Source organism: Agathobaculum sp. TL06 (genome assembly GCF_054658635.1).
Map to the genome: position 1 here is coordinate 113,682 of NZ_BAAGGY010000001.1, position 110,234 is coordinate 223,915.

Genomic DNA, 110,234 nt, shown 5'->3' on the forward strand with positions numbered 1-110,234 from the left:
AGGAACGGCCGGTCGATACCGAGCAGCTTGCCGTGGCGCGCCGCCCGCCGCAGCAGGCGCCGCAGCACATAGCCGCGCCCCTCGTTGGAGGGGATAACACCGTCGCAGATCATCATAACGGTCGAGCGAATATGGTCGGTGACCACACGGAGGGAAATATCGGTTTTCTCGCTTTCTCCATAATGCTTCCCAGCAATCTCGGATACCTTATTGGTGATATTCCGCACGGTATCCACGTCAAACAGGGAGCCTACCCCCTGCACCACGCAAGCCAGGCGTTCCAGACCCATGCCGGTATCGATATTCTTCTGCTTTAATTCGGTGTAATTCCCCTGTCCGTCATTGTCGAACTGGGAAAATACGTTGTTCCAAACCTCCATATACCGGTCGCAGTCGCAGCCGACCGTGCAGCCGGGCTTGCCGCAGCCGAACTCCGGTCCGCGGTCGTAGTAGATTTCCGAGCAGGGACCGCACGGGCCGGAGCCATGCTCCCAGAAATTGTCCTCCTTGCCGAAGCGGAAGATCCGCTCCGCCGGAATGCCAATATCCTTGTTCCAGATTTCAAACGCCTCGTCATCATCCACATAGATGGACGGATACAAAAGCTCCGGATCAATGCCGACCCACTCCGGACTGGTCAGGAATTCCCAGCTCCAGGCAATCGCTTCTTTTTTGAAATAATCGCCGAAAGAGAAATTGCCTAACATTTCAAAAAACGTGCCGTGCCGCGCAGTCTTGCCGACGTTCTCAATATCGCCTGTTCGGATACACTTCTGGCAGGTCGTCACACGATGGCGCGGCGGCTCCTGCTCGCCGGTGAAAAAGGGCTTCATCGGCGCCATACCGGAATTGATCAGCAGAAGCGACGGATCGTTCTGCGGAATGAGCGAAAAGCTCGGCAAGCGCAGATGTCCCTTGGTTTCAAAAAACTTCAGATACATTTCGCGCAGCTCGTTCAAGCCTCTGTACTGCATAACATTTATCCTCCAAAAATTTAATATGACAAATAAAAAAAGCCTCCGCCCAATCCTGTCAGGGGCGAAAGCATGCTTCCACGGTACCACCCTGATCTGCGCTGTAAAACGCATCTCAGCGGTTCGATATCGGGAACCTAACCGGCCTGTTTTTTTACAGGCTGCTCGGAAGTGGCCGTTTTCCGGACTGAACAAGGGGTTGCACCAATTCCCTCTCTCTTTGGATCACTCCGTTGGAAAACTCGTTTCGTCATCGCATTTTCTATCGCGTATATTATACTGCTTTTCCAGCCTAATGTCAACAAAAACCGCCAAAGCTGACGATCTGTATGGACATTTATTAAAGCAACAACAAAATAAAAAAAATTTGCGCTGCAACCGCCAGTTGCCATATAGTTGGTAGCCAAAAGCAATAATTTCCGGTATACTCTTGAGTGAAAAGAGGTGTTTTCTATGACAGTGGGAGAAAGGATCAAAGCCTGCAGGCAAAATGCGGGAATGTCACAGGAGAAGGTCGCTGATCTGATCGGCGTAAGCCGTCAGGCCGTCACCAAATGGGAAGCAGACCTGTCGGCCCCTAACACAGAGAACCTGTTCAAATTAGCAGAGTTATTCGGCACAACAGTCGATATGCTGCTCGATACAGGAAATACTGCCAGCTCGTCTGCTGTTGAACAGGTTTATGCTCTTTTCAAAAGGGAAGAAGAGAGGAAACGGGCAGACCGAAGCAAGAGACGGAAAGAGAACATGGCCGCGGCCTTGATCGTCGTCTGCGCGTATCTTACGATCTATCTGATCGGCCGTTTTATCTGGTGCGACCGGTCCAATTCCAGCCTGCTTGGTTGGCTGGTATCCGCAAAACCATCCGGAAGCAATAGTTATCTTTATGGCTGGCTGCTCAACAGCGATCTGTTCTGGATCGCAATGGCAATTTCTGCTGTCCCTTCTCTTTTCGGCAGGCATCGATTTTCATTTGTTACGCTGCTTGCATTTGCGCTCGGTTTGCTCGCTGGCATTGTGTTTGGCCCCAATCCTGCGGGAGCGCCGTATGGACACGACCATTATGGCTGGGCGATTTGGGGCGGTATCTATCTGCTATCCATTATTGTTGGAATTGTGGCAGAACTGTACAATCGTAAAAAATAAATGAATATCGGAAAAGGCTCCGCCAATGTGGCGGAGCCTTTTTATCCAGCTTTGAAGCGGGATGCTAACCGGCCATAAAGCGATGGCCTTTAGTCCTTTCCATTAAGATGCGATAATCATGCGGATTTTCCCGCCATCCTCCGCATTTTTGTTTGCGTACAGACGGAAATCCGTATAATTAGCTTTTGCGTTTTGCAGGGAGATAAATTCCCTGCGGTCGGATACATAAACACCGATATCATCCGTCAGGTTGTAATACCCGTCTCTGGTCCGGACGCCGGTAGCCCCGTCAAACGCGGAAACCGATACTGTGTCGACCAGCTTGAGCGGGAGCGTTGAGAACGAGTGGTTCACAGCGCTGCTCCCGTTTTTATACCCTTTCGGTATGCCGATCGCACCGCCGTTCAAGCCGCCCGGCAGCGCGTCTACCCGATATTCCTCGGATACGGTTTTGGAGCCGTCCCAATACTTGATACCAGCATAGTATTCCTTGTTGTCATCCTCGCCGCGGCTGGAGCCGGAGCCGATACCGTAAATCCAGCTATCGCCGGTTACGTCTCCCAAAATAATATTGGTTACCGTACCCGCGTTGTCGATCACCGTATAACGGATCTGACTGGACGGCACCGAAGCCAGGTCGATATCCGACTGGGCGATTGCTGACAAGGGCGCGCCCGGCGCAACCTCTTCATAAATCCGAACCTTGGGCGATACCACGGAATTTCCGATCTTGCCGTCCGCAAGCGACCAGCTTCCGGATACCCTGCCGGTAAGCGCTCTTTTGGTCAGATACGCCGAACCGTTAGAGGACTGTCCGACCGAAACCAGGCGGCCCATCAGTTCGTCCAGATTCTCCGCTTCGGCCTGGATATGCAGAGTCAACCCATTGGTCAGTACAACCGTCACCTTTTTCCCGTCTACTGCGGTAACGATCCCCTGCATGTCCGCGCTGACCATGTTCTTCGGATAGGCGGCAATGACATCGCCCGCTTCGCTGAACAGCAGCGTGATATAATCCTTGAGCTTAATATCCTCGAACGAGGCAGCCGCGCGGTCGGAGATCGAATAGGACTGCCCGCCGAACAGCTCTACCGTCTGCGGATAGGCGAAAGACGGCTCGCCCTTGGTGTAGCATCCGCTGATCTTGGCGTCCGAAACGACCGCCTGGCGATTTGCGGGATCGAGCGTAACCACATCGTATTTTTTAATCCTGGAGCGGTCGATCACCGCGCCGTTCTTAATGATCTGATATTCCTCCGGAATATTGACAGAGGTTGCAAGGCCGTAAACGAAAGAGGTGTCGCTGGACGAGGTCGCGGACGGCAGGACCGCCATCAGCTGTAGCGCGCCATACTCGTCGTAGTAGAGCGTCAAGGTGTCGCCGTGCTGAATCCCCGCCCACATATTTGAAAACTTATCCAGCTTTTTCTCCCGCGCAACATAGAGATCGGTGTCTCGGTTAGGGCGGAGGGTCTGCGTGCTGGTCGAAATGCTGTCGGCCGCCGCGCTCGTTACGGTGTAAGTCTCGATCTTGTTATTGTTGGGAACGACGCCTACCGCGACCTTATCCCCTTCCTTGCCGATCACGATCGTTCCGTAAACGCCGATCAGGCTTTTGTCCAGCGTACCCGCGGTTTTGCGCGGTGACTCGTTCAGAGAACCGTTTTCATAGAAGATCGCTTCATTGGGCGCCAGCGAGGAATCCGTTTCGCTGGTCGCCAGCAAAATACAGTTTTCGATGGTAGAAGAGGATATCTTATTCAGCAGCATGCCGGAGTTATCGCCTTTCAGCTCTGTCCCCAGCGTATTGAGCAGCAGGGTCGCCGCGTCGCCGCGCTTCACGGCCGCTGTGGCGTTGGTAACCGATACGTTTTCCGTCAGGCCGAGGGACTGCGCGCGGGCGATATAGTCCGCCGGCCAAAACGGGCCGATGTCGGTCTCCGTATAGCCCAGCATGCGCAGCAGCATGGTGCAGACTTCCCCGAAGTTAACGGTTTTGTCCGGACCAAAGGTACCGTCCGCATAGCCGCGGATGATGGAGTATTCTTTCAGATCAGGATGGCGCACTGCGGCATTGATATATTGCGCGGCCCAATGTGAGCTTTTAACGTCCGGAAAGATCGTATAGCTGCCATAGGCGCTTACATCGGAAACGCCCAGCGCGGTCACCGCCAGCTTACAGAACTGCGCTCTTGTCAGCGCGCTGTTTGGATCAAACCGGTTTCCCCCCACCCCCTGCATGATCCCTAAAGCGTCCAGGACGGAGGCGGTCTGCGAAAGCTTGCTGTCCGTGATGTCGGTAAACGATGCCGAAGCAGGGGTGATCGCAAAAAGAAATGCCAGACACAGGCTGAGTAATCTTTTTTTCATTCCTACCTTTTCCTTTCTTTACTGGGTGCGCAGCGCGTCAACCGGCTGCAGGTTGGATGCCTTGTTGGCCGGATACAGGCCGAATATAATGCCAAGCAATGCGGAGAACAGGAACGCCCCCAGAATCAGACCAATCGACGGCAGTACCGTAAAATGCTCGATCGCTGGGAGATAGGTGTTCTGCGCCATCTGCCGCGCGACCATAAAATTGCCCAATATGGCCGACAGGAAACAGCCGACGATAATACCGATCACGCCGCCGCAGCAGGATACGACGGCCGCCTCCACCAGAAACTGACCGATAATATCGCGTTTCCGCGCACCGATCGCCATGCGGATACCGATTTCGCGCGTGCGCTCCGTAACGGAAACCAGCATGATATTCATAATGCCGATGCCGCCGACCAGAAGCGAGATGCCCGCCACGCCGCCGCCAAGCAGCGCAAGCAGGTTGGAAGACGCCTGCTGCTGCTCCTGATACTGGCTGTCTGAATAAGCGGAAAAGGATTCGCACCGGCTCTGCATATACTCGGGAAGCAGCGTTTCGGTAAGCTCTGCTATATCCTCGGTGGCGGCGGCTTTGATAACATAATTTTTGCTGCTGTAATAGCTTGTGCTCATCATGGAGCTTTGCAGGGTGTACGGCATAACCAGCATTTGATCCTGCGTATTGAGCTTGCCGCCGTACTTCCCTTTGTACACGCCGACGATCTCAAAGCTTTTGCCGCCGATGCGCAGCTTCTGCCCGATCGGGCTCATGGCGCCAAAGAAGTATTTGCGCAGCGTTTCGCCAATCACGCAGACCTTTGCGCGGTTATCGCAATCCGCTTTGGACAGGTCGCGTCCGGCCGAAATCGTGAGGTTGCTCACCTCTCCGTAATGCTCGTTGCCGAAATACATATTGGTCCAGCCGTTGTTATCGGAATTGTTGGACAGCTTTTTCGTCCGGTATTGGACGCCGTCGCTCTGCCAGTCATAGTATTGGATCTGCGGCGACCAGGCGGAAACCTTGTCCGCCAGCTCGGTATCCAGATATTCCTCAAAATCCTTCCAGTCCTTGCTGCGCCCGCCGTAGCCGAACACATCGATGCGGTTGACGCCCATCGCTTCGTACTGCAGGCGCTGCAGCTTGCTCGTACCCTGGATGGAGGATACGATCGCGATGACCGAGGCCACGCCGATAATAATGCCCAGCATGGTCAGGATAGAGCGGACCTTATTGTTCAGGATGGACTTGAACGCCATGCGTACGGTTTGGAGCCAGTTCATTCGTCAAGCCCTCCCTTTCCCGCTTCGTCAGAAATGATGCGGCCGTCCTGAATCGTTACGATCCGCCGCGCCATCTGCGCCAAATGGTTATCGTGCGTGATAAGGATAATGGACGTACCCTGCTCGTTGAGCGCGGTGAGCTTCTGCATGATATCCAGGCCGGAGGCGGAATCCAGGTTGCCGGTCGGCTCGTCCGCCATGATGATCGGCGGCTTTGCCGCAACAGCCCGTGCGATCGCAACACGCTGCTGCTGGCCGCCGGACATTTCCCCCGGCCGGTGTGACATGCGTTTTTCCAGCCCCACCGATGTCAGCGCATCCACCGCAAGCTGGTGCCGCTCCTCCCGTCCAAGGCCGCGGTAGATCAGCGGCAGTTCCACGTTTTCCAGCGCTGTCAACGCGGGAATCAGGTTGAAGCCCTGGAAGATGAACCCGATCTCACGGTTGCGGATACCGGAAAGCACAGAGGGCTTCATGTCGCTGACCGCCTGGCCGTTCAGGTAATAGGTCCCATAAGTCGGGATGTCCAGACAGCCCAGAATATTCATCAGCGTGGATTTTCCCGAACCGGACTGCCCAAGGATGCAAAGGAACTCCCCCCACGGCACGGTCAGGGATATATTATCAAGCGCGCGTACTTCATTTTCCTTGCCTTCATTATAAATCTTGCTCATCTGCCGCACATCGATCAGCAGGTCGGAAGAAAAATCCGTCTGCTGCTGCTCGGCAATGGGCGGCTTGTTCTTTCCAAACATCGCGCCCTCCTTTAGCCTACAGCTACGCCCATACCCATTTCAGCGTACAGGTCCTGCGGGCCGGACAGATACACCGTCGTCCCTTCCTCGATCCCCCACAAGATCTCGGTATTGGAGGAATCGGAAATACCCGTTTCAACCGGAACGAGCTGGAATTCGGGCGGGATGCCCTCCGTCCCCTCCGGAATGGGCAGCGTTTCGCTGAACGGAATCTCCTCGCCGTTTTCATCAACCAGCGGTTTGGCAAAAACCGCCGTGCCTTCTTCGGCGTATACGATCGCGGAGGATGGGACCATCAGGCAGTCTGGGGAGGAGGCGGTCGTGATCTGATATTCCACGCCCATGCCGATGGAAATGGACTGTCCCTCAATCGGATCGATGGCGATTACGGCGGGGAACGTCGCCATGCTGCCCTGGCCGCCGTTGTTGTTCTGGGTCGGTTCCAGCGCGATCGACTCCACGGTGCCGGTCAGCTGCAGCGCGCCGTCGTTTGTATACATGGTCATCACCGCAGGCTGGCCGGGCTGTACGGCGGAAACGTCAGTAGACATGATATCCGCGTTTACAATGATATCGTTCAGGTCCGCGACCACGACGAGCGGCTCGGTGCCGGCGACATCCTGCTCCGTATACGCGTTCAGGCTGACGACCACGCCGTCGATCGGCGATTTGATGGTAGAATCCGCGATCAGCTTCTTCAGCTCCGTGATCCGCTCCTGCTTTGTCTGGACCTGCTTCTGCGCGTTTGTCACGCCGTTGCGCGCGGTCACCACGGTATTCTGCGCATTCTTCAGTTCGTCCTGCGCGCTGTCGCTCGTCAGGGTCATGATCGTGGCGCCGCTGCTGTAGCTGTAGTAATCCAGACCGTTGAGCGTTTTGATCTCGCCTCCGGTCTGCACGGTCACCGCTTCCTCGCGGCTATATTCCAGCGTTCCGGATTCGGCCGGATAAACCTCTCCCGCGGAGCTGGTGGATATCGTCGCGGTCGCCATCATGCCCTTGGTAAGCGTTCCGGGATTATCCATGGAAATGACGACACGGAACAGCTTGACCCCTTCGGCCGAAACCTTCTGCGCGCTTTCGACCGAGGAAACCGTACCCGAAACCGAGCTCATCGCGGACGGAACGGAAACCGTTGCAGTCTGTCCGCTTTTGATATCGTTCGCATACGCCGCGCTGAAATACAGCGAAAGCTTCATTTTGCTGTCGTCGACCATATAGCCGACGATCTCCCCTTCACTGAGCTGCTGCCCGACATGGTAGGTCGTGCTTTTTCCCTCCGAGTCAGTGACCGGAATGATTTTTCCGGTAAACGGCGCGGTGATTGCCAGCTTGCTGATCCGCTTCTGGGCCGTGCTGACCGCGTTCTGCGCCTTGGTCACCTCGGCCTGCGCATCAGTGACGCCGCGGCGTGCGTCCGCCAGCTCATCCTCTGCGGTTTCCAGCTCTTTGCGGGTTTCGGTCGGGTTGACGACAACGAGCTTGTCCCCTTTTTTGACCTCATCCCCTACCGCGACCAAAACCTCGCTGACCGTTCCTTTCAAATCTCGGCCAAGCTCCTCGCGCTTTTTGGCGGCGGTACTGCCGCTTCCCTCTATGTAGGTTTCCAGCATGCCGCGGCTGGCGGTCGCTGTTTGCGTAACCGTTTCCTCCGTCCCCGCATTGCGGGACTTCAGGACAAGGAAGATACCCAGTGCGATCAGAAGCACCACCACCGCAACGCCGATGCCAATGCGCACGCCTTTGCTGAGCCTGCTCTTTTTCCGATTCATTTTATCGGCATATTTGTTGCGTTTCGGCATGCCCGACGCCTCGCTGTCAGTCCCCGCGCTTCCCCCCTGCGCGGAAACCGTGGATACGTTGGAGCCGCTTTTGGCGACGTGTGCGCCGCCTTTCTGGACCGGCATGTTCTGCTGCTTTTTTTCTTCGCTCATACTCGTATTCCTTTCTGTTCTCTATCCTGATGGGCATTAACCGTACCAGGCCGGTTAATTGGTACGCTTCACTATACCGTGTCCCGCACGGGATTGTCAACCGATTCAACCAAACTGTAATAAAAATGCGCGCTCATACCCCGAAAAAGGCGCGGAAAAAATCATGCACCTTTTCGGGCAGGCCGTCCAGGTCGCCGTCATTCTGGAAAACACCATCGTAGGCATATTCCAGCACGCCGTCATCCGAACGGTTTCCCAAAGCGCCGCGCGCCTGCTCCAAAGCGGGCCGCCGCACCAGAATTGCGGAGCAACTTTCTCCGACAGCCGACCGGAACCGGTCGATTTCCTCCGGCTCCCGAATATGGACAAACAGGATTTGGGCGTCTCCCTGCAGGAAGCGGCGGTACCGTTCCATACAATAGGAGAATGGCAGGTCGTTGAATTCCGTGCATACCTCTTTTAAGCGGGACAGGAAGCGGCGCGCTTCCGGCGTTTTCCGTCCGTCCCATCCGGCCGCATACGCGACATCCAGGATCGGAGTGATCGACGAGATGTTTTCCGCTTTCCAGAATCGGGCCGCCGCCGCGCAGACAGTGTCTTTCCCAACGCCTCCGCTGCCATTGATGACAAAAACATGCTTGTCCAACAAACTCCCTCCAAGGTGTCGATATTCATACAGATTTATCATAACACAATATATAGCGATTGGCAAGGCTTCCGCCCTGCCTTATAAACGGACGGTATGCTTACCGTCTGTTCCACGGACATTTAGCTCAGCTGGAAGAGCATCCGCTTGACGTGCGGAAGGTCGGCGGATCGAACTCGTCAATGTCCACCATAAAAGCCGTTTCTGACGAAACGGCTTTTCTTTGTAAATGGGATAAGGGGTTGACAGAAAAAACGCGCCCTCAGAAGAGGGCGCGCTTTTTCCAACATGATTTACAGGATAATGCAGATCAGACCGCCGGCGCTTTCGTTGATGATTTTTTCCAGCGTTTCCCGTATTTTCCCGCGTGCATCATCCGGCATGCGGCTGAGCTTATGCGACAATTCCTCCCGCACCAGCTCGTTGAGGGATTTCCCGAAAATATTGGTGTCCCAGATTTTTTCTGGCTGCTCTTCAAACTCGCTGAGCAGATAATGCACCAATTCTTCGGACTGTTTCTCCGTTCCTACGATTGGGTTGACCTCGGCTTTGATATTGGCGCGCATCAGATGGATCGAGGGGGCGGACGCACGCAGACGGACGCCGTACCGCCCTCCCTGCCGGACGATCTCCGGCGCCTCCAGGGAAAGCTCGTCAACCGACGGCATGACAATTCCATAGCCGGTCTGATATACCTGATCCAGCGCACCGCGCAGGCGCTCATACTGCTGCTTGACCTTGGAGAAATCATCGAGTACGGAAATCAGGTCGGCCGCATCCCCGATATGAATACCGGTCTGCTCTCCAACGATACTGTAGAACACGCTCTCCGGAATATCCACCTTAAGGCGCGCCGCGCCGGTACCCAGTGCAAGCTGGTCGATATCCACCCTTCCGATATAGTCATTTTCTGCAATCGCCCCGCACATGGCGCGGACATCGCGCATCTTCTGCCCTGTGCGTGCTGAGGAACGGATGGAGCGGTAAACGCTGGACTGTACGGGGTGTCCGTCAGGCAGGGCGCCGATATATCTCGGCAGAACAAATCCGATCTCTTTCACCGGAAATTCATACAGCACCTGCTGCAGGATATCCGCGATCCCCTTGTCGTCCAGTTCCATGCAGTTGACCGCGACCGGTTCAACCTGGTACCGCTCCCTGAGCGTACTGCAGACTGTCTGCGCGGTTTCCCCACGCGGGTCGGCGGAATTCACCAGAACGACAAACGGCTTGCCCATCTGGGTCAGCTCTTCGATCACCCGCCGCTCAGCCGGCTCATAGCTTTCCCGCGGTATCTCTGTGAAGCTCCCGTCGGTCGTAACGACAAGGCCGATTGTCGAATGCTCACCGATCACCTTATGCGTGCCGACCTCGGCCGCCTCGGCCAGCGTCATCGGTTCCTCCCGCCACGGCGTGGATACCATGCGCGGCGCGTCGTCCTCCATGCTGCCCAGCGCGCCGTCGACCAGATAACCAACACAGTCCACCAAGCGAACCCGACAGGAGCCGCCGTCCGGAAGGGCGATCTCCGCCGCCTCCTCCGGAACGAATTTCGGTTCCGCGGTCATGATCGTCCGTCCGGTACCCGATTGCGGCAGTTCATCGCGCGCGCGTTCGCGTTTATAGACGTTATCCATGCCCGGCAGGACCATGGTTTCCATAAAGCGCTTAATCAGCGTCGATTTGCCGGTGCGGACCGGTCCGACCACGCCGATATAAATATCGCCGCCGGTACGGGCGCTGATTTGGTTGTAAATTTGATTTTCCATAATATCCCTGCCTTTCAAGCCTGTATCGGAATCAGGAGCATGGTTTTCGACGCGCTGACCGCATCCGGCGGTAAATCATTTGCCCGCCGGATGGCTTCCATGGTCGTGCCGCAGCTTTTGGCTACTTCCCAAAGCGCCTGCTCCTGATCGATGTAACGCAGCACCAATGTAACGCCATCGTTGTTTTTGGGGGCTTCACTTTCCTCCAATGCGGTGATATTGCGGAACACGCAGCGCTCCTCCAGCGCTGCCATACCGGATACCGCCACGGACAGAAGCAGGCCGGTTTCGCCTGCCGCTGCGGCACGGGCATTCAGTTCGATCTGGGACAGCTCGCCCATAGCGGTACAGGAGGCCGTCAAGGGCAGCGTGCGCTGCAGCGCACAAAGCTGCTGTTCATCGTTCAGATATAAAACCTGCACCGCCGCCGTGAGCTGCAGCGTATTGGCCGCGGTATTTCTCTTCGCTCCGCAGCAGACAGCGCCGGCGTGGATGATATGGGACACATGCTGCGCGGTTTGCAGTGTTTCATTCACCTCCGCGGCAAACGGCGTCAGCGGCGGCATAGAATGGAGCGTCGCCTTTTCCTCCTGGATTTGCAGCGTTTTCCCCGGGATATACATGTCGTCGATCTGCTGGATGCTTTTAGTGCCGCGCACCGTGAAAGCGGCCTCCGCCGATATCGTATACGAAAGCAGCCCATCCGGCTCCAAACGGCAGTCGACCTCGTGCGCCGCCAAACGGACCGATACCGGATCGCCCTCTTCCAGATCTGGGATCTCCAATATCTGCGTAAACGGCGTGCTGTTTGAAAGCACGCGAACCGCATCATCCTCCTGCAGCGCAAGGCATTGCAGGACCGCCTCGCCCTTCAGCACAACTTTCCCACGCATCGCGCGGCATTCCGTGCTTTTCAGCGTGCAGGCTGTATGCAGGAGCTGCAGATCGTTCGCATCCTGCAGCGTCACGTCTTCCAAAATCGTAATCGGGCAGCTATGCGCCTGCTGTACAACGGTAACCGTATGGGGCGTGCGCAGCATCTGTATCTGCGGCAGCTCAACGCCCTCTGTGACCTGGCAGTCAGCCTTGCAGTAGCATTCCACCTCAAAGCAGAGCTGAGCGCTGACGTTCAGCTTCCGGCTGTTGACCGGCACTGCGTCCACCGCCGCGACACGGCACGACACATAACAGACGGCATCCGCATCCAGCCCGTCACACTCCTCTATATGGGCAAAGCTGATGGGAACGGACAGCCTGCGCAGCCCCTCCGTGTTTTCCGGCTGGTACAATATGGTGGTCTGCACGGCACCGGAAATCAGCAGACGTCCGTTCTGCGGTGTGCGGTCCTTGACCGCTGCCGTTCCATACGCGCAAATGACCCTTCCGATGTCCGGAAAGGTATCCGGAACGATCGAGTCGGAAGACTCGGTGCAGGAGGAAATCCCTGCAAGCCTTTTGTCATAGTAGCAGATGCTTGTTTGATTCAGTTCCATTGATGCTGCCTCCTTTGTTTCACTGCTGCTCCTGTTTAACGATATGTTCCCTTTTTGCGGAATATGAAAAAAGCAGAGGCTTTTCTGCCTCTGCTTTTCCCTCATGTAATATGGAACAGCTTGCAAAGAATACCGCGCAGATATTTCGGGCTTTTCCAAATTACCACTTTCATGCCTGCACCTCCCAGTTATCAGCATTGAAACAAAAACACGCCTGCCGCAATCAATGCGAGCGCCAGCAGCCACAGCAGCAGGCCGGACGGACATATGCTGCCGACAAGCAGGCCAAGTCCCAAACTGATCAACGCCAAACCGATCGCTTGCCCACGGCAGAACATTGCACATCACGCTCCTGTCATCAGTATAAGCAGCGTATCCGGAGATGGTGACAAAAAAGGGACCGCCAGCCGGCGGTCCCCCCTGTTATTTTGTTGTGCTGCCGAAGCCTCCGGTGCGTTCCCCGTCCGCGTCATCGTCTTCGGTTATGCCGAAAGGCAGGAAAATCCCTTGTGCGAACCCTTCTCCCCCCGCGATGGAAAGCGTCTTCCCCTGCCGGTTGGAATTGGTCATTTTGATAAAGATATGTCCTTCATTTTTTGCCGTGAAGTAATCGCTGTCAATGATTCCCACCGTATTATCCATCTGCAGGCGGTATTTGAACCCCAGGCCCGAACGGGGATAGATCTGCAGGACCCAGCCTTCCGCGATTTCCGCACGGATACCGGTGGGGATTTTGATGGTTTCATGCGGCACGAGCGAAAAGGCTTCGGGCGCAAAGAAATCATACCCCGCGGAGCCTACGGTCGCGCGGCGCGGCAGGCGGATTTTCTGGTAGACCATTCTTGCCTCGGATACCGAACAGCCGGTTTCTGCGCACCAGTCATCGATAAATTGTTTCTCCGATACCTTGTGAAATTTCGCGATTTTCTGCATATCTGCTCGCTCTTCCTCTCTATGTATTTTCTTTCAGCAAAACGGGAGCACGCTGCGTCAGCGACCGCCGTACATCGATCAGCCGCTGGTTGGCGCTTCCCCGCCAATGGAGCTGCGGCTCCGCCCGCTCCTGCACAAAGCGTCCGTCCACGACAACATCTACCGCGTCCAAAAACGGCAGGTTCTCGATTTCCTCCCACTGATAGCCCGTATACAGCCAGATGGTTTTTTTCGGAAACCGCCGCCGGATCTCGCGGCACAGCGCCCCCACCGTATCGCGGTTCACCGGAAAAAGCGGATCGCCGCCCGAAAAAGTGACGCCCGAAACATAATCCTTTTCCAGCTCGGCAAACAGCTCGGTCTTTGCCGCCTGATCGAACGGGATGCCGCCCTGCGCGTCCCACGTCACCGGATTATGGCAGCCGGGGCATGCATGGCCGCAGCCCGCGACCCACAGCACGACGCGCAGGCCCTCTCCATTGAGCATATCGTCCTTCGTGATGTTGTGGTAGCGCATTACATGCTTTTCCTTTCCGCGATCTCCGCCATTTTTGCGTCGTTCAGACGGGTGTCGCCCTTGACGCGCGAATAGGAAAGATATCCGTTCATACGGTCGATCTTGGTCAGGTTGCGGCTGCCGCATTTGGGGCATACATCCATCGCCAGCTCCTCGTGTCCGCAGTCGTCGCAGTAGGACAGGGACAGGTTGACGCCTTCATAATATCCCAGACGCATCGCGCGGCGGACCAGTGCGCGGATAGCCTCCAAATTATAATCGATCGGGTATTTTACATACTGGATCTTGCCGCCGTTGCACAGGTTCCAGAAGCGTCCCTCCAAGTCCTGCTTTTCGATCGGGGTCAGTTCTTCGGTCACATGGCAGTGGAAGCTGTTGGATACATAAGGCCGGTCGGACACCCCTTCGATTATACCATACTTTTTCCGGAATTGCTCTACCTGAAGTCCGCAAAGGCTTTCGGCGGGCGTTCCGTAAATCGCATAGAGGTTGCCGTCCTCCTCTTTGAACTGGTTGACCCGCCGGTTGATGTATTCCAGGGTTTCGAGCGCAAAAGCGCCGTCCTCCACCAGGGATTTTCCGTTATACAGCTCCTGCAGCTCATTGAGCGCGGTGATGCCGAACGAGGCGGTCGCGGTTTTCATGATGGGCTTGATCTTGTCCGACGGCTTGAGATGGCCGCCGTAAAAGCCGCCCTCGCAGTACGCCAGCGGGTTGGTGGAGGCGCGCATCTCCCCCAGGTACGCATAGGTGCGGATATGCAGCTTACGGATCAGGTCGAGATAGTAGTCCAGCACCTCGTGGAACGGACGATTCTCCTGCTGCGCCCTGGCGTAAATCATCGGCAGATGCAGCGATACCGCGCCGATATTCCAACGGCCGATGAATACCGGCTTGTCCTCTTCATCCGCCGGCTTCATACCGCCGCGTTCATACCACGGGGACAGGAAGGCGCGGCATCCCATCGGGCTGACGATTGCGCCGTATTTTTGATACATGCTGGGAACATACCCTTCTCCCGAAAGCGAGAGCCAGTCCGGATACATGGCCTTGGAGGAGCATAATATCCCCGCCTCAAACACATCCTCCAGCGGTTTGCCGGGGCCGTGCAGCTCCTCGTCGTAAAGGAAAACGATTTTGGGGAACAGCACCGGCTTTTTCTGCCCCTTTTTCCCCTGCCCTTTCCGGCGGACATGCAGCATTGTGATCGAGGCGAGCTTGGCAAACCGGCCCGTGCCGGTACCCATGGTCATCGTAATGAACGGATAGTCGCCGCGGCTGGAGGCCACGGTGTTGAATTTGTACTCCCAGCCCTGGAACCCCTGTTCAAAATCGTTCAGGATATCCGCCATGACCTCTTTTTCGACTGCATCCGCATCCAGCCCCAGGCGGCTGTATTTTTCAGTCAGCAGTTTGTAGCTGCGTTCCGCGTACGGTTCCAGCAGAAGATCGACCGAGGGTACGGTAAAGCCGCCATATTGCTGACTGGCAGCGGACAGCACGATGTCCCCGATCACGTCGAACGCCACGTTGAGCGTTTTCGGCTCGTTATACCACAGGTTGCCCATTTCAAAGCCGCCTTTGAGTACATGCTCTACGTCAAACAGGCAGCAGTTCATCGTATCGCGGCGCGCGGACATATCGTGAATATAAATATAACCGTCTCGGCAGGCCTGCAGCTCCTCCGTATTCATGAAAAACTTCTGGTACAGCTCCTTATTGAGCTGGTTGAAAATCAGGCTGCGCTTGGTGGAAACCAGCGCAGAATCCGTATTGGAATTCTCCTTGTCCCCGATATACATGATGGACTGGCTCTTCTGGTACACACTGTCCAGCATGCCGACAAAGTCCTGCTTGTAGTTGCGGTAATCGCGGTAGCTTTTAGCGACTTCCGGACGCACGGCCTCCAGCGCAGCTTCCACAATATTGTGCATCTGCCAAATCTGCACCTCTGTCATGCCGTGATCTCGGATATATCCTTCCACATGGCCGCAGATCGCTTTAAGCTCATCCTCCGTGAAGGTATACAGCACACGGTTTGCCGATTTATTAACGGCAACGACAACCTTTTGTATATTGAACGCCTCTTTGGTGTGATCCTTTTTGATAACGCGTACCATCATTTTTCCTCACTTGTGTTATTTGGTAGTGGGAATAATTATAGCATACCATATATGGTATGAAAAGAGGCGCACGGTCAAAAATATTCCACAAAAACAACCGGCTGAATTTGACGGTTTTTGTCATGGTTCAGGTTGCCTTTCCCGTGGGAAGCTGAGCGTCGCCAGCAGCCCCGGCTGGGTATTGGCAAACCGCGCCCTGCCTCCGTGTGCGCGGGTGATCTGGCGCACCAGCACGATGCCAAGGCCGTGCTGCGGCAGCTGCTCCCCGGCGGGGCGCCGCATCTGCGCCAGTACCGCCCGCGGAAGGCCGGCACCGTTATCGGCAACCGAGACCGACCAGGACTGCGGAGAAACGGAAAGGGACAGCTTGATATGCACGCTTCCGGTGTTGTGAAGGACGCTGTTGCGCAATAAATTATCCACTGCACGCCGGAGCAGCGCTTCGTCTCCTGTCACCGTCAAGGCGCCGGCCTCGGATGGGATATCCACCTCCAGCGATACCCGATCGTCTGCCAGCGTATTGAGCAGTTCGGCCGCCGCTGCGCGCAGCATCGCCGCTGGTCGAAAACTTCCCTGGTGCAGCGGCTGCAGCTCGTATTCCAGCTTGGAGGCCAGATTCAGATCGCTCACCAGGCGGCCGATCCGCTGGCTCTGTTCACGGATGATGCGCGCTTTGTGCCGCGCCTCCTCGGGCAGCGCTCCGCTGCTTTCCAACTGCGCCGCATTCCCCTGCACCAGGGACAACGGGGTGCGGATATCGTGCGAAACGCCTGCGATCCACTCGGTGCGTGTCCGGTCGCGCTTCTGCAGCATTGTCCGCTGCGTGGAAAGCTGACGGGAGACCCGATTCAAGTCGGCGGAAAGCTGCCCCAGCACACCGCGTTCAGCAAGCCGCGTCCCCTCCCCCTTTGCCAGCGCGCCGATGCCCTCCGCAAGCGGCGCGGCGGCGCGGTACATGCGCCAACCAAGCAGCAGCGCAAGCGCCAGCGCGACCAGCAGGTTCAGCGCCAGTACGCCGGGCGCCCATACTGACAATTGCTCGATCGTATAGGCGGAGGCCCGCATCAGGTATTTCCACTCGCTGCCCGGCTCGCTGGCGAGCACCAGCAATCCATCCGCATCCGACCATACATAAACCGGATAATCCTCCAGGTACCAGCGGGAAAAGGAGGCGATCTCTCCCGCCGTATACTGTCGGGGCAGGTTTTCCGGCATGCGGTCGCTCCAGACAACAGCGCCGCTGTCGTCAAGCTGCATTGCCCAGGCATAACGCTCCTCCATTGCCCGACGCGCTTCTGCGGAAACAGCAAAGCGTCCGTCCGGCTGGCGCTCAATCCCGTCAGCGATGACCCCGACGCGGTCCTCCGGTCTGGGTTTCTCATCCGAACAATGCAAAATGAAGCCCAGCATCACACCCAGATTCAGGATCAGCAAAAACAGCCCCACGCCGATTGCCGCGCCCACATACCGTCCGAGTATCCTGCCAAGCCCCTTCATTGCGTATCCTCCCGTGCGAGCTTGTACCCAAGGCCGCGCACCGTCAGCAGCCAGCGCGGCTTGGAGGGATTCTCTTCAATTTTTTCCCGCAGCCGGCGGATATGCACCATAAGCGTATTTTCGTAGCCAAAGTTTTCCTCGTCCCACACGGCGCGGCACAGCGCGTCTATGGTAACGATATTGCCCCGATTATCCGCGAGCTTGCGCAGCAGTGCGTATTCCTTTGCGGTCAGCGGCGTGGAGCTCGCGTCACGAAGCACCAGCCCGCTGCCCCAATCCACAACCGTTTCCCCCAGCGATAGACGCTCCCCCGCATTTTGCAGATTCGCGGCATAGGAACGCCGGAGCACCGCGGTCAGCCGCAGCACCAGCTCCTGCGGAAGAAAAGGCTTGGCGATATAATCATCCGCCCCTAAACCGAGTCCGTGCAGGCGGTCCGCATCCGCATCGCGTGCGGAAAGGAACAGAATGGGGATATCTCTTTCCCGCCGCAGCTCCTGCAGCAGTGAAAAGCCATCGCCATCCGGCAGCATCACATCCAGCAGGATCGCCTCCGGCCTGATATCACTCGCCGCCCGCCGCGCCTCTGTACAGCTTTGCGCGGTATATACCGCGAGGAAGCCTGCCTGCATCAAAATCTCCTTTATCATATTGCAGAGCGCCGCCTCGTCATCCACAATTAATATTTTACAGCTATAAATATCCCGCATATTGCATCACCCCAGCTATGATAACACAAATTTCAATCTGTTTGCAAAAAAGTAAGGTAATTGTAAGGTAGGCTTCATCCTATTGTAATCTTCTCATTGTATTATTGCACTATAACAAAAAGAGAAATGGAGTGTTTCCCTATGACGCAAAATCTGGTTGAAACAAAAGGGCTTTGCAAGAGCTATGGCGGTACGCTGCGCGTCAAGGACCTGCACATGCAGGTGCCAGAGGGCGCGATTTACGGTTTTCTCGGCCCCAACGGCGCCGGAAAGTCCACCACCCTGAAAATGATCCTCGGCCTGGCGCATCCTACCGGCGGCGAAATAGACGTATTCGGCAAACGGATGAATGCGAAAAACCGCCTGGATATTTTAAAGGATATCGGTTCCCTGATCGAATCCCCTTCCTATTACGGCCATTTGACCGGCGAGGAAAATCTGAAGATCCTGCAGACGCTGCGGAAGGTTCCGGAACAGAATATCCGCGAGGCGCTCGAAATCGTGCGTCTGACCAGCCAAAAGGACAAGCAGGTCGCGCATTACTCCCTCGGTATGAAGCAGCGGCTTGGATTGGCCGCCGCACTGCTTGCGCATCCCCGCCTGCTGATACTCGACGAGCCAACCAACGGTCTGGACCCTGCGGGGATTCAGGAAATGCGTGAATTGATCTGCGATCTGCCGCGCCGCTTTGGCATGACCGTGCTGGTGTCCAGCCACCTGCTCAGCGAAATCGATCAGATGGCGACCCATGTGGGCGTAATCGCGGATGGCGCACTGGTCTACCAAAATACGATCGACCGTCTCCACGAGAAAAGCGAGCATCATCTGGCGCTTCGCACGCTCAACAACCCGCTGGCGCAGGCGATCCTGACCCATGACGGCGTGGTCAATGACCTGGATGCCGACGAGCTTATCCTGCCGCCGCTGGAAAACGAAAAAGTCGCGCACTGCGTCGCCCTGCTGACTGACAACGGGATTGGCGTGCTCCGTATTGAAGAACGCCGCAAAAACCTGGAGGATATTTTCCTGGAACTGACGGAGGGGGCGGCAAGCTTATGAAAGCGCTCAAAATGGAGTTTTTCAAATGCAGGCGTCGCCGGTTATGGCTCCCCCTGCTGGTTATGCTGGCGGCGCAGCTCGCCTGGGGGCTGTACAGCCTCCGCGCGCTGTCGGAGCGGGAGCTGCAGCAGGGCTGGGCGATGATCCTGTATAATTTCCCCATGCTCAACGCCATGATGACGCCTGTAATCGCGGCCGTGGTCGCCTCCCGTCTGGCTGATATTGAGCATAAGGGGCAAACCCTCAAGCTACTTGAAACCGTGCAGCCAACCGGTTCGCTGTTCGACGCGAAGCTGATCTGCGGCGCCGCATACATGACCGGTTTTCTCGCCGTGCAAATGGCGGTTGTCCTGCTGTTCGGCATCTGCAGCGGTTTTGCCGGAAGCCCGCCGGTGACAAAGCTGGCGGAATATTTTTTCTCCAGTTGGGTCACAACCCTGGCGATCCTGCTCTTACAGCTTGTCCTGTCCCTGCAGATACAAAATCAGATGATCGGCATGATTGTCGGACTGATCGGCTCGTTTATCGGACTGTTCTCCCTGTTTTTCCCGCCCAGCTTTCAAAAGGCTTTCATATGGGCGTATTACGCGCTCCTGTATAACACCGGCATGGCATGGGACGCGTCGACCCGTATCTCAGATTATTACTTCATCGACTTCAATCTCAGCGGCTTTCTTTGCCTGATCGCATATTTTCTGGTGATTTATGGGGTTGGCCGTGTGCTTTTTATCCGGAAGGAGGTCTAAACTATGCTGTTACGCGCAATCTATGCAGAATTTCGCAAGCTGCATCGCTCGTTTATCTGGCTCGCGCTTATCATTCTCCCCATCGTGTCCGCAGGATTGGGGACGGCGAATTATTTGAATAACCTGGGCCTGCTCACGGACCAGTGGTATTCGCTCTGGACACAGCACGCCCTGTTTTACTGTACGCTGTTCGCTCCTGCCCTGACCGGCGTCTACTGCGCTTATGTCTGCCGTCTGGAACATCTGAACCGCAACTGGAACACCGTGATGACCCAGCCGATCCCTGTCAGCGTCATGCTGGTTTCCAAGCTTTCCGTCGTATCCTTTTTGACGCTGCTCACGCAACTTTTCATCGGCATGCTATTCGTAATCAGCGGTAAGCTTGCGGGGCTGACCGATCCTGTTCCATTTGCGCTGGTCTACTGGGTATTCCGCGGCTGGTGGGCGCTCACGGTGCAGGCGGCGCTGCTGCTTTGCGTTGCGCTGGTCATCCGGTCGTTTGCTGTTCCCGTTGCCGCGGGCATCCTTGGTGGATTTTGCGGGTTGCCCGCGCTGGTCAAGGGCTTCGGCGTGTACTTTCCTTTCTCTCTGCTCAGTCTCGGGATGTGTTCCCACCATCCGATCGAGCCAATGGACTGCAGTGCGGCGGCATTCCTTATCAGTTCGTGCTTTTACCTGCTTCTGGGTCTTGTTGCCAGCCTGCTGTGGCTGAAAAAAAGCGATACCAAAACAACATAAAAAGGAAGCGCGGCGTGCCGCGCTTCCTTTTATCCCATTTACAAAGAAAAGCCGTTTCGTCAGAAACGGCTTTTATGGTGGACATTGACGGGTTCGAACCGCCGACCTTCCGCACGTCAAGCGGATGCTCTTCCAGCTGAGCTAAATGTCCATGGAAAGGACGGTAAGCATACCGTCCGTATCCGCTTGTGCAATCAGTTCTTGCAGCGCTCGAGATACTCGCCCGTACGGGTATCGATCTTGATGCGCTCGCCCTGTTCGATGAACAGCGGAACCTGAACCGTAGCGCCGGTCTCAACCACTGCGGGCTTGAGCGTGTTGGTCGCCGTATTGCCCTTGAAGCCCGGATCGGTCTCGGTGATCTCCAGCTCAACAAAGAGCGGGGCTTCTACCGCAAACACACTGCCCTTATAGGAGCAAACCTTGACGTTTTCGTTTTCCTTGACAAAACGGAAATCGTCACCGAGCGTGTCCTTGCCAATCGGGATCTGCTCGTAGGTTTCGTTGTCCATGAAGTAGTAAAGGTCGCCCTCGTTGTAGAGATACTGCATATCGCGGCGCTCTACATATGCGGTTTCATATTTATCAGTCGGATTGAAAGAACGCTCGGTGACAGCGCCGGTGATCACGTTCTTCATCTTGACGCGAACAAAAGCAGCACCCTTGCCCGGCTTTACATGCTGGAACTCGATAACCTGCTGCACCTGACCGTCCATTTCAAAAGTAACGCCATTACGAAATTCGCCTGCGGTCATAATCGGTATTCCTCCAAAGAAAAAATCCTCATTTTGCTGTCCTCACGAACAGCGCTTATTTATATTACCCCAATTTTCCCGTTTTGGCAAGAGGATTTTTCAATTTTTATCAAAAAATTTTTCACTCCCCAAAACAGGCAAACGGCGCCGTTTCATAAAACGGCGCCGCGCAGGCCCTATTCCCTTATATGTCGTGGCAGGTTCAGCAGCAGCAACCGCAGTTGTTTCCGCAGTTGTTCATATCGCTGTATCCATTGTTGTTCTGGCAGCAGCAGATCCAGATCAGGATGACCACGATAATGATCCACCACCAGTTGTTTTCGCCCCAAAGAGAATTAGAAGAACACATAAGTTATTTCCTCCTATCAAAGATTTCACTTCATACTATGGAGGAAGTAGCGCGTTGGTTACACGGCGTCAGAAATTTTTCCCAGTAGTCCGTCCCGAAACAGACCCCGCACCTCTACGGCTACCGGCGTATTCTTGGAAATCCCTTCCCCTTCTATATAGATCGGAAAGCCATATTGCCCATGCGACATCCAGCGTCCGTCCACGCAGTGTTCCGGCAGGGCCTCCAGCGTTTTCCCCACAAACCGTCCAAGGTATTTCTCTGTGAGCGCGGCCGCGGCCTTTTTAGCACGCGCGGCCCGTTCCGCCTTCACTGCTTTCGGCAGCTGCCCGTCCATTCGGGCGGCGCGCGTCTTTTCACGGACCGAAAACGGGAACACATGTACTGCGGAAAACGCGCATTTTTCCAAAAACGCAAGCGTTTGTGCGAACTCCTCTTCGGTCTCCCCGGGAAAACCAACGATCAGGTCGGTCGTTACCGAGCAGTCCGGAAAATATTTTTTCAGCAGTTGTACTTTTTCATAATACATTTCCGTTGTGTATTTCCTTCCCATACGCTGCAGCACACTGTCGCACCCGCTTTGCAGGGACAGGTGAAAATGGCGTGCAAGGTTGGAAAAGCCTGCTGACCGCTCGCAAAACTCCCTGTCAACAATGCGTGGGTCGAGAGAGCCCAGACGGAAACGCATTGCGGGATTGGCTGCCAGCAGGCGGCACAGCAGATCGGTCAGGGACACCGGTGGAACCAGGTCGCGGCCGTAAGAGGCGATCTCGATCCCCGTCAGGACGATTTCATGCACGCCCTCCCGCAAAAGGCGGGCGGCTTCCTGCAGCGCCTGCTCCGGCGCCATGGAGCGCACCCTGCCGCGGGCATAGGGAATAATACAGTAGGCGCAGAAGTTGTCGCAGCCGTCTTCGATCTTCAGCAAGGCCCGTGTGCGCCCATCCGGCACGCCGGCAGGCAGATATTCAAAGCAGCCCTGTCCGTCCCGCTCCTCCTCTGCCAGCGGCAAATGGAGAACCGCGTTTTCACACAGGCCGATCACTGCGGCTCGATCGCGCGTGCCGCATATGATATCGACCTCCTCCGTTTTTCGGATGCGCTCCGGATCGATCTGCGCAAAACAGCCGCACGCGGCAATCACGGCATGCGGATTTTCCTTGCGCAGCTTATGAAAAGCGCGGATGTTTTTATGGTCCGATACCGAGGTGACCGTGCAGGTGTTAATAATGACAGCATCGGCATCATTTTCCACAATTTCATGCCCGCGCGCTTGTGCAAGTTGCTGTAACGCTTGCGTCTCAAACAGATTCACTTTGCAGCCCAACGTAAAAAAAGCAAATTTCATGCAGCACTCCTACCGGATAAATTGGTATATTTTCTCTGTATTATAGCATAAAATCAATCGCTTTTCCAAGGAAACTTAAATTTAATTTGACAAATCCAGGCATACATGGTATACTGTTTCCGTAATGTAACCTGAGACTGTAATCACTTTGTAACTATTAAGGAGTGCATATCTATGCCTACCACCGCCAAGAAGAACGATCTTCTGGAATATAAAGGCCATCCGCTGATGCGCAAGGAGAATATCATTTACTACGGTTCCATGAGCGATTCTCACATCATTATGATGCAGATCCTGGATGCCGGCGAGGTCAAAGGGCTCCCTGTCGCAAAGCGCGTTTCCGTACAGCTCCAGCAGACAAACCCCAATGTCCGCATGAAAGAGCGTATTGTCAAAAAAACCGAAAAAGACAGCCTGTGGGCGGCGATGGATATCGCCTCGATCTGGCTCGGACGTGCGCTCAACAGCAAGTAAAAGCCGAAGCATGGTAAAACGAAGGAGCTTATCCATGAATTCACCAAAAAAATTGATTCGGATCGCTGTCTCGGCCGCTTTAGCGGCTTCGATGCTTCTGCCGAATGCTTTCGCGTTGTATCCCGCAAAGGTCAAGGCGGACGCCCTGTATCTCCGTGAGGCCCCTGAGGGAAACATTATCGCAACCCTGCCGCAGGATACGGTGCTGGCCGTGGTCAACAACAGCAACAGTTGGTTCAAGGTCGTTGTAAACGGCCGCGAGGGTTATGTCAGCGGCGAATACCTGACCGGTACGCTGACCAGCGACTTTAATTTAGGGACCGGCCATATCGTCTGCGATACGACCGTCAATCTCCGCGAACAGCCCAACACCTCTTCCACGGTTCTTGCCTCCCTGTCCAACAGCACCGCCGTTTCTGTGACCGGCGTGTACCAGGGATGGTATAAGGTGTCCTGTAATGGCAAAAACGGATACGTCCATCCGGATTACATAACATTTGCCGCGGTGCAGACGCCGGCTCCGGCAGAGAACAAGGCTCCGGTCACCCCAGCTTCCAACGTTGTTTCCTATACCGGAACAAGCGAAGCGCGGGCGGAGGTTCTGGAATACGCAGCCCAGTTCCTCGGGACGCCCTATGTTTACGGCGGAAGCTCCCCCAGCGGTTTTGACTGCTCCGGCTTTACCTCCTATGTATTTAACAATACGGTAGGGTCCATCCCCCGGGTGGCGCAGTCCCAGTTTAACGCCACAACGCATGTTTCCCGCGAGGAGCTGCTGCCCGGCGATCTGGTGTTCTTTGGGAGCAGCGCTTCTTCCATCAGCCATGTCGGCATCTATGTGGGAGACGATACGTTTATCCACTCCCCCCACACAGGCGATGTGGTAAAGTATGAATCTCTCTCCGGCAGCTATGCGTCCCGTTTCCAGGGCGGCGGACGAGTGATTTTCGATTGATCAAAAGCCTTTCGCTGTATACAGCGAAAGGCTTTTTCTATGCCTCCAGGGAAATGGCTCCATCCGCAAAACGGATTGCTTTCGGTTCTATCCCCCATGTCATAAGCTGACGGTTCAGGCTGTCCGCTATTTGCTCGGATATCTTTGCTGCGGTTTCCTCCGGTAAAACAATACCGGCAATTTCCATCGTGGCGCAGTCCAGCTTTATACTGCCTGATTCCGCCGATATATTCCAAACGCTATACACCTTGCAAGGGTCTGGCAGGAACAGTACCGCCGTTCTCATCCCCCCTGTCGCAAGCCCGCTGTCCACCAGGCTTTGCTTCTGCACGGACGCCCCCAGGGACACGGTTCCATCCTTGCTGATTTTTGTAGTGATGCCGTCCGGTGAAAACGGAAGCGCCTGCACGATCAGCGTACACAGGTCATCCTCGCTGAGCTGCATTTTCATCTGGAGATCCTCCTCTTCTTCTGTCTGCGGCGCCGGAGCGGAATGTTCCGGCTCCTCCGCCCCTATTTGAGCGGCTGGGTGACCAAGCAGCATCCTGCCGATCATCAGCAGGCACAACAGCATGCAGACACCCAATATCAGCGTATATATGAAACTGCGTTCCTCATCCATAAGGTATTCCCGCCTCTTTTCATTCTGTCGTTACCGAATTATATGCATGTGCGCCGCAGCATATGAAAAAAACCTGCTGGGAGAATCCCAGCAGGTTTTTCCATTTTATTCAGTTGCAGCACTTAGAGGAATTCTTATTCCCGCAGCCGCAGCTTCCGCAAGCGTTGCCGCCGCCGACATTGCCGGTCATGCAGTCCGAAAACTCCTGCTTGGGCGGGAAGAATTCATCGATCGGGAACTCAAAGTTCGCAAAGATCGCACACGGGTCCTGCGCTTCACCAGCACCGCTGTTCGAGCAGTCGCGGCGCGGCAGGCAGATGTCGTAAGCCGGCATCAGCAGCTGGATATCGCGTTCCAGACGAATGATCGAGAACTGACCCAGCGTAATGAACAGCTGGTAGCCATCGGTACCCAGAACGAGATCGTCGCCCTGGAAGCAGGTGCCGATCGCGCGCGGCACTTCATTCAATGCGCAGCAGCAGCAGTTGCAGGAAACCTCCGGCGCTACGACGCGGGCATCCAGCAGAATCGGGTCAACAACCTCCACCACCGCGGTCGGCTTGTTGCTGTCCGGACAGAGCTGGACATCCATGCCATCCTCTACAAAGCGGGACGAGAAAATGCGTGCGCCGCCCTCGCCGCCGAACAGGACGACACGCTTGTCAAAGACGGACAGACCATCGATGATGCGGGGGCGTCCGACCAGACAGCTCACTTCGCACTCGATCTTGTAGAAGAAGCGAATATCAATCGTGTAGAACCCACGGTTGAACTGCACCTTCTCCACATCGATCTTGACGCAAAGCAGCTCCGCGGAGCGCGGCTTCACCGATACGATGCCGCCGGAATTGAGCAGCTCCTGCGCATCGCGGCACAGATATACCCGAATATCGCGCAGGCATTCCTTGCTGCGGCAGGAATCATAAACTTTACTGGTGTGAACACAAACCGCCTCACGGATACCGCCGGCAACGTTATTATTACCATTGCCGCAGATCGGGCCGGGGCAGCAGACTTTATCAGCCATGTATATTACCTCCAAATAGTGATTGAAGAGACTTCAATACCAGTCTATTCAAAGGTACGCCGTGTGTTACTGCACCAAATCCTCGTCTGTGACAAAGAATTCCTGCTCCATATCCATGCAGCGGCGGTCCAGCTCGGAGGTCGTGCCAAGCAGCCGCCGCACGGCGTCATATTCCTGCCTTGCCCTGGGATTCTCTTTCCCAGTGCGCACTGCGCGTATCAGCAGGTTTTTCGGCGTGTCAAGCGGCGAAATATATTCAACCACGGAAACGCGGTAGCCCTCCGCCTCCAGTTTGAGCGCGCGCATACTATCGGTCAAAACATCGTTGAATCGCGCTTTGAATACCCCGTGTTTGGTCAGGGGTTCGAGGTCGGGCAGACGGTACTGATCCAGCAATTCCTTGTGGCAGCACGGCACACAGGCAATATATCTTGCCCGCGCGCGTATCGCGGTCGCCAATGCAAGGTCGGTCGCGATATCGCACGCATGCAGGGAAATCACCGCCGTTACATTCTTCGGCGGCTGGTAGGCTCTCAGGTCCGCGCACTGGAATACCATATTATGATAACCGAGCCGCTTTGCCATTGCCCTGCTCTCTTCAATAACATGCTCATTGATGTCAACGCCGATCACGCGGCACCGCCGCCGCAGCACATTGTGCAGGTAATAATTCATCACAAAGCTGAGATAGGATTTTCCGCAGGCGCAGTCCAGAAGGACGATTTCCTCCCCGTCGTCTTTTTCGAACATAGGGGCAACCAGTTCAACATAGTGGTCGATCTGGTTATATTTGCGGATCATATCGTTTTTGAGCTTCCCGTCTGCGGTGAGGATGCCGATTTCCCGCAAAAGCGGCGCTGCCTGGTCAACGCGGATCAAATACTGCCGGCCGCTGTCCAGCAAGGGGTTTGCCGCAGCCGCCTGCTCCCCGGCTGTCGCTTCCCGCTCCGCTTGCTTCATCTGTACGCCGCGCGCGTCCACCGTCAGCGACACGATGGTGCCGCGTTCGGTATAGGACAACCGCGCTTCGTCGAATTTTTCCGCCTGCTGGGAGAAAAAAGCGCAGAAAGCCGCAGCGTCGACCGCCGTCTCTGTCCCCTGGAAGCGGAGCGTATAGCCTGCCTCCGCCCGTTCCAAGCTGGCGTCAAATTTCTTTTTCCCAGATAGGAATATGCAGTCTGCCCGCACAAAGTAATCCCTGTTTTTTGTCAGCCGCGCCGCAATACCGGTCAATAACAGCTTCAGCTTGGCCTGATCGCCTTTTTGCATACTATTCGCACCTCTTGCCCGCCCTGACCGGCGGTATTTTCCATTATTTTATCATAACATATCACGCTGGTTTTGGCCACGCTGAAAACTGTTTCACAACGCCAGTGTGTGCCAATCGGGAAACAGCTTTTCGGTCCCGTGGGAAACCAGAACAACCGCGCGCCCCCTCCGGTACCGGCGCAGCGCTTCCGCCGCATGCCGGAGAGTCTGCGCGTCCAGACCCGCGAACGGTTCATCAAGCACCAGAATATCTCCCTGCGCCGCAAGCGCCCGCGCCAGCGCGACCCGCCGGCGCATCCCGCCGGAAAGCGTGCAGAGCGGCTGTTCCAGAGCGCTGTCAGGAAGCAGCGCGCTCAGAATGCGGAATGCGGATGCACTGTCGTCGCAGACCAGCGCCACGTTCTGCAAAGCGTTCCAATTTTCGACCAGACGGTCCTCCTGAAACACCGGACAAAAGCGAACCGCAGCCGATACGATCCGCTTCCCGCTGTCGGGCTGCTCCAGCCCCATCATCAGCCGCAGGAGCGTTGTTTTTCCAATGCCGGAAGCGCCGGTTACCTGCCAGCACTCCCCTGGCTCGAGCGTCCAACACAGGTCATGAAGCACCGCGTTTCCGTCAAACGCCTTATCAATATGCTCCATCCGCAGCATCATACGGCGGTCCCCCATTTCCTTTGCACAGCGGCAAGCGCGGAAACCAGCAGACGCTCCAGCGCCAGGCTGAGCAGGATAATCACCAGCGACCACGCAAACAAATCCGCTGTATTCAGATAGAGCTTGGATAAATAAAGCTGCTCCCCAATCGACCGGCGCGGAAGCCCGATGATTTCACCCGCAACGCCGGCCTTCAGCGCCATACCGACGGATACACGGCAGGCGGACAGCAAATACGGCAGACAGGCGGGCAGCCACACGGCTCGCAGGCGTTTGGCCGGCGTCAAATGAAAAAGCCGCGCCATTTCCAGCATTCCCTGATCGGTATGCCGCAGGCCCTCGCCCAAATTGATGTATACAGCGGGAAAAACAACAAAAAATGCGGTTAAGACGGAAATCCATTCCGAACGGACCCAAATCAGCGCCACCACGATGAAACACGCCACCGGAAGGCTTTTCATCCCCTGTATCAGCGGCCCGAGCAGCATGCGGAGAACCGGCATCCTGCGGCAAACAACGGCAAGCAGACAGCCTGCGCCAAAGGCCAGCAAAAAGCCCGCCGCGATTTTCCCCAGCGAATGCGCGATTGAAAACCAGAATTCGCTGTTCCGCAATAGGGAAAGCAGGCTCCGCACCGTCGGTACGGGGCCTGCAAATAACAGCTTGGGCAAGAGCACAGCCGCCGCCTGCCAAACAGCCAGCCAGAAAAGCGCGGTCACGCCGATGCGGAACCAGCGCTTAGCCCAAATAGTAGAAGCCTTCATCGGGCAGTGTTCCCCCTACCGCGTCCGGCGCGATCCCGTAAAGCATTTCCAGATAATCCGAAACCCAGTCCTTCATCTCCTGTCCCGACGCTGCCGCCACAGGGTTGAAATTGGTCAGCACGAGCTGCGCTACCGGCGCCTTGACGATGCCGTATGCTTCGATCAACTGCGCGCCCGCCTCCGGATCGGAAACGACCGTTTCAACGGACTGCTGATGATCCTGCACGAACTGCGCTACCGCCGCAGGATGCTCATCCGCAAACGCCTTGCGGACGACCGTGACGCCGGTCGCAATTCCCTGCCCATTCGGACTGTACGTTTTCCATGCGTCTTCCAACGGGAAATTCATTGATAGTTCCTGATCCTGCATCAACGCAACGGTTGCGAAAGGCTGCGGCAGAATGCCGACCGCTTCCGCATCCTGCGACAGTGCGGATACCACCTCGGTCGCCTCGCTTTTAAATGCAATCGTCAAATCGCTTTCCTCAATACCGCTTTTGTCAAGCAGGTAGCGCAGCGTCCACTCCGGCGTAGTCCCCTTGCCGGTCATATAAATGGTCCTGCCCGCTAAGCCCTCAATCGTATTCAAGGCCTCGTCGTGAGAAACCGCGTATAATACGTTTCCGGCGTTGACATCCAACACCTGCACGCCGCCCTCGGTCCTCTGGTACAGGGTTGCCGCCAGATTGGTCGGGATAAGCGCGATGTCCACCTCGTCTTTACCGATCAACGGGACGATCTCGTCCGCGGAGGTATAGAGGTCGAACTGGTAATGCGTTTCGTCCCCCTCGTTGTCCTTCATCATCTGAACCAGCCCCATGGCCGTAGGCCCTTTCAGGGCGGCAACGCGGATGCTTACCCCGTCCTCGTAACCGGCTTCCACCGTCGCTGTTTGCTGCTGCTCAGGCTCCTGCGGCGTCGTATCGCTCTGTCCGCAGCCCGCAAGCAGGGATAACGCCATCACCGACGCCACGAAACTGGATAAAATACGTTTCATTTTCATTCTCTCCTTATTTTGCCATCATGGATTTGACCTGAACATGCTTCAGGCGGCCGAGCTTGCCGCACAGTGCGTTGATCGTATCGATCGTGCTGTCCATCACAATCGTAATGATCGAACAGCTTTCACGATAATGCGGCAGCCCCATGCGCCCAATGATCGAGTCGCCATATTCGTGAAGCAGGGCGTTGACTTCGCCGCTGGATTCGCGGTCCTCGACAATAATGCCCAAAATCGCAATACGGTTTTCCATTTTATTCCTCCTGCAACAAAAAACGCCCTGTATCCACACGACACAGAACGCCCGTTTTATGGTTTTCGCTCTTTCATCGCAGATCGAATCTTTGACAGCAGACAGTGATTTTATGCAGACGCTCGCCCGGCAGCGCACGCTTTCGGGAAAGGAAGTCTCCGGAAAAAGTATACCCCAATTTGCTCGATTTTGTCAATGTATATTTCGCCCGCGATCGGAGAGACTAATGGGGAAATCAAAAAAGGAGGTCTTTCTTATGGATCGTTCAAACTGCAACAAGGCAATCCGCTGCACGGTCAATCAGTGCGCCAATCACAGTGACGGTGCAGAGTATTGCGCGCTGGACTGCATCACCGTAGGCACGCATGAGGCCAACCCGACGGTCGATCAGTGTACTGACTGCAAATCTTTCCAGAGAAAGTGCTGCTGATCTCGATTTCCCGATGCAAAGGAGCGGATGCCGCCTGGCACCCGCTCCTTTCCATTTATTCTTTTCGCAGCAAAACCTTATAGGTGCGCTCAACGCCAAATGCGCCGAGCGGGGCGGTAATCAGGATCGACAGCACCGCGACAGTCAAAACGATCTGTCCGCACGCCAGACCCATGGAAAGCGGCACGGCGCCGATTGCGGCCTGCACCGTTGCCTTCGGCATATAAGCGATCATACAGAACAGCCGCTCCTTTGCGTTCAGCACAGTCCCCAGCATACAGCAGAATACGCCGGCCATCCGGAACAAAAGCACGCAGCACAGCAGCAATACAACGGCAGGGCCGGCCTGCGCCGCATAGCGGATATCGACAGCGGCACCCACCAACACAAACAGAAGCACCTCCGCCGCGACCCATAGCTTGGAAAACTTGACCGACAGACGCGCCGCGGCTTCGGGCCTGTTGTGCTGCAGCAAGATGCCAAGGCACATAACAGCGATCAGACCGGAAAACGGAACAATGCCTTTCACGCGGTTTTCCAATGCCACCAGCAAAAATGCGGCGCTCAGAATAATCAGCACCTTTGCCGTATCGCGCATGTGTTTTTTCTGAAAAAGCAATGCAAGCAGGCGTCCCAGCGCCGCGCCACACGCTATGCCGAGCAGGATCGACAGCGGGATCTGCAAGAAATCCATCACGGCAACCGTATCCCCTTGTGCAAGGCCTGTGAAAGCGGTAAACAGCACAATGACAAAGGCATCGTCCACCGATGCGCCCGCGAGAATCATCTGCGGTATGCTTTTGGCTGTCCCATAGCCTTCCTCCATCAGCCGGAGCATTTTCGGCACAATAACCGCGGGCGATACCGCCGCAATGACCGCTCCCATAACCGCTGCTTCCAGAGCGGTAATCCCCAGCATCCTCGGCGCCAGCAGCACCATGCCGCATATCTCAAAGCAGGCCGGCACAAAGCACATGAGCACGGCCGGCCGCCCCACGCGTTTCAAATCCGCGATATTCAGCGACAATCCGGCCCTTGTCAGAATGATGATCAGCGCGAGCTGCCGCAGGTCGGCACTGATCCCCAACAGCGCAGGGTCTAACAGGTTGAGTACACAGGGGCCGAGCAGGATGCCTGTAACCAGCATACCGAGCAGGCTTGGCAGGCCGATCCGGCCAAACGCCCATCCGAGCAGCATCCCCAACAGGAACACATACGCCAAACTTGTTAACATGAACTTTTCCCTCCATTTTTGGCGGAGCATAAAAAAGCTGATGCCCCGCACGTTTTTTCGTGCAGAAGTCATCAGCTTTTTCAAGCGGTTCAGGCGGCATGCGCCAAGGGAGAACTTCATTCCCTGTCCCTATTATATCAGGCTTCCTCTGCCTTTTCAAGATTTTTTGTATCGCCGGCGACAAATGTGATCGCCCGACTGAAGTTTGTAATGTCCGCGTGCTTTACCGCACCGCCAAACTCCCCATCCAGCGTCCACAGGACATCGTCCTCCGCATCAAACGTGATCTGCGACGTCCGGAAATACACAAAGCGGTTGGAGTCCACATTTCCCGTCAGCAGGTCATTGGCAAGCCACTGAAGCTCCATGGGGTTTTCTACCGGATAGACCAAAAGCACCTCATACAAGCCATCGTCCAGCGCTACATCATCCGTTGAAATCGTTTTGAAGCCTCCGACAGAGACGGTATTGGACACCATGCCGAAAATAAAATCGTCCTCCACCGTCATTTCCGCGCTGTTCACACGCATATGGTGCTCCCTGATGTTGGTCAGCGATTTGACGCCTTCTATGATATACGCTGCGCGGCCAAAGACGTTTTTGGTCTGCTGCGGTGTGGCGTAAGATACCTCGGTAAACACGCCGAACGCCGCGATATAGTTGAAATACCGTTCGTTGAACATCCCGATATCGAGCGCCTGCAAATTGTCGCTGGCTGCGACAGCCGCCGCCTCCACCGGAGATTTGGGTATGCCCAGGCTGAGTGCAAAATCGTTTGTCGTACCCGCAGGGATATAACCAAGCGGCGGACGGGTCTGCGCTTCCATCAGGCCGGTGACCACTTCGTTGAGCGTCCCGTCCCCGCCCGCACAGACAATGCGGTCAAACTCCGCCGCCCTTTCCCGCGCAACGCGGGTTGCGTCTTTCGTCCCCTGCGTGGCATAGAGGGTAACGTCGTAGCCCGCCTTCTGGAATGTGCTCACACAATCGACGACCTTGCCGGCGATTGCGCCGCGTCCCGCATGCGGGTTGACGATCCAAAGCAGCTTTTTCATCCAGGCATACCCTCTCCTCTAATTTACGAAATCAAACCGCACACCGCGTTGGCATAGGACACCGGATCATCAACCGGCAGCCCTTCGATCAGAAGCGCCTGCGTATAGAGTATTTCCGCGTAGACCGCAACCTTATCCGAGTTCTGCTGCTGCAGCTCGCAAAGCTTTTTGAAAACCGGATGCTCCGCGTTCAGCTCCAAAATGCGCTCCGCGTGTACGCGCTGGCTATCGTCGAGCGCCTGCTGGTTGAGTACCTTTTCCATCTCTAAGGTCACAGGACCTTCCGCGCGCAGGCAGCACGGATGACTTTTCAGGCGGCCGGTTAATTCCACTTTCTTTACCTTACCCTCCAGTGCGGTTCCCAGCGCAGACAGAAGCGTCTCATTCTCCTCGGTCAGCTTTTTGATTTCCGCCTTTTCATCTTCGCTCTCCAGCCCAAGGTCCGCGTCAGCGATCGACTTGAATTCTTTCTCCTGATAGCTTGCCAGCATTTTTATGCAGAACTCATCGATGTTATCATCCAGGCACAGAACCTCGTAGCCCTTGTCGCGAAGCGTCTCCATCGCCGGCAGCAGTTTGATCTTATCGATCGTTTCCCCGCAGGCATAGTAGATATATTTCTGTTCCTCCTTCATGCGGGAAACATATTCCTCCAGCGTGACCAGCTTATCCTCGGTGGAGGAATGGTAAATCAGAAGATCCTGCAGCAATTCCTTATGCGCGCCGTAGTCCACATATGCGCCATATTTAATCTGGCGTCCAAATGCTTTCCAGAACTTTTCATAATCCTCGCGCTTGTCCTTCTGCATTTTGAGCAGCTCGCTCTTGATTTTCTTCTCAATGCTCTGCGCAATCGCTTTCAGGTGGCGGTCGTGCTGCAGCATCTCACGGGAAATATTGAGCGAAAGATCCGCTGTATCCACCATACCGCGCACAAAGCTGAAATGGTCGGGCAGCAGGTCGGCGCACTTATCCATAATCAGGACGCCATTGGAATAAAGCTGCAGCCCTTTCTCATAGTCCTTGGTATAGTAATCCATCGGCGCATGCGCGGGGATGAACAGCATCGCCGTATAGGTCACCGCGCCCTCTACGCTGGAATGGATATGGCAGAGCGGGGGCTGGTAATCGTAAAATTTGGAGGTATAAAACGAATTGTATTCCTCCTCCGTCAAATCCTTTTTGGACTTTTTCCAAATCGGGACCATGGAGTTGAGGGTCGTGTTTTCCGTGTATTCCTCCCATTCCGGCTGGTAATCCTCCCCTGTATCCGCCGGCTTTTCCTTCATGCGGGAGCGCGTCATGTCCATCTTGATCGGATACCGGATATAATCCGAATACTTCTTTACCAATGCCTGTATCCTGTAGGGTTCCAGGAATTCGTCATAGGTTTCGTTTTCCGTATTTTCCTTGATTGTAAGCGTAATACGGGTGCCGTTTTCTTCTTTTTCACACGGCGTTACGGTATAGCCGGCCGTGCCGTCGGATTCCCAACGGTTTGCCTGGTCGCTGCCGATCGCACGGGACACGACCTCTACATGGCTTGCGACCATAAATGCCGCATAGAAGCCAACGCCGAACTGGCCGATAATATCAATATCCGCCTGATCCTGGTTCTCTTTCTTAAAAGCAAGCGAGCCGGATCGGGCAATCGTACCCAGGTTGCTTTCCAGCTCCTCCGCTGTCATGCCGCAGCCGTGGTCTTCAATCACAAAGCGGCGGTTTTCCTTGTCAAGCGTCAGCTCGATCGGTAAGCTGTCGCGTGTGATGCCGGTCTTGCCTTCTTTCATTGCGTTATAGTAGAGCTTATCCGTTGCATCCGAAGCGTTGGAGATCAGCTCCCGCAGGAAAATTTCTTTATGTGTATAAATCGAATTGATCATTAAGTCCAACAGGCGCTTGGACTCCGCCTTAAATTGTTTCTTTGCCATGGTCGATGCACCTCTATTGATGAAATGGTGTTAGCACTCTAACACTTCGAGTGCCAACACTGTTATGATAATACCATGGAAAGGAAAAATCAAGCCCTCCCTCCAAAATTCATTTTTTATTCAAAAAGAAATGGAAGCTGAATTGCAATAAAACAAAAAGGGCCACATCATAGCGATATGGCCCCTTTCTGCTGTTTTACTGCTTGTGCTACACGAATTTTTACGGACTGCCGTTTCCTTTCTGCACGACGACCACATGCGGATAGGCAATTTCGATTCCTTCCTGCTCGTAGATTTTCTTGATATTTTCCTGCACCGTGCATTTCAGGCTGAACGCGGTACCGTTGTCCTTGGCCCAGAGCGACGCGCGCAGCGTGACCGCGGATTCCGCCAGCGCCAGCACGACCACCTGTACCAGCGGCGCGCCCGCCGCAACCTGTTCGGACGTGCGCACATCAAGGAAGTCCGGCTGGCGGGCGATCTCCTGCGCGAGCAGCTCCTTGGCGCGGGCGATATCGGATTCATAGGTCACGCCGATCTCGAGGAATGCGCAGACGCGGCTGTCGCCATAGTCCGCATTTTCGATAATGGAATTGTTCATCACGCTGTTCGGCACGATCACGCGCTTGTTTTCGTAGGTGCGGATGGCGGTGTGGCGCAGGGTGATCTCCTCGACCACACCGGAAATGTCGTTATCCACACAGCGCACCACGTCTCCAATCACAAACGGTTTGAACGCCAGAATCATCATCCCGCTGACTATGCTGCCCAGCGCCTCCTGCGATGCCAGGCCGCCGACCACCGCGAGCACGCCGCCCGCGGCCATCAGCTTGTTCATACCCGCGCTGAGCGCCGGTATGTTGGAAACGATCACCGCGAAGCCCGTGAAATACAAAGCTGCAATCGCAAGATACCGGCAGAACGCCAATATCGTCGCGTTGCCGCTGCTGACCTGCTTCTGCCGGTCGATCAGCCGGAACATAATCCGGTTAACCACCCGTACGCAGACCAGCGTCACAATACTTGTGGCCGCGATAAACAGTGCGGTCAGTGCGATGCCGGGCAAGCCGTTCTCTATCAAGTTTTCCAGCCAGCTCACCAAGGCATCCCTCCTTCCGCCGGATCTTTAATACGCGATACCCCAAACGACCATTTTGTGCGCCGGTTTCCCGCATACCGGACATACGTCCGCGATATGCTCCTGCTCGAACGGCATGCAGCGGCTCGGCATACCGGTCTCCTCCTTGATCTTTTCCTCGCAGGCGAGGTCACCGCACCACATGGATTTGATAAAGCCGGTATGCTCGGCGAGGATCGACTTCATCTCGTCAAGCGATTTCGCGGTATAGGTGTGCTCCTCACGGTTTTTCAGCGCCTTCTGGAACAGGGCATCCTGAATTTCCTGCAGCAGCGCCGGAATTTTTTCCGTCAGCTCTTCAAATTTCACAACGGTCTTTTCACGGTTGTCACGGCGTACCAGAACACACTGCCCGTTTGCGATATCGCGCGGTCCGACCTCCAGCCGGAGCGGCACGCCCTTCATCTCGTACTCGGCGAACTTCCAACCGGGGCTGTTTTCGGACAGGTCGATCTTGGCGCGCACACCAGCCGCCTTTACCATTTCATAAAGCTCCTGCGCCTTTTCGGTCACGCCCTGCTTATGGCTTGCCACCGGAATGACAACAAGCTGTGTCGGCGCAATACGGGGCGGCAATACGAGGCCTTCGTTGTCGCCATGCGTCATAATGATCGCGCCGATCATGCGCGTAGACATGCCCCAGGAGGTCTGGTACATGTATTGGAGCGTATTGTTTTTATCCGTGTACTGCATGCCGAACGCACGCGCGAATCCGTCGCCGAAATAGTGCGAGGTGCCGGACTGCAGCGCCTTGCAGTCATGCATCATGGCCTCGATAGTGTAGGTTTTCTCCGCGCCCGCAAAGCGTTCCTTTTCGGTTTTCTCCCCCTTGATGACCGGAATAGCGAGCCATTCCTCCGCAAACCTGGCGTAAATATTCAGCATGCGGAGGGTCTCCTCCATCGCTTCTTCCGCCGTTGCATGGACAGTATGCCCTTCCTGCCACCAGAATTCCCGACTGCGCAGGAACGGACGGGTGGTTTTTTCCCACCGGACTACGCTGCACCACTGGTTATACAGCTTCGGCAGGTCGCGCCAGGAGCGAACGATTTTCGCGTAATGCTCGCAGAACAGCGTTTCCGACGTCGGACGGACGCAAAGACGCTCTTCCAGCTTTTCCGAGCCGCCATGCGTGACCCAGGCCACCTCGGGCGCAAAGCCTTCGACATGGTCCTTTTCCTTCTGCAGCAGGCTTTCCGGTATGAAAATCGGCATCGCGACGTTTTCATGTCCGGTCTCTTTGAACATACCGTCCAACGCCTGCTGGATGTTTTCCCACAGCGCCTGCGCGTACGGACGCATGATAACGCAGCCCTTGACCGAGGAATAGTCGATCATCTCCGCTTTCTTCACGATATCGGTGTACCACTGCGCAAAATCCACATCCATGGATGTGATTTCGCTGACCAGCTTCTTCTGTTCTGCCATAATTGTATTCCCTCACCTTTTCCAAATAGATTTCATAAAATAACAATAGATTCTTATGTATCAAACAAAGGGGTAATCACTATGAACCTTTCTCAGTCCTTTTATGTCAAGCCTGCGGCTCATGAGGTCGTCGATACCACGGTATCCCTATATCTGGATCAGCGCCCCGCGGTTGTCGGGACAGTAGTGGATCAGAACGGGAAACCGGTTGAGGAAGCGCTTGTGACCTTTTACCGCGCGGACGCGCCCGCCACGCCTGTGAGCGCGCTGTATACCGACGAGCTCGGCCGCTTCACTTTCGGCCCGCTGGAAGCCGGCCAGCTTTACCACGTCAAGGTTTTCAAGCGTTCCGACGCGATCCGCGCTCTGGAACAGGGGAACTAAGCCCTACCGCGGACGCACAGGGCATCGTATTGCACACAAAACTTTTTCATTCTTTACCCCCGATGCGCCAGACTATGAGTTGACCCCGACGCCGAGCGCATCCAGCCGCGCCTGCTCGACCGCGCATTCCTCTTCCGTATAGCCGGAAAATCCCATGCCCGGCCTGTTGACCAGCGCGCGCAGCCGGCCGTTCTCAATCGCATATTCGTAGGAGTGGTAATCCGCCATCCCCATCACATAGGTGTACTGTACACGCACCACACCCGCCTCCGCACAGGTGATCCGGTCAAAGGTCAGTCCATGCGCGGGCTGGTTTGCCAGCAGCACGGTTTCCATACCGTCCGCCGCAATGCGTATCGCTTCGGTACCCGCCAGCGTAAACACTCCTGCGCCATAATACCCCGGGCGTTCGTCCGCCGGCGAGGTCAGCAGCACATAGCTGCCGTCTGCGGGGTCGATCTCGCAGTCATATACCGGCTTGTCTGTGATCTGCAGCAGCTTGCCATCCTCTGCCCGATACAGCCCCGCCGTACCCCAGGCGCAGGAGCCGTTATCTGACAGGAGCTTCGGCGCATTCTCGCCCTGCCAATAGGCCAATACATCCTCTGTCCACTGTGCCGCGTGTTCCGGCAGGGGATATCGGTTTTCTACCGTGTAGCTTCCGGCCGGCTCACCGTCCCAGCTCCAGCCCGAGATCACCGTGTGTTCGGCCGTGATATTTTCCATCAGCAGCAGGCCGCTGCTCAGGACAACGGACAGCCGATCCCCGGCTGCAAGCGGCAGGGCGCTGGCACCGTTTTCGTCCAAACGGTAGAATTTATCCTCACTGGCCTGGAACACGCAGCCATCCTCTCCCTGCAGGCAGGAGAACAACGCGTCGCTTCCCTCTTGCTTTGTCAGAGAAAGCACCGCTTCCGTCTCCGCGCCACGGACCGCATAGACCGTATCCCCCTCCGGTTCACGGAGCAGGAGGTAGTCTGTCCCTCCCGCGTATCCCATGATTTTCGCCGTGCTTCCCTCCGGACCGCGCAGCAGCTCTTCCGCTTCCAGCGTCTCCGCATCGAGGCGGAAGCATACATAGTCATGCCCTTCCGACGCTTTCTCGCCATACAGTTGATTCAGAGGGGATTTGGAATAATAAATTACGTCAATTTCATCATCCGCACAGCGCACCACCGGCACGCCCGCAATCACACAGGACAGGCGGTAATCCATATCATTGAATCCGTGCAACGTATCCTGCGTATATTCGCGCGGCAAAACGTCCCACGCCGCCTTCTTGAACTGCTCCAAGGAGAATACGCCGCGGTCGATCAGTTTCTGCGCGACCGTAATGCCGTTTGTGTCCTCATATTTGAGGTAGTATTCTCCCAGCAGGCGTGCGGACAGCGATACCGCGTCCCCGCGGACAAAACCCGCCCGGTCGCAGTCGCCCTCCTCATCTACGCCGTAAACCCCCAGAAAGTCATAGCTTTCCTCATCCGTTGAGGCGCGCGCAAGAAACGTGCAGTACTGCCCATAGGTCACGCTTTCCTCCGCGCCGTATCTGGTTGCGGATACGCCGCGCGTCAGACCGCTTTGATACAGCCAGGCAATATAGGGGTCCGCCCATTCGGGTACATCGGTAAAGGGGTGCGTCCACGCTCCTTCCAGCGCGGTCTGCTCTGCGCCGAGGAAGCGCGTCAGCATCACAGCCGCCTCTGCGCGCGTCATGGGCTGTTCCAGCTCAAACCCCTTTTCCGTCCCCCGAAACAGGCCGAGGTCGTACAGCATCTGCGCCTGCGCTTCCGTGTCGCCCGGATAGGCGTTGTCGATCGTGCCGACGTTTGCCGCTCCTGCGGCAAACGTCATCAACAATACTGCAAAACAAGTGGCAGCCAGCTTTTTCATAGCCCTATCCCCTTTCCAGTGGATTACCGCAGCTTTTCTTTCACCTCATAGGACAGCTTTTCGATGAACTCCACCAGTTCCATCGGCGTGGTCTCGCCGGTTTTGCGCTCGCGCACCGAAATGATGCCCTTCTCCTCGTCCTTGTCACCGATAACGACCATATACGGCACCTTATGCACCTGCGCCTCACGGATCTTGTAGCCGATCTTCTCGTTGCGGTCATCCATGCTCACGCGGAAGCCCGCTTCGGTGAGCTGCCTCACGACCTCCTGCGCGCAGGGGATATTGCGGTCGGTCATGGGCATAACGCGCACCTGCTCCGGCGCGAGCCAGGTGGGGAACGCGCCCGCAAAATGCTCGGTGATGACGCCGATGAAGCGCTCGATCGAGCCGAGCACCACGCGGTGAATCATGATCGGGCGGTGCTTTTCGCCGTCCGCGCCGATATACTCCAGTTCAAACCGCTCGGGAAGCTGGGAGTCCAGCTGGATCGTGCCGCACTGCCAGGTGCGGCCGAGCGAATCGGCCAGATGGAAGTCCAGCTTGGGACCGTAGAACGCGCCGTCGCCCTCGTTGACCACATAGTCCTTGCCCATCTCGGTGATGGCTTCCTTGAGGATATCCTGGTTGTGCTCCCACTGCTCGACCGTGCCGATGTGATCCTCCGGCATGGTGGACAGCTCGATCTTATAACTCAGGCCGAACACCGAGTACACCTCGTCGAACAGCTTGACCGTGTTCTTGATTTCATCCTTCATCTGGTCCGGCGTCATAAAGATATGCGCGTCGTCCTGCGTGAAGCAGCGCACGCGGAACAGGCCGTGCAGCGCGCCGGACAGCTCGTGGCGGTGGACAAGGCCCAGTTCACCTACGCGCAGCGGCAGCTCGCGGTAGGAGTGCGGCTGGGACTTGTAGACCAGCATGCCACCCGGGCAGTTCATGGGCTTGATAGCAAAGTCCTCGTCGTCAATGACCGTGGTGTACATATTGTTCTTGTAGTGCTCCCAGTGGCCCGAACGCTCCCACAGCTTGCGGCTGAGGATGACCGGCGTGGAAACCTCGACATAGCCGTACTTCTTGTGGACCTCGCGCCAGTAGTCGATCAGGGTGTTCTTGAGCGTCATGCCATTGGGGAGGAAGAACGGGAAGCCCGGCCCTTCCTCGGTCAGCATGAACAGGCCAAGCTCCTTGCCCAGACGGCGGTGGTCGCGCTTCTTGGCCTCCTCCAGCATGTTCAGGTAGGCGTCCAGTTCATCCTTCTTGGGGAAGGCCGTGCCGTAGATACGCTGAAGCATCTTATTTTTGCTGTCGCCACGCCAGTATGCGCCGGTGACGTTCATCAGTTTGATGCCGTTTCCCTTGACGCGGCCGGTGGTATCCAGATGCGGGCCGGCACACAGGTCGGTGAACTCGCCCTGCTTGTAGAACGAGATGGTAGCATCCTCCGGCAGGTCGTCGATGAGCTGCACCTTGTACGGCTCGTCCTTTTCCTCCATCAGCTTGCGCGCCTCGGCGCGCGGCAGCTCGAAGCGCTCGAGCGGCAGCTTCTCCTTGCAGATCTTCTTCATCTCGGCCTCGAGCGCGTCCAGATTCTCCTGCGTAAAGGAGAACGGCGCGTCGAAATCGTAGTAGAAGCCGTTTTCGATCGACGGGCCGATGGCGAGCTTGACCTCGGGATACAGGCGCTTGACCGCCTGCGCAAGGATATGGGATACCGTGTGACGGTAGGTGTCGCGGTATTCCGGATTTTCAAACGTGTACTTGTTTTCTTCGGACATAACAGTGTTCCTCCTTTTGTATTTTTGGGGGAGAACGAAAAAGCCCACCCCCGACATAAAATCAGGGGTGAGCATAAACCCACGGTTCCACCCTGCTTGCAAGCCCGTTTTCGGCTTGCCGCTCTGGAGTCCGTAACGAGGACGACACGCCGCGGCATACTGCGCTTTTCCGCCGCGGGGCTCGGGAATCGGTGCCGCTTTCTCCGCGCCTGCGGACGCTTTCAGCCGCGTCGTCCGCTCTCTGCCAGACGCTTGTTGGATACTTACGGGATTTCCGTCATCGCTTTTGCTTATGAATACATTTATATTATACCCCGAGCCTTGCTTTGTCAACCGTTAATTCGCCGTTTCGTAGCGGCCGGCAAACAAAATCTCGCCGTTTGCGTTATCACGGATAACAAACCAGAACGGCTCATCCGCGGTGAACGTGCGCACCAGTTCGGGGCGGGACGGCAGCGCCGCGCCCGCACCATCCATCGCGGCGGTGACCGCCGCGGCTTCCGTGCCTTTTTCATCCACAGCGATGTAGGTTTTGTGTAGCACCGTGTCCAGGAAATGCTGCTTGTCCGGCAGTCCAGAAGGGTCGAGCATCGCGGTCAGATCGGCTTTTTCCGGCTCATACGCTGTCTGCACACCGAGCGCCTGCAGCGCTTCGTCCAGCGGTACGCCGTACTCCACCTTGAATTTGGGTATGGAAACCCGTACGTCGCTATAGGTAAATTCCGCGTTGTCCAGCAGGTTCTGCACGTCCAGCGCATCGTCCGCTTTAATCAGGTACATGCTGAAATCCGCATCGCGGAAGTATTCCCAGTTGTCGCCCTCCCAGTTGTCCACCGCGTATTTGCGGTAGTCCATCTTGAGCGCCTCCGCGCCCGGGGTGGAATAATAGCCAAAGACGTCGGTCTGGCGCATCATGTCTACCGTGCCGGCCGTACCATCCGCATTCGTAAAGTCCGCCTTTTCCGTGCGTGCGGGGGAAAACTCTTTTTCCCAAGCGGCCTTGAAGTACACCGCATTGATCAGCGCGGTGACAAACTCGCGGTTGTCCTCGGTCAGAATGGTCGGGATCTTGCCATGCGTTTTCTCGTCCACCCAGGCGTTGACCCGTTCGACCGAGTCCGCGTTTGTGACCTCCTCTACCGCGGCGCGGAAATATTCGTCCATTTCGCGCGCATAGTCCGGCAGGAACTCGCCCGCCCCATCAAACCAGCTTTGATTGATCCACAGGGAATTGGCGGTTTCGAGCGACATAATGCGCGCGTAGCCGTCATAGGTCGCAAGCTGCTCTTTCACGGTCTGGTTAAACGCCGCCAGATCCTCGATCTGCAAGGCATCGAGCAGCTCCCGCTGCGTTTCCCCTTTCGTACCGTTCGCCAGCATGGCCAGGCACATCCGGATGGAGTAAGGCGACAGCGACCAGTTGCCCTCCGCATCCACCGCACGGATAAGGGCGTCAGCGAAATCCGGCTGCTCCGGCGCGGCGACCGCGCTCATATTAAGCGCATTTGCGTTTGCAATCCACTGCGCCGCCTCGCTGCCGGCAACCAGATCATTCGGCCGGAACTCCAATGCGCTGGACACCGTGCCATCCGGATAGCTGACGTTGCTTTCATCCGACATATCGATCACACCGTACATCCAGCACTTACTCACGCCGCTCTGCGCCCACTCCGCAATATTATACGGATCGGGCGAACCGGTGCCGCAGCCCGCGGGGAGCGCGGTGTAGCGATAATCCAAATACCGTCCGAGCAGCGCCGCCGCTTCCTGCCGCGTGATCGGGTCGTCCAGGCGCAGCGCCGCTTTTTCCCCGTCCTGCGCATCTCCGTTCAGGATCCATTTTGCAAACGTCCACTTAACCTCGTCGGATGCGTCCGCGCCGTCGGTGAAGTATTCCTCCATGTCGATCCACGCGCTGTCCGACACGTCCTCGCCGGATGCCGCCGCAAGCGCTTCCAGGAAGTCACCGCGCGTGACTGTTTTTGGCAGTTCCCGCAGAGCATCTTCTGTCGGGTAGCCGCACACCTCCTGTTCCTGCGCTGCACCGGCGCATGCTGGCACCCCCATGCAAAACGCAAGCACCCAGGCTATTATCCGTCTTTTCACTTGAAATCCCTCCCATTCTTTCAGTTTACTGGTTAGACGACTGCCTCTTTCAAATAGTTCCCATATTTAATGCCAAAGCTCCCTATATAGGGAGCTTGTTTAACATTTGAGCGCCTCGTCGGTAATATGAGCCGTGATCCGCTCATAAAAATCCCGTTTCTGTCCCTCGTCCGCAAAGGCGGAAAAAGGCACGATGACCGCGGAAAATTCATCTACGAAAATATAGTAATGGCCGGTATCCGACGCTGTGCGCTGGACCGCTTCATATTGATAGGTCGTATCCTCGTTTTCCCCTGCAAGCTCGAATTCGTTTTCCCGCAGGGTCAGTGTCTTGGGGCCGCAAAGCTGCTTATTGTTGGCCCTTTGCAGGATGCGTTCCACATTTTTTACAACCTTACGCTTCATATACCACGGCGTGCCGAAAAAACAGACCGCCGCAAGCGCCAAATATCCGACGACGGATACCACGCTCAGCGCCTTGAGCCAATACATCAGCGCCGTGCCGCCCAGCGCGACGATCACTGCGGAAGCGATCCGCGTCGTCAGGATGCTGCGTTGTACGACTGCGTTATTGGTATAGTAATTCAAATTGAAGTCGATATAGTCCTGCTTGGTGATATCATAATGAAGTTTCATAAAGCGGGCTCCTTTTACATTCTGCTCCTATTGTACCGAATATCTGCGCCAAATGCAAGCAAAAGCGGCGGCTTTTTCTCTGTAATCCGTATGCCTTGCTCGCTTGACAGACGCAGAATATTGGCATAGTATTATTCCGGAAAGGAGATGTTCCATGAAGCGCGTTTTCCCTCGCATATTCCTGCCGCTCGCCTGCCTGCTGTACGCCTGCTTTCTGGTTCTTGACCTTACGGCGCTGGCCGACAGTACATGGATCAAATACGCTTCCATACTGCTCTGCTTTTCCGCAGCCCTGCCCAACCATTCCTGTCAGGATGGGAGGCTTGTCGCGCTCGCCCTGCTATTTACCGCCGCTGCCGATTGGTTTTTATTGGTCCAAAACCGGAATTATCTGTTCGGCGTATCGCTTTTCTGCATCGTGCAGCTTGTCTACAGTATTCGCCTGTACCGGCTGCGGGGCGGGCTGTGCTTTGCAACGCTTCCTTTCCGTATCCTGCCTTTGTTGGTGTTCTTTTACGGCACCGATACGCTTTCCGCGCTTTCGGTCTTCTATTTTTCCAATCTGGCTGTCAACGCATGGGAAGGTATGCTTCTGTGGTCCTGCGGCCGGAAGCAGCGCCTGTTTGCCTGCGGGCTGCTTTTGTTTGTCTGCTGCGACCTCTGCGTCGGCGCATGGAATCTGGGGATCTTCCCCTCCTGCACGCATTTCGGCATGTGGTTCTTTTATCTGCCTTCACAGGTCTGTATCGCCCTTTCATCCTATCCGCAAGGAGCAACAAAACAATGAAACCATCAAAATCCCTGTCTATCCTGCTGTCAGTTGTATTAGCGGTATTCTTTCTGTCCGCCGCAATCGCCTTCCCTATCCTGTGCCGCCCGTTCTATTATCAGCAAATCGACTCGCTTCAGCTCACCGAGCGGACCGGCTGGAGCGAGCAGACGATCCGTGAGGCCTATGACGAGGTCATGGATTATCTGGTGTTCGATGCCCCATTCGGCACAGGTGATCTGGCCTGGTCGGAGGATGGCCAAGCGCATTTTGCGGACTGTAAGACATTGTTCCAGCAGGACTTTGTCCTGCTGGGCGGCTCAGCCGCCGCGCTGGTTTTGCTTGCGCTGCTTGGCCGCCGCCGCAGGCTCCAGTTTTACCGGTTCCACGGGCGCGGACCTGCATTTTGGGCGGCTGCCGCCATGGGCGTTGTTTACCTTATCGCCGCGATTTGGGCGTTCTGCGATTTCAACAGCCTGTTTACTGTTTTTCATCAGGTCTTTTTTCCCGGCAAGACCAACTGGGTATTCGACGCGCGCCTGGATGAAATCATCCTCATCCTGCCGGAAACCTTCTGGGTAAGGACCGGCGCATTGGTCCTATTACTCTCCTTTGGCGGGCTTTGTCTGGCCGCGCTGGCCGACGAGCTGCTGTACCGGAAGAAAAAGCAGGCATTATAAAAGGGACGCAGGGTGTTTACCCTGCGTCCCTTTTTCACAGTATAGCTTACTTGGCCATGGAAGCGACTTCCGCCGCGAAGTCGTCCTGCTTCTTCTCAATGCCCTCGCCCTTTTCAAAGCGCACGCACTTGGCCAGCTTGATCTCGCCGCCGAGCTCCTTAGCCACAGCCGCAATATGCTGCTCCACAGAAACCTTATTCTCCTTGACAAACGCCTGCTGCAGGAGGCAGTTCTCCTCATAGTATTTGCCGATACGGCCCTCAACCATCTTGTGAATGATCTGCTCCGGCTTCGGCTTGGCAGCGGTCTTGTTCTCCTCAAGCGCCTGCGCCAGCAGGATTTCCTTCTCCTTGGCCAGAGTCGCCTCGTCCACCTGGGACTTATCCATAAAGGACGGGTTCATCGCAGCCGCCTGCATGCCGATGTCCTTGCCCAGCTCCTTAACCGTCGCATTATCCTTGAGGTTGTCCGAAACCTGCAGGCCGACCAGCACGCCGATCACGCCGCCCATATGGTTGTACGCTACGTTGACCGTGGATTCGTCAAAACGCTCAAAGCGGCGGATCTGGATGTTCTCGCCGATCGTCAGCACCTTCTCCTGCAGAACCTCCTGAACGGTCAGGTCGCCCATCTTGCAGGTCTTCAGCGCTTCCACATCAGCGGGCGCCTCCTTGGTCACAACGCCGGCCAGATCGGTAACGAACTGCTGGAAGTCTGCGTTCTTGGCAACAAAGTCGGTTTCCGAGTTTACCTCGATGATCGCGCCCACGCCGTACTTATCGCATACGGTCGCGCAGACAACGCCCTCGGCCGCGATACGGTCCGCCTTCTTGGCAGCCTTGGCCAGGCCCTTTTCGCGCAGAAGCTCGATCGCCTTGTCAAAGTCGCCGTCGGACTCGGTCAGCGCCTTCTTGCAGTCCATCATGCCCACGTTGGTCATTTCGCGGAGCTTTTTTACGTCAGCAGCGGTAAAAGCCATTTTTATATTCCTCCATCATTCTATTTCAAAACAAAACCGTAGGGCGCGACGACCTCGGCGCGCCGGGTCGTCGCGCCCTACGAACAACTCACTGATTTCTATGCAGTTAAGCTTATGCCTGCGCGGAAGCCGCTTCGGCCTCTTCCGCCTTTGCCTCAACCTCGAGCTGCTCGCCCTGCTTGCCTTCCAGAACGGCGTTCGCCATGGTCTGGGAGATCAGCTTGATCGCGCGAATAGCATCGTCGTTGCCCGGGATGACGTAGTCGATCTCGTCCGGATCGCAGTTGGTGTCAGCGATCGCAACGATCGGGATACCCAGCTTGCGGGCCTCAGCGATCGCGTTCTTCTCCTTGCGGGAGTCGACCACGAACAGCGCGCCCGGCAGTTTCTTCATTTCCTTAACGCCGCCCAGGTACTTTTCGAGCTTGGCGATCTCGAGCTGGAGCTTGATGACTTCCTTCTTCGGCAGCAGGTCGAATGTGCCGTCCGCCTGCATCTTCTGCAGCTGGTTCAGACGCGCGATACGGGTGCGCATGGTCTTGAAGTTGGTCAGCATGCCGCCCAGCCAGCGCGCATTGACATAGAACTGGCCGCAGCGCTCCGCCTCTTCCTTGATCGCGTCCTGCGCCTGCTTCTTGGTGCCGACAAACAGGATGGACTCGCCCGCGGCGGCCATATCGCGCACGAAGAAGTATGCTTCCTCAAGCTTCTTTACGGTTTTCTGCAGGTCAATGATATAGATACCATTGCGCTCGGTGAAGATGTAGGTCGCCATCTTCGGGTTCCAGCGGCGGGTCTGGTGGCCGAAGTGTACGCCGGCCTCCAGAAGCTGCTTCATAGAGATTACTGCCATTTTCATTTTCCTCCTTGGTTGTTTCCTCCATCCCTGATCATCTGACAGCGGCAACAGGCCGTCCGGCCCGTCACCGGCCGCTTTCATCACGGGATGTGCGAATTCATGCTCTAATAGTATAGCGCTGTACGCATCCAATGTCAAACATTATTTGCTGATTTTCGCTTATTTTTTCCAAAAGCAATACGGACTATGCGCTTATCCTCACGCATCCTTCCGCGCGCGCTCCCACTTATCTTTTCCAGCGGACCAGAATATAATCCTCTCCCAGCGTTTCGATGCAGCTCCAGGGGATCACGCAGTCGTCGCGCGAAAACAGGCTCATGATGCCGCCCTGCCCTGGGACGACGATCGCCGTGATCTGTCCGCAGACCGGATCGAACACCAGATCGCATACTTCCCCCAAACGCGCCCCGTCGCACAGGTTGATTACTTCCCTGCAATGCAGCTCGGAAAAACGCATCGCTCCCATCCCTTCACTCTCCCAACGCCCTTTTGAGATAGCTTTCTGTGCTTTCCCCTGACGCACGGTTATACCGCCCCATTTCATACAGGCATGATGGATCGCCTGTAACCAGATTCATCCGCTCCTCGCATCCGAGCGTACATAGAAACCCCATTTCGCGCAGCACCTGCTCGCTTTCATCCGAGCATGCGCCAAACGGATAGGTATAGCACTGCGGCTCCGGCAGCCCATTCTCGGATAACAGTTCCTGCGTCTGACCGGTATCCTCCCGCAGCAGGCTTTCATAGGTGGTCTGGTCCTCGCCCCGTCTGCGCAGGCAGCCGCGGCGCTCCCCGTATTCGTGCAGGTTCCAGGAATGGTTCTGCACCTCAAAAACATCCTGCATTTCGCGCAGTCTGTCGATCGTCAAATGCGACCAGTAGGCGTTTTCCACACCGCTTTCCGTATACTGGTCGGTCTGGCAGCCTATGATCGAAACGACCGCCCGCATGTTCCGCTGCTGGAGCAGCGGATATGCGTAAACATAATTGTTATAATACCCGTCGTCAAACGTAATCATCACAGGTTTTTCCGGCAGCGGCTCACCTTCCTGCACATAGGCGAGCAGGTCGGAAACCGTAACCGTCTCGTAGCCCCGTTTTTGCAGCGCGTCCAGATCTGCCGCCAGCACGGATGGCGAAACGACATATTTCCCCTGGCGGGCGCTGTCTTTCAAAATGCTATGGTACATCAGGATTGGCAACCTGACGCCGTTCTGCTCCCCAAACACCGCGTTTGTATCGCCGCGCTGCAGCAGCACCAGCGCAAAGCAAAGCACGATAACCGTACACACCGCCTGAAATGCTGTGTGACGAAAGCCCAGCTTCAAAAAAATCCCCCCTCGGACCGCTTCCATGCTTCTCAGCACAGCGTATGCCCGCCGGGGGGATTTTATGAATCCGCAGCGCTCCGCGCCGCGCGCTATTTTTTATATTTTGCAACGCCTTCCGTATAGAGGTTGCCGCCGACGCAGTCCTGTGAAACAATCGCGCTGAAGTTTTCCACCGTCAGCCGCTTGACCGATTCGCAGCCCAGTTCCTCATAGGCGATCACTTCCACCTTTTTGATAGACGCCGCCTTGGCCGCGCCCGCGCCGCCGATCGCGACCATATACACCGCTCCGTTGCGCGCCATCGCATCCTGCACCGCCTGGCTGCGTATGCCCTTGCCGATCATACAGGAAAGGCCCGCATCCAAAAGCCGCGGCGCAAAGGGATCCATACGGCCCGATGTAGTCGGTCCCACCGAACCGATCACCTGTCCCGGCTTGGCCGGCGTCGGCCCCGCGTAGTAGATTGCCGCTCCCTCTAACGCAAATGGGAGCGCTTCCCCCGCATCCATAGCCGCGACGATTTTTTTGTGCGCCGCATCACGGGCGGTATACACCGTTCCGGTCAGGGAGACCGTATCGCCGGCACGGAGCTTGGAAGCCATCTGCTTTAACTCCTCTGTTTTCAGGTCATAGTGCGCCATCGCTTATTCCTCCGTCTTGATCCGCAGATTATTCAGTACATCGCGCAGGCCGGATTTGCTTTTGTCTGCTTCACTCTTTCCCAGCGCAGCCGTAATGCGGTCGATCTCTCCCAGCACTTCTCCCGCTTTGCGCGCCATTTCCGCCGATTCCTGCTGGCTGCGCGCCAAAACCGTCCGATAGTTCTCTTTCGCCGTATCGAGCTGACGTTTGACCTGCTCGATCATCTCAAGCGACTGGCGGCGCAGCTTTTGCAGCTCGCTTTTGGCATCCTCCTCGATCTGCTTCGCCCGCCGGTAAGCCGAAAGCTCCATCTCTGCAATTTTCTCCTTGGAGGCATCGTACTCCCCGCATTTCTGCGCCAGCTTGGTATTTTCCGCAGTCAGGCGGTCATTTTCCGCTGCAAGCGATTCCGCCCGTGCGTTCTGTGCTTCAATTTCGGTCGTCTGCAGGGTAAAGCCCTTTTCGATCTCGTCGAGCTTCGCTCTGATTTTATCGGTATCCAGCGTCATCTGCCCCAGCCGTTCCAACAGCTCCGCGTTTTTCTCCGTCAGCTTTTCGTTTTGCCCGCGCAGCTCCCCCATCGCGGCCTGCGCCTCCGCCAGTTGCCGGCGAAGCTCCTCGGTTTCCGAAAAGTACCTGGTATCCGTTTCCTCTATGTATCGCAGCACGTCTTCCCGCTTAAACCCGCCGAAAACGGCGCCGCGGAACCCCTTGCTCTGCTCATCCATGACATTATCCTCCACTATACGATCTTCTTTAAGTATAGCAAAGCCGGACCCTTCTGGCAATAAAAAGATCACCCTCCCTTCTTTCTTCCCCATTTTTCCGGCAAAACAGACGCACGTCCTCGGATTTCCGCTTGCAATCCCGAAACAAAAGTGCTATGATAAGTTCATCACGCTAAATCGGAGAAAGATATTATGTTAGAGCTGAAAGATTTCGAAGCGGCGGCCGACCGCCTGAAAAATGTGATCCATAACATCCCGCTGTCCACTTCCGGCACCTTTTCTGCCATGAGCGGCGCGGAAGTCTATCTGAAGTACGAGAACCAGCAGAAGACCGGTTCCTTCAAGGTGCGCGGCGCATACAACAAGATCATGAAGCGCTACGCCGAGGGCGACCTCCATGCGGTCGTTGCCTCGTCTGCAGGCAACCACGCGCAGGGCGTCGCGTTCGCAGCCAGTTCGGTCGGCGTAAAGTCTACCATCGTCATGCCCCGTTCCACACCGATTGCAAAGGTGTCCGCGACGCAGGGCTATGGCGCTGAGGTTGTGCTTGCCGGCAACATCTATGACGAAGCCTATGCCAAGGCCTGCGAGATCTGCGAGGAAACCGGAGCCGAGTTCATCCATCCGTTTGACGACGAGGATGTTATGGCCGGCCAGGGTACGATCGCACTCGAAATCCTGCGCGACCTTCCGTTCGTCGATATCATTTTTGTCCCTGCGGGCGGCGGCGGGCTGATCTCCGGTATCGCGGCCTGCGCCAAGCAGATCAATCCGCGCATCCAGATCGTCGGCGTACAGGCAGAGGGCGCGCCGGCCATCGCCAATTCCTTCCGCGCAGGTACGCTCCAGCCATCGGATACGGTCCGCACCATCGCGGATGGTATCGCGGTCAAGTGTCCCGGCGAAAACACGTTCCGGTATATTCAGCAATATGTCGACCGTGTTGTCACGGTCTCCGATGAGGAGATCGCTTCCACCGTGCTTCTGCTGCTTGAACGCTGCAAGCAGGTCGTGGAAACCTCCGGCGCGGCGCCCCTGGCGGCCGTACTCAACAACAAGGTGGACGTCAAGGGCAAAAAGGTCGTCTGCGTGCTTTCTGGCGGCAATATTGATGTGTCTTTTATCCATAAGATCGTGGAAAAGGGTCTTGTCACCCGCTGCCGCCAGTTGAAATTCTCGGTGCTGATGCCGGACGTACCCGGCGCGCTCGAACGCTTTGCGCATCTGGTGGCTGAGCAGAACGCCAATATCATTCTGTTCCAGCATGACCGCGTGCAGGCTGATCTGGATATCGGCGAAGCGATCATCCAGGTCGTCTGCGAGGTCGGCGGCGTTGAGCACGCCAAGCGTCTGCTTGACGACTTGAGCAGGCAGGGCTACCAGGTTTTCACCTCACAGATTTAATGAAGAAATAAATAAAGCTGCAGGCATTGAGCCTGCAGCTTTATTTATTTTCGATTACGGATTGGGGGAGGTCGTTACGCCGGTTCCATTATCCGTAGCCGCGCCGTTGTTGTTATTGTTATTGTTTCCGGTCAGCGCGTCGCCGACATCCTCGGCGCCGTCTTTGATGGCGTTGCCCGCGTCGTCCACGCCATCCATTATGTCGTCTCCGACTCTATCCGCGTCATTCCCAATGCTGTTATCCATCGTGTCGTTTTGGTCATTCTGGCTGTCCGTAACCGTATTGTCCGCGCCGTCTTTATTCTGGTCGTCGGACGTATTGGAGCAGCCGCAGCCAATCAGCATTGTCATCATGGCCAGTAACGCAACAAGCTTTTTCATTGCATTTCCTCCTTTATATTTGCTCATAGTATAGGAGGATGCCAAAAAATTTATACATGAAACTCGATTTTTTTCATATGCGCAAGCACAACGGAACAGGTCAGGCCGGTCACAAGCCCAAGCGGGACGCTCATCACCAGCAGGAAAGGCAGATACGCCGCAACCGCCGCTGTCTGCATCCAGAATATTGCCGCAAGCACCTGCCCGATATTATGCGCCGCCGCTCCGGCCACACTGATGCCCAGCAGAGAGCAGAACCGCCCTTCCAGCCGCAGCAGCAGACACATGGCAGCCAGGGAAAGCAGTCCCCCCAGCAGGGAAAACAGAAACGCGGTCACGCTCCCCATCAGTACCGAGGAAATCGTCACGCGGCATACCAAAATGAAAAACGCGTCCCGCACCGAAAGTCTTGTCAGCGCAAACAGGGTCACCACGTTTGCAAGGCCGAGCTTGACGCCGGGTACCGGCACGACCGCATCCAGCGGAAACAGCCGCTCGGCCAGCGACAGTACGATCGCAAGCGCGGTCAGCAGGCCGCAGAACGATACCTTTTTCGCTTTCATCCGTCCGCACACTCCCCTTTAACTTACGATCGCGTCAACATCGCTCTGCCCGCCTGTGATTTTCAGCACAACGCGGTTCGGGAGACAGACCGCCACCTGGCCGGCGCGCGTCAATGTTCCGGTCCTGACGCAGACCTGGTCGCGGCAATCCGCATACTGCATTTTTGCCGTTTTGCCAAGCAATACCACTGTGTTATGTCCATCCAGTTCGATCGTCCGGTCGGTCTGTTCCTCCAGCGCGACCCGCTCCACCAGACTGCCGTCTTTCCAGACCTCCGCATAAAGCCGGTCGCCCGCCGCCTGCATTGCCAGCACAGCGGCCAGTGCGGCCGCCAGCAGCAGCACCGCGCCGATAATCACGGCGTCTCCCCACTTCATTCTACTGCGCATAGGTATACCCTTTTTCCTCGCCTAAAAACGAAAAGGTGCAGAGCTCGCCGACCCGCTGCGTCGTGTAAACCTGCCGGTCCGCTGTGATGAAAACAGCAGCGACCTGATTTTCGGCGCAAAACGCCATTCCTTCCTCAAGCCCCATGACAAACAGCGCAGTCGTCAGCGCATCCGCACGGGTAGAGCTTTCGTCGATCACGGTCACGCTGCACAGGCCGCTTTCCGCCGGATAACCGGTGGCGGGGTCAAAAATATGGTGATACCGTTTCCCATCCTGCTCAAAATAGCGCTCATAGTCGCCCGAGGTGACAACCGACAGGTCTTTTACCGCGACCGTTGCCAAATAATCCGCGCTGTTATCCGGATCCGCAATACCGACGACCCAGTTCCCTCCGTCGCGGTCAGGATTCTCGCCGAACGCCCCAACATTGCCGCCGAGACGGGCCAGCACGCTCCACGTTCCCGAACGGTCCCGTTGTTCCCAAGCCGCCTGAACCGCGTCCGTTGCAAACCCTTTGCCAATGCCGCCGAGGTCAAGCTGCGCACCGTTCAGCAAGCGCACCCGCCCGTCTCCCAGAAGCTCGATATTCTCATAGCCCACGCTGGACAGCGCCTGCTCGATCTCATTCTGGGACGGTACCCTGGCGTCCTCCGTATTGATGCCCCACAGGTCGGACAGCGCCGCCATCGTGGGGTCAAACGCGCCGCCGGTCAGCTTCGCGTACTCCACCGCATCGGCGATCGCCGCATAGGTATCCTCAGCTACGGTACAGACCGCCCCCTCCGCGTGGTTCAAACGGTAAAGGTCGCTGTCCTCCCTTGTGCGGGAAAGCGCCGGTTCCAGTGCATTTACACGCTGCTCCAGCTCTGCTGCCAGCTCCTGCGCCGCTTCGGAATCCTCCGCGCCTTCCCCGCATACCGCTATGGACATAAACGTGTCCATGGCAAAAAAATCCGTGCTGCAGGCGTTTCCGCTGTCGGAGCATCCTGACAGGCACAAAAGCGCCGCAAGCAGCGCAGCTATCCGTTTCATCGCAATACCATTCTCCCGCATGCAAAATATGTATCATTATAATACACTCGTGAAAAAAACACAAGCGCGCCGCTCTCCCAAAGCAAAACAGTACGCACCGCCGGCCGGCAATGCGTACTGTTTTGTTGTAACTTTAGACGTAAAACAGGATATCGGAATACGTCGGGAACGGCCAGTATTTCTTGCCAACCAGCAGCTCCAGATCGTCCGCAGGCTGACGCACCGCGTTCATGATCGGGATAACCGTATCATGATAGTAATCCGACAGGCGCTTGGCATCGGCCTCCGGCGCCTGTGCAATGGCGTCGCTCAGTTCGCCGCATTTGCTGTACAGCTCCTCTGTCAGCCCGCAGACCTTGCGCAGCAGGTCAACCTCCATTGTGTTGGATACGCCGACCTCTTTTTTGTTCCTTGCCGTCTGCGCCAGCTCATTCTGGAACGTCGTGCAGGCGGGGAGGATCTCTTCCCGCGCCATATCGGCCATTGTCAGCGCTTCGATATGCAGCGTCTTATAATATTCCTCCAGCAGCGCTTCCTCGCGGGATTCCATCTCGATGCGGGTGTAAACGCCATGCGTTGCAAACAGGCGGATGTTTTTCTCATCCGTGTAGCGCGGCAGCGCCTCCGCGGTCGACTTCAGGTTGAGCAGGCCGCGCTTTTCCGCTTCTGCAATCCAGGCGTCGTCATAGCCGTTGCCGTTGAAAATAATACGCTTGTGCGCCTTGATCTCGCGCTTAATCAGCTCGTGAAGCGCGCTCTCAAAGTCGGCGGCGCCTTCCAGTTCATCCGCGAACAGGCGCAGCTCCTCCGCGACCGCAGTATTAATCATGATGTTCGGGCAGGCAATGTTGATCGCCGAGCCCAGCATGCGGAATTCAAACTTGTTTCCGGTAAAGGCGAACGGGGAGGTGCGGTTGCGGTCGGTGGTATCCTTCGGAATGTCCGGCAGCGCGGATACGCCGAGATCCATCTTGGTTTTGGTCATATCCGTATAGTCCGCGTCCGATTCGATCGCATCCAGGATTGCCTGCAGTTCGTCGCCAATGAACATGGAAACGATGGCAGGAGGCGCTTCGTTCGCGCCCAGGCGGTGGTCGTTGCCCGCGGACGCAACCGAGATGCGCAGCAGATCCTGATATTCGTCCACAGCCTTAATAACCGCGGTCAGGAACAGCAGAAACTGCGCGTTTTCGCTCGGCGTTCTGCCGGGCTCAAGCAGGTTTTCGCCCGTATCCGTGGAAAGCGACCAGTTGTTGTGCTTGCCCGAGCCGTTGACGCCCTCGAACGGCTTTTCATGCAGCAGGCAGATAAAGTTGTGCTTCTGCGCGACCCGCTTCATGACCTCCATGGTGAGCTGGTTATGGTCGGTCGCAATATTGGCTGTGGTAAACACCGGTGCCATCTCGTGCTGGCAGGGCGCGACCTCGTTATGCTTGGTCTTGGAGAAGATGCCGAGCTTCCACAGCTCTTCGTCCAGCTCCTGCATGAACGCCGCCACACGCGGGCGGATGGAGCCGAAGTAGTGGTCCTCCATCTCCTGTCCCTTCGGCGGCTTTGCCCCGAACAGCGTGCGGCCGGTGAAGATCAGATCCTTACGCTTGGCGTAGTCCCGTTTATCGATCAAAAAGTATTCCTGCTCCGGCCCGACCGTCGTGGTGACGTGGCGGACCTCCTTGCCGAACAGCTTGAGTACGCGGCAGGCCTGCGCGCTGATTGCTTCCATCGAGCGCAGCAGCGGCGTCTTTTTATCGAGGATCTCGCCCGTATACGAACAGAACGCGGTCGGGATATACAGCGAGCCGTCCTTGACAAAGGCGTAGCTGGTCGGGTCCCAGGCCGTGTAGCCGCGCGCCTCGAAGGTCGCGCGCAGGCCGCCGGAGGGGAACGAGGACGCGTCCGGCTCGCCCTTAATCAGCTCCTTGCCGGAAAACTCCATCATCACGCCGCCGTCGTCTGTCGGAGAGATAAAGGAATCATGCTTTTCGGCCGAAATGCCGTTGAGCGGCTGGAACCAGTGGGTATAGTGCGTTGCACCCTTGGAGAGCGCCCAGTCTTTCATCGCTGTCGCCACAACGGCGGCAACGTCCGCATCGATCGCAGTCCCTTCCCGCATGGTCTTTTTGAGCTTGCGGTAAACATCCTTCGGAAGACGCTCCTTCATCACGGTCTCGTTAAAGACCATGCTGCCAAAAAGCTCGGGGACGTTCCTTGCCGTGTTCATACACATATCGCTCCTTACTACTCTATATATAGATTTTTAATAGTAACAATAATAATCAGCCTGTTATTTGCTGCCCATATAACCATATAAAACAAGCGCTGCGGGGATGGGTTCCCACAGCGCGCTCTGCTGTTTACAAAAGAATTATAATCCGCAGACTTCCGGCTTGTCAAGGCTTCCCCCTCGTCTTTTTCCTCTTTGTTTAATCTGTACAGGTATCTCACGCGCGGACGGTCCGTATTTTTCATAATCCGCAAAGTGTCCGCTTCTTCCCTTTCCGCCGCATTGTCCGAACTCTTCATTTTTGTATGATACCACCCAAAACCAGCCTTCGGGATGCGACAAAATTTTTCCGGTTTTTTTCAATTGGGTAGAGAAATCGGAAAGGAATTATGCTATACTAAATTACATATGGGTTGCGGTGCGTGAAACGCGTATGCACGCCTCGAAAATTGATCTTCAAGGAGGGGAAACCGCGTGAAGCTGTCTTTTACCAAAATGCACGGCTGCGGCAATCATTATATTTATTTCAACTGCTTCGACCAGGCCGTACCCGATCCGGAGGCGCTTTCCATCCGGCTGAGCGAGCCGCATTTCGGCATCGGCGGCGACGGTATCATCCTGATATCTCCATCCGACAGGGCGGACGCGCAGATGCGGATTTTCAACGCGGACGGCTCGGAGGGCCGGATGTGCGGAAACGGCATCCGCTGCGTCGGCAAATACCTGTACGACAACGGCATGGTAGACGGACGGACGTCGGTCACGGTCGATACGCTTTCCGGCGTCAAAAGGCTCGAACTCGACATTCAGGACGGCAGAGTGCAGTCCGTCCGCGTGGATATGGGCGCCGCCATTCTCCTGCCGCGCGATATACCGGCTGATTTCGAAGGCGATTCGGTCGTCGGCGCGCCGCTTGTGGTGGATGAAAGGGTTTATCACGTCACCTGTGTCTCCATGGGCAATCCGCACTGCGTCATCTTCCTGTCCGAGGATATCGACAGTCTCGACCTCGCGCGGATCGGCCCCAAATTTGAGCATCACCCGCTCTTCCCCGCGCGCATCAACACGGAATTTGTCAATGTCCAACCCGATGGCAGCCTGAAAATGCGCGTGTGGGAGCGCGGCTCGGGCGAAACCTGGGCCTGCGGCACCGGCGCGTGCGCCGTGGGCGTCGCGGCCTGCCTCACAGGGCGCGCGGAAAAAGGCAGCGATATCACCGTCCACCTGCGCGGCGGCGATCTGAACATTCAATACACCGACGAGACCGTGTTCATGACGGGCGCGGCAACCACAATTTTTGAGGGGGAAATCGAGATATGACAAAGTACATCTTCGTAACCGGCGGCGTTGTTTCCGGTCTGGGCAAGGGCATCACGGCCGCGTCGCTGGGACGCCTGCTGAAAAGCCGCGGCCTCAAGGTGGCCGCGCAGAAGCTCGACCCCTACATCAACGTTGACCCGGGTACAATGAGCCCGTTCCAGCATGGCGAGGTCTATGTAACGGACGACGGTGCGGAAACCGATCTCGACCTCGGCCACTACGAACGCTTTATCGACGAGGATTTGAACAAATTTTCCAACCTGACCACCGGCAAGGTCTACTGGAACGTGCTCAACAAGGAGCGCGCCGGAGAATACCTGGGCGAGACCGTGCAGGTCATTCCCCATATCACCAACGAGATCAAGTCTTTCATTTATTCGGTCGGCAAGAAGACCTCGGCCGACGTTGTCATCACCGAGATCGGCGGTACAACCGGCGATATCGAATCCCAGCCGTTCCTTGAAGCGATCCGCCAGGTCGCGACCGAGGTCGGCCGCCGCAACTGCCTGTTTATTCATGTTACGCTCGTCCCCTACATCTCCGGCTCGAACGAGCCGAAAAGCAAGCCCACCCAGCATTCGGTCAAGGAGCTGCGCGGCCTCGGCATTTCCCCGGACATTATCGTGGCGCGCGTCGATCAGCCCATGGACGACGACATCAAAAGGAAGATTTCCATGTTCTGCACCGTACCGGAGGACTGCGTCATTGAAAACCGCACGCTTCCCGTACTGTACCAGGCGCCCATGATGCTGGAGGAAAGCCACCTGTCCGACATCGTCTGCCGCGAGCTGGCCATCGGCGCGCCCAAGGGCGACATGAGCGAGTGGGTCGCCATGCTCGAGCGTATCGCGGCGCGCAAGGCGCATGTCCGGATCGCGCTGGTCGGCAAATACGTTAAGCTGCACGACGCATACCTGTCCGTTGCGGAAGCCCTGCAGCACGGCGGCTATGAAAACGAATGCTTTGTCGATATCGAATGGGTGGATTCGGAGGAGATCAACGACTCGACCGTGGACAAGCTGCTCGGCGAGGTCGACGGCATCATCCTGCCCGGCGGCTTCGGCCCGCGCGGCATCGAGGGCATGATCTGCGCCGCCAACTATGCGCGCACGCAGGGCATCCCCTATTTTGGCATCTGCCTGGGCATGCAGATCGCGGTCATGAGCTATGCGCGCAACGTGCTGGGCTTTGAGGACGCCAATTCGAGTGAGTTTGATCCGGATTCCACACATCCGGTCATCGACCTGATGGAAAGCCAGCAGGGCGTTTCCAAAAAGGGCGGTACGATGCGTCTGGGCGCTTATCCGTGTAAAATCCGTCCGGACACCATCATGTCTGCGGCCTATGGCGCGGAAATGATTTCCGAACGCCACCGCCACCGCTATGAATTCAATAATAATTTCCGTGAGCAGATCGAAAAACAGGGCATGCTGATTACAGGCACCTCGCCCACCGGCGAGCTGGTGGAAACGGTCGAGATCCCGAACCATCCGTTCTATATCGGCGTACAGTTCCACCCCGAATTCAAATCCCGCCCCAACCGCGCGCATCCGCTGTTCAAGGCGTTTGTCGCGGCATCGCTGGAAAGGAGCAAAAAACATGCAGATTAATCAAAATTTCGACAATATCGCGCAGAGCTATCTGTTTTCCACCGTGGCCAAAAAGCAGCGCGAATTTCAGGCCGCCCATCCGGAAGCAGATGTGATCAAGCTGTCCATCGGCGATGTGACCCGTCCCCTGGTGCCTGCTGTGATCGACGCGCTGCACGCGGCGGTCGAGGATCAGGCACGGCAGGAAACCTTCCACGGCTACGGCGACGAGCAGGGCTACGGCTTTCTGCACGAAGCGCTGGCCGGCTATTACCATACGCACGGCGTTTCGCTTGCTACCGATGAAATCTTTATTTCGGACGGCGCAAAAAGCGACCTCGGCAATATTCTCGACCTGTTCAGCGCAGATAATACCGTTCTGGTTCCCGATCCGGTCTATCCCGTCTATGTCGATACGAATGTCATGGCCGGCCGCAAGGTGATTTTTGCGGACGCCAACGCGGAAAACGGCTTCCTCCCGCTGCCGGATGCCAGCACAGCGTGTGATATCATCTATATCTGCTCCCCGAACAACCCGACCGGCGCCGCCTATGACCGTGCCGGACTTCAGGCATGGGTGGATTACGCCAACGCGCAGCATGCCGTTATCCTGTATGACGCAGCTTACGAATGCTTTATCGAAGACGCCGGTCTCCCCCGCTCCATTTATGAGATCGAGGGTGCCAAAACCTGTGCGGTCGAGTTCTGTTCGTTCTCCAAGATGGCCGGCTTTACCGGCACGCGCTGCGGCTGGACGATCGTCCCCAAGGCTTTGGCTGATGGGAAGCTCAACAAAATGTGGCTGCGCCGCCAGACCACAAAATTCAACGGCGTACCCTATATCGTACAGAAGGGTGCGGCGGCCTGCTTTACCGAAACGGGCATGCGGCAGATTCGGGAAACGCTCGGCTATTACAAGCAGAATGCCAAAGTGCTCAGTGAAACGCTCGATTCGCTCGGCATCTGGTACACGGGCGGCAAAAACAGCCCATATCTCTGGCTGAAATGCCCGAATGGCATGGATAGCTGGACGTTCTTCGACTATCTTCTGGAAAACGCCCATGTGGTCGGCACACCGGGCGCCGGCTTCGGCAAGAACGGAGACGGTTTCTTCCGCCTGACCGCGTTTGGCGACCAGCAGCGAACGGTTGAGGCGGCGGAGCGCCTGAAAAAGCTGCTTGGATAAGATAAAAAAAGGACTGTCCCTGCGGAGGCAGTCCTTTATCCTTTGATCGGAGGGGCGTTATGGGGCTTATTTTTACAAAAACCTGTGTACTGTGCTGCAAAACCTTGGATGCTGACGCTGGGAAAGCCGCTATGCTTTGTCCCGCCTGCGCAAAGGCCGTGCGGGACCAGTACCGGTGTACCGAGCGGTTCCAGATCGACGGGGCCGATGATGCCGCCGCACCGCTTCTTTACACCGGTGCGGTCGCGGACGCGGTCAAGCGTTTCAAATTCCAGCACCGCCAGCACTATGCTGACTGGTTCGCCGCGCAGACCCTGCCGGTCTTAGCGGAGCGGCTGGACGCCTGGAAGCCTGATCTTGTCACATTTATCCCCATCGGTCTGCTCCATTGGTACCAGCGCGGTTATAACCAGGCGGAGCTGCTCGCGCAGCGGATCGCCGCCCCGTTTTCGCTTCCCTGCACCGCCACGCTGCGGAAGCGGCCGTTTACCCCCAAGCAGTCCGGCCGAAGGGACGCGGCGGCGCGTAAGAAGAACGCGGAACGCGCGCTGCGGGTACGCGCCGGCGTCGACCTTTCCGGCAAATCCGTTATTCTTGTAGACGATATTATCACAACCGGTTCGACGGTTGCCGCGGCGGTCAAGCTGCTGCGCGAAATGGGTGCGGCGCATGTTTATGTGCTTGCCCCTACCAGAACACCGTCCGGCCGCAGGGATTAAAAAAGCAGGGAGATGGCGCTGCCATCCTCCCTGCTTTTTCCATTTCAGTCGTCCCGCTCATCTCCCCAGAAAAACAGCGCTACCGTCCCCGGGCCGGTATGCGCGCCGATTACTGTGCCGATACTGTTTATGGCGACCCTGCCGTTCAGGTGCGGGAAGCGCGCCTCTACCATATCCGCTACCGCGCGCGCATCTTCCATGCATGCGGACTGCGAAATAAAGCATTTCCCGCTGTAATCCAGTCCATTTTCCGCATGCTGCTCCATCATTGTAACAATTTCAGAAACGACCGCTTTTTTGCCCCGTATTTTCTTCCGTGGGACCAGACGGCCCTCAAAATCCACGTTGAGCAGCGGACAAATCCCCAGCAGCGTGCCAAAGGTTGCCGCGGCGGGCGAAATCCGGCCGCCGCGCTTGAAGCTGGTCAGGTCGGTCGCAAAAAACCAGTGGTGGAGCCGGAGCTTGTTCTGTTCCACCCATGTGTGCAATTCATCAAGCGGCATACCCGCGTCGCGCTTGTCGCAGGCCGCAGCCACCAGCAGCCCATAGCCGGAGGATGCCGCCAGCGTATCCACCACATAAATCTTCCGTTCCGGATAGTTCTCCCGCATTTCTTCGGCCGCGATACAGGCGGACGCACAGGAACCCGACAGCCCGCTGGAAAACGACAGATGCAGGATGTCTTTCCCCTCCTGCAGCAGCGGTTCGAACAGCCGCTTGTATTCCTCCACATTTACCTGCGCCGTGGTGGGCTGCGCCCCCGCGGCTATTTTTGCAAAATACTCCTCATAGGGTATGGTTTTGCCAAGATCGTCCAGATAATCTTCCCCCTCCAACTGAAAATGAAAGCTGGCGAAGGGTACCTGCCTCGTCCGAAAAAATTCGGCGGGCAGATCTGCTGTCGAACAGCAGGTAAGCACATATGAAACCATAACACATTCCTCATCATTCCATCATTTGCTTCCAGTATACCATGAAACCGCTTTTCTGAAAAGGCATGCACAGCGTAAAACGTCAGACGCCTTGAAAGGCGGCAGAAAACCCGTTTCAAGAACGGTACAGACATTTCTTTTCTTGACCTTTTTCTCCATCCGTGTTATCTTTTGATTAGGATAACGCACGCAGGCACCGCGATTGAAGCACACTTTCAATCGCTTTTTTTCTGCAAAGCAAGGAGCTGCCGCTATGGAAGAAAACATTAAATGGACCAAACTTGCCCGCTGTGCAGGCTGCGGCGCCAAGGTCGGCGCCGGTATTTTGGCACAATTGCTGGACGGCATAGAGGTCCACCGCGATCCTGATCTGCTGGTGGGCTTTGACAAAAGCGACGACGCCTCGGTTTTCCGGCTGTCGGACGAGCTTGCGCTGGTGCAGACCGTGGACTTTTTTCCGCCCATTGCGGACGACCCGTTTCTGTTTGGTCAGATCGCGGCCGCCAACGCCCTGTCTGACATTTACGCCATGGGCGGCGAACCAAAGCTCGCGCTCAACCTGCTCTGTATACCGGAGAAGATGCCCCAGAGCGCGGTCCATGCGCTTCTCAGGGGCGGCTATGGCAAGGTATATGAAGCCGGCGCGCTCATCACCGGCGGACACAGCATCTTGGATGAGGAGCCAAAATACGGCCTGTCCGTCACCGGCTTTGTCCATCCCGAGCGGCTGCTGACCAACGCAGGGGCAAGGCCGGGGGATATTCTGTTTCTGACCAAGCCCCTCGGGACCGGCGTCCTGACCACCGCCGCCAAAGTGGAGCTTTGTCCCCCTGCCGCGCTCGCGCAGGCCTATCGCCTGATGGCAACCCTGAACAAAGCCGCGCGCGATATCATGGTGCGGTATCGCGTCCATGCCTGCACGGATGTAACCGGCTTCGGCCTGCTCGGCCATGCGGTTGAAATGGCGCAGGCGAGCGGGGTTGCGCTGACGCTTGACATAAAAGGCTTCGACCTGCTGCCCGAAGCTCTCGCGCTGGCGCGCACCGGCATCCTGCCGGAAGGGATGTACCGCAACCGCACCTTTGCCCAGCCCTTTGTCGATGCAGGGCAGACCGAGCTGGCTGTACAGGACCTGCTGTATGACCCGCAGACCTCCGGCGGTCTGCTGATCGCCGTCGATCCGGCGGACGCAGACGCGCTTTGGGACGAACTGCGGCCATCCGTACCCAGCGCGCAGCGTATCGGCAAAGCGGCCGACTATACCGGAGGCGCAAGAATCATCCTGCGCTGACCGCAGCAATGGCTTCCAGCGCGCGCCCAACCTCTTCTTCGGTCGTGAACCAGCCGAAAGACAGCCGCACGCTTCCTTTTGGGAACGTGCCAAGCGTTTTATGGGCGGACGGCGCACAGTGCAAACCACAGCGTGTCAAAATGCCATATTCGCACTCCAGCCGGTACGCCGCTTCCGCATTATCTTTTCCCAGGAAATCCAGGCTGAATACCCCTACCCGCCCTGCGGCGGTTCGGGGGCCGTACAGCACAACGCCCGGCACCTCCTGCAAGCCGTCCAGGAACTGTTCGGACAGCGCCCTGTCATGTGCGGCGACCCTCTCCACCGTAACGCTCTGCAGGTATTCCAGTGCCGCTTCCCAGCCGTAAATCCCCGGCACATTGGGGGTTCCCGACTCAAACCGGTCGGGCATATAACGCGGCTGTTCCTCGCTGTCTGACGCGCTTCCCGTCCCACCGGAAACAAATAATTCCAACGCCTCCGCGAAATCCGGCCGCAGAATCAGCGCTCCGATGCCCTGCGGCCCCATCAGGCCCTTATGCCCGGGGACGGACAGCGCCGCAAGCCCCAGCCTGCCGAAATCAATCGGCAGATGTCCGGCCGTCTGCGCGGCGTCCAGCGCAAACGGAACGCCATGCGCAGCGCAGACCTGTCCCGCCCTTTCGGCGTCCTGCACCGTGCCGGAAACGTTGGAGGCGTGGCAAAGCAGCACCAGCCGCGTATCCGGCCGCAGCATCCGCTCCAGCGCCCGCAGGTCAAGGCGTCCCTCCGCGTCGCACGGCACGCGCTCAAACCGCACGCCGCGCTGCGACATCTGCTGCAGCGGGCGCATGACCGCGTTGTGCTCCATCGCGGAAACCAGACAGTGATCGCCCGGGCGCAGCGCGCCGTGCAGCAGCATATTCAGCCCCCAGGTATTGCCGGGCGTCAGCACCACATGCGCAGGGTCGGGAAAAGAGAACAGCGCGCCCAGCCTTTGCCGCAGGCGCAGCGCGACCATACCCGCCTCCTGCGCGGCGCCATAGGACGACCGGTTGACCGTCGCGCCCACGGTTTCCACATATTCCTGCATCCGTTTTCCTACCGCCGGCGGTTTGGGGAACGACGTTGCGGCATGGTCCAAATATATGGTTCTCATCGGCATCCCTCCATTGCTCTCTCTGTGCAAGGCTCTGTTTTGACCAGTGTAGCACAGCCTGCGGCAAAAGTAAATTTCGACCTCATTTTATTAAAGGAGATTTCCCCATGAACAAACACCACCGTCTCATCCTTCTGGCCGGTTTTATCACCGGCCTCGCCGCGCTGGGGCTTGCCGCAGCGGGCAATCCCGCCAATATGGGCTTCTGCATCGCCTGCTTCCTACGCGATATCGCGGGCGGGCTTGGTATGCACAGCGCCGCAAAGGTTCAATACATACGTCCGGAAATCATCGGGCTCGTACTGGGCGCGCTCCTGTCCGCCATGGCCGGCCGTGAATTCAAGGCACGCGCCGGTTCCGCGCCCGCGCTGCGCTTTGTACTGGGTATGATCGTCATGGTCGGAGCGCTCGCTTTCCTTGGCTGCCCGCTCCGTATGGTGCTTCGGCTGGCTGGGGGCGACCTTACCGCCGTTTCCGGTTTTGCCGGCTTTGCGCTCGGCATCGGCGCCGGCGTGCTGTGCCTGAAAAAAGGGTTTTCCCTGGGCCGCGCCTATAAAGTGAAACGGTCGGACGGCTTCGTCCTGCCCGGTTTTATGGCCGCCCTTCTTGTCCTTCTGCTTGCTGTACCGGCCGTACTGCGCTTCTCTGAGGAAGGGCCGGGCGCGAGCCATGCCTACTGGCTGGTTTCCCTCGCCGGCGGGCTGATCGTCGGCGTACTGGCGCAGAAAAGCCGGCTGTGTATGGCAGGCGGCATCCGCGACGTATTCCTGTTCCGCGACTTCCATTTAGTGAGCGGCTTTGCGGCGATCTTCGCCACCGTGCTGATCGGCAACCTGCTGCTGGGCGGATTCCATCCTACGCTTGCCGTGCAGCCGGTTGCCCATCATGATTATCTGTGGAGCCTGCTCGGGATGGCAGCGGTCGGCTGGGGCGCCGTTCTGCTGGGCGGATGCCCGCTCCGCCAGCTCATTTTGGCCGGAGAAGGCAATGGGGACAGCGCGGTTACCGTATTCGGCATGCTGACCGGCGCGGCGCTCGCCCACAATTTCGGCATGGCCGGCAACGCGGACGCCATGACGGACGGCGCCTTTGTCGCCGGAGGTGTGGGAACGCCCGGCCAGATCGGGATACTGACCGGCCTGATCCTGCTGTTTATCATATCTGTCGCGAATCTGCACAAGGAGGAAAAAAACAATGGTTGATGCAAGAGGATATTCCTGCCCCATGCCGGTGGTCATGGTACAGAAGGAAGTCGGCCGGAGCGCGCCCGACCAGCTTGAGGTGCTGGTGGACGACCGCTGCGCGGTCGAAAATATTTCCCGCTTTGCCGGTCACAGCGGCTATGCGGTGGAGGTTCGTGAGGTTGCGGATGATGAATTCTCTCTTCTGCTGACCAAACTGCCATGAATCGGTATATTGCGACGTTCTACACTCACCTGAGCGCTCTTTTAAGCTTCCAAGCCCTGCAAAACGCGGATATTCCCGTCCGGATGCTGCCGGTCCCGCGCGCGCTCAGTTCGTCCTGCGGCACCTGCGTCCAGTTTTCCGCCGAAACCGACTGCCGCGCGCTGCTGGATACGGATACCGAGGCAATTTACCTTGCGGAAACCACCGGTTATATCCTGCTTTGGCGCAGCGAAACCTGAAAGGAGCGACACCCATGCCGCCTTTCGTGATTGCCGCCGTGGGGGCCGGCGGAAAAACGACCGCCCTGCTTCATCTGGCGCGCGCTCTCTCTCACCGCGCTGTCCTGCTGACCACCACGACCCATATGTTCCCAGTCCGGCCGCCGCTGTGCCGCAGCCTGCTGCTCGACCCATCCCCCACCCAGCTGCAGGAACAGCTTCGCCGGATCGGGGTTACCTGTGCGGGTACGCGTTCTACAGACGGGAAAATGGGGGCGCTTCCCGCCGCCTTGCTGCAGCAATTTATCCACGCTTCCGATATCACGCTTTGCGAAGCGGACGGCGCGCACGGCTTACCGCTCAAGCTGCACCGTCCGGATGAACCGGTGCTCCCGCCGCAAACCAGCCTTTGCCTGATTGTTGCCGGCCTGTCCGCGCTCGGCAGGCCGGTCGGGGCAGCGGTACACCGTTACCAGCTTCACCCCGTCTGGGCGCAGGCTCCCAGCCAGCGGGTCAGTCCGCAGATCATGGTATCCTGCATTCGGGAAACCGCCGCTGCAGTCGGGCTTCCCCCTGACAAGCTGCGCGTCTTTCTGAATCAGTCGGATCTTGCCGGCGTCCGGCCGCAGGCGGAGGAAATTTTGCAGGCGCTTTCCTCCGATGGACTGGACTGCCGTATGGGAAGCCTACGCGACACCCCTTCCCTCTTCATCGACTGGCTACTTCCATCGACCTAAAAAAACGGGCTGATACCAGCCCGTTTTTGTCGTCGCTTACAGCAGCTCGATCCCTTTTTCTCTGGATAGCTCGAGAAGCGCTTCCACCACGCTGCCGCCGATTGCACGCGCCTTATCCGATATGGTATCGCAATAGGCCGCCTGTTCCGGCCGTGGGTCGATATCCGCGATCTTCAGCCCCGCCGATACCGGATAGCCCTCCCGAATCAGGCCGCGCAGAACGCCGTTTATCGTCGCGGAAACCGGCGTTTCTCCAATACGGGCGATGGTCTGCCCCGCACGCACAATCGCGCCGATATCCACTGCCGCACCGGTTTCATCCTTAACAAAGCACATCCGCCCTGCCGCCGGCGCGTGAATGACCCGTTCCACCGTATAGCCCGCGATCGCCCCCGGCACGCCCGTATCTGGTATTGCCGCGCCCTGCCGAATCACACGCCCCAGATGGTGTCCCCGCATGGTCTCCACCACTGCGTCCACTTCCACGCCCGCAGTAAATCCCGGGCCAACGCCAATCGTGATTTGCGCCAGGCTCCGGTCGGTACCCAAATTGCGTTTGGCCAAAATGGCGTCCACCACTGCGGCGGGCCGCAGCGTCCCGATGCAAGCCGCGCGCTCATCCACTATCAGCGGCACTTCGCCCGCGCGGGATACCGCCGCCGCCTGCGCCGCATCACAAACGCGGCGGCAGCGCACGCCCTCCACCTGGGATGTACCCTGCCAAACAGCCTCGCACAGCGCCGCCCTGCGCCGGATCGCAGAAGGATCCGCACATTCGGTCGCAATCACCCGAAAGCCGCAGCGGTACAGGCGAACAATCACTCCGGTTGCCAGATCTCCCGCGCCCCGCACCAGCACCCACGGCCGCGCTTCACGCTTTAACATGCCAGCTCACTCCTGCCCCAATAGATCCGTAAAATAGTCCTGCGCCATCTGGTCGAGCATTTCATGCGCCCGGCTGTCGAACGCACGGTACCGCTTCAGAAGCGCGCGTCCTTTTTCGGTCAGCGACGCACCGCCGCCCCCTGCTCCACCGATGCGGCGCTCCAACAGCGCAAAGCCAAGCTGCTCCTCGCAGGCGTGTACCACGCTCCATGCTTTGTTGTAGCTCATCTCCATGCGTGCGGCGCTGCGCCGCAGGGACCCCAGTTCCGCGACGCCTTCGAGCAGCTGCGCCGCGCCCGGCCCGAACAGCTTTCCCTCCCGCACAAGGCGCAGGCTTGCTTTCACCCGAATCCGCTCCGCCATTGGTTTTCCCTCCATCCGCCGATATGCCATTATTATAGCATGTCCCCCGTTCAAACGCAACGGCCCGCCCGCCTCCCATGTCTTTCGTTATATATTTATTAATATAACGAAAGGTGCGACAAAAACGCCCTGTGCTTTTCTATTCCTTATTTGTTGCTGAAATAGGTTGCAGTATGGTATAATCGTGTTATACAAATGCCGCTGGACGCTTTTGTGAGCAGTCCGCAGCTTACCGCAGGAGGCTTCCCTATGAAATTGATACGCACGCAGGACGCGGTCGGGCAGGTGCTCTGCCATGATATCACCCAGATTATCCCCGGCGTCACAAAGGACGCGGTGTTCCGCAAGGGCCATATCATCCGCGAGGAGGATATCCCTGTCCTCCTCAGCGTCGGCAAGGAGCATATTTATATTTGGGAAAATAACGAAGCCATGCTGCACGAAAACGACGCAGCGGATATCCTGCGTGCCATCTGTCAAAACGCGCATATGCGCGCCACCCCTCCGAAAGAGGGGAAAATCGAGCTGATCGCTGAAGCCGACGGCCTGCTGCTGGTCGATATCGAGCGTCTGCGCGCGGTCAACGCGCTGGGCGAAATGATGATCGCCACGCGCGCCTCGGGCTTTCCCGTCAAAGCGGGCGACAAGCTGTGCGGCATGCGTGTGATCCCTCTTGTGATCGAAAAAGAAAAAATGGAGCGAGCCGCACGGACAGCCGGAGACGAACCGCTCCTTCGGCTGCTTCCGTTCCGTCCCCGTTCTTTCGGCGTGGTCACAACCGGAAGCGAGGTATATCACGGCCTGATTCAGGATGCGTTCACGCCGGTGCTCGTGCGGAAAATGACCGAATACGGCTGTGAAATGACCGCACATACGGTTTGCAGCGACGACGCTGGACAGATCACGGACGCGATCTGTCAGATGGCGGCCAGCGACGTGGAGCTGATTCTCTGTACCGGCGGCATGAGCGTCGATCCGGACGACCGCACCCCGCTTGCCATACAGAATGCGGGCGCGACAGTGATCAGCTACGGCGCGCCCGTGCTGCCGGGCGCGATGTTCCTTGTTTCCTATCTGCCGGACGGGCGTCCGGTCTGCGGCCTGCCGGGGTGCGTGATGTACGCAAAGCGTACCATCTTCGATCTGGTCCTGCCCCGTCTGCTGGCAGATGTGCCGGTCACTGCAGACTGGCTCGCCGGTCTGGGACACGGTGGGCTGTGCCTGAACTGCGCGGACTGCCATTTCCCGAACTGCGGCTTCGGCAAGGGCATATGACGCATCGGCTTCATCGACGGCCTATATCTGAACAACATTTACTGCATTTCCATGTTGCTGAAGCAGTTTTATTAAATCTTTTACTTTAAGCCAAACTGTTGCGGTGTTGTCATTTGGGTGAACGCCTATTAAACCAACATCGTTCATAAAATCATTATCTAAAAATAGTGTCACCTTACATTCTGAATCATTCAACAACCCAAGAGGTGTCACTGCTCCAGGTATCAATCCCATAATATCCATTAAATCATCTGCCGATGCAAAAGATAATGCTCTTGTGTTGTTGTTTTTACGAAACTCTTTCAAATCTACTCGTTTATCTCCTTTGACGGTAATAAGATAATAATTTCTTTTCTTGTCATCACGAACAAAGAGATTTTTTGCATCATATTCAGGATAAGGTATTTCAATATCGGAAAGTTCCGCCATATTATAAACAGCTTCGTGTTCCGTTATCTCATGCCAAATATTTTCTTGTTTCAAATAATCGTATATTTGCTGTTTATTCATCAGTCCATCACCCTTACCAATTCTTATTCTTCTTTTTATCGTAAATTATAGCAAATCGTTGCAATATAGTCAATCTGGCATTCGGCGGGTGCCGATTGCACTTCTGATTCTTTTTCTCTTTCATGTTTCAAAACAGGAGGACCTTATGGCTTTTACCCATATTGATGCAAACGGCAACGCCGTGATGGTGGACGTAAGCGCGAAGCAGCCCTCTGTGCGCACGGCTTCCGCCTCCGGACGCATCCGCATGAGCGCGGAATGCTTTTTGGCCGTTCAAAGCGGCACATCCAAAAAAGGCGATGTGCTTGGCGTGGCACAGGTGGCGGGCATCATGGCCGCTAAACACACCGCCGACCTTATCCCGCTGTGCCACCGGCTGAACCTGACCAAATGTGAAATCGCATTTACGCTTTTGGAGGAAGAACAGAGCATCCAAGCCGTCTGCACCGTGCGCTGCGCCGGTCCGACCGGCGTGGAAATGGAAGCCCTGACCGGTGCTTCCACCGCGCTGCTCACCATTTACGATATGTGTAAGGCGATCGACAAACGCATGGTGATCTCGGACATCCATCTGCTGGAAAAGCAGGGCGGCAAGAGCGGAGATTTTCGCTTTGAGGACGGCAGCCATGCGTGACGCGCTCGGCCGCGAGGTCAACTACCTGCGCTTATCCATTACCGACCGGTGCAACCTGCGCTGCCACTACTGTATGCCCGCCGGAGGCATCCCCCTTTCCGCGCACAGCGAGCTGCTCCGGTATGAGGAGCTGCTGCGCGTCGCACGGGCGGCGGCGTCGCTGGGTATTGACCGGTTCAAGGTCACAGGCGGCGAACCGCTTGTTCGCCGGGGCTGTACGGATTTTATCCGCGCGCTCAAGGCGGCTTCCGGTGTGCGTCAGGTAACGCTGACCACCAACGGACTCCTGCTCCCGCCTTTGCTGGACAAGCTGTGCCGGGCCGGCCTGGACAGCGTCAACATCAGCTTGGACACCCTCGATAACGCGCAGTACCAACACATCACCCGCCGCATGTACACAGCGGACGACGTGCTCGCCGCCGTACGCCAATGCGCGGGGCGGCTCCCCACCCGCATAAACGCTGTGCTTCTGCCGGAAACCGCAGATCAGCTCATTCCGCTCACGCGGCTGGCGGAGCAGCTTCCCGTAGACGTGCGGTTTATCGAACATATGCCGATCGGCGGCAGGAAAGCGGTTTCCGCCGCGCCTCCTTCCGTTCTTGATCGCCTGCGCACGGTCTGGCCGGCGCTTGCGCCTATCGGGGAGCGGCGCGGCAACGGACCTGCACGCTATTATTCCGCGCCCGCTCTTCAGGGTTACATCGGACTCATCCAGGCGGTCAGCCATTCGTTCTGCGCAGACTGCAACCGCGTGCGCCTGACCAGCACGGGCATATTAAAGCCCTGTCTGTGCTATCCGCAAGGCACGGACCTCAAGCCGCTCCTGCGCGGCGGCGCGGCGGAAAACGCGCTGCGCACGGCCATCGAACAGGCAGTTTGGGCAAAGCCTGCCGCCCATTGCTTTACCCAAACGCAGTACCCCGCCGAGCAAAGGAGCATGAACCAGATCGGAGGATAACCAATGGGAAAGATAATCGCCGTATGTACGAGCGAAACGCGCGGCGTACAAAAGCAAAGCCGAAAGGAAGCCCTGCTGGAAAAGGATTGGGGGATTCGCGGCGACGCGCACGCCGGACACTGGCACCGACAGGTCAGTCTGCTTTCCGCAGAGGAGGTCGCTGCTTTTAACGCAAAAGGCGCGGATGTGCGCCCCGGCGCGTTTGGAGAAAATCTTGTGGTGGAGGGCATCGACTTCCGCAGTCTGCCGGTCGGCACGCTGCTGCGCTGCGGGGATGCGCTGCTCGAGCTGACACAGATCGGTAAGGAATGCCATCACCACTGTGCGATTTACGCAAAAATGGGGGATTGCATTATGCCGCGCGAGGGTGTGTTCGCCCGCGTGCTCGCAGGCGGGCGAATCTCCGCAGGAGATGAGATGACAGTCGAGCCGCGCACCGCGCCCTTACCCTATCAGGCGGCGGTCGTCACCCTGTCCGACCGCTGCGCTTCAGGCAAGCGGGAGGATAAAAGCGGTCCTTCGGTCGCCGCACGGCTGGCCGCGGCCGGATTCGTGGTTGCCGAGCAGCTTGTCCTGCCGGACGAGCGCGAACTGCTTGAGCGCAGCCTTATCCGTCTGTGCGACCAGCGGCAGCTCGACCTGATTCTGACCACGGGCGGCACAGGCTTTGCCCCACGCGATATCACACCCGAGGCGACACGCGCTGTCGCGGAACGCGACGCGCCCGGCATCGCGGAAGCGATCCGCGCCGCGAGCATGCGCATCACGCCGCGCGCCATGCTCAGCCGCGCGGCGTCGGTCATCCGCGGCAAGACGTTGATTATCAATCTGCCCGGCAGCCCCAAGGCGTGTATGGAGGGCATGGACGTATTTCTGGACCAGCTCCCCCACGCGCTTGACCTTCTGCGCGGCATGCCGCAGGACTGTGGACAGTGAAATTTATTCCGTCAAGCGGCTGCAGCTTGGTCGACGGAGGTGCTTTATGAAGCTATGCATTGCTGCAGCTCCATGCAAGGTTGATTAGGATAGGCCTGTATGGAGCAGAAATGCTATCCAAAATCACTTTGCATTTTCCAATTACTAAAATGCAAAGGAATGATTCATATGAAATATACAAAAATCGATTTAACGGAATGGAGCCGAGGAGCGCTTTTTCAATTCTACCTGAAGCATATGCGCATTGTTATGAGCCTAACGGTTGATATTGACATAACGCCTCTGCTCGGTTTTTCAAAAAAGCTCAATCTAAAGTTTTATCCCTGTATGCTATGGGTGGTTTCCAAGATCGTCAATAGCCACGATGAATTCAAATACAGCTGGGATAATGATGGAAATTTAATAAGATGGGAATGCATTTCCCCTTCCTACACCGAATTTCATCAAGAAGACGAAAGCTTTACCAAATATGTTACTCCTTACACGGAAGATCTGTTTATGTTCCATGCCAGTTATATGGCGGATAAACGCAAGCATCAGAATACCCGCGCTTTTGCAGAAAAACAGCCGCCGAACTTTTTCGATGTATCCTGCCTGCCATGGGTCAGGTACCAGCATTTTGACGTGCATGTTTTCGATGAAGGAAAATTTCTTGCCCCTGTTATCACCTGGGGAAAATATGAAGCGGAACAGGAAAAATATCGCATGCCGCTTACCATGAATATCCATCATGCGGTTGCAGACGGTTTTCATTTATCCAGGTTTTTCAACGAAGTGCAGGAACTGATCGATTCTTTATCAGAAACGGAGAACTTTGTATGAAAAAACACATTGCATGGCTGCTCGCGGCAGCAACAGCGCTCAGTCTGACCGCCTGCGGCGGCACGGAAGCCGCATCCGGCGACACCGCAGCAGGACAGGAAACCGAACTGGTCGTTTTCGCAGCGGCCAGCCTTACCGAAACCCTGAACCAGATCGCCGAGGACTACAAAACCGTCGCGCCGGACGTGACGCTGACCTTTAATTTTGACTCCTCCGGCACACTCAAGACCCAGATCGAGGAAGGCGCGGTGTGCGACCTGTTTATTTCCGCCGGCCAGAAGCAGATGGACCAGTTGGATGCGGCGGCTGACCCGTCGGTCAACACCGACGGGCTGGATTTCGTGCTGGCAGGCAGCCGTGTCAACCTGTTGGAAAACAAGGTGACGCTTGCTGTGCCGGAAAACAACCCCAAGGGCATCGACAGCTTTGGCACGCTGGCCGCGCACCTGGAAGCAGGCGATATCTTGCTCGCCATGGGCAACAGCGATGTGCCGGTCGGTCAATATACGCAAAAAATCCTTGCCTACTATGGCCTGAATGAACCAGCGCTCGCCAAAGCACAGTGTATCACCTACGGCAGCAACGTCAAAGAGGTCACTACTCAGGTCAGCGAGGGCAGCGTGGACACGGGCGTTATTTACTGCACGGACGCTTACAGCGCGGGCCTGACCGTTGTCGATGAGGCGACGGCTGAAATGTGCGGACAGGTCATTTATCCGGCGGCCGTGCTGCAGACCTCCGCGCACCAGGAGGCGGCGCAGGCCTTTCTGGACTACCTTGCTACGGACGAGGCCATGTCAGTGTTTGAAGCGGTGGGATTCTCTAAAGTCGCCTAACGGCGCAGGCTGGGTTCGGACAGAAAGCGGGGTTCAGCCCCACACTGGGATTTGAGGAGGTAACGCGGGTGGACTGGTATCCGCTTTGGAACTCGCTGCGCATCGCGGCGATCAGCAGCGTGCTGGTGTTTTTTACAGGCATCGCGGCGGCATACTACGCCGTGCGCCTGCCCCGCACGCTCAAGGGCGTTTTGGACGTGATACTGACCCTGCCGCTCGTGTTGCCGCCTACGGTCGTCGGATATTTTCTGCTGCTGCTGTTCGGCAGCCGGCGGCCGCTGGGCATGACGCTGGAAAGCGTCGGCATAAAATTCGTGATGACCTGGTACGGCGGCGTAATCACGGCAGCGGTCGTCGCGTTTCCCCTGCTGTACCGCACCGCGCGCGGCGCGTTTGAAGCGTTCGACGAGACCCTGGCGCAGGCTGGGCAAACGCTTGGCCTCTCCAACTGCTACATATTCTGGCGTATCCGGCTGCCTGCCTGCAGGCAGGGGATTTTCGCGGGCTTCGTATTGGCGTTTGCCCGCGCGCTGGGCGAGTACGGCGCGACCAGCATGCTGATCGGCTATACGCCCGGCCGTACCGCGACCATCTCCACCACCGTCTATCAGCTGTGGCGCACCGGCGACGACCTGCACGCATTTTACTGGGTGCTGGTCAACCTTGCGATCTCGGCAGCGGTGCTGCTGACCGTGAACCTGCTTGAGCGCCGCCAGCGGAAAGGGGGACATGTCGGGTGAACTTATCTGTCGATATCCGCAAGCGGCTGGGCGCTTTCACATTAAACGCTTCGTTTGAGACGGCGGACGCTGTCACCGGCCTGCTGGGCGCCTCCGGCTGCGGTAAAAGCATGACGCTCAAATGTATCGCCGGCGTAGAAAAGCCGGACGAAGGCCGGATCGTGCTGGACGGTGAAACACTGTTCGATTCCGCGCGCGGCATCAACCTGCCGCCGCAAAAACGGCAGGTTGGCTATCTGTTCCAGCATTACGCCCTGTTTCCCCATATGACGGTGGAAAAAAACATCCTGTGCGGCCTGCACGCGGAAAAGGATAAAGCCACCCGTCAACGGCGCCTGCGGGAAACGCTCGAAATGCTTCAGCTCACCGGCCTGGAAAAGCACCGCCCCGCCCAGCTTTCGGGCGGGCAGGCGCAGCGGGCAGCGCTTGCCCGCATGCTGGTCAGCCAGCCGCGCCTGCTGCTGCTGGACGAGCCGTTCTCCGCGCTGGACAGGCATTTGCGCGACCAGCTCCAGCCCCAGTTCATGTCCCTGCTGCGCGCCTACGGGCGACAGGCGGTCATGGTGACGCACAGCCGCGACGAAGCCTATCGCCTCTGCTCCCGCCTGTGCATCATGGAGGATGGCCGTATCCTGCGCGCGGGCGGCACGAAAGAGGTTTTTGCCGCCCCTGGCAGCGAGGCCGCCGCCCGTCTGACCGGCTGCAAAAACATCTCCCGCGCGGTCAAGGCGGGTGCATATACCGTCGAAGCACTCGACTGGGGCGTCCATCTGACTGCTGCGCAGCCTGTGCCGGACAACCTGAAGGCGGTCGGCCTGCGCGCACATGCTTTCCATCCGCAGGTTCCGACCAACCGCTTGCCCGTGTCATGGGCGGACGAGCTGGAAGAGCCGTTTGAATGGATCCTGCTGTTCCGCTACCACAGCCAGGCCGCAAGCGCGCCTTCGCTCTGGTGGCGCTTCCCCAAGGACAGGAAGCCGGCCGTGCTCCCTGATTCGCTCGGCATCGCGCCTGAGCATGTATTGCTGCTGACTTGAAAACGGAGGGTATCCCGCATGATCGAACAACTGCTGCAAACCGCGCTGTGTGAAATACAGGCCGGCCGGCCCGCGATGCTGGTATCCATCGTCCGCTCCACCGGTTCCACGCCGCGCAAGGCCGGCGCCCTGATGCTTGTCGGGGAAAACGGCCTGTTGTGCGGCACGATCGGTGGCGGGCTGCTCGAGCACCGCTGCCTTGCGATCGCCTCGTCCGCCCTTACCGCACCGCGCTGCGAAACCTTTGTGCTGGACAACCGGCAGGCGGGCAGCTTGGGCATGGTATGCGGCGGTACTGCCGAGGTTCTTTTCACCCCGCTTACCGGCGCTGCGCCGCTGCAACAGGCCGTGGATAGCTTCCATGCCGTCCCGCCTGTCCGATTCTGCCTGCCGCTGGACGGCTCCGCACCGCTACTCTCGCAGGAGCAGTCCATCCCCTCCTGTCCCGCTGTTGTCCTTCTGGAAGGGCGTCCAGTCCTGGCGCTCCCCTTATCTGATACCGGTCGGGTGTTCGTGCTGGGCGGCGGGCATGTGTCGCTCGCTCTTTCCCCGCTCCTGTATCAACTGGAGTTTCGCCATATTGTCATTGACGACCGCGCGGCGTTCTGCTCGCCGGAACGCTTCCCCCATGCCGAGCACACCTTTTGCATCCCCTTTTCTTTACTCGCCCAAACATTGGCCGGTCCGCTTTCCCCTGCCGCCGACGACGCCTTCTGTATCATGACGCGCGGCCATGAAGGGGATACGGATGCGCTCCGTTTCGCCCTCTCCACCCCCGCTTCCTACATCGGCGTAATGGGCAGCCGCCGCAAGCGGGAGTCGGTCTTTTCCCTGTTGGAAAGCGAGGGCTTCCTCCATGTGCGGCAGCGCGTCATCACGCCGATCGGACTTGCTATTGGCGCGCAGACCCCCGCAGAGATCGCGGTATCGGTTGCCGCGCAGCTCATCGCATGGCGCGGCCCAAAGTCCGCTGCCGCCAAGCTGTGAGCGGCAGCGGCCGCCGCATTTCCTCCCGATTTCTTCGCTCTGTTCCACTCTGCCTGTTTTTGAAAAACTTGTGGAAAAAAGTCTTGACATATCTGCTTATCCGAGATATAATATAAAAGCTGTCACGGTTGGAAAACATTGTGACGGATATAATTCGAGGTGTGGCTCAGCTTGGTAGAGCGCTTCGTTCGGGACGAAGAGGCCGCAGGTTCAAATCCTGTCACCTCGACCATAAAAAGGTTTTGCATCTTGCAAAACCTTTTTTGTTTTACACAGAAAAAGCGGGTCCATTCTGGACCCGCTTTTTCACACAGTCTTTGGTCATAATCCCGCTATCAGACAGTGCATGAAGCGCCGGAATTCTTCCCCGCGTTGTTCCGCAATCTGGTTGACCTCCGCGCCGGAAAGCGGCTGCATCAAAACACCCGCCGCCATATTGGTGATCATTGCAACCGCGGCTACCGGCAAGCCGCAGTGCGCCGCCGCGATCACTTCAAATACCGTGGACATCCCGACCGCGTCGGCTCCCATTGCGCGAAACATCCGGATTTCCGCAGGCGTTTCAAACTGCGGCCCATTCACGCCGCAGTACACACCGGACCGGAGCGTCACACCACAGGATAACGCGGCCTTTCGTGCGGTATCCCGCAAAGCAGGTGCATACGCAAACGTCATATCCGGAAAGCGCGCGCCCAGGCTGTCGTCATTCGGTCCGGTGAGCGGGCTTTTTCCCGTCATATTGATGTGATCCTCAATCAGCATAAGATCGCCGACCGAAAACGATGTATTGATCCCGCCCGACGCATTCGTCAGCACCAACGCGCGCACGCCAAGCGCCTTCATCACATAGACGGGATACGCGATCTCCTCGGGCGCATAGCCCTCGTAGCCGTGCAGGCGTCCCTGCATGCAAAGGACCTTTTTCCCCTCCAGCATACCGCAGATCAAACGTCCGGTATGGTCCGGCGCGGTGGATACTCGAAAATGCGGGATCTCTCCGTACGGGATGCACACCGCAGCTTCCAGCTCCTCCGCCATTGGGCCGAGTCCGGATCCAAGAACCAATCCGATTTCCGGCGCAAAGGGCAGCCTGCTTTTCAAATAATCCGTCGATTCATCCACTTTTGTTTTTTTCATACGATATGCCCCCTTACAGTGTGGACAAAATCCGGCTGGTGCGCAGCTGCGCCTCCGCCTTGACCTTTTCCAGGTCGATCGTGGTATACGAACCATCGCGGTATAATACCTCGCCATCCACCATCGTCAGCCGGATATCCGCCCCTTGCGCCGCATATACCACGTTGCAGGCCGCATCCGTCATGGGGGTGAACTGCGGTGTATCCGTATTGATGACGCACAGGTCGGCCTTGCAGCCAACTTTGAGAAGGCCGCTGTCCGTCCGCCCCTGTGACAAAGCGCCGGCGCGTGTCGCCGCATACAGCGCCTGTGCGGGAGTAATTAACGTCGCATCGTAATAATATCCTTTATATGCCACAGCGAACAGGTACAAATCCTGCAGGATATTGAGATTATTGTTGGAGGCCGCGCCATCCGTACCCAACGCGACGTTAATGCCCATATCGAGCAGCCTGGGTACATTGGCATAGCCTGACGCCAGTTTGAGATTGCTGGCCGGACAGCAGGCAACGGTAACGCCATGCTGCTTGAGAATGTCGAAGTCCTCCCCCTCCAGCCAGACGCAGTGCGCCGCTGTGGCCGGCACGTCGAATATGCCATGCGCCTGCATATAAGCCGCCGGCGTCATGCCGTGCCGCTGCTTGCACGCCTCATGCTCCTCCTGCGTTTCCGAAAGGTGAATATGCATCCGCGCGCCGCATGCCCTGGCCTGCGCGGCAACCGCCTCCACCACCTTCGGGGTCGAGGTGTACTCCCCGTGGATACACAGATCGCCCCGCAGCCGATCCTGGTTCGCGCCGTTCCACTCGCCCAGCAGCCGCAGGTTATCCTGGTATGCCGGCAGCGCTTCGTAATCACTGTCGTCAAACACGGTAAGCCCCCGGCTCAAATTGCATTTGATCCCGCTTTCCAGAATCGCTCTGGTCATCCCATCCAGAAAGAAATACATATCCGTAAATGACACCGTGCCGCAGGCCAGCATTTCAGCAATCGCAAGCTGTGTGCCGTAGTAAGCGGCCTCATCATCCAGCTTATCTTCAAACGGGAAGACCTTTTCATTCAGCCAGCGCTGCAGCGGGAGGTTCTCCGCATAGCCCCGCAGCAGGGTCATGGGCGCGTGGCTGTGTACATTGTAGAAGCCGGGCAGCAGCAAACGGTGACGCCCATCGTACCGCTCACCATAATCCGCATCCGGCGCGTCCGGTCCGATATAATCTATCATACCGTCCCTTGTTCCTACATATTGTCCCCTTTTCAGAATGAACCCTTCATCCAGTATATCGATGTTACAGAACAGCATTGTTTTCTCCTTTACCTTGGGTATGTATGACGCGGTCTTTTTTCATTTGGTTGGAGGTTTCCCCAAACAACGTTCATCGGCACGGCATAGGTGGAAAAACGCACGCCGAGATCGGTGTTAAAATGATCGATTGATTTCATCAGCCCGATACAGCCCACCTGAAACAAATCGTCCGGCGATTCACCGCGGCCCTGAAAGCGCTGCACGACTGACAAAACCAGCCGCAGGTTGCCTTGGATCAACTCGTCCCGCGCCTGCTTGTCTCCCTGCTTCACGCGCAGCAGCAGCTGGTCGGTCTTTTTGGCCGACAGCACCGGCAGCCCTGATGTATTTACCCCGCAGATCTCTACTTTGGTTTGCATGGAAAACCCTCCTGCCTCATGCACAGGTTGTGCGTTCTATCAGGATTTTCCCCGCGGTTCGGAAAGAATATACCGACGAAATTTTTTGCCAGCCGACATGCTTCGACCGGATTTTCCGTCCGGATATGCTTGGCCGGAAAATATTTCCCAGCCGCTTCCGCTTTTATTTTACCTTATTTTATCCGTATTCGCAAGGCGGCAAAGGAAAAAGACCACCGACAGCCGTCGGTGGTCTTTTGGTGCGGATGGGGGGACTTGAACCCCCACGTCCTTGCGAACACTAGCACCTGAAGCTAGCGCGTCTGCCATTCCGCCACATCCGCATATTCTCTTTTCTCGCACCTGAGAGAGTGGTGCGAGTGACGGGACTTGAACCCGTACGTCGATTGACACACGCCCCTCAAACGTGCCTGTCTACCAGTTCCAGCACACTCGCATTTGCTTTCTCATCGAGTCGCCTCACTGTCAGCGACAATATGTATTATATCGAATAGAGCGAAATTTGTCAACAGCTTTTTTCAAAAAATTTTCCAGACAACAAAAAAATTCTGTCTGCTAAAAATCCGTTAAATTTTATCCACACTACGTTTTCTTTTCAACACGGCGTTGACTTTTCCCCTGCAGCCTGATAGAATAGCAACAGTCAGGAGGAACCGCATCATGCCAGAAAAGAAAGTCAGCCGCCGTGTGCTCTATACGCGCAACGCACTGCGCGACGCCTTTATTGATTTGATTACCGAACAGCCGTTATCCGATATCACCGTAACCGATATCTGTGCGCGGGCCGATATCAACCGCAGCACGTTCTATCTTCACTATCGGGATGTCGACGCGCTCCTGGTTGAAATCGAAAACAATATCATCGACCATATCGAGCAGGAGTTTTCCCGTGCGCCTCATGAGCATGTGTTCGAGGAGCTGGTAGCCTTTTTGAAGCTCCTGCAGCAAACGCCGCGCATCCCCAAGCTGTTCTATGCGCTTACCGGCGAGCAGGGCGATCCCCGCTTTATCCGCCGCCTGCAGCAGTTGCTCTTCAACGCTTTCCAGCAGGGATGGGGCTTGCTCATGCCGGAAAGCTCCCGCAACTATAAGTTTTTGATTTATTCCTATACCCTCCCCGGCGTCATATCCCTGCTGTCATCCTGGCTGCGCGGCGACGCGCCTGATATGACAGCCGAGCAAACCGCGGAACTGCTCCATACGCTGATTACACACGGCATGAGCGGCATTTCACCGCTTTTCCTGCGCCCTGACGCCGGGGTTCTCAATTTATCTTGACAAGCTTTTCGCGGGGTGCTATATTAAAAAAGCTGCAAACCAAATATGCTCGCGTTTTTATCGCCGGATAAAAATTGCTGCGCCAGACTTTCTATCGTAGGCCTTAGAAGATAGAAAGCGCTGGCGTTTTTTATTGGGTAAAGGAGGACATCAAAATGGAACATACTGCCGACCTGCGCTCCTTCGGGCGCTACGCCTCACTGAACGTGCTTGGCATGCTGGGGCTTTCCTGCTATATCCTTGCGGATACCTTTTTCGTCTCCCGCGGAATGGGCGCGAACGGTCTTGCCGCCCTCAATATCGCTATCCCCGCCTATAACCTGCTCAACGGCCTGGGGTTGATGATTGGCGTCGGCGGCGCAACCCGCTATACCGTCAACCGCGCCCAGTGCGACAACACCTCTGCGGATCACGCGTTTACGCATGCCGTCGGGCTCGGCCTTGCAGTAGGCCTGCTTTTTATGATGATCGGGCTGGCTGGCGCGGCGCCGGTTTCTCGTCTTTTAGGTGCGGATGCGGACACCTTTCCCCTGACCAGCGTTTATCTGCGCACCCTGCTCAGTTTCGCGCCTTTTTTTGTGATGAACAATGTATTGCTTGCTTTTGTCCGCAATGACGGCGCGCCCGGGCGCGCTATGTGCGGTATGATAGTCGGCAGCCTGTCCAATGTTGTTTTGGACTATGTGTTCATTTTCCCCTGCAACTGGGGCATGTTTGGCGCGGCTTTCGCTACTGGGCTTTCCCCGATTATCAGTCTGCTGATCCTTTCCGGCCATCTGCGCAGCCCTGCCCGCGGCTTTCATCTGTGCCGTGTGCGGCCGCAGGGCCGCCTGCTCGCTTCGATCTGCGCGCCCGGCGTCTCTTCCTTCGTCGGGGAGCTTTCCTCCGCCGTCGTGCTGTTTTTATTCAATTTCGTCCTGCTGCGGATTTCCGGCAATACCGGCGTTGCGGCATACGGTATCGTCGCCAATCTGGCGCTGGTGGCCATCGCGATCTTTCAAGGTCTGTCGACCGGCATGCAGCCCCTTGTCAGCCATAGCAGCGGCCTGAACGACCACGGCGCGCTTCGCCGCTTCTACCGGTACGGCATTACGTCATCGCTCGCGATTGCTACGCTGCTTTATGCGCTGGTTTTCGTATTTGCCGCTCCCATTACCGCGGTGTTCAACAGCGAAAACAACGCGGTCCTCGCCGGCTACGCGGTCACCGGACTGCGTATCTATTTCTGCGGCTTTTGGTTCGCCGGCTGCAATATCGTCTCTTCGATCTTTTTCAGCGCGTCAGGGCGTTCCGCGCAGGGGTTCCTGCTCTCCATGCTCCGCGGCGTAATCGCGATCGTGCCGTTCCTCTTCCTTTTGACCGCATGGTTCGGTATCACGGGCGTTTGGGCTGCCTTTCCGGTGACCGAGCTGTTCACCTTCCTGTTCACCGCCGTATGCGCTGCGAAAGCGTTCCGGCACACCGCGTAAAAAGACAGCCTCCGGTTATCCGGAGGCTGTCTTTTCATTTTGTACACATACGGTTTTACAGCGCTTCCACCAGTGATTTGAACAGCTTGCCGCGCTCCATAAAATTTTTGAACCGGTCAAACGACGCGCTGGCTGGGCTCATGATGACCACATCGCCCGCCTGCGCCTGCGCCTGTGCTTCGCGCACGGCGGTTTCAAGGTCTGCAACCTCAATGATCGGCGGGTGTTCCCCTTCGGCCGCCAGCACGCAGTCGCGTATCTTGGGTGCGGTCGCGCCGGTCAGGATCAGGGTCTTGACATGGGTGCAGATCGGCCCGCCCAACACATCATAAGGGATGTGCTTATCATAGCCGCCCGCAATCAGGATCACTTTCTGCTGGAAAGATTCCAGGCCGGCGATCGTGCGCGTCGGGCTGGAGGCAATCGAATCGTTATAGTATTTGACGCCGTCCTTTTCCCGCACGAATTCGATCCGGTGCTCCACCCCGCCAAAGGTCGTCGCAACCGCGCGGATATCGTCATCCGTCACATATCCCTGTACAACGGCCGCAGCCATCATCATGTTGTATACGTTGTGCGCGCCGGGGATGCGGATATCCGCCGCCGGCATCAGCGCACGGCGCGTACCGTCCTCCGAAATATACAACATATCATCTTTCAGGAACACACCGTTCGCAAGCTCCTGCGTTTTGCTGGTGCAGAACAGATTGCCGGAAGCGTGCAGCGAACGGGTAACCTCGTCATCCAGATTGAGCACCAAACGGTCATCCGCTTTCTGGTTTAGATAAATAGCCGTTTTCGCCTGCACATACTCGTCAAAATCCTTGTGGTAATCCAGGTGGTTGGGCGTCAGATTGGTGATCGCCGCGATGTGCGGCGAATGCCGCATCCCCATGAGCTGGAACGACGAAAGCTCGACAACGGCGAGATCCCCTTCCTGCATCTCATTTACGCGCGGCAGCAGCGGTGTGCCGATGTTGCCGCCCAGATGCACGGTGTAGCCCGCATGCTTTAACATTTCGCTCACCAACGTCGTCGTGGTCGTTTTGCCGTCCGAGCCTGTGATACCGATGATCGGACACGGACAGACCGCGAAGAAAAGCTCCATTTCGCTTGTGATTTCCGAGCCATTCTGCCGCGCGTTTTCCAAAAAACGCGGATGCACGCCCGGCGTGCGGAAGATCACGTCCTCGTCCAGCGCCTCCAGGTAATGCTCGCCCAGCACAAAGTCCACGCCCAGCGTCGCCAGCGTTGCATAGCCGTCGCCAAGCTCTGTCGGGGTCTTTTTATCATGCACCGTCACGCGGACTCCCGCCGCGCGCAGCATGCGGATGAGCGGCATATTGCTAACGCCCGCGCCGATTACGCCGACCCGTTTATCCGACAGGCCGCCGAGATATTGTTCCAAAGCTGTCATAATAATGCGTCCACCGCCTTTTTCTCGATGTACAGTATAACCGATTTCATCCAATTTTGCAAGTACAGGTTTGACGGGAACGTTTTTTTGGGGTATACTGGATACCGTGACTGGTGCAGACGGTCGCGTGCGTTACGCATGAGGAAAGTCCGGGCTGCGCAGGGCAAGGATAACGGATAACGTCCGCCGGGGGCGACCCCAGGAATAGTGCAACAGAGAAATACCGCCGCGGCTCCGCAATGGAGACACGGTAAGGGTGGAAAGGCGAGGTAAGGGCTCACCGCGCCCCATGGCAACATGGGGGGCCTGTAAACTCTATCCGCAGCAACGCCGACAGGGACTATGGGCGGCCCGTCCGTCCCGACTGGCGGCTTGAGGCGCGCGGCGACGCGCGTCCCAGATAGATGACCGTCTAATACAGAACCCGGCTTACAGCACCAGTCATAACACGTCAAAAAAGCGCTCCATACGGAGCGCTTTTTCCTTTTCTCCCCTATCCGTTCAGCAGCCAGATGGCGCAATTCAGATATCCGGCAAACAACAGCCACAGAATGTAGGGTGCGAGCAGCCATGCCGCCGCTTTCCGTATCCTGCCGAACGCCGCCGCGGTAGCCAGCACCAGCACAAGCAGAAGCAGCAGCCACAGGAACGACACCCCATACCAGCCGCGGCCAAAGAAGAGTAACGGCCAGACAAAATTTACCGCAAGCTGTAAGCCGTACAGCGTCAGCGCGCGCTTCTTGTCCTGCCGCGCCGCGTCCGATTTCCAGACCAGCCAGCACGCGACCCCCATCAGAATATACAGCACCGTCCATACTGCTGGAAACACCCATGCCGGCGGCGCAAGCGGTGGCTGTATCAAAGCCCCGTACTGGTCCATGCTGCCCATAGTGAGCCATGCGGACAGTCCGCCGACCGCAAGCGGCAGCAAAATACTGACAACCAGCAATTTGCATCAGCTCCTTTCCCCTGCTGTTTCAGGGTATGGAGCTTTTCCGGCATTTATGTATTTTTCTCTATCCAAAGGTGCGCCGCAGCTTTTCCCGTTCCTCCGGTTTTTCCACCCAGTTCTCAATATAGCCGCAGTCATAGCAGACGTAGCGGATCACCGGTATCTTGCCGAGCAGCGTCGCCCTTGTCGTGTAAATATTGTTTCCGCTGGCATGGCGGTACGGATTATTGGGGATGCGGATACTGTGGGTCCCGCCGCACTTCGGGCATTTTGCGCCGTTTTTCATACCGGTTCTCCCCTTCCCTCAGAGCAGGCCAGGCAACAGCATTTCTGTTACCGCCGGCGCGTCGTCCGGAACCGCCCTATCCTCCGGCGCGCGCAGCCGTACTCCGCACGCCGGACAGGTTTCCGCATCCGTGTCGCGGGCTTTTCCACAGTATTCGCAATACTTCATTTCAAAGCTCCTTTTTCCGGTAAAGCCGCACGCTGACCCGATAACACAACAGGTATATCACCAGCGCCACCGCCAGGCAGCCCAGCAGCAGGAGGGCAAAGCGCCTTTCCTCCACTCCGGCAAGCCAGCGCCCCGCTGCCGTCAGCAGCGGTATCCGGATTTCCAGACTTACCGCGGCAAACACCAGCGCCAGCGGAAGAAAAAATGCTGCCAGCATGATATACCCCGCCTTTTGGATGCCCCATTTGAACGCTGCCGCCAGTTCCGCACCGATCATAATAATCGCGACCGCTTCACAGGCCAGCACGGACATATAATTTTCCATCAACGCCTGCGGCTGCCCATGCGCCAGGCAGTAAACCGTGGCAAACACCAGACTGCACACAAACAGCGTCAGATTGACGACCAGCGCCAGCAAAAACCGGCTTGCCACCACCTCGCGCCGCAGGATGGGCAGCGACAGGCTCAGACGGTCCCAGCCGGCGGACTGCTCCGCCGAAAAGGCCGTATTGGGAAACATATACCCCATAACGACAAGCATGGAAAAGAAAAAGATCGGCTGCTCGGCTATGACCGCCCATACCAGAATAATCACCGGCGCAAACAGCATGGACTTGATGGAAAGGCGAAAATTCATCCAGTCCGCATATAATATCGCTTTCATCGGGCGCTCCCTCCTTTACAGCTCAGTCCTTTGATAGATTTTCAGGCTGATCAGATAGCAGATAAGATATACGGCGACGCTGACCGCTACCGCCGCCGCGATCAACAGGCCGAGCCGCGCCTTCTCGGCCGTATCCAGCCATCGGGCGGCCGCCTCGAACGCCTCGCCAAAGCCGGGCAGCTTTTCGAGCACAAACATCCCCAAAACCGGCACCCAGACACACGCCATAACGATATACCGGCCTTTTTCAATGCCGAACCGGAAAGTGACCGCCATCAGCACCCCCATCAGAAACAGGGATACCGCCTCGCACACGAGCAGGCCCGCCAAAACCTCGGCCAGACTGGTTGACGAGTCATAAAACACGCAGTATGCCGACGCCAGCGCTGAACCGATCCCCAGCAGCGCCAGGTTAATCAGTGAGCCGATCAAAAATTTGCTGCCGACCACATCGCGCCGCAGGATGGGCAGCGACAGACTCAGGCGGTTCCAGCCATACGCCTGATCCGCGGCGAACAGCGTCGTCGGAATCATGATGCTGAGCATCACTACGATGAAGTTGAAAAACATCAGCTTGTTCCACACCAACGCGGTTGCAGCAAATACCACCATGACAAACAAAATTGAACGGATAGACTGCCGGAAGTTCATCCAGTCCGCATACAGCATCGCTTTCATCGCGTCTCCTCCCCCCTGGTCAGGAACAGCATGATCTGCTCGATATTGGCGGCCTCGACCGGCCAGTTTGCCGGCACACTACCCCTGCGCACCAACGCCTCGCAGCCGAACGCCCCAATCCTTTTTGCGCGCACGGCCGACGGCTCCAGCGCGGAAAGCTGCTCCGCCGTGCAGCGCAGCACGCCGAAGGTATCCAGCAGCTCGTCGCGCGGCTCGCTCAGCAGAACGCGCCCCTGATGGATAAAGGTGATATGGTCCGCGATCTTATCCAGATCGCTCGTGATATGGCTGGACAGTAAAATCGCGTGGCTGTCCTCCTGCATAAAATCGTAGAACAGGTCGAGCACCTCGTCGCGCACCACAGGGTCCAGTCCGCTGGTCGGTTCGTCCATAATCAGCAATTCCGCTCCGTGCGACAGCGCCGCCGCGATGGAAACCTTCATCCGCATCCCCTTGGAATAATCCTTGATCTTTTTGTTACGGTCGATCCCAAAGCGTTCCATAAAGCGGAAGAACTGCTCGGACTGCCAGCTTTGATAGGCCTTGCCCATCAGCACATCCACATGCCGGGCGGTCAGCGTGTTCAGGAAGCAGCCGTCCTCGAGCACCACGCCGATACGCTCCTTCACCGCGCGCTCCTGCGCTATATTGTCCAGCCCCAGCACCTTGATCGCGCCCGCGTCCCGCCGGATCAGGTTAAGCACCGCTTTGATCGTGGTGGTCTTGCCCGCGCCGTTTTCCCCGATGAAGCCCATCACAACGCCGCGCGGAAGCGTGAAGCTCACGTCCTGCAGGGCAAACCCATCGTAATGCTTGCACAGCCCATTTATCTCCAATGCGTTTTCCATCATGTTTCCTCCTCAAACAATGTTTCCGCGATTCCCAGGAACTCCGCCTTATCCAGATTGCCCAGATGGGCGGCGCGCACCGCCGCTGTCAGGTGTTCCTCCACCACGCGGAGCTGCTCCTCGCGCAGCAGTTCGGTATTGCACGGCGCGACAAAGCTGCCGCGGCCGGTCTGGGTAATGATAAAGCCCTCCCGCTCCAATTCCTCATAGGCGCGCTTGGTTGTGATCACGCTGATGCGCAGCTCCTTTGCCAGCAGGCGCATGGAGGGCAAAGCCTCTCCCGCTGTCAGTTCCCCGCCGACGATCTTGGCCTTGATCTGCCGTACAATCTGCTCATAAATCGGCGTTCCATCCATATTGGACAGGATTATTTCCATTCCATCCTCTCCTCTCGCTTTGTATATATTTATTATATACAATAGTCACACCATGTCAAGAGGGTTTTTCAAAATATTTTTTGTTTGAAATGACGAAATCTTTTTCTTGCGTTTGTGCAAAAAGCACGCTATACTATTAAGCGCGGACAGGATTGTCCCGATTTCAAACGATACAGGCATTACGTCCGGCGTTACCGGACGGCTTGCATTTTTACAATTCGCTATCTCCTTTTACCTTTCTTTTTTACTTTTTACAGGAAAAGGCAGCCGGTTTCCGGCTGCCTTTTCTTATTCTTATTTTCCTCCGTGCAAAGCATAGAGCGGGAATTGGATGCGGACCTTGAACAAATCCCCGTCCACATCGACTGACAGTGTGCCGCCACAGGCCTCCACATAGCTTTTCGCAATCGCAAGCCCCAGGCCGCTCCCTTCGGTCGAGCGCGCTTCGTCACCGCGGACAAACCGTTCTGTGATTTCGTTCGCGTCAAAATCCATCGCGTAGTTTGCGGTGTTTTTGATTTCGATCACCGCGGTTTCCTCCCGTTCGCAAACCGAAACAAAGACGCGCGTACCCGCCAACGCGTATTTCACGCAGTTCCCGATCAGGTTTTCCAGCACACGGGACATTTTTTTGCCATCCGCCCAGATCGGCACCTCATGCTCCGGTATATCCACCTTGAGCGTCAATTTGCCGCCCACGATCGACTGATCCTGTTCGCCGAGCGCCTGCCGGACGAGTGTGCAGGCGTCCAGCCGTTCGCACTCCATCTGTTCCGCGCCCGACTGCACTTTGGAGATATCGAACAGGTCGCTCGTCAGGTTTTTGAGCCGCAGCCCTTTCTGATGGATGATTTTTGCATAGTCGTTTGCTTCCTCCGGCGTCAAATGCTCCTGACACAGCAGGTCGGCATAATTCAGGATGGAGGTGAGCGGGGTTTTCAGGTCATGGCTGACATTCGTAATCAGTTCGCTTTTCATCCGTTCCGCGCGGATCTCGTTCTGCAGCGCGGTCTGCATCCCATCGCCCAGGGAGTTGATATCCTCCGCCATCTCGGAGAAGACACCGGCCGGCATGTTTTCCAGCTTATATTCCAATTCGCCGCCGCGCAGACGCCGCAGCGCTTCCACAACACATTCAAAGCCGTTGATACGGCTGAGCAGAAACCATGCCGCCGCTGCAAACCAGACCACGCCGAGGATAAAGGCCAGAAGCCCCTCGCCGTAATCTATCACTATCATCAGGGCGAACATCATCGCCAGAAGGGCCAGTATGACCGAATACCCCAAAAATATCAGCAGTACATTGCGGGTCTTGTAATTTTTCAGGATTTTTCTCCACACGCCGTTCCCGCCGCGGCCAATGGCGCGCCAGCCGCGGCGCAGCAGGCCAACCAGCCAGAACCAGATCCGTTTGACCGTTCCCCAGCACCATCGGCAGGCCCGAAGGATGAACGAGCGCTGCACAAAGCTCCGGTTTTTCAGATTCCGCACCAGGGAAAGCGACAGCTCGACCGCCAGTGCGAACGCGCCGGTAAACAGAATAATGCTCGGCGCCAGGAACCACCACATGCCGCCCATATCATTTTGCTGCGTTCCCTCAAATATCACATAAAAATTGAACGCCCCTGCCGCGATCAGCAGCCCAAACAGCAGCAGCAAATTAAACTCAATAAACAGGCGGTCAATGGTGACCAGATGGACGGCTTCGTCCTCCCCTGTGCGTCCGGTGACAAACAGCAGGAAAATAAACGCGATCACCGCCAGCAGGAACAAAACGACCAGGTTACGCAGTATCCCCATCAACGCGCCGCGCTGCGCCGACCATTGCGCCGCATATTCCGCGGCCTGTTCTTCTGTAATGCGCACATAGATCACGCTGTTTTCCGGCACATCCTCTTCCCTGTATACTCCTGTCTCCGGATCGACATAGGCATACTGGAATGGCATAAACATGTAATTCCCGCTATACTTTAAGGTACCGTCCGCCTGCGCCACGACAAAAAACAGGGACGACGCAGCTTCCTCCTCCGTTAAATCACTGTTTTTCAGCACACGGTCGCCCATGCGTCCATAATAGTCGCCGATAAAATCCGCCCCACTGAACCGCCAGTCGAAGGTCTCCTGATCCAGCCCCTCGTGCAGCGCGTAGTCCAAATCCGCTACCGTGGTGCTGACCAAACCATTCACCAATTGGGAACTCTCAAACCGGTCTTCCAGCCGGTATACCAGTTCGCTGTCGTTCGACCAGCGAAGCATATTCATTATCCCATATTCGGCCTGCGTGATCGCGCCCGCCACGCAGCCAACAACAACCAGAAACGCGATCAGCTTCGCCGCTGTGCTGCGGAATATCTTTTTTGCCGTCATGCTCCCTCGCTCCTCTCTATCTTATAGCCCACGCCCCATACAACCTTGAGGTATCGCGGCTCTTTCGGGTTGATCTCGATTTTTTCCCTGATATGCCGGATGTGTACCGCAATTGCATTGTCCGACACGATCTCGTCGTTCCACACCTGCCGGTATATTTCCTCGGTTGAGAACACCTTGCCCGGGTGGCGGCAGAGCAGCTCCAGTATTTTATATTCCAGCGGCGTGAGTCGGACGCTTTCCCCATCCACCGTCACAGTCTTGCTCTCGGTATCCAGCACCAGGCCGCGAATCGCGATCTGCTTTTCCGTTACCTGCATCGCGCCTAACTGGGTGTACCGCCGGAGCTGGCTTTTTACGCGGGCAACCATCTCGGAGGGATTAAACGGTTTTGTGATATAATCGTCCGCGCCCGCCGTTAGGCCAAGTATCTTGTCCGCGTCCTCACTTTTTGCGGATATCAGAATGATCGGTATATTTTTGCTCTCCCGCACCTTGAGCAGCGTCTTGATCCCATCCATTTCCGGCATCATAATGTCAAGCAGCAGCAGATGCACGGTGCGGCTCATCAGGATATCGAGCGCTTCCAGGCCATTATACGCTTTTTCCACCGCATAGCCTTCCGCCTTTAGAAATATCCCGATGCTGTCCACGATCTCCTTATCGTCGTCCACCACCAGTATTTTCAATTGCTCCATGGTTTCCCCCTCCTCTGCGTTTTATCTTATCAAAGCTTTCTGTTGATTTCCGTTATAAAATTCTTGAGATTTTATTAAGATTTCGCTTTTCTTACGGATGCAAAAAAAGAGACGCCCCAAGGCGTCTCTTTTTTCATTTGGAGGTACCACCCAGAATCGAACTGGGGATCAGGGAGTTGCAGTCCCACGCCTTACCGCTTGGCTATGGTACCATTCCGGTATTAAGGATTGTAATGGAGCGGCTGACGAGGCTCGAACTCGCTACCTCCACCTTGGCAAGGTGGCGCTCTACCAGATGAGCTACAGCCGCATATAAATGGTGCCTCCGGGCGGAATCGAACCACCGACACGGGGATTTTCAGTCCCCTGCTCTACCGACTGAGCTACAGAGGCAAATCTTCTTCAGCCGGAACTGGCTGAAGAAATGGCGACCCGGATGGGACTTGAACCCACGGCCTCCAGCGTGACAGGCTGGCGCTCTAACCAACTGAGCTACCGGGCCGAATCGCCGCCGCCGTACTTATCAGCGGCGAGATTTATTATATCGAAGATTACGCAAAATGTCAACAGTTTTTTGACTATTTTTTCATTTTTCTGCGTGCGCTAAAAGCTGCTGCAATTCCCCGCGGCTGAAAGTATATATCTTATCGCAGAACTGACAGGTCACTTCGCTTTTTTCCTGCTCCGCCGCCATTTGGGACAGCTCCTTTTTCCCCATACTGATCAGCGCACGCTCGACCTTTTCCCGACTGCAGGCACAGCGGTAGCCGATCGCATCGGTCTGCAGAAAATCCACATCAAATCCATCGAGCACCGCCTGTACGATCTCCTCCAGGGTCATCCCCTGTTCGAGCATGGCGGTCATGGGCTGGAGCTTGGCAAGGTTGGCCTCCAGCCGGTCGATATCCTTGTCCTGCACGCCCGGCATCAGCTGCACCAGCCAGCCGCCCGCACACTTGACCGTCCGGTCGGTATTCACCAGCACGCCCAGCGCGCAAGCAGAGGGAATCTGCTCGCTCTCCGCAAAATAACGCGTCAGATCCTCTGCGATCTCGCCGTTTACCAGCGCGACCGTCCCTGTGACCGGATCCTTCAGCCCGATATCCTTAATAACCATCAGGTAGCCGCGGCCCACACCGCCGCCTACATCCAGCTTCCCATCCGCCCGCAGCGGCAGGTCGGCCGACGGGTCCTGCAGATAGCCGCGCACATACCCATCCGCATCGCCCACGCAAACAATTGCGCCCAGCGGACCGTTTCCTTTGACCTGTACGGTCACGGAGCCGTCCGGCACCTTGATCTGGCTGCCCATGATCGCAGTCGCGGTCAGCGTACGCCCAAGCGCGGCGGTCGCCAGCGGCGTTGCGCTGTGAATCTGCCGCGCGCGTTCGACCAGACCGGTCGTTCGGGCTGCGGAAATTTGAATACCCGCGTCGCGAGCAAGCGCGCGGAGTAATAAATCGCTCATAAATTTTTAATCTCTCTTTCGTGCTGTAAAATAGATCCGGTCTTCGCCGCCGCGAACCGGCGCAAATTCCTGATCCCCATAGATTTTGATTTCGCTGAAACCGGCCCGTTCCAGCATCGCGGTCAGCGTTTCAGCCGTATAGATGCGCTCCTCATGCGTTTCCTGCGCGCGCGTCCAACTTTCCCCGCTGCGCTCGAAAATATCGAACTGATAGGCACATAATCCGTCCTCCACCGCGGCCTGCCATACGCAGAACACATCCTCGTCCTCCCGCACATAGCAGTTTCCGTCCATGCGCGCGAACTTTTCCGGCGTGTTGATATCGAACACAAAAAGGCCGCTCCCCGGTTCGAGAAAAAGATGCACCCGATCGAACGCCTGCTGTAACGTTTCCGGCTCGGTCACATAATTAACGCTGTCCAGGCAGCACAGGCATACGTCCACCGTGCCATACAGGTCAAGCGCCTCCATCCGTTGATTGAGAAACAGCGGCCTGGGATCGCAGTCCATCGTATTCTGCATGGCCTGCATCAGCATATCGGGCGACGCATCCACCCCGATCATCTCATAGCCGCGCCGGGCGAGTATGCCGGTCAGGCTTCCCGTGCCGCAGGCCAGGTCGAGCACCAGCTTCGGCTGCATCCCTTCGCGCGCGAACAGGCGCTCAAAAAAATCCGCCCAGCGCGCATAGCCCACGTCATCGGTAAACCGGTCGTAATATGCCGACAGGGTTTGATAACTATTCATGGTCTTCTTTCAGGCGGTCCAGCATTCTGCGGTAGCCATCCGAGCCATACACCAGGCATTTATTGACGCGGCTGATCGTCGCCGTGGATGCGCCGGTTTCCTGCACAATGTCGCTGTAAATGCGCCCCTCATCCAGCATGCGCGCCACCTGGAAGCGCTGCACCATCGCGCGCAATTCCGCGATCGTACACAGGTCCTCAAAGAAGTCGTAGCATTCCTCTACCGTTTTGAGCTTCAAAATCCCCCGAAAAAGGATATCCATATCCTCGTCCTTCAATTTTCGGTTCAACCCCATTTCCTCCTTTCGAAAAATCTTTCTCATTATGATGTATTTTATTATAGCACAGCGCTTTCATAGTGTAAAGTATGAAAAAAGCGAACCGCCCCTCCTGACCGCTTCACAGGCCGCCCCAAACGAAAAACAGGCCGCATCCTTGACGGATGCGGCCTTGTTTTTATTGCAATTTACAACTTACGCCTTGCCGTTGCAGCCCAGAACGTTGATCAGCTTGTGGGTGACCATGTCCTTGACAGCCTGGCGCGCAGGCTTGAGGTACTGGCGGGGATCGAAGTGATCCGGATGCGCGTCAAAATACTCGCGGATGGTAGCGGTGATCGCCAGACGGATATCAGAATCGATATTGATCTTGCAGACGGAAAGCTGTGCGGCATGGCGCAGCTCCTCTTCCGGAATGCCGATCGCATCCGGCATCTTGCCGCCGTGCGCGTTGATCATCTGGACGAAATCCTGCGGAACCGAGGAGGAACCGTGGAGAACGATCGGGAAGCCCGGCAGGCGCTTGGATACCTCTTCCAGAACGTCGAAGCGCAGCGGGGGCGGAACCAGGATGCCCTGCTCGTTGCGGGTACACTGGTCGGGCGTGAACTTATAAGCGCCGTGGCTGGTGCCGATCGCAATTGCCAGCGAGTCACAGCCAGTGCGGGTGACGAACTCCTCTACCTCTTCCGGATGGGTGTAGGAGGAATCTTCCGCGGACACCTTAACGTCGTCCTCAACGCCGGCCAGCGTACCCAGCTCAGCCTCTACGACAACGCCGTGCGCATGCGCATATTCAACGACCTTCTTGGTGATCTCAACGTTCTCATCAAACGGCTTGCTGCTGGCGTCGATCATAACCGAGGTAAAGCCGCCGTCGATGCAGGCCTTGCAGGTCTCAAAGTCCGGACCGTGGTCAAGGTGCAGCGCGATCGGGACGTCCGGACACTCAATAACCGCAGCCTCTACCATCTTGACGAGGTAGGTGTGGTTCGCATAAGCGCGCGCGCCCTTGGAAACCTGCAGAACAACAGGGGCTTTCTGCTCCTGGCAGGCCTCGGTGATGCCCTGAACAATTTCCATGTTGTTCACGTTGAAAGCGCCGACAGCGTAGCCGCCGTCATAGGCCTTCTTAAACATCTCAGCAGTAGTAACTAATGGCATGGTAAACTTCCTTTCCTAACAAACAAATTAGCCTAAGCTGAATTCTTCCTTTATTTTAGCAGGGTACATTCATAAAATCAAGTCCGGCGCACAAAAAACCAGCCAAAAATTGCTTGCCGTTCCCGTGTCCGGCAGACTGTCCAAAAAATTCGGATTTGCATTGATTTTATTGCTTTTTTATGATACCCTTTATAATGAAAGAGAATGCAGAGTATTGCGCCCTGATTCTCAACTTTGTTAGGAGGTATATCATTATGAGTGAACTGAAAGGCGCTTGCGTCATCGGCCAGTCGGGCGGCCCGACTTCGGTCATCAACTCTTCCGTTCTGGGTGCGCTGGAAACCGCGTTGGATAACCCGTCCATCACCCGTGTCTTCGGCATGGCGCACGGTATCAAGGGCCTGCTGAACGACGAACTGTACGATATCGATAAGGAAGACCGCGAGGAGCTGGCGCTCCTGCGCTACACCCCGTCCTCCGCCCTCGGCTCCTGCCGCTACAAGCTGGCTGATCCTGACGTGGACGACACCGATTACAAGCGCATCCTCGAAATCTTCAAGAAGTACGACATCCGTTATTTCTTCTATAACGGCGGCAACGATTCGATGGATACCTGCAACAAGGTTTCCAAGTATATGATGAAGTCCGGCTATGAGTGCCGCGTCATGGGCATCCCGAAGACGATCGACAACGACCTGTTCGGCACCGACCACTGCCCGGGCTTTGCTTCCGCCGCCAAGTATATCGCCACCTCCTGCATGGAAATCTACCAGGATGCGCGCGTGTATGACACCGGCATGGTCTGCATCGTCGAGATCATGGGCCGCCACGCCGGCTGGCTGGCCGGTGCGGCCGGTCTGGCTACCGCTATGGGCGCGGGTCCGGATCTGGTCTACCTGCCGGAGACCGACTTTGACATGAAGAAGTTCCTGGCCGACGTCAAGCGCATTTATGAAGAGAAGGGCAACTGCCTGGTCGCGGTTTCCGAAGGCATCCACTATGCGGACGGCTCTTTCGTATCCGAGGCAAAGACCTCCGCGACCGACGGCTTCGGCCACGCGCAGCTTGGCGGCCTGGCCTCCATGCTGGCCGATACGGTCAAGAACGAGCTTGGCTGCAAGGTCCGCGGCATCGAGCTGTCCCTGCTGCAGCGCTGCGCGGCGCACTGCGCTTCCAAGACCGACGTGGACGAGTCCTATATGGCGGGCAAGGCTGCGGTTGAAAACGCGGTAGCGGGCAAGACCGACTATATGCCGGGCTTCCAGTGTACCCGCGACGAGAACGGCTACAAGTGCGAGATCGCGCTTCTGCCGCTGTCCGAGGTTGCGAACACCGAAAAGAAGGTGCCGCGCGACTGGATCAACGAGGAAGGCAACGGCGTAACGCAGAAGTTCATCGATTACGCAATGCCGCTGATCGTGGGCGAGAACGTCGGCCCCAAGGTGAACGGTCTGCCGCGCTTTGCCAACCTGAAGAAGGTAAAGGCGGAGGCCTGAGGCAGCTTAATCCTATCGTAATACGCGCGCCTTGCGGCGCGGCTGAAAAACAACGGGCGGAGCCGCAAGGCTCTGCCCGTTTGTCTTTGGAGGTGAAGCAGCGATGAAAAAAACGCTTCCCATACCGGTTTTCATCGGACTGGCAGTGCTTTGCTACCTGTCCGCCTGCGGCCTGCTGAGCTGGTCGTATTTCGCTTATGATGACGCACTTCATGTAACCTCGATATACTTCTGGGTATATGGAGGCGTCATCCTGCTTGAAGCTTCGCTCACCGATCCCGCGGACAAAAAGGAACAAACAGAAATGCCGCGTTGGAAGCAGGCGCTACTCCTGCTGCTCTGTACCGCGGTTGCTTATATTGCCGTTTGGGAGGCCGGACAGTATGGCATCAATTATTTTCTGTATAACGTATGGTTTTGGTGGCTGGCAGGGCTTCTTGTTTTATGGGCGGCGTTCGTGCTCTACCGGCACAGCCGGTTCCGTTCCCCCTCTCCCCCTCGCAAAGCGCGCTCCCCTCTGCACAGTGCCGCTGTTTTTCTGATGATCTTTTTCCTCCCTCTTCTGCTCACTTCCTTAGTATTCCTCGCCGTGCTGCATCCCGTCACCGTAAAGGCGATCACCCCCATCGGCGAAGCGGAGGGCGGGCGCTTTATCGGCCGCATCACCGGCGACCGGTCGCAGAATCCGCTCGGCGTTTACTTTTTCGCGGACGGCGACCGCTGGTACTATTACGACGTTTTGACCGGCGCGCCAGTCAGCTACGACGCCCCTGCATATCTTCATCCAGCAAGGTGATCTGACATGATAGACATGATACAAGACGCCTCCTTTTCCGCGCGCGGCATCCCTTTCGGCATTGCCGAGGTCGTTTATCCCGCGCGGCGCGAATGGGAGGAAGCCGCATTCCGCGCGCTTGCTGAAAAAGAGCTTTCCGCATGCAAGGCCCGTTATGCGGATTACGACCGCAAGGCGGTCTTTGGGGAAAACCCCTATTTCCGTTTTTTCCGGAAATTCCGGAAAACCTATCCGGTTATGCAGCAGTTTGAATCCGTCCTGTTCAAGGGACGCCCGTTTCCGGAGGTCAACCCGATCACCGAGGTCCCGTTCCTGCTCGAACTGTGTACGTTTGTCCTGTCCGGCACGCATGATATCGACCGTATGGACGGCCCTCTCACCCTGTTCTCTCCTGACGCCAAGCTGCCGTTTGCCGGCATGCGCAGCGACAGCACGCACACCTATCCCGGCGACCTGTGCGGCCGCGACCGCAGCGGGATCATCTTCAGCATGATCGCGGGTGCGGATACGCGCACCTGTGCCTGTCCGGAAAGCCTGCATGTGTTTTATCCTGTTTTCGGCACGCCGGACACGCCGCCGGAGTTGCTGCGGGACGCGCTGGAACGGCTTTCCGGCTATGTCTGCACACTCGCACCCGATGCGGCGGTCGAGACTTGCCTGCTATGACCGCGTTACTGTTTTTCCGCTTTCAGGAGGCTTTTCAAAAAAGTCTCCTTTTTCTTGCAGTAATCCGCTCCTTTCGCGCGTCAAATGATTGGAAAGGATGTGGAGCCGCTGTGGAAGCTGTCGAAAGCAACGCCCCCTCGTATCTGCAGGACGAGGACGGTTTTGCGCGCCTGCTCGATGACTGGGGCGACCGGCTGCTGCGCCTGTGTACGCTTTATCTGAAAGACGTGCATTTGGCCGAGGACGCAGTACAGGAGACCATGCTCAAGGCGTGGCGCGGCGCCGGACAATTCCACGGCGGGGGCAGCGAAACGACCTGGATCACCCGTATCGCCATCAACGTATGCAAAAGCTACCTGCGCTCCCCCTGGAAGCGCCGCCGCGCGCCCGCCGAAGAGCTGGACGCGCTGTTCGCCCCCGCAGATGACCCTCAGGTGGACGATACCCTGCCCCGCGCCATTCTGGCACTTTCCCGCCCTTACCGTGAAGTCATCATCCTGCACTATTATCAGGAACTTAAAGCGCGCGAGATCGCCGAGATCCTTCATGTGGATATTTCGACCGTCACCGCCCGCCTGTCCCGTGCGCGAAGCAAGCTGCGCGAGAGCCTGAAAGGATGGTACTATGATGAATAAGCGCAATATGAGGAGGGATCTTGATATGACCATGGCAAATGTCACACTTTCACCCGAACGGCGCGCCCAAATCCTGCGCGGCGTCCGGCCCCGCCGCGGAAAGGCCCTGCGCTGGACGACCGGCCGCATCCTGACGGCCGCTGTTCTGGCGGCGCTTCTGACCTTTTCGGCGTTCGCCGCCGCTGTCCCCGCGCTCCGCGCGGCGCTGCAAAACGCGCTCGGCAGCTTCGCGGGACAGAGCCAGAGCCTCACCGGCATCGCTATGGAGTACGACGGTATCGAAGTGCGGCCGGTTTCCGCGCTCTCCAGCAGCACCTATGTCCGCATCTGGGCAGAGGTGCAGGACAAGACGGGCGACCGGTTGAGCGCGGATATGGATATTAACGGATATGTCGCCGACATCCCAAATTTAGGCATGTCGCTGTTCAGCCGGCCGCAGGTCATCTCGTATGATGAAGAAACCCACACCGCACTGATCGAATTTTTCAGCACCGGCTATGGCGTTACGGAAAGCGTCCCCGTCTCCATCTGCTTTGACCGGTTCCAGCCCCGGCAGAAGGTTTCTGACGTGACAGTGCCGATGGAGCTGGTAACGGCGCAGACGTTAGCCAGCACCACCGCCCCTGACGGTTCGCTCGTCCTGGTCCCTGAGCAAACGGTTGCCCCGCTGGAGCATACCGATTCTGTCCGTGTGTCCTCCTTTGGCTTTGCCAGCGACGGACGCCTTCATTTGCAATTGGCTTTCCTCGGCGCCGCGAATCGGGAAGACAGCTACCTGATCACGACCGCGCGCAGCATTTCAGGGGAAAAGGACCACGCTGTCTATAACCAGGAGCTTGGCAACAGTATGTTTGAGGAAAACGGGATCTGGTATCAGGATATGTCTTTCAGCGTGTCCCCCTCGGATCTGGGCGACGTTGCCTTTGACGATTTAGCCGGCACATTGCTGGTCCTGCCCGCGGTCACCGGCGAATGGTCCGCGGATATCACTATCCGGCCGGTCGAAGAGATCACCTACTATCCCAACGTGCAGGTAGGCGGCGCTTTGGTGGAGGAGATTCGCGTCTCTGAAATCGGCTTCTACGCGCTCTCCTCCAGCGAAGGGACAATTTTAGGGTACCGCCCGACCTTTGCCATGACCAGGGACGGTGAAAAGCTCTATCTGACGAACAACTGTATTGAAGGCGGCTGGTGCGTCGACGATTGGAACGGCAGCAGCGGGGCCGGCCACGCGATCGACCAATGGCTGTTTGACAAGCCGATCGACCCTGCCAGCATCGCTTCCCTCAATTTTGACGGAGTGACCGTTCCCCTGCAGTAAGCCTGTTGTAAAAAAATCCCCTCTTTTCAGAGGGGATTTTTTGCGTCCTCCTTGCAGGAACATTTGTTCGGTGGTATAATAGCCACAGAACGTCCGGCATGTCAGGCAATGCACCCCCGCATGCCAGGTGGCAGTACTACGAAATCATCACCAAACGGAAAGGAGGCGCGCTATGGAGCAGCAGACACTTTTCGGCGGGGACGACACCCGTCCGCTCGCAGCACGGCTGCGGCCGCAGGAGCTCTCCGAATTCGCCGGACAGTCCCACCTGCTTGGGTCGGGCAAGGTGCTGCGCCGCCTGATTGAAAGCGACCGCATCAGTTCGATGATCTTCTGGGGACCGCCCGGCGTGGGCAAAACCACGCTCGCGCGCATCATCGCGAACCATACCCGGGCGTCGTTCATCGACTTTTCCGCAGTCACCAGCGGTATCAAGGAAATCAAGCAGGTCATGCAGCAGACAGAGGACAACCGCCGTTTCGGAGAGCGCACGATCGTATTCGTGGACGAGATACATCGCTTTAACAAGGCACAGCAGGATGCGTTCCTGCCCTTTGTCGAAAAAGGCAGCATCATCCTGATCGGAGCGACGACCGAAAACCCATCCTTTGAGGTCAACGGCGCGCTTTTATCCCGCTGCAAGGTGTTCGTTTTGCAGGCATTGGGGACGGACGACCTTACTTCCCTGCTCTCCCGCGCGCTTACCGACCCGCGCGGCTTCGGCGGGCAGAAAATCCACATTGCGCCCGACATGCTGGAGGCGATCGCGAATTTCGCCAACGGCGACGCGCGCTGCGCGCTTTCCACGCTCGAAATGGTCGTGCTGAACGGCGACGAGGCGGATGGCACGGTCACGGTAACACCCGAAACGCTTGCGCAGTGTATCTCCAAAAAATCGCTGCTGTACGACAAAACCGGCGAGGAGCATTATAACCTGATCTCCGCGCTGCATAAGTCCATGCGCAACTCCGATCCGGACGCGGCGGTCTACTGGCTTGCGCGCATGCTCGAAGCGGGCGAGGACCCGCTCTATATCGCGCGCCGTGTGACCCGCTTTGCTAGTGAGGATATCGGCCTGGCGGATTCCCGCGCACTCGAGGTCGCGGTCGCGGCTTATCAGGCGTGCCATTTTATCGGCATGCCGGAATGCTCGGTCCACCTGACGCATGCGGTGGTGTATCTGTCACTCGCGCCCAAGTCAAACGCATTGTATATGGCCTATGAAAGCGCGAAAAAGGACGCGCTTACCCAGCTCAGCGAACCGGTTCCGTTGGTCATCCGCAACGCGCCCACCCGCCTGATGAAAGAACTGGATTACGGCAAGGGCTACCAATACGCCCATGACGCCGCCGATAAGCTGACCGATATGCAATGCCTGCCGGATTCGCTTGCGGGGCGGGAATACTACCGCCCGACCGAGCAGGGGCTGGAAGCCAAATACAAGGCCCGTCTGGAACAAATCAAGGAATGGAAGCGGCAGCACCGCGCGAAATGAAAGGAGCTCCCTCATGCGAAAACGCCTGTTCCCCTGTATTTTCCTGCTGGCTGCGACGCTGCTCTGCGTCGCGCTCCCCTCCACCAGCTCCCCGCTTTCCAGCGCAATCCCGACAGAGTTAACCGTGTCGCCCGACGGCACGGCAACCGTCCGCGTATCGGTGGTTTCCAGTGTGGGCTATGTACGCGACTGCCGCATCGATACGCGTGACGACGGGCTGTATCTGACCTTTTACTCCACCTACGGCCTGAACAATCCAAATGGAGCACGGGATACTTTTACCATTTCCCTGCCCGCAGAATGCGACACAATTTTCACCTACGGCGGCGGTCACAGCTATTACCCTGTCTATCAAAGGCATACTGCGGCCGAGGAATGGCAGCGGGTCTGAAGTACAATAAACAGGCGGCGGGAATTTCCCGCCGCCTGCTTTTTTACTTTTGCAGCGTCTTGGCGAAGCTGTCCTTGAGAGTGACAATGCGGTTAAACCGCCCTGACTCCCGATCCTTGACATAATAGCCCATGCGGACGAACTGGAAGCGCTCGCCCTCCTTCGCGTCCGCGAGAGCGGGCTCGAGCTTGCAGCCGGTCAGCTTTTTGAGGGAGTCCGGATTGAGGTAATCCAGATAGTCTTTCCCCTCAGGCAGGTCGTTCGCGTTCTCGATCGTCAGCAGGTTATCGTACAGGTACAGGTCCGCATCGACCGCATGCGCGGCCGACACCCAATGGATCGTACCCTTGACCTTGCGGCCGTCCGCGGGCATCCCGTTCCCAGTCTCAAGGTCGGCGGTGCAGCGGATCTCGACGATCTCGCCGTTCCCGTCCTTGACAACCTCGTTGCATCTCACAATATACGCGCCCATCAGGCGCACCTCGCCGTCCGGCTTTAAGCGCTGGAACTTCGGGGGCGGCACCTCGGCAAAGTCGCTCTTTTCGATATACAGCTCGCGCGTGAACGGCACCTTGCGCGTACCCGCGGCCTCGTCGCGCGGGTTGTTCGGCACCTCAAATTCCTCGCACTGGTTCGCCGGATAGTTGGTGATAACCAGCTTGACCGGCTCGGTGACCGCCATGCGGCGCAGCGCGGTGTCGTTCAGTTCCTCACGGATGCAGTGCTCCAGCAGCTTGATATCCACCAGTGAATCCGCCTTGGCCACGCCCGCGCGCTGGACGAAATCCAGGATGGCGCTCGGCGTGTAGCCGCGGCGGCGCAGCGCGCACAGGGTGGGCATACGCGGGTCGTCCCACCCCTCCACATGGTGCTCGAACACAAGCTGGCGCAGGTAGCGCTTGCTCATGACCGTATGCGTCATGTTCAGGCGGGCGAACTCGCGCTGCTTGGGATGATGCGGCAGCGGGCAGTTGTCCACGACCCACTCGTACAGTGGGCGGTGGTTTTCAAACTCGATTGAGCAAAGCGAATGCGTGATACCCTCGATCGCATCCTGAATCGGGTGGGCAAAGTCATACAGCGGATAGATACACCACTTATCCCCCTGACGGTGGTGGTGCGCCCGCACGATACGGTAAATCGCCGGATCGCGCAGGTTCATGTTCGGGCTGGCCATATCGATTTTGGCGCGCAGCGTTTTGGAACCATCCGCAAACTTGCCCGCGCGCATATCCGCGAACAGCTGCAGATTCTCCTCCACCGGACGGTCGCGGTAGGGGCTGGGCTTGCCAGGCACGGTCAGCGAGCCGCGGTAGCTGCGCATCTCCTCCTGCGTCAGGTCGTCCACATAAGCCTTGCCGGCCTTGATGAGCGCCACCGCGCAGTCGTAGCAGGTTTCAAAATAATCCGAGCCATAGAACACGCCGCCCGTGGGCTCCTCGCCGGTCAGCCATTTGATATCCTCCCAGATGGAGTCCACATACTCGGTGTCCTCCTTGACCGGATTGGTGTCGTCATAACGGAGGTTGAATTTGCCGTTATACTTTTTCGAGATCGACCAGTTGATAAAGATTGCCTTGGCCGAACCGATATGCAGATAGCCGTTCGGCTCGGGCGGGAAGCGGGTATGGATCTGCTCGTTCAGCCCCGCCTCCAGGTCTGCGTCAATGATCTCGGTCAGAAAGTTACTTACGTTTTCCATCATAGCGTTATTAATTCCCCCAAAAGCGGATCAAAGCGCATCCGCACATTTTTTCAGGCGTTCGAGTACCTTTTCGCGCCCCATAATGCCCATGACCGTCTGCAGATCGGGCGCGTTCTGCCGTCCGGCAACCGCCACGCGCACCACCATGGACACGTCGCCCACCGCGCCCTTGTAGGCGGATGGGTCGGCTTTGTACGCCTTGGTGTCCGCCGCATAACCGTGCTGGGACGCGATCTGCTTCATTTTTTCAAAAAAGCCGTCCGGCGTGTCGCTCTCGTCAAACACGGCCGCGAAGTCGGTCAGGATGGCCTTAGCGTCCTCCGCAGACACGCGCTCGGGCATGGTGTAGTCCGGCTGGAACAGCTCGTCGAACATAAAGTCCATATAACCCTTGGCGTCCGACCAGAGCGCCAGGTCCTTGCGCGGCTTTTTGCCGCCGCGGCCGATCGCGAGGTACGCCTTGGAGCGCGCCGGATCGCGCGTGAGCAGCGCGTGGAACGCGGGATCGTTTGCCGCGCTCCAGTCCGTGATATAACCGTACACGGTATCCGCATCCATGCGGGAGATAACGTTTTTGGACACATCGCGCAGCTTTTCGATATCGAACAGCGCCCCCGAGCCGCTCATCTTCTTGGTCGAGAACGGGAAGTCGTTCATCGGCGCGTCCGGATTGGCGCGCCGCCACTCCTCGAAATTGGAATTTAAAAGCGTCATCAGGTATTCCAGCACCGCGGGTACCGGATAGCCCTCCTGCGCGTAGAACGTGAGCGCAAGCTCAGGGTCCTTGCGCTTGGACAGCTTGCGCTTGCCGCCGGTCTCGGGGTCGATCTTCATCAACTGTGCGGTGTGCGCGTACTTGGGCGCTTTCCAGCCCATAGCACGGAACAACTGCAGGTGTACCGGCAGGGTTGCGAGCCACTCCTCGCCGCGCACAACGACCGTCGTACCCATCAGGTGGTCGTCCACCACATGCGCGAAATGATAGGTCGGGATACCGTCCGACTTGAGGATAACCACGTCCTGATCGTTCTCCGTGACCTCCATCTTACCCTTGACCAGATCCTCATGACGGACCTTGTTTTCAATGCTGCCCTCCGAACGGAAGCGCACCACATAGGGCGTACCCTTGTTCAGTTCGGCCTCGATTTCTTCCATCGACCGGTCGCGCCACACGGCATATTTGCCGTAGTAACCGAAGTTTTCCTTGTTCGCTTCCTGCGCGGCGTGCGCCGCGGCCAGCTCTTCCTCAGTGCAGAAGCACGGGTAGGCCATGCCGCGCTCCACGAGCGACTTGACAAAGGTCTGGTAGATCTCTGCGCGCTGGGACTGGCGGTAGGGGCCGTAAACACCGTTGTCGCCGTCGAGCGACGCGCCCTCGTCGAACGGCAGGCCGAACGAGGAGAACGCCTCGATGATGGTCTGCACGCCGCCCTCTACCTCGCGCTTTTTGTCTGTATCCTCAATGCGCAGGTAGAACACGCCGCCCGACTGGTGCGCCAGGCGCTCGTCCACCAGCGCGCCGTACAGGTTGCCCAGGTGCATGAAGCCCGTGGGGCTTGGCCCCATGCGGGTCACCTTCGCGCCCTCGGGAAGCTGGCGCTTCGGGTAGCGCGCCTCGATCTCCTCCGGCGTGGTATGGATATGCGGAAACAGGCGTTCCGCCAACAGATGATAGTCCATGATATTCACTCCAATATTCCTGCAAGGGTATAATTGCCCAGATTATGATTATTTTATCACACCGGACGTTCTCATGCAATGCAAAAACCATATAAAAAGCAGCCGGAACCTGCCGGCTGCTTTTCCTTATTCCTTTTCCTCGAAGATTTCGCTGGTGCCGGAAAGCCGGTCATGCAGCATACGCCTGCTCGGCGTATACATGCCCAGCATGATCGAAACGATCGTCACCGCCACCATCGCGATCCGCAGCGCGTTCGCGACGCTGTCACCCGCCGCGCGGGCGATCAGTTCCCGCAGTAGCTGACTGGGGAACGCGACCGCGCCCTCCACCAGCAAAATTCCAACGATCTGCCGCAGGGCGAGCGCACCCGCGCCCACCCTGCCCGCACTCCCTGCGCGCACAATGCGCAGACGGAACAGCCGTTTTCCCGGCGTCCGTCCATTCCAGAGAAGCGGAATCAGCCAATAGTACAACACGCCCAGCAGGAGCGCGACCGTTCCCCAAAGCCAGCCGGCAGCGCCGTCTGGGATAGAGGTGTCGATTGCCGTGGAACCGGTACGCATGGAATTGACGAGCAGGAGCGGCGCGCCGCATGCCATCGTCGCCAAATACCAGTCCACCGCGTAAGCGGCCAGCCGCCGAAACGGCCCGACTGCATTGGTTTTCATGCAAACGCCTCCCCGCAAACCTGTTCCAGCGCTTCCCCTACAGTTTTCACCGTCCATGAGGCGGCCTGCTGAACGCATTCCTCCGCACTGGACATGGCAAAGCCGCGGAAACGGGACAGCATCTCCATATCGTTCCGTCCATCCCCCGCCGTATAGACCTGCCCGGGCGCAACGCCGAAATGCGCGGCAACCGCCGCAACAGCCGGCGCTTTGCCTACGCCCTCCGGCACGACATCCACATATTCGCAGTTCGGCCAGGCGGACAGGCCGAGCCTGTGCAGCGCATCCGCCAGCGCGACCGCCGCGCGGCCGTCCTGTGTGCGGCAGCTGATCTGATAGACCGCCGCCAGCTCCTCCGCACACCGGCGCATGGCGTACACCCGCCCGATCGCATCTATGTAGGCCTGCTCCCCTGCGGATACCTCTGCGGTGCGCTCTTTGCCGCTGCGGAACATATACGCTTCTTCCCTGCCGAGTATCGTGAAGAACAGGCACCGCTCCCGCAGCAGTGGCAAGGCCTTCTCCCAGCCGGAAAGCAGCTTTTCCTGCAGGCAGTCCGCGCCCGCCTCTATCCGCGCGCCGTTCATCAGGATGAGGAAATCGCAGGCCAGCCCATGCTGGGAAAGCTCGTCTTTCAGGGTTCCCGGGTCCCGCCCGCTGCATATGCCGAAGCGCCCGCCTTTTTGACGGAACCGGCTGACCGCGGCCAAGGTCTGCGCGTCGATCTCCTGTCCATGGGACAGGGTGCCGTCAAAATCGCTGGCAAACAGCACCGCGTGCATATTATTCCCCGATCTCCTCGGCCGGCGCAGCCTGTTCTTCCTTCAAATACTGCTTATCCAGCGCCGTGATGAACGGGTAATAGATCAGACCGCCGATCAGCAGCACCACCAGCTGCAGCACGCCGCCGCGCCAGTCGTTGCACATCATCCAGCCTCCGAACGGCGCAGGCAGCGTCCACGGCACGGTCACGCCCGTCGGATACGGCACCAGGCCGAAATACATGGCGCAGAAAGAAATCAGCACGGTGACAGGCGGCACAATGAAGAACGGGAGGGCCATCATCGGGTTGAGCACCATCGGCAGACCGAAGATAACCGGCTCGTTGACGTTAAAAATACCCGGCAGCAGGCTGAGCTTACCCAGCGACTTGATGCGCTTGGAGCGGCACTTGAACGCCATGATCGCTGCCAGCGATACCGTATTGCCCGTGCCGCCCAGGAAGATGATGTGGTTTGCGAAGTCCTGCGTCACGATATACTGGCGCGCAGCCGTTGCAGACGCCTCAAACACATCCAGGTTGGCAAAGCGCGCCGCATACCACAGCGGACCCATGAACGAGTCGATGACCGCCGTGCCGTGGATGCCGAAGAACCACAGGATAGAGTTCAGTATGGTAATAAACAGCGTGCCGATCAGCGTCGTACCGATATCGGTCAGCGGCATCTGGATCATGGTCACGATGAAGTTCGTCACAGTGCCGAACGGCGTCGCAGCAAAGATCAGGCGGATAATCAGGAACAGAATAACGACCACCGTTGCCGGAATAAGCGCCTCAAACTGTCGGGACACGAAGCTCGGCACCGTGGCGGGCATCTTGATCTTCACATTCTTTTTCAGCAGCACCGCATACAGCTTGGTCGCCAGCAGCGCGGTGAGCATGGCGGTAAACAGGCCGCCCGATTCAAAGCTCGACGCGGCGTAGCCGCCCTCCTCCATTTGCTGCAGCAGCAGGAAGTAGGCCGCAATCGAGATCGCAACCGCGGGCAACGGCTCGACCTCCTCCTCTGACGCGAGGCTGTGCGATACGCCGACCACCGCAAACAGGGCTACCAGGCCCATCGTCGCCGGATTGACCATATCCCAGCACCAGGAATACCATACGTCGCCCACGATAGAGGCCATGAAATCATGGAAGGCCTGCACTGGGAAGTCGCCGATGACAATGGCGATCGATCCAATAATCAGCAGCGGCATGGAAAGCATCAGGCCGTCGCGCAGCGCGACCAGATACTTGTTGCTGGAGAGCTTCTGCGACAGCGGCATCAGATGCGTCTCCATAAATCCCGTCATTTTACTCATTTTTGTTCCCCCTTGGTTTTCTGGTTTATATCTATTTCAAAACAGGGAAATGCTCCCCGTTGACCGCGATATATTCGTCCAAAATCCTGCGCGCCAGATCGGTATCCACCACCGTGCGGTTGACGACAAGCGCCTGCAGCGCCTTTTGGTAAGAGCCTTCGAGCGCCGCGTCCACCGTCAGCTTTTCATAGGCGTACTGCCCTTCCAGCAGGCCCTTTTCGAAAGTCCCCGCAGGCTGTATCCGCAACGGCTCGCCGCCCCGCGCCCCCACGCGGCAGGCGACCTCCAGCATCATCCCATCCGACAGGTTGGGGACAATGCCGTTGTTCTCAACCATCAGCAGGAATACCTCGTTCTGGTTATAGGCAATGCTCATCGCCAGTTCCACAATATAGGTCGCATGCGCGTCATTGTGCGCGATCGTCGCGGATTCAAATTCGCCGTCTGCATTTTTATGCGAACCTGCGCTGTATTTCTGATCCAGGTCAAATTTTGTGCCGCGTATCTTCCCCAGGGACACGATTTCGTCACAGTACGCCTTTACGCGCTTTTCCCGCCCGTCCATAACAGTGTTCGCACGGGTATAGTTGGGATTGGTATGCGAAACCATGGTCTGCGGATACAAATAGTATTGCATATAGGTATTCGGCAGAGAGTGCGGAAAATCCTGCACCATTTTTTCCAGATGCTTGAACGTGAAATTCCAGTAGGCGTCGTTTTTGCCGGAAAAACCAAGCTCATCGTCGCAGTTGCCGCGCTTGAGCTTTTCCAGTATCTCCGGCAGCACATCCTCGCCCGTTTTTTTGTCATACATGGCGGTAAACCAGCCGAAATGGTTGAGTCCATAATAACGCGGTTCCACATCGGTTCGCTTGCGCCCGCCGGCCAGCGGGCAGAAAATATCCATGATCGAGATCGGCATATCGCAAATGTTGATCAGGCGGAAATCATCCGGAAAAACGCGCTTGGTCGCCTCCGCGACAATGGCGGCCGGATTGGAGTAATTGAGGATCCATGCCTCCGGCGACCAGCGGCGGATCGCGCGCACCAGCTCGATCATCGCAGGCACCGAGCGCATCCCGTAGGCAAAACCGCCGGGGCCGCAGGTTTCCTGGCCGATCACGCCGTATTTCAGCGGGATTTTTTCATCCATTTCACGCATTTTCAAGCCGCCCGGCCGAATCTGCACCAACGCAAAGTCAATATCCGTAAACGCGGTTTCCTCGTCTGTTGTATAGACGAATTCAGCCTCCGGATAGTATTCGCGGTAAAGTATTTCGCCAAAACGGCCGATATGCTCCTGCCTTTCCGCGTCGTTGTCATACAGCACGACCCGGCGAAGCGGAAAATGCTCCCGCACCAGGCAAAGCATCTCCAGCATATCCGGCGTATAGGTGCTGCCGCCGCCTGCGATCACAATCGAAAACTGCTTCATGACAGCCACTCCTCCTTTTATATCCTTATATTAGGGCGCAAAAAGCCCGTATTCCCTTATGTCTTTAAGCATAAAGAATACGGACTTTTTTTCAAGTATTTCAAATGAATAAAAAATTTGTCAACTGTATAAAAAACATGTTTCCGATTTTTCCGCCGCGGTTGCAGCCCGCGCTCCGGCCTGTTAAAATAGAAATAGCAGTCATATTGGTCAGCTTTCCTGCTGCAGCCGATCCACCAGACGGGACAGGATATATTCGAACAGGATGATCGTCCGCCCGATAAAGAAATCAGGAACGTTATACGCTACCGACCCTCCGGTTCGGATCACCAGGCAGTTGTCGCTCATGCGTCCCAGCGTGGAATCCCCGTGCGCCGTGATGGTATACAGCTTGTGCTGCAGGGTCTGCGCATGAAGGGCTATGTCCACCAGGTCGCGCGTTTCCCCGCTTTTGGACAGAATCAGCGTCAGGCTGGGCTGGTCCCCGCCCCGCATCATATCGACCGGCGCGCCGTCGTACGCAAGAATGCCCAGCGTCGCCAACCGGCGCATAAAGTACGACGAGGCGATCGTTGAAAAGCCAAGCCCCACGATAAAAATGCAGTTGTTCCGACAGCGCAGAATCTCATTTGCAAAGGCTTCAATGCGCGCCTCATCCACGGTTTCCAAAATGCTTGTCAGGTCGATTCCGGCCGCGGCATTCCGCTCCTCCTCCGCATGGCGGCGGAGAGAATAGATCATATCGCTGTAGCCCTGGTATCCCAGCTTTTTGGAAAGCTTGATAACCGTTGTCGTGGACACATAAGACTGCTGCGCGACCGAACGGATATTGATTTTCGTATCATGCTCCACCGCGTCAAGTATCTGCTCCAGCACCCTATGCTCGGTTTCGTTGAGCAAATGCCGTTTGGACAAATCGATTAAATTCATCAACAGCACCCCCATTTCATTATTCTGCTGTTCTTATCAGTATAACATATTGTGTCGAAAAATAACAGAGGAGGCTTTTCATTTATGAACGTATTACTGCTTTGCTCGCAGGGCATGTCGACCGGCATGCTGTGCGACCGGATCGCGGCCGCCGCCAAGGAGGACGGCTGCGAAATGACCGTATGGGCCGCCAGCGAAATTAAGGCGCGCGAGCACGTCGGCAAGGCCGACATCATCCTGCTCGGGCCGCAGGTCCGCTATCTCAAGAACCGCATCGCGGAAATGGCGGAGGGCAAGCCGGTCGAGGTCATCGATATGATGGCTTACGGCACGATGGACGGCAAAAAGGTTTATAACGATATCAAAAAGCACATGGGAGACAAGTAAATGGCAATCACACAGGAGCAGCTTGAGCAGGCCTGTTTCCAGCTCATCTCATTCAGCGGCGCGGCGAAAAGCGATTTCCTCGAAGCGGTCGAGTACGCAAAAAGCGGCGATTTCCCTCAGGCCGAGGCCTCTGTCGAACGGGGAAACGAAGAATACCTGCAGGCGCACAACGCCCATTTTGATCTGATCCAGGAAGAGGTCAACAGCGAAAACGGTCTGCTGACCCG

Annotated in this window: 112 protein-coding genes, 9 tRNA genes, 1 other RNA gene, 1 pseudogene and 1 riboswitch (2 of these 124 cut by a window edge); of the genes and pseudogenes, 43 read left to right on the plus strand and 80 right to left on the minus strand. The window is 57.0% G+C overall.

Annotated features, from left to right (window positions below):
- Window positions 1-974, minus strand: the 5' portion of a protein-coding gene (gene alaS, locus ACYQ3S_RS00525) for an alanine--tRNA ligase (protein ID WP_459686831.1). The gene continues 1,654 nt to the left of window position 1, outside the view; 974 of the gene's 2,628 nt are visible here — the first part of the coding sequence; it begins with the start codon at window positions 972-974; its stop codon lies beyond the left edge, outside the window.
- Window positions 975-1,427: 453 nt separating this feature from the next.
- Between alaS and ACYQ3S_RS00530 the strand changes: the two genes are divergently transcribed.
- On the plus strand, window positions 1,428-2,120 hold the full coding sequence (locus ACYQ3S_RS00530) for a helix-turn-helix domain-containing protein (RefSeq protein WP_459686832.1): 693 nt from the start codon (window positions 1,428-1,430) through the stop codon (window positions 2,118-2,120).
- Between the two features lie 102 nt (window positions 2,121-2,222).
- Here the strand turns inward: ACYQ3S_RS00530 and ACYQ3S_RS00535 are convergent, their stop codons facing one another.
- The 5 genes from ACYQ3S_RS00535 to ACYQ3S_RS00555 all read right to left on the minus strand — a co-directional run bounded on the left by ACYQ3S_RS00535 (window position 2,223) and on the right by ACYQ3S_RS00555 (window position 9,094).
- Entirely contained in the window at window positions 2,223-4,490 is a 2,268-nt protein-coding gene (locus ACYQ3S_RS00535) for an S-layer homology domain-containing protein (RefSeq protein ID WP_459686833.1), read from the minus strand.
- A gap of 18 nt (window positions 4,491-4,508) precedes the next feature.
- Window positions 4,509-5,759 (minus strand): ABC transporter permease, encoded by a 1,251-nt coding sequence (locus ACYQ3S_RS00540; RefSeq protein ID WP_459686834.1) that lies wholly within the window; start codon window positions 5,757-5,759, stop codon window positions 4,509-4,511.
- A complete protein-coding gene (locus ACYQ3S_RS00545; protein ID WP_459686835.1) occupies window positions 5,756-6,514 on the minus strand; it encodes an ABC transporter ATP-binding protein in 759 nt (252 codons plus the stop codon). Before ACYQ3S_RS00545 ends, ACYQ3S_RS00540 begins: the two co-directional genes overlap by 4 nt.
- Window positions 6,515-6,525: 11 nt before the next feature.
- The gene (locus tag ACYQ3S_RS00550) at window positions 6,526-8,448 is read right to left on the minus strand and encodes an HlyD family efflux transporter periplasmic adaptor subunit (protein WP_459686836.1); all 1,923 of its coding nucleotides are present in this window, start codon (window positions 8,446-8,448) and stop codon (window positions 6,526-6,528) included.
- A 133-nt stretch (window positions 8,449-8,581) separates the two neighbouring features.
- Window positions 8,582-9,094, minus strand: coding sequence for a hypothetical protein (locus ACYQ3S_RS00555; protein ID WP_459686837.1), 513 nt, complete (start codon window positions 9,092-9,094; stop codon window positions 8,582-8,584).
- Window positions 9,095-9,210: 116 nt separating this feature from the next.
- Between ACYQ3S_RS00555 and ACYQ3S_RS00560 the strand changes: the two genes are divergently transcribed.
- Window positions 9,211-9,286, plus strand: a tRNA-Val gene (locus ACYQ3S_RS00560).
- Window positions 9,287-9,387: 101 nt separating this feature from the next.
- Here the strand turns inward: ACYQ3S_RS00560 and spoIVA are convergent.
- The 8 genes from spoIVA to ACYQ3S_RS00600 form a co-directional block, all read right to left on the minus strand.
- Complete coding sequence (gene spoIVA / locus ACYQ3S_RS00565; protein WP_459686838.1) at window positions 9,388-10,863, minus strand: stage IV sporulation protein A; 1,476 nt, start codon at window positions 10,861-10,863, stop codon at window positions 9,388-9,390.
- Window positions 10,864-10,877: 14 nt separating this feature from the next.
- Window positions 10,878-12,356 (minus strand): DUF3794 domain-containing protein, encoded by a 1,479-nt coding sequence (locus ACYQ3S_RS00570; protein WP_459686839.1) that lies wholly within the window; start codon window positions 12,354-12,356, stop codon window positions 10,878-10,880.
- A 191-nt stretch (window positions 12,357-12,547) separates the two neighbouring features.
- On the minus strand, window positions 12,548-12,694 hold the full coding sequence (locus tag ACYQ3S_RS00575) for a hypothetical protein (RefSeq protein WP_162838357.1): 147 nt from the start codon (window positions 12,692-12,694) through the stop codon (window positions 12,548-12,550).
- Window positions 12,695-12,779: 85 nt separating this feature from the next.
- Window positions 12,780-13,289: a dCTP deaminase/dUTPase family protein gene (locus ACYQ3S_RS00580; protein WP_459686840.1), complete on the minus strand. Its 510-nt coding sequence runs from the start codon at window positions 13,287-13,289 to the stop codon at window positions 12,780-12,782.
- Between the two features lie 19 nt (window positions 13,290-13,308).
- A complete protein-coding gene (gene nrdG / locus ACYQ3S_RS00585; protein WP_459686841.1) occupies window positions 13,309-13,806 on the minus strand; it encodes an anaerobic ribonucleoside-triphosphate reductase activating protein in 498 nt (165 codons plus the stop codon).
- Complete coding sequence (gene nrdD / locus ACYQ3S_RS00590; RefSeq protein WP_459686842.1) at window positions 13,806-15,929, minus strand: anaerobic ribonucleoside-triphosphate reductase; 2,124 nt, start codon at window positions 15,927-15,929, stop codon at window positions 13,806-13,808. Before nrdD ends, nrdG begins: the two co-directional genes overlap by 1 nt.
- A gap of 120 nt (window positions 15,930-16,049) precedes the next feature.
- Window positions 16,050-17,426 (minus strand): sensor histidine kinase, encoded by a 1,377-nt coding sequence (locus tag ACYQ3S_RS00595; protein ID WP_459686843.1) that lies wholly within the window; start codon window positions 17,424-17,426, stop codon window positions 16,050-16,052.
- Window positions 17,423-18,136 (minus strand): response regulator transcription factor, encoded by a 714-nt coding sequence (locus ACYQ3S_RS00600; RefSeq protein ID WP_459686844.1) that lies wholly within the window; start codon window positions 18,134-18,136, stop codon window positions 17,423-17,425. The genes ACYQ3S_RS00595 and ACYQ3S_RS00600 overlap by 4 nt, the downstream gene beginning before the upstream one ends.
- Window positions 18,137-18,277: 141 nt before the next feature.
- Here ACYQ3S_RS00600 and ACYQ3S_RS00605 point away from each other — a divergent pair, with 141 nt between their 5' ends.
- The 3 genes from ACYQ3S_RS00605 to ACYQ3S_RS00615 are packed head-to-tail and all read left to right on the plus strand — an operon-like array spanning window position 18,278 to window position 20,679.
- Window positions 18,278-19,195: an ATP-binding cassette domain-containing protein gene (locus ACYQ3S_RS00605; protein ID WP_459686845.1), complete on the plus strand. Its 918-nt coding sequence runs from the start codon at window positions 18,278-18,280 to the stop codon at window positions 19,193-19,195.
- Window positions 19,192-19,941 carry an ABC transporter permease gene (locus ACYQ3S_RS00610; protein ID WP_459686846.1) on the plus strand — a complete coding sequence of 250 codons (750 nt, stop codon included), beginning with the start codon at window positions 19,192-19,194 and terminating at the stop codon, window positions 19,939-19,941. Before ACYQ3S_RS00605 ends, ACYQ3S_RS00610 begins: the two co-directional genes overlap by 4 nt.
- Window positions 19,942-19,944: 3 nt before the next feature.
- A complete protein-coding gene (locus ACYQ3S_RS00615; RefSeq protein WP_459686847.1) occupies window positions 19,945-20,679 on the plus strand; it encodes an ABC transporter permease in 735 nt (244 codons plus the stop codon).
- A gap of 75 nt (window positions 20,680-20,754) precedes the next feature.
- Here the strand turns inward: ACYQ3S_RS00615 and ACYQ3S_RS00620 are convergent.
- The 4 genes from ACYQ3S_RS00620 to mtaB all read right to left on the minus strand — a co-directional run bounded on the left by ACYQ3S_RS00620 (window position 20,755) and on the right by mtaB (window position 23,131).
- Window positions 20,755-20,830, minus strand: a tRNA-Val gene (locus ACYQ3S_RS00620).
- A 43-nt stretch (window positions 20,831-20,873) separates the two neighbouring features.
- On the minus strand, window positions 20,874-21,437 hold the full coding sequence (gene efp, locus ACYQ3S_RS00625) for an elongation factor P (protein ID WP_054325979.1): 564 nt from the start codon (window positions 21,435-21,437) through the stop codon (window positions 20,874-20,876).
- 199 nt (window positions 21,438-21,636) lie between these two features.
- Window positions 21,637-21,783: a hypothetical protein gene (locus ACYQ3S_RS00630; protein ID WP_162838358.1), complete on the minus strand. Its 147-nt coding sequence runs from the start codon at window positions 21,781-21,783 to the stop codon at window positions 21,637-21,639.
- A gap of 58 nt (window positions 21,784-21,841) precedes the next feature.
- Window positions 21,842-23,131, minus strand: a complete 1,290-nt coding sequence (gene mtaB, locus ACYQ3S_RS00635) for a tRNA (N(6)-L-threonylcarbamoyladenosine(37)-C(2))-methylthiotransferase MtaB (RefSeq protein WP_459686848.1) — start codon at window positions 23,129-23,131, stop codon at window positions 21,842-21,844.
- Window positions 23,132-23,305: 174 nt separating this feature from the next.
- Between mtaB and ACYQ3S_RS00640 the strand changes: the two genes are divergently transcribed.
- Complete coding sequence (locus ACYQ3S_RS00640; RefSeq protein ID WP_054325982.1) at window positions 23,306-23,605, plus strand: hypothetical protein; 300 nt, start codon at window positions 23,306-23,308, stop codon at window positions 23,603-23,605.
- A 34-nt stretch (window positions 23,606-23,639) separates the two neighbouring features.
- Window positions 23,640-24,560, plus strand: coding sequence for a C40 family peptidase (locus tag ACYQ3S_RS00645; protein ID WP_459686849.1), 921 nt, complete (start codon window positions 23,640-23,642; stop codon window positions 24,558-24,560).
- Window positions 24,561-24,597: 37 nt separating this feature from the next.
- Here the strand turns inward: ACYQ3S_RS00645 and ACYQ3S_RS00650 are convergent, their stop codons facing one another.
- The 7 genes from ACYQ3S_RS00650 to ACYQ3S_RS00680 form a co-directional block, all read right to left on the minus strand.
- The gene (locus ACYQ3S_RS00650; protein WP_459686850.1) at window positions 24,598-25,182 is read right to left on the minus strand and encodes a hypothetical protein; all 585 of its coding nucleotides are present in this window, start codon (window positions 25,180-25,182) and stop codon (window positions 24,598-24,600) included.
- Between the two features lie 109 nt (window positions 25,183-25,291).
- Entirely contained in the window at window positions 25,292-26,209 is a 918-nt protein-coding gene (locus tag ACYQ3S_RS00655) for a hypothetical protein (RefSeq protein WP_459686851.1), read from the minus strand.
- Between the two features lie 66 nt (window positions 26,210-26,275).
- Window positions 26,276-27,478 carry a class I SAM-dependent methyltransferase gene (locus tag ACYQ3S_RS00660; protein ID WP_459686852.1) on the minus strand — a complete coding sequence of 401 codons (1,203 nt, stop codon included), beginning with the start codon at window positions 27,476-27,478 and terminating at the stop codon, window positions 26,276-26,278.
- A gap of 93 nt (window positions 27,479-27,571) precedes the next feature.
- Entirely contained in the window at window positions 27,572-28,132 is a 561-nt protein-coding gene (locus ACYQ3S_RS00665) for an ABC transporter ATP-binding protein (protein WP_459686853.1), read from the minus strand.
- Window positions 28,129-28,896, minus strand: a complete 768-nt coding sequence (locus ACYQ3S_RS00670; protein WP_459686854.1) for an ABC transporter permease — start codon at window positions 28,894-28,896, stop codon at window positions 28,129-28,131. The genes ACYQ3S_RS00665 and ACYQ3S_RS00670 overlap by 4 nt, the downstream gene beginning before the upstream one ends.
- Window positions 28,871-29,893 carry an ABC transporter substrate-binding protein gene (locus tag ACYQ3S_RS00675; protein ID WP_459686855.1) on the minus strand — a complete coding sequence of 341 codons (1,023 nt, stop codon included), beginning with the start codon at window positions 29,891-29,893 and terminating at the stop codon, window positions 28,871-28,873. The genes ACYQ3S_RS00670 and ACYQ3S_RS00675 overlap by 26 nt, the downstream gene beginning before the upstream one ends.
- A gap of 13 nt (window positions 29,894-29,906) precedes the next feature.
- Complete coding sequence (locus ACYQ3S_RS00680; RefSeq protein ID WP_459686856.1) at window positions 29,907-30,149, minus strand: TM1266 family iron-only hydrogenase system putative regulator; 243 nt, start codon at window positions 30,147-30,149, stop codon at window positions 29,907-29,909.
- 256 nt (window positions 30,150-30,405) lie between these two features.
- Between ACYQ3S_RS00680 and ACYQ3S_RS00685 the strand changes: the two genes are divergently transcribed.
- Window positions 30,406-30,579, plus strand: a complete 174-nt coding sequence (locus ACYQ3S_RS00685) for a DUF1540 domain-containing protein (RefSeq protein WP_082396669.1) — start codon at window positions 30,406-30,408, stop codon at window positions 30,577-30,579.
- A gap of 55 nt (window positions 30,580-30,634) precedes the next feature.
- On the opposite strand, the gene ACYQ3S_RS00690 is transcribed toward ACYQ3S_RS00685, so the two are convergent.
- The 5 genes from ACYQ3S_RS00690 to proS all read right to left on the minus strand — a co-directional run bounded on the left by ACYQ3S_RS00690 (window position 30,635) and on the right by proS (window position 37,365).
- The gene (locus ACYQ3S_RS00690) at window positions 30,635-31,813 is read right to left on the minus strand and encodes a cation:proton antiporter (protein WP_459686857.1); all 1,179 of its coding nucleotides are present in this window, start codon (window positions 31,811-31,813) and stop codon (window positions 30,635-30,637) included.
- Window positions 31,814-31,868: 55 nt separating this feature from the next.
- A riboswitch (Fluoride riboswitch) is annotated at window positions 31,869-31,946 on the minus strand.
- A gap of 4 nt (window positions 31,947-31,950) precedes the next feature.
- On the minus strand, window positions 31,951-32,868 hold the full coding sequence (locus tag ACYQ3S_RS00695) for a diacylglycerol/lipid kinase family protein (RefSeq protein ID WP_459686858.1): 918 nt from the start codon (window positions 32,866-32,868) through the stop codon (window positions 31,951-31,953).
- A gap of 23 nt (window positions 32,869-32,891) precedes the next feature.
- Window positions 32,892-34,799 carry a molecular chaperone HtpG gene (gene htpG, locus ACYQ3S_RS00700; protein ID WP_459686859.1) on the minus strand — a complete coding sequence of 636 codons (1,908 nt, stop codon included), beginning with the start codon at window positions 34,797-34,799 and terminating at the stop codon, window positions 32,892-32,894.
- A gap of 220 nt (window positions 34,800-35,019) precedes the next feature.
- Window positions 35,020-35,898 carry a mechanosensitive ion channel family protein gene (locus ACYQ3S_RS00705; protein ID WP_459686860.1) on the minus strand — a complete coding sequence of 293 codons (879 nt, stop codon included), beginning with the start codon at window positions 35,896-35,898 and terminating at the stop codon, window positions 35,020-35,022.
- A gap of 27 nt (window positions 35,899-35,925) precedes the next feature.
- Window positions 35,926-37,365 carry a proline--tRNA ligase gene (gene proS, locus ACYQ3S_RS00710; RefSeq protein WP_459686861.1) on the minus strand — a complete coding sequence of 480 codons (1,440 nt, stop codon included), beginning with the start codon at window positions 37,363-37,365 and terminating at the stop codon, window positions 35,926-35,928.
- An 81-nt stretch (window positions 37,366-37,446) separates the two neighbouring features.
- Between proS and ACYQ3S_RS00715 the strand changes: the two genes are divergently transcribed.
- A complete protein-coding gene (locus ACYQ3S_RS00715) occupies window positions 37,447-37,749 on the plus strand; it encodes a carboxypeptidase-like regulatory domain-containing protein (RefSeq protein WP_054325992.1) in 303 nt (100 codons plus the stop codon).
- 72 nt (window positions 37,750-37,821) lie between these two features.
- Here the strand turns inward: ACYQ3S_RS00715 and ACYQ3S_RS00720 are convergent, their stop codons facing one another.
- From ACYQ3S_RS00720 to ACYQ3S_RS00735, 4 genes are all read right to left on the minus strand, one after another.
- On the minus strand, window positions 37,822-39,639 hold the full coding sequence (locus ACYQ3S_RS00720; RefSeq protein WP_459686862.1) for an S-layer homology domain-containing protein: 1,818 nt from the start codon (window positions 39,637-39,639) through the stop codon (window positions 37,822-37,824).
- Between the two features lie 23 nt (window positions 39,640-39,662).
- Entirely contained in the window at window positions 39,663-41,417 is a 1,755-nt protein-coding gene (gene thrS, locus ACYQ3S_RS00725; RefSeq protein WP_459686863.1) for a threonine--tRNA ligase, read from the minus strand.
- A gap of 336 nt (window positions 41,418-41,753) precedes the next feature.
- Window positions 41,754-43,523 carry a serpin family protein gene (locus tag ACYQ3S_RS00730; RefSeq protein ID WP_459686864.1) on the minus strand — a complete coding sequence of 590 codons (1,770 nt, stop codon included), beginning with the start codon at window positions 43,521-43,523 and terminating at the stop codon, window positions 41,754-41,756.
- Between the two features lie 99 nt (window positions 43,524-43,622).
- Window positions 43,623-44,159, minus strand: a complete 537-nt coding sequence (locus ACYQ3S_RS00735) for a YcxB family protein (protein ID WP_459686865.1) — start codon at window positions 44,157-44,159, stop codon at window positions 43,623-43,625.
- Between the two features lie 154 nt (window positions 44,160-44,313).
- Between ACYQ3S_RS00735 and ACYQ3S_RS00740 the strand changes: the two genes are divergently transcribed.
- Both ACYQ3S_RS00740 and ACYQ3S_RS00745 read left to right on the plus strand, forming a co-directional pair.
- A complete protein-coding gene (locus tag ACYQ3S_RS00740) occupies window positions 44,314-44,946 on the plus strand; it encodes a lysoplasmalogenase family protein (protein ID WP_459686866.1) in 633 nt (210 codons plus the stop codon).
- Entirely contained in the window at window positions 44,943-45,608 is a 666-nt protein-coding gene (locus ACYQ3S_RS00745) for a TIGR01906 family membrane protein (protein ID WP_459686867.1), read from the plus strand. The genes ACYQ3S_RS00740 and ACYQ3S_RS00745 overlap by 4 nt, the downstream gene beginning before the upstream one ends.
- A 46-nt stretch (window positions 45,609-45,654) precedes the next feature.
- On the opposite strand, the gene tsf is transcribed toward ACYQ3S_RS00745, so the two are convergent.
- The 6 genes from tsf to ACYQ3S_RS00775 form a co-directional block, all read right to left on the minus strand.
- Window positions 45,655-46,587, minus strand: a complete 933-nt coding sequence (tsf, locus tag ACYQ3S_RS00750) for a translation elongation factor Ts (RefSeq protein ID WP_459686868.1) — start codon at window positions 46,585-46,587, stop codon at window positions 45,655-45,657.
- Between the two features lie 112 nt (window positions 46,588-46,699).
- On the minus strand, window positions 46,700-47,440 hold the full coding sequence (gene rpsB, locus ACYQ3S_RS00755; protein WP_459686869.1) for a 30S ribosomal protein S2: 741 nt from the start codon (window positions 47,438-47,440) through the stop codon (window positions 46,700-46,702).
- A gap of 232 nt (window positions 47,441-47,672) precedes the next feature.
- Entirely contained in the window at window positions 47,673-47,912 is a 240-nt protein-coding gene (locus tag ACYQ3S_RS00760) for a YlmC/YmxH family sporulation protein (RefSeq protein ID WP_459686870.1), read from the minus strand.
- Between the two features lie 4 nt (window positions 47,913-47,916).
- Window positions 47,917-48,774, minus strand: a complete 858-nt coding sequence (locus ACYQ3S_RS00765; protein ID WP_459686871.1) for a polysaccharide deacetylase family protein — start codon at window positions 48,772-48,774, stop codon at window positions 47,917-47,919.
- A gap of 92 nt (window positions 48,775-48,866) precedes the next feature.
- Window positions 48,867-49,418: a FumA C-terminus/TtdB family hydratase beta subunit gene (locus ACYQ3S_RS00770; RefSeq protein ID WP_459686872.1), complete on the minus strand. Its 552-nt coding sequence runs from the start codon at window positions 49,416-49,418 to the stop codon at window positions 48,867-48,869.
- A gap of 3 nt (window positions 49,419-49,421) precedes the next feature.
- Window positions 49,422-50,147 (minus strand): hypothetical protein, encoded by a 726-nt coding sequence (locus ACYQ3S_RS00775; protein WP_459686873.1) that lies wholly within the window; start codon window positions 50,145-50,147, stop codon window positions 49,422-49,424.
- A gap of 192 nt (window positions 50,148-50,339) precedes the next feature.
- Between ACYQ3S_RS00775 and ilvA the strand changes: the two genes are divergently transcribed.
- Window positions 50,340-51,551 carry a threonine ammonia-lyase gene (gene ilvA, locus ACYQ3S_RS00780; RefSeq protein ID WP_054326005.1) on the plus strand — a complete coding sequence of 404 codons (1,212 nt, stop codon included), beginning with the start codon at window positions 50,340-50,342 and terminating at the stop codon, window positions 51,549-51,551.
- A 54-nt stretch (window positions 51,552-51,605) separates the two neighbouring features.
- On the opposite strand, the gene ACYQ3S_RS00785 is transcribed toward ilvA, so the two are convergent.
- The 5 genes from ACYQ3S_RS00785 to ACYQ3S_RS00805 all read right to left on the minus strand — a co-directional run bounded on the left by ACYQ3S_RS00785 (window position 51,606) and on the right by ACYQ3S_RS00805 (window position 56,139).
- The gene (locus ACYQ3S_RS00785; RefSeq protein WP_459686874.1) at window positions 51,606-51,932 is read right to left on the minus strand and encodes a hypothetical protein; all 327 of its coding nucleotides are present in this window, start codon (window positions 51,930-51,932) and stop codon (window positions 51,606-51,608) included.
- A 50-nt stretch (window positions 51,933-51,982) separates the two neighbouring features.
- Window positions 51,983-52,495, minus strand: coding sequence for a Gx transporter family protein (locus ACYQ3S_RS00790; RefSeq protein WP_459686875.1), 513 nt, complete (start codon window positions 52,493-52,495; stop codon window positions 51,983-51,985).
- An 18-nt stretch (window positions 52,496-52,513) separates the two neighbouring features.
- On the minus strand, window positions 52,514-52,885 hold the full coding sequence (locus ACYQ3S_RS00795) for a NusG domain II-containing protein (protein WP_459686876.1): 372 nt from the start codon (window positions 52,883-52,885) through the stop codon (window positions 52,514-52,516).
- Complete coding sequence (locus tag ACYQ3S_RS00800; protein WP_459686877.1) at window positions 52,875-53,918, minus strand: FAD:protein FMN transferase; 1,044 nt, start codon at window positions 53,916-53,918, stop codon at window positions 52,875-52,877. Before ACYQ3S_RS00800 ends, ACYQ3S_RS00795 begins: the two co-directional genes overlap by 11 nt.
- Before the next feature lie 133 nt (window positions 53,919-54,051).
- Window positions 54,052-56,139: a glutamine synthetase III family protein gene (locus ACYQ3S_RS00805; protein ID WP_459686878.1), complete on the minus strand. Its 2,088-nt coding sequence runs from the start codon at window positions 56,137-56,139 to the stop codon at window positions 54,052-54,054.
- Window positions 56,140-56,616: 477 nt separating this feature from the next.
- Here ACYQ3S_RS00805 and dapF point away from each other — a divergent pair, with 477 nt between their 5' ends.
- The 4 genes from dapF (at window position 56,617) to ACYQ3S_RS00825 (ending at window position 60,956) form a co-directional block, all read left to right on the plus strand.
- Window positions 56,617-57,462 carry a diaminopimelate epimerase gene (gene dapF, locus ACYQ3S_RS00810; RefSeq protein WP_459686879.1) on the plus strand — a complete coding sequence of 282 codons (846 nt, stop codon included), beginning with the start codon at window positions 56,617-56,619 and terminating at the stop codon, window positions 57,460-57,462.
- Window positions 57,459-59,072: a CTP synthase gene (locus tag ACYQ3S_RS00815; protein ID WP_459686880.1), complete on the plus strand. Its 1,614-nt coding sequence runs from the start codon at window positions 57,459-57,461 to the stop codon at window positions 59,070-59,072. Before dapF ends, ACYQ3S_RS00815 begins: the two co-directional genes overlap by 4 nt.
- Window positions 59,062-60,237 (plus strand): LL-diaminopimelate aminotransferase, encoded by a 1,176-nt coding sequence (locus tag ACYQ3S_RS00820; RefSeq protein ID WP_459686881.1) that lies wholly within the window; start codon window positions 59,062-59,064, stop codon window positions 60,235-60,237. Before ACYQ3S_RS00815 ends, ACYQ3S_RS00820 begins: the two co-directional genes overlap by 11 nt.
- A gap of 434 nt (window positions 60,238-60,671) precedes the next feature.
- Complete coding sequence (locus ACYQ3S_RS00825; RefSeq protein ID WP_459686945.1) at window positions 60,672-60,956, plus strand: ComF family protein; 285 nt, start codon at window positions 60,672-60,674, stop codon at window positions 60,954-60,956.
- A 44-nt stretch (window positions 60,957-61,000) separates the two neighbouring features.
- On the opposite strand, the gene ACYQ3S_RS00830 is transcribed toward ACYQ3S_RS00825, so the two are convergent.
- Entirely contained in the window at window positions 61,001-61,888 is an 888-nt protein-coding gene (locus tag ACYQ3S_RS00830) for a DegV family protein (protein WP_459686882.1), read from the minus strand.
- 253 nt (window positions 61,889-62,141) lie between these two features.
- On the opposite strand from ACYQ3S_RS00830, the gene selD reads away from it, so the two are divergent.
- Window positions 62,142-63,179, plus strand: a complete 1,038-nt coding sequence (selD, locus tag ACYQ3S_RS00835) for a selenide, water dikinase SelD (RefSeq protein WP_459686883.1) — start codon at window positions 62,142-62,144, stop codon at window positions 63,177-63,179.
- Here the strand turns inward: selD and ACYQ3S_RS00840 are convergent.
- On the minus strand, window positions 63,166-64,317 hold the full coding sequence (locus tag ACYQ3S_RS00840; protein WP_459686884.1) for an aminotransferase class V-fold PLP-dependent enzyme: 1,152 nt from the start codon (window positions 64,315-64,317) through the stop codon (window positions 63,166-63,168). The two genes, selD and ACYQ3S_RS00840, sit on opposite strands and share 14 nt — an antisense overlap.
- A 107-nt stretch (window positions 64,318-64,424) precedes the next feature.
- On the opposite strand from ACYQ3S_RS00840, the gene yedE reads away from it, so the two are divergent.
- From yedE to yqeC, 4 genes are read left to right on the plus strand one after another with little or no spacing between them, the layout of a single operon-like run.
- Window positions 64,425-65,519 (plus strand): YedE family putative selenium transporter, encoded by a 1,095-nt coding sequence (gene yedE, locus ACYQ3S_RS00845; protein ID WP_459686885.1) that lies wholly within the window; start codon window positions 64,425-64,427, stop codon window positions 65,517-65,519.
- Complete coding sequence (locus ACYQ3S_RS00850; RefSeq protein ID WP_459686886.1) at window positions 65,512-65,724, plus strand: sulfurtransferase TusA family protein; 213 nt, start codon at window positions 65,512-65,514, stop codon at window positions 65,722-65,724. The genes yedE and ACYQ3S_RS00850 overlap by 8 nt, the downstream gene beginning before the upstream one ends.
- The gene (locus ACYQ3S_RS00855) at window positions 65,721-65,963 is read left to right on the plus strand and encodes a DUF3343 domain-containing protein (RefSeq protein WP_459686887.1); all 243 of its coding nucleotides are present in this window, start codon (window positions 65,721-65,723) and stop codon (window positions 65,961-65,963) included. Before ACYQ3S_RS00850 ends, ACYQ3S_RS00855 begins: the two co-directional genes overlap by 4 nt.
- 14 nt (window positions 65,964-65,977) lie before the next feature.
- Window positions 65,978-66,679 carry a selenium cofactor biosynthesis protein YqeC gene (gene yqeC / locus ACYQ3S_RS00860; protein WP_459686888.1) on the plus strand — a complete coding sequence of 234 codons (702 nt, stop codon included), beginning with the start codon at window positions 65,978-65,980 and terminating at the stop codon, window positions 66,677-66,679.
- Window positions 66,680-66,715: 36 nt separating this feature from the next.
- Here yqeC and yqeB read toward each other — a convergent pair whose 3' ends face one another.
- Window positions 66,716-67,564 (minus strand): selenium-dependent molybdenum cofactor biosynthesis protein YqeB, encoded by an 849-nt coding sequence (gene yqeB / locus ACYQ3S_RS00865; RefSeq protein WP_459686889.1) that lies wholly within the window; start codon window positions 67,562-67,564, stop codon window positions 66,716-66,718.
- A gap of 6 nt (window positions 67,565-67,570) precedes the next feature.
- Window positions 67,571-67,927: a winged helix-turn-helix domain-containing protein gene (locus tag ACYQ3S_RS00870; RefSeq protein ID WP_459686890.1), complete on the minus strand. Its 357-nt coding sequence runs from the start codon at window positions 67,925-67,927 to the stop codon at window positions 67,571-67,573.
- A 249-nt stretch (window positions 67,928-68,176) separates the two neighbouring features.
- Here ACYQ3S_RS00870 and ACYQ3S_RS00875 point away from each other — a divergent pair, with 249 nt between their 5' ends.
- Window positions 68,177-69,202 carry a molybdopterin-binding protein gene (locus ACYQ3S_RS00875; protein WP_459686891.1) on the plus strand — a complete coding sequence of 342 codons (1,026 nt, stop codon included), beginning with the start codon at window positions 68,177-68,179 and terminating at the stop codon, window positions 69,200-69,202.
- 21 nt (window positions 69,203-69,223) lie between these two features.
- Here the strand turns inward: ACYQ3S_RS00875 and ACYQ3S_RS00880 are convergent, their stop codons facing one another.
- Entirely contained in the window at window positions 69,224-69,712 is a 489-nt protein-coding gene (locus ACYQ3S_RS00880; protein WP_459686892.1) for a prolyl-tRNA synthetase associated domain-containing protein, read from the minus strand.
- Window positions 69,713-69,857: 145 nt separating this feature from the next.
- On the opposite strand from ACYQ3S_RS00880, the gene moaC reads away from it, so the two are divergent.
- The 9 genes from moaC (at window position 69,858) to ACYQ3S_RS00925 (ending at window position 76,894) form a co-directional block, all read left to right on the plus strand.
- Window positions 69,858-70,346, plus strand: coding sequence for a cyclic pyranopterin monophosphate synthase MoaC (gene moaC, locus ACYQ3S_RS00885; RefSeq protein WP_459686893.1), 489 nt, complete (start codon window positions 69,858-69,860; stop codon window positions 70,344-70,346).
- The gene (gene moaA / locus ACYQ3S_RS00890; RefSeq protein WP_459686894.1) at window positions 70,324-71,304 is read left to right on the plus strand and encodes a GTP 3',8-cyclase MoaA; all 981 of its coding nucleotides are present in this window, start codon (window positions 70,324-70,326) and stop codon (window positions 71,302-71,304) included. The genes moaC and moaA overlap by 23 nt, the downstream gene beginning before the upstream one ends.
- Window positions 71,305-71,307: 3 nt before the next feature.
- Window positions 71,308-72,240: a molybdopterin-binding protein gene (locus tag ACYQ3S_RS00895; RefSeq protein WP_459686895.1), complete on the plus strand. Its 933-nt coding sequence runs from the start codon at window positions 71,308-71,310 to the stop codon at window positions 72,238-72,240.
- Window positions 72,241-72,408: 168 nt separating this feature from the next.
- Entirely contained in the window at window positions 72,409-73,062 is a 654-nt protein-coding gene (locus tag ACYQ3S_RS00900; RefSeq protein WP_459686896.1) for a CatA-like O-acetyltransferase, read from the plus strand.
- Window positions 73,059-73,898 carry a molybdate ABC transporter substrate-binding protein gene (gene modA, locus ACYQ3S_RS00905; protein ID WP_459686897.1) on the plus strand — a complete coding sequence of 280 codons (840 nt, stop codon included), beginning with the start codon at window positions 73,059-73,061 and terminating at the stop codon, window positions 73,896-73,898. The genes ACYQ3S_RS00900 and modA overlap by 4 nt, the downstream gene beginning before the upstream one ends.
- A 68-nt stretch (window positions 73,899-73,966) precedes the next feature.
- Entirely contained in the window at window positions 73,967-74,638 is a 672-nt protein-coding gene (gene modB, locus ACYQ3S_RS00910) for a molybdate ABC transporter permease subunit (protein ID WP_459686898.1), read from the plus strand.
- On the plus strand, window positions 74,635-75,675 hold the full coding sequence (locus ACYQ3S_RS00915; protein WP_459686899.1) for a sulfate/molybdate ABC transporter ATP-binding protein: 1,041 nt from the start codon (window positions 74,635-74,637) through the stop codon (window positions 75,673-75,675). Before modB ends, ACYQ3S_RS00915 begins: the two co-directional genes overlap by 4 nt.
- An 18-nt stretch (window positions 75,676-75,693) precedes the next feature.
- A complete protein-coding gene (locus ACYQ3S_RS00920; protein WP_459686900.1) occupies window positions 75,694-76,662 on the plus strand; it encodes an XdhC family protein in 969 nt (322 codons plus the stop codon).
- A gap of 155 nt (window positions 76,663-76,817) precedes the next feature.
- A tRNA-Pro gene (locus tag ACYQ3S_RS00925) sits at window positions 76,818-76,894 on the plus strand.
- A gap of 89 nt (window positions 76,895-76,983) precedes the next feature.
- On the opposite strand, the gene ACYQ3S_RS00930 is transcribed toward ACYQ3S_RS00925, so the two are convergent.
- The 5 genes and pseudogenes from ACYQ3S_RS00930 to ACYQ3S_RS00950 form a co-directional block, all read right to left on the minus strand.
- A complete protein-coding gene (locus tag ACYQ3S_RS00930; RefSeq protein WP_459686901.1) occupies window positions 76,984-77,799 on the minus strand; it encodes a purine-nucleoside phosphorylase in 816 nt (271 codons plus the stop codon).
- 13 nt (window positions 77,800-77,812) lie between these two features.
- Window positions 77,813-79,021: an amidohydrolase gene (locus ACYQ3S_RS00935; RefSeq protein ID WP_459686902.1), complete on the minus strand. Its 1,209-nt coding sequence runs from the start codon at window positions 79,019-79,021 to the stop codon at window positions 77,813-77,815.
- A 152-nt stretch (window positions 79,022-79,173) separates the two neighbouring features.
- Window positions 79,174-79,461, minus strand: a pseudogene (locus tag ACYQ3S_RS00940) (sigma-70 family RNA polymerase sigma factor); the annotation flags it as partial.
- 237 nt (window positions 79,462-79,698) lie between these two features.
- Window positions 79,699-79,784 (minus strand) — tRNA-Leu (locus ACYQ3S_RS00945).
- Window positions 79,785-79,812: 28 nt separating this feature from the next.
- Window positions 79,813-79,897: transfer RNA gene (locus ACYQ3S_RS00950), tRNA-Leu, on the minus strand.
- Window positions 79,898-80,121: 224 nt separating this feature from the next.
- Between ACYQ3S_RS00950 and ACYQ3S_RS00955 the strand changes: the two genes are divergently transcribed.
- Window positions 80,122-80,739: a TetR/AcrR family transcriptional regulator gene (locus ACYQ3S_RS00955; protein WP_459686903.1), complete on the plus strand. Its 618-nt coding sequence runs from the start codon at window positions 80,122-80,124 to the stop codon at window positions 80,737-80,739.
- Window positions 80,740-80,894: 155 nt separating this feature from the next.
- Window positions 80,895-82,208 (plus strand): MATE family efflux transporter, encoded by a 1,314-nt coding sequence (locus tag ACYQ3S_RS00960; RefSeq protein ID WP_459686904.1) that lies wholly within the window; start codon window positions 80,895-80,897, stop codon window positions 82,206-82,208.
- A 55-nt stretch (window positions 82,209-82,263) separates the two neighbouring features.
- Here the strand turns inward: ACYQ3S_RS00960 and murD are convergent, their stop codons facing one another.
- Window positions 82,264-83,625, minus strand: coding sequence for a UDP-N-acetylmuramoyl-L-alanine--D-glutamate ligase (gene murD / locus ACYQ3S_RS00965; protein WP_459686905.1), 1,362 nt, complete (start codon window positions 83,623-83,625; stop codon window positions 82,264-82,266).
- 107 nt (window positions 83,626-83,732) lie between these two features.
- On the opposite strand from murD, the gene rnpB reads away from it, so the two are divergent.
- Window positions 83,733-84,073, plus strand: an RNA gene (gene rnpB / locus ACYQ3S_RS00970) — RNase P RNA component class A.
- Window positions 84,074-84,118: 45 nt separating this feature from the next.
- Here rnpB and ACYQ3S_RS00975 read toward each other — a convergent pair.
- The 17 genes from ACYQ3S_RS00975 to fba all read right to left on the minus strand — a co-directional run bounded on the left by ACYQ3S_RS00975 (window position 84,119) and on the right by fba (window position 94,319).
- Complete coding sequence (locus ACYQ3S_RS00975; protein ID WP_459686906.1) at window positions 84,119-84,574, minus strand: TspO/MBR family protein; 456 nt, start codon at window positions 84,572-84,574, stop codon at window positions 84,119-84,121.
- A 67-nt stretch (window positions 84,575-84,641) separates the two neighbouring features.
- Complete coding sequence (locus ACYQ3S_RS00980; RefSeq protein ID WP_459686907.1) at window positions 84,642-84,863, minus strand: hypothetical protein; 222 nt, start codon at window positions 84,861-84,863, stop codon at window positions 84,642-84,644.
- An 18-nt stretch (window positions 84,864-84,881) separates the two neighbouring features.
- The gene (locus ACYQ3S_RS00985; RefSeq protein ID WP_459686908.1) at window positions 84,882-85,031 is read right to left on the minus strand and encodes a zinc ribbon domain-containing protein; all 150 of its coding nucleotides are present in this window, start codon (window positions 85,029-85,031) and stop codon (window positions 84,882-84,884) included.
- Window position 85,032: 1 nt separating this feature from the next.
- Window positions 85,033-85,695 (minus strand): ABC-2 transporter permease, encoded by a 663-nt coding sequence (locus ACYQ3S_RS00990; RefSeq protein ID WP_459686909.1) that lies wholly within the window; start codon window positions 85,693-85,695, stop codon window positions 85,033-85,035.
- 15 nt (window positions 85,696-85,710) lie between these two features.
- Window positions 85,711-86,373, minus strand: a complete 663-nt coding sequence (locus tag ACYQ3S_RS00995; protein ID WP_459686910.1) for an ABC-2 transporter permease — start codon at window positions 86,371-86,373, stop codon at window positions 85,711-85,713.
- Window positions 86,370-87,221, minus strand: a complete 852-nt coding sequence (locus ACYQ3S_RS01000; protein WP_459686911.1) for an ABC transporter ATP-binding protein — start codon at window positions 87,219-87,221, stop codon at window positions 86,370-86,372. The genes ACYQ3S_RS00995 and ACYQ3S_RS01000 overlap by 4 nt, the downstream gene beginning before the upstream one ends.
- Window positions 87,221-87,598 carry a GntR family transcriptional regulator gene (locus tag ACYQ3S_RS01005; protein WP_459686912.1) on the minus strand — a complete coding sequence of 126 codons (378 nt, stop codon included), beginning with the start codon at window positions 87,596-87,598 and terminating at the stop codon, window positions 87,221-87,223. The genes ACYQ3S_RS01000 and ACYQ3S_RS01005 overlap by 1 nt, the downstream gene beginning before the upstream one ends.
- A 294-nt stretch (window positions 87,599-87,892) precedes the next feature.
- Complete coding sequence (locus tag ACYQ3S_RS01010; RefSeq protein ID WP_459686913.1) at window positions 87,893-89,965, minus strand: sensor histidine kinase; 2,073 nt, start codon at window positions 89,963-89,965, stop codon at window positions 87,893-87,895.
- Window positions 89,962-90,654, minus strand: a complete 693-nt coding sequence (locus ACYQ3S_RS01015) for a response regulator transcription factor (RefSeq protein ID WP_459686946.1) — start codon at window positions 90,652-90,654, stop codon at window positions 89,962-89,964. Before ACYQ3S_RS01015 ends, ACYQ3S_RS01010 begins: the two co-directional genes overlap by 4 nt.
- Before the next feature lie 147 nt (window positions 90,655-90,801).
- Window positions 90,802-90,875, minus strand: a tRNA-Cys gene (locus ACYQ3S_RS01020).
- A gap of 22 nt (window positions 90,876-90,897) precedes the next feature.
- Window positions 90,898-90,973, minus strand: a tRNA-Gly gene (locus ACYQ3S_RS01025).
- A 7-nt stretch (window positions 90,974-90,980) separates the two neighbouring features.
- Window positions 90,981-91,056, minus strand: a tRNA-Phe gene (locus ACYQ3S_RS01030).
- A 32-nt stretch (window positions 91,057-91,088) separates the two neighbouring features.
- Window positions 91,089-91,165 (minus strand) — tRNA-Asp (locus ACYQ3S_RS01035).
- A gap of 84 nt (window positions 91,166-91,249) precedes the next feature.
- Window positions 91,250-92,131 (minus strand): Hsp33 family molecular chaperone HslO, encoded by an 882-nt coding sequence (gene hslO, locus ACYQ3S_RS01040; protein ID WP_459686914.1) that lies wholly within the window; start codon window positions 92,129-92,131, stop codon window positions 91,250-91,252.
- Window positions 92,132-92,137: 6 nt separating this feature from the next.
- Window positions 92,138-92,878, minus strand: a complete 741-nt coding sequence (locus ACYQ3S_RS01045) for a class I SAM-dependent DNA methyltransferase (RefSeq protein ID WP_459686915.1) — start codon at window positions 92,876-92,878, stop codon at window positions 92,138-92,140.
- A complete protein-coding gene (locus ACYQ3S_RS01050) occupies window positions 92,871-93,167 on the minus strand; it encodes a YerC/YecD family TrpR-related protein (protein ID WP_054326081.1) in 297 nt (98 codons plus the stop codon). The genes ACYQ3S_RS01045 and ACYQ3S_RS01050 overlap by 8 nt, the downstream gene beginning before the upstream one ends.
- 183 nt (window positions 93,168-93,350) lie before the next feature.
- Window positions 93,351-94,319, minus strand: a complete 969-nt coding sequence (gene fba / locus ACYQ3S_RS01055; protein ID WP_054326044.1) for a class II fructose-1,6-bisphosphate aldolase — start codon at window positions 94,317-94,319, stop codon at window positions 93,351-93,353.
- A 254-nt stretch (window positions 94,320-94,573) separates the two neighbouring features.
- Here fba and ACYQ3S_RS01060 point away from each other — a divergent pair, with 254 nt between their 5' ends.
- From ACYQ3S_RS01060 to ACYQ3S_RS01090, 7 genes are all read left to right on the plus strand, one after another.
- Window positions 94,574-95,815, plus strand: coding sequence for a 6-phosphofructokinase (locus ACYQ3S_RS01060; protein ID WP_459686916.1), 1,242 nt, complete (start codon window positions 94,574-94,576; stop codon window positions 95,813-95,815).
- A 103-nt stretch (window positions 95,816-95,918) separates the two neighbouring features.
- Complete coding sequence (locus tag ACYQ3S_RS01065) at window positions 95,919-96,611, plus strand: hypothetical protein (protein ID WP_459686917.1); 693 nt, start codon at window positions 95,919-95,921, stop codon at window positions 96,609-96,611.
- 6 nt (window positions 96,612-96,617) lie between these two features.
- Window positions 96,618-97,277 carry a hypothetical protein gene (locus ACYQ3S_RS01070; protein WP_459686918.1) on the plus strand — a complete coding sequence of 220 codons (660 nt, stop codon included), beginning with the start codon at window positions 96,618-96,620 and terminating at the stop codon, window positions 97,275-97,277.
- A 110-nt stretch (window positions 97,278-97,387) separates the two neighbouring features.
- On the plus strand, window positions 97,388-97,912 hold the full coding sequence (locus tag ACYQ3S_RS01075) for an RNA polymerase sigma factor (protein WP_459686919.1): 525 nt from the start codon (window positions 97,388-97,390) through the stop codon (window positions 97,910-97,912).
- Between the two features lie 25 nt (window positions 97,913-97,937).
- A complete protein-coding gene (locus ACYQ3S_RS01080; protein ID WP_459686920.1) occupies window positions 97,938-99,233 on the plus strand; it encodes a hypothetical protein in 1,296 nt (431 codons plus the stop codon).
- A gap of 172 nt (window positions 99,234-99,405) precedes the next feature.
- Entirely contained in the window at window positions 99,406-100,728 is a 1,323-nt protein-coding gene (locus ACYQ3S_RS01085; RefSeq protein WP_459686921.1) for a replication-associated recombination protein A, read from the plus strand.
- A 13-nt stretch (window positions 100,729-100,741) separates the two neighbouring features.
- A complete protein-coding gene (locus tag ACYQ3S_RS01090; RefSeq protein ID WP_459686922.1) occupies window positions 100,742-101,119 on the plus strand; it encodes a hypothetical protein in 378 nt (125 codons plus the stop codon).
- 43 nt (window positions 101,120-101,162) lie between these two features.
- Here ACYQ3S_RS01090 and ACYQ3S_RS01095 read toward each other — a convergent pair whose 3' ends face one another.
- From ACYQ3S_RS01095 to ACYQ3S_RS01125, 7 genes are all read right to left on the minus strand, one after another.
- Window positions 101,163-102,821: a glutamine--tRNA ligase/YqeY domain fusion protein gene (locus tag ACYQ3S_RS01095; protein WP_459686947.1), complete on the minus strand. Its 1,659-nt coding sequence runs from the start codon at window positions 102,819-102,821 to the stop codon at window positions 101,163-101,165.
- A 30-nt stretch (window positions 102,822-102,851) separates the two neighbouring features.
- Window positions 102,852-104,504, minus strand: a complete 1,653-nt coding sequence (gene gltX, locus ACYQ3S_RS01100; protein ID WP_459686923.1) for a glutamate--tRNA ligase — start codon at window positions 104,502-104,504, stop codon at window positions 102,852-102,854.
- Window positions 104,505-104,630: 126 nt separating this feature from the next.
- On the minus strand, window positions 104,631-105,173 hold the full coding sequence (locus ACYQ3S_RS01105) for an RDD family protein (RefSeq protein WP_459686924.1): 543 nt from the start codon (window positions 105,171-105,173) through the stop codon (window positions 104,631-104,633).
- Window positions 105,170-105,955, minus strand: coding sequence for an HAD family hydrolase (locus tag ACYQ3S_RS01110; RefSeq protein WP_459686925.1), 786 nt, complete (start codon window positions 105,953-105,955; stop codon window positions 105,170-105,172). The genes ACYQ3S_RS01105 and ACYQ3S_RS01110 overlap by 4 nt, the downstream gene beginning before the upstream one ends.
- A 1-nt stretch (window position 105,956) precedes the next feature.
- A complete protein-coding gene (locus tag ACYQ3S_RS01115; RefSeq protein WP_459686926.1) occupies window positions 105,957-107,255 on the minus strand; it encodes a PTS sugar transporter subunit IIC in 1,299 nt (432 codons plus the stop codon).
- Between the two features lie 31 nt (window positions 107,256-107,286).
- On the minus strand, window positions 107,287-108,690 hold the full coding sequence (locus tag ACYQ3S_RS01120; protein ID WP_459686927.1) for a family 4 glycosyl hydrolase: 1,404 nt from the start codon (window positions 108,688-108,690) through the stop codon (window positions 107,287-107,289).
- A gap of 210 nt (window positions 108,691-108,900) precedes the next feature.
- Entirely contained in the window at window positions 108,901-109,620 is a 720-nt protein-coding gene (locus ACYQ3S_RS01125; RefSeq protein ID WP_459686928.1) for a MurR/RpiR family transcriptional regulator, read from the minus strand.
- A gap of 84 nt (window positions 109,621-109,704) precedes the next feature.
- On the opposite strand from ACYQ3S_RS01125, the gene ACYQ3S_RS01130 reads away from it, so the two are divergent.
- Both ACYQ3S_RS01130 and ACYQ3S_RS01135 read left to right on the plus strand, forming a co-directional pair.
- A complete protein-coding gene (locus ACYQ3S_RS01130; RefSeq protein ID WP_459686929.1) occupies window positions 109,705-110,007 on the plus strand; it encodes a PTS sugar transporter subunit IIB in 303 nt (100 codons plus the stop codon).
- Window positions 110,008-110,234, plus strand: partial view of a PTS lactose/cellobiose transporter subunit IIA gene (locus ACYQ3S_RS01135; protein ID WP_459686930.1) — the 5' portion only. It continues 100 nt past the right edge of the window; the window shows 227 of its 327 coding nt (coding positions 1-227); it begins with the start codon at window positions 110,008-110,010; its stop codon lies off the right edge, out of view.

What these genes read in the sequence shown, in the direction of transcription:
- modA (WP_459686897.1), top strand. Translation starts at nt 73,059, where the DNA reads ATGAAAAAACACATTGCATGGCTGCTCGCGGCAGCAACAGCGCTCAGT.
- ACYQ3S_RS00685 (WP_082396669.1), top strand. Translation starts at nt 30,406, where the DNA reads ATGGATCGTTCAAACTGCAACAAGGCAATCCGCTGCACGGTCAATCAG.
- ACYQ3S_RS00875 (WP_459686891.1), top strand. Translation starts at nt 68,177, where the DNA reads ATGAAATTGATACGCACGCAGGACGCGGTCGGGCAGGTGCTCTGCCAT.
- ACYQ3S_RS00580 (WP_459686840.1), bottom strand. Translation starts at nt 13,289, where the DNA reads ATGCAGAAAATCGCGAAATTTCACAAGGTATCGGAGAAACAATTTATC.
- ACYQ3S_RS00880 (WP_459686892.1), bottom strand. Translation starts at nt 69,712, where the DNA reads ATGAATAAACAGCAAATATACGATTATTTGAAACAAGAAAATATTTGG.
- ACYQ3S_RS00660 (WP_459686852.1), bottom strand. Translation starts at nt 27,478, where the DNA reads ATGCAAAAAGGCGATCAGGCCAAGCTGAAGCTGTTATTGACCGGTATT.
- ACYQ3S_RS00815 (WP_459686880.1), top strand. Translation starts at nt 57,459, where the DNA reads ATGACAAAGTACATCTTCGTAACCGGCGGCGTTGTTTCCGGTCTGGGC.
- ACYQ3S_RS01085 (WP_459686921.1), top strand. Translation starts at nt 99,406, where the DNA reads ATGGAGCAGCAGACACTTTTCGGCGGGGACGACACCCGTCCGCTCGCA.
- ACYQ3S_RS00920 (WP_459686900.1), top strand. Translation starts at nt 75,694, where the DNA reads ATGATCGAACAACTGCTGCAAACCGCGCTGTGTGAAATACAGGCCGGC.
- ACYQ3S_RS01130 (WP_459686929.1), top strand. Translation starts at nt 109,705, where the DNA reads ATGAACGTATTACTGCTTTGCTCGCAGGGCATGTCGACCGGCATGCTG.
- gltX (WP_459686923.1), bottom strand. Translation starts at nt 104,504, where the DNA reads ATGGACTATCATCTGTTGGCGGAACGCCTGTTTCCGCATATCCATACC.
- ACYQ3S_RS01000 (WP_459686911.1), bottom strand. Translation starts at nt 87,221, where the DNA reads ATGGAAAACGCATTGGAGATAAATGGGCTGTGCAAGCATTACGATGGG.
- ACYQ3S_RS00600 (WP_459686844.1), bottom strand. Translation starts at nt 18,136, where the DNA reads ATGCGGGATATTTATAGCTGTAAAATATTAATTGTGGATGACGAGGCG.
- ACYQ3S_RS00615 (WP_459686847.1), top strand. Translation starts at nt 19,945, where the DNA reads ATGCTGTTACGCGCAATCTATGCAGAATTTCGCAAGCTGCATCGCTCG.
- yqeB (WP_459686889.1), bottom strand. Translation starts at nt 67,564, where the DNA reads ATGTTAAAGCGTGAAGCGCGGCCGTGGGTGCTGGTGCGGGGCGCGGGA.
- ACYQ3S_RS00855 (WP_459686887.1), top strand. Translation starts at nt 65,721, where the DNA reads ATGAATCGGTATATTGCGACGTTCTACACTCACCTGAGCGCTCTTTTA.
- ACYQ3S_RS01095 (WP_459686947.1), bottom strand. Translation starts at nt 102,821, where the DNA reads ATGGAAAACGTAAGTAACTTTCTGACCGAGATCATTGACGCAGACCTG.
- thrS (WP_459686863.1), bottom strand. Translation starts at nt 41,417, where the DNA reads ATGTCCGAAGAAAACAAGTACACGTTTGAAAATCCGGAATACCGCGAC.
- mtaB (WP_459686848.1), bottom strand. Translation starts at nt 23,131, where the DNA reads ATGAAATTTGCTTTTTTTACGTTGGGCTGCAAAGTGAATCTGTTTGAG.
- ACYQ3S_RS00610 (WP_459686846.1), top strand. Translation starts at nt 19,192, where the DNA reads ATGAAAGCGCTCAAAATGGAGTTTTTCAAATGCAGGCGTCGCCGGTTA.
- ACYQ3S_RS00840 (WP_459686884.1), bottom strand. Translation starts at nt 64,317, where the DNA reads ATGAGAACCATATATTTGGACCATGCCGCAACGTCGTTCCCCAAACCG.
- ACYQ3S_RS00790 (WP_459686875.1), bottom strand. Translation starts at nt 52,495, where the DNA reads ATGAAAGCGAAAAAGGTATCGTTCTGCGGCCTGCTGACCGCGCTTGCG.
- moaC (WP_459686893.1), top strand. Translation starts at nt 69,858, where the DNA reads ATGGCTTTTACCCATATTGATGCAAACGGCAACGCCGTGATGGTGGAC.
- ACYQ3S_RS00805 (WP_459686878.1), bottom strand. Translation starts at nt 56,139, where the DNA reads ATGAACACGGCAAGGAACGTCCCCGAGCTTTTTGGCAGCATGGTCTTT.
- ACYQ3S_RS00745 (WP_459686867.1), top strand. Translation starts at nt 44,943, where the DNA reads ATGAAACCATCAAAATCCCTGTCTATCCTGCTGTCAGTTGTATTAGCG.
- ACYQ3S_RS00690 (WP_459686857.1), bottom strand. Translation starts at nt 31,813, where the DNA reads ATGTTAACAAGTTTGGCGTATGTGTTCCTGTTGGGGATGCTGCTCGGA.
- ACYQ3S_RS00930 (WP_459686901.1), bottom strand. Translation starts at nt 77,799, where the DNA reads ATGAAAAAAACAAAAGTGGATGAATCGACGGATTATTTGAAAAGCAGG.
- ACYQ3S_RS00545 (WP_459686835.1), bottom strand. Translation starts at nt 6,514, where the DNA reads ATGTTTGGAAAGAACAAGCCGCCCATTGCCGAGCAGCAGCAGACGGAT.
- yedE (WP_459686885.1), top strand. Translation starts at nt 64,425, where the DNA reads ATGAACAAACACCACCGTCTCATCCTTCTGGCCGGTTTTATCACCGGC.
- ACYQ3S_RS00650 (WP_459686850.1), bottom strand. Translation starts at nt 25,182, where the DNA reads ATGGATGAGGAACGCAGTTTCATATATACGCTGATATTGGGTGTCTGC.
- ilvA (WP_054326005.1), top strand. Translation starts at nt 50,340, where the DNA reads ATGTTAGAGCTGAAAGATTTCGAAGCGGCGGCCGACCGCCTGAAAAAT.
- ACYQ3S_RS00670 (WP_459686854.1), bottom strand. Translation starts at nt 28,896, where the DNA reads ATGAAGGCTTCTACTATTTGGGCTAAGCGCTGGTTCCGCATCGGCGTG.
- ACYQ3S_RS00535 (WP_459686833.1), bottom strand. Translation starts at nt 4,490, where the DNA reads ATGAAAAAAAGATTACTCAGCCTGTGTCTGGCATTTCTTTTTGCGATC.
- yqeC (WP_459686888.1), top strand. Translation starts at nt 65,978, where the DNA reads ATGCCGCCTTTCGTGATTGCCGCCGTGGGGGCCGGCGGAAAAACGACC.
- hslO (WP_459686914.1), bottom strand. Translation starts at nt 92,131, where the DNA reads ATGAGCGATTTATTACTCCGCGCGCTTGCTCGCGACGCGGGTATTCAA.
- spoIVA (WP_459686838.1), bottom strand. Translation starts at nt 10,863, where the DNA reads ATGGAAAATCAAATTTACAACCAAATCAGCGCCCGTACCGGCGGCGAT.
- ACYQ3S_RS00775 (WP_459686873.1), bottom strand. Translation starts at nt 50,147, where the DNA reads ATGGATGAGCAGAGCAAGGGGTTCCGCGGCGCCGTTTTCGGCGGGTTT.
- ACYQ3S_RS01005 (WP_459686912.1), bottom strand. Translation starts at nt 87,598, where the DNA reads ATGGAAATAATCCTGTCCAATATGGATGGAACGCCGATTTATGAGCAG.
- ACYQ3S_RS01065 (WP_459686917.1), top strand. Translation starts at nt 95,919, where the DNA reads ATGAAAAAAACGCTTCCCATACCGGTTTTCATCGGACTGGCAGTGCTT.
- ACYQ3S_RS01120 (WP_459686927.1), bottom strand. Translation starts at nt 108,690, where the DNA reads ATGAAGCAGTTTTCGATTGTGATCGCAGGCGGCGGCAGCACCTATACG.
- ACYQ3S_RS00570 (WP_459686839.1), bottom strand. Translation starts at nt 12,356, where the DNA reads ATGGAACTGAATCAAACAAGCATCTGCTACTATGACAAAAGGCTTGCA.
- tsf (WP_459686868.1), bottom strand. Translation starts at nt 46,587, where the DNA reads ATGGCTTTTACCGCTGCTGACGTAAAAAAGCTCCGCGAAATGACCAAC.
- ACYQ3S_RS00655 (WP_459686851.1), bottom strand. Translation starts at nt 26,209, where the DNA reads ATGGCTGATAAAGTCTGCTGCCCCGGCCCGATCTGCGGCAATGGTAAT.
- rpsB (WP_459686869.1), bottom strand. Translation starts at nt 47,440, where the DNA reads ATGGCAGTAATCTCTATGAAGCAGCTTCTGGAGGCCGGCGTACACTTC.
- ACYQ3S_RS00760 (WP_459686870.1), bottom strand. Translation starts at nt 47,912, where the DNA reads ATGGGAGCGATGCGTTTTTCCGAGCTGCATTGCAGGGAAGTAATCAAC.
- proS (WP_459686861.1), bottom strand. Translation starts at nt 37,365, where the DNA reads ATGGCAGAACAGAAGAAGCTGGTCAGCGAAATCACATCCATGGATGTG.
- ACYQ3S_RS01045 (WP_459686915.1), bottom strand. Translation starts at nt 92,878, where the DNA reads ATGAATAGTTATCAAACCCTGTCGGCATATTACGACCGGTTTACCGAT.
- ACYQ3S_RS00675 (WP_459686855.1), bottom strand. Translation starts at nt 29,893, where the DNA reads ATGAAACGTATTTTATCCAGTTTCGTGGCGTCGGTGATGGCGTTATCC.
- ACYQ3S_RS00985 (WP_459686908.1), bottom strand. Translation starts at nt 85,031, where the DNA reads ATGAAGTATTGCGAATACTGTGGAAAAGCCCGCGACACGGATGCGGAA.
- ACYQ3S_RS00630 (WP_162838358.1), bottom strand. Translation starts at nt 21,783, where the DNA reads ATGTGTTCTTCTAATTCTCTTTGGGGCGAAAACAACTGGTGGTGGATC.
- nrdD (WP_459686842.1), bottom strand. Translation starts at nt 15,929, where the DNA reads ATGATGGTACGCGTTATCAAAAAGGATCACACCAAAGAGGCGTTCAAT.
- ACYQ3S_RS01070 (WP_459686918.1), top strand. Translation starts at nt 96,618, where the DNA reads ATGATAGACATGATACAAGACGCCTCCTTTTCCGCGCGCGGCATCCCT.
- ACYQ3S_RS00830 (WP_459686882.1), bottom strand. Translation starts at nt 61,888, where the DNA reads ATGGTTTCATATGTGCTTACCTGCTGTTCGACAGCAGATCTGCCCGCC.
- ACYQ3S_RS00735 (WP_459686865.1), bottom strand. Translation starts at nt 44,159, where the DNA reads ATGAAACTTCATTATGATATCACCAAGCAGGACTATATCGACTTCAAT.
- ACYQ3S_RS01110 (WP_459686925.1), bottom strand. Translation starts at nt 105,955, where the DNA reads ATGCACGCGGTGCTGTTTGCCAGCGATTTTGACGGCACCCTGTCCCAT.
- ACYQ3S_RS00715 (WP_054325992.1), top strand. Translation starts at nt 37,447, where the DNA reads ATGAACCTTTCTCAGTCCTTTTATGTCAAGCCTGCGGCTCATGAGGTC.
- ACYQ3S_RS01125 (WP_459686928.1), bottom strand. Translation starts at nt 109,620, where the DNA reads ATGAATTTAATCGATTTGTCCAAACGGCATTTGCTCAACGAAACCGAG.
- ACYQ3S_RS00995 (WP_459686910.1), bottom strand. Translation starts at nt 86,373, where the DNA reads ATGAAAGCGATGCTGTATGCGGACTGGATGAACTTCCGGCAGTCTATC.
- htpG (WP_459686859.1), bottom strand. Translation starts at nt 34,799, where the DNA reads ATGGCAAAGAAACAATTTAAGGCGGAGTCCAAGCGCCTGTTGGACTTA.
- ACYQ3S_RS01060 (WP_459686916.1), top strand. Translation starts at nt 94,574, where the DNA reads ATGAGTGAACTGAAAGGCGCTTGCGTCATCGGCCAGTCGGGCGGCCCG.
- ACYQ3S_RS00665 (WP_459686853.1), bottom strand. Translation starts at nt 28,132, where the DNA reads ATGATGCTGCGGATGGAGCATATTGATAAGGCGTTTGACGGAAACGCG.
- ACYQ3S_RS00990 (WP_459686909.1), bottom strand. Translation starts at nt 85,695, where the DNA reads ATGAAAGCGATATTATATGCGGACTGGATGAATTTTCGCCTTTCCATC.
- ACYQ3S_RS00960 (WP_459686904.1), top strand. Translation starts at nt 80,895, where the DNA reads ATGGAACATACTGCCGACCTGCGCTCCTTCGGGCGCTACGCCTCACTG.
- ACYQ3S_RS00980 (WP_459686907.1), bottom strand. Translation starts at nt 84,863, where the DNA reads ATGAAAAACGGCGCAAAATGCCCGAAGTGCGGCGGGACCCACAGTATC.
- ACYQ3S_RS00550 (WP_459686836.1), bottom strand. Translation starts at nt 8,448, where the DNA reads ATGAGCGAAGAAAAAAAGCAGCAGAACATGCCGGTCCAGAAAGGCGGC.
- ACYQ3S_RS00605 (WP_459686845.1), top strand. Translation starts at nt 18,278, where the DNA reads ATGACGCAAAATCTGGTTGAAACAAAAGGGCTTTGCAAGAGCTATGGC.
- ACYQ3S_RS00800 (WP_459686877.1), bottom strand. Translation starts at nt 53,918, where the DNA reads ATGAAACGGATAGCTGCGCTGCTTGCGGCGCTTTTGTGCCTGTCAGGA.
- ACYQ3S_RS00640 (WP_054325982.1), top strand. Translation starts at nt 23,306, where the DNA reads ATGCCTACCACCGCCAAGAAGAACGATCTTCTGGAATATAAAGGCCAT.
- ACYQ3S_RS00770 (WP_459686872.1), bottom strand. Translation starts at nt 49,418, where the DNA reads ATGGCGCACTATGACCTGAAAACAGAGGAGTTAAAGCAGATGGCTTCC.
- ACYQ3S_RS01105 (WP_459686924.1), bottom strand. Translation starts at nt 105,173, where the DNA reads ATGAAAACCAATGCAGTCGGGCCGTTTCGGCGGCTGGCCGCTTACGCG.
- ACYQ3S_RS01115 (WP_459686926.1), bottom strand. Translation starts at nt 107,255, where the DNA reads ATGAGTAAAATGACGGGATTTATGGAGACGCATCTGATGCCGCTGTCG.
- ACYQ3S_RS00870 (WP_459686890.1), bottom strand. Translation starts at nt 67,927, where the DNA reads ATGGCGGAGCGGATTCGGGTGAAAGCAAGCCTGCGCCTTGTGCGGGAG.
- ACYQ3S_RS00935 (WP_459686902.1), bottom strand. Translation starts at nt 79,021, where the DNA reads ATGATAGATTATATCGGACCGGACGCGCCGGATGCGGATTATGGTGAG.
- ACYQ3S_RS00850 (WP_459686886.1), top strand. Translation starts at nt 65,512, where the DNA reads ATGGTTGATGCAAGAGGATATTCCTGCCCCATGCCGGTGGTCATGGTA.
- ACYQ3S_RS00595 (WP_459686843.1), bottom strand. Translation starts at nt 17,426, where the DNA reads ATGAAGGGGCTTGGCAGGATACTCGGACGGTATGTGGGCGCGGCAATC.
- ACYQ3S_RS00955 (WP_459686903.1), top strand. Translation starts at nt 80,122, where the DNA reads ATGCCAGAAAAGAAAGTCAGCCGCCGTGTGCTCTATACGCGCAACGCA.
- ACYQ3S_RS00720 (WP_459686862.1), bottom strand. Translation starts at nt 39,639, where the DNA reads ATGAAAAAGCTGGCTGCCACTTGTTTTGCAGTATTGTTGATGACGTTT.
- selD (WP_459686883.1), top strand. Translation starts at nt 62,142, where the DNA reads ATGGAAGAAAACATTAAATGGACCAAACTTGCCCGCTGTGCAGGCTGC.
- ACYQ3S_RS00680 (WP_459686856.1), bottom strand. Translation starts at nt 30,149, where the DNA reads ATGGAAAACCGTATTGCGATTTTGGGCATTATTGTCGAGGACCGCGAA.
- ACYQ3S_RS01010 (WP_459686913.1), bottom strand. Translation starts at nt 89,965, where the DNA reads ATGACGGCAAAAAAGATATTCCGCAGCACAGCGGCGAAGCTGATCGCG.
- ACYQ3S_RS01080 (WP_459686920.1), top strand. Translation starts at nt 97,938, where the DNA reads ATGACCATGGCAAATGTCACACTTTCACCCGAACGGCGCGCCCAAATC.
- ACYQ3S_RS00820 (WP_459686881.1), top strand. Translation starts at nt 59,062, where the DNA reads ATGCAGATTAATCAAAATTTCGACAATATCGCGCAGAGCTATCTGTTT.
- fba (WP_054326044.1), bottom strand. Translation starts at nt 94,319, where the DNA reads ATGCCATTAGTTACTACTGCTGAGATGTTTAAGAAGGCCTATGACGGC.
- ACYQ3S_RS00645 (WP_459686849.1), top strand. Translation starts at nt 23,640, where the DNA reads ATGAATTCACCAAAAAAATTGATTCGGATCGCTGTCTCGGCCGCTTTA.
- ACYQ3S_RS01090 (WP_459686922.1), top strand. Translation starts at nt 100,742, where the DNA reads ATGCGAAAACGCCTGTTCCCCTGTATTTTCCTGCTGGCTGCGACGCTG.
- ACYQ3S_RS00785 (WP_459686874.1), bottom strand. Translation starts at nt 51,932, where the DNA reads ATGAAAAAGCTTGTTGCGTTACTGGCCATGATGACAATGCTGATTGGC.
- ACYQ3S_RS00895 (WP_459686895.1), top strand. Translation starts at nt 71,308, where the DNA reads ATGGGAAAGATAATCGCCGTATGTACGAGCGAAACGCGCGGCGTACAA.
- ACYQ3S_RS00795 (WP_459686876.1), bottom strand. Translation starts at nt 52,885, where the DNA reads ATGCGCAGTAGAATGAAGTGGGGAGACGCCGTGATTATCGGCGCGGTG.
- ACYQ3S_RS00575 (WP_162838357.1), bottom strand. Translation starts at nt 12,694, where the DNA reads ATGTTCTGCCGTGGGCAAGCGATCGGTTTGGCGTTGATCAGTTTGGGA.
- ACYQ3S_RS00540 (WP_459686834.1), bottom strand. Translation starts at nt 5,759, where the DNA reads ATGAACTGGCTCCAAACCGTACGCATGGCGTTCAAGTCCATCCTGAAC.
- ACYQ3S_RS00900 (WP_459686896.1), top strand. Translation starts at nt 72,409, where the DNA reads ATGAAATATACAAAAATCGATTTAACGGAATGGAGCCGAGGAGCGCTT.
- ACYQ3S_RS00695 (WP_459686858.1), bottom strand. Translation starts at nt 32,868, where the DNA reads ATGAAAAAGCTGCTTTGGATCGTCAACCCGCATGCGGGACGCGGCGCA.
- murD (WP_459686905.1), bottom strand. Translation starts at nt 83,625, where the DNA reads ATGACAGCTTTGGAACAATATCTCGGCGGCCTGTCGGATAAACGGGTC.
- nrdG (WP_459686841.1), bottom strand. Translation starts at nt 13,806, where the DNA reads ATGCGCTACCACAACATCACGAAGGACGATATGCTCAATGGAGAGGGC.
- ACYQ3S_RS00530 (WP_459686832.1), top strand. Translation starts at nt 1,428, where the DNA reads ATGACAGTGGGAGAAAGGATCAAAGCCTGCAGGCAAAATGCGGGAATG.
- ACYQ3S_RS00740 (WP_459686866.1), top strand. Translation starts at nt 44,314, where the DNA reads ATGAAGCGCGTTTTCCCTCGCATATTCCTGCCGCTCGCCTGCCTGCTG.